Here is a 115,343-nt window from a genome sequence, read left to right on the forward strand (position 1 = left end):
GCAACAGCATCGCCATCGCCATCCTTATCGGCGCCGTCAACATCCGCATCATCCGCGACGGCTACGCCATCCATGACCCCTTCGCTCCACTGGACGGCGCCCTCCCCGACTACATCCCAAGCCGCACGGTAGCCCCCAAGCTCGACGACGTCGAAGTAGACGAACCACCACCAGAAGAGCAGCCGCTACCCCGCGCCGCGTAGGCCACGACACCCGACCACCCGCACACCAGCACAAACAGCCCTGCCCGGAAACACTCCGCGCAGGGCTTCTTCACGTCCTGCGACGTGATCAGCGCCCATCGCAGCCCGAGAAAGCGCCTCGCCCGCCATCGCCACACCGAGCCGGGTGTCCAGAAACCGCAAAACTCCCGCTAGGCGAGTGCCTAGCGGGAGTTTTGACGTCCTGACTGTCGAGTTTTGACAATCACTCCTGGTGACCCCAGCGGGATTCGAACCCGCGTTACCGCCGTGAGAGGGCAGCGTACTAGGCCGCTATACGATGGGGCCGCGGCTGTTGTCGGACTCGGAGCATGTCACCTGTGGTGACCCCAGCGGGATTCGAACCCGCGTTACCGCCGTGAGAGGGCAGCGTACTAGGCCGCTATACGATGGGGCCGTTCCGACAACTCGACAAGTATTGCACAAGCCCTGCATCCGCACCAAAACGGGGCGTGTCGCCCGGGTGCGCCGTCGTGCTGCGCCCGGCATACGGCGCTCGCTGCACGTGCAGATTCCGACGGAACACCGGTCGAACGACGCGCGTTCTGTCGCAACATGCACACGCATCCGTTGCGTGCGCATCGATCGACGAAACACCCGTCGAACGACGCGCAGTCTGTCGCAACATGCGCACGCATCGGTCGCGCGGCCGTGGACGCGACCGCCCCTCGGACGGGAGGCGCGGGGCGGGCCCGCCACGGGCCTCCCGTCCGCCCGCGCGGTCAGATCGTGAGCGACTCCCCCGGCCGCAGCACGACGAGCGACCCCGCGGGTTCGACGGCCTCGCGCAGCCGCCCCGTGTGCATGTCGTAGCCGATGTCGGAGAGCGTGGCCTCGTGGATCGGGTACGCGCGGGACGGCGCGATCGCGGCGACGGCGTCCATCATCTCGCCGACCTTGAGCCACGGTGCCCCGACGGGCGCTGCGAGGACCTCGACGGGGACGCCCGGGTCCGTGTACGAGTCTCCCGGGTGGAACAGCCGGCCGTTCACGAGCACGCCGGTGTTGTCGACGATCGGCACCGAGGAGTGGATGAGCTGGTGTCGGGTGCCGTGGAAGGAGAGCTCGAACGGGCCGACGGTGCGGTGGTCGCCGTCGGTCACGACCTCGACCGCGATGCCGGAGTCGGCGAGCGCCGCGCGGACGCCTTCGGGGCCGAACACCACGGCATCGGGGTCGGCGGCGAGGATCCGGTGCAGCTGTTCGGGCGTGACGTGGTCCGGGTGCTCGTGGGTCACGACGACGGCGACGACACCCGTGACGTCGACCGGGCGGGTGAAGTTGCCCGGGTCGAGCACCAGGCGGGTGTTGCCCTCGGTGATGATCTGGCAGGCGTGTTCGAGTTTCGTGACCTCCATGCGGGCGAGGCTACGCCGAGCCGAGCCGAGCCGAGCCGAGCGAGGGAGGGCCGCGGGGGCTGCGTCGGCTCGGAACGACATCGCCGTTGTCGTGAGACATCGGGAACGTCGTTCCGAGTCGATCACGCCCACGCCCACGCCTACGCCGCCCACGCCCACGCCACCCACGCGCCGCCGACCTCACCCCGGCGGCGGCCCCGTCGACGCGCGGGCGACCAGGTGCGCCGGTGCCGCCGCGATCGGGCCGGCCACACCGCCGTCGACCTCGGCGAGCACCGCCCGCGCCGCGGTCCGCCCCTGGGCGACCGGGTCCTGCGCGACGGTGGTGAGTCCGACGGTGGCACCGAACTCGTGGCCGTCGATCCCCATCACGGACACGGCTTCGGGTACTGCGAGGCCGGCTCGGTGGGCGGCCAGCAGGACGCCGAGGGCCATCTCGTCCGAGGCGCAGAGCACCGCCGTCGGTCGCGCGGTCGCCGGCTCGGCGAACAGCACGGCCCCGGCGGCGGTCCCACCGGCGAACGAGAACCGGCCGTCCAGGGACCACCGTTCCGGCACCGCGGACCCCGCCGACCGCATCGCGTCGAGGAACCCGTCCCGTCGCAGGTGCGGCACGGCGACGTTCAGGCCGGCCTCGTCCTGGCCGCCCACGTAGGCGATCCGCCGGTGGCCGAGGCCGTGCAGGTGCTCGACGGCGATCCGGGTGACCTCGCGGTCGTCGACGCCCACGTTCCGCAGGCCCGGTGCGGGGCCGCCGATGACGACCATGGGGTGCCGGCTGAGTTCGAGCTCGGCCCGTTCGGTGGCGTCGAGCACCAGGGAGAGCAGCACGAGGCCGTCGACGCGGTGGCGCAGCATCGAGCGCCGGAACGCCCGGTCGCGGTCGCCGCCCGGGCCGCCGAGGTTGTAGAGGACCAGGTCGTACCCGGCCTGGCGGAGCTCCGCGTCGACACCGCCGAGTGCCTTGACGTAGAACCAGCGGTCGAGGACGGGCACGACCACCCCGACGGCGCGCTGACGCCCGGTGGCGAGGCCGGCCGCCGCCGAACTCGGGACGTACCCGAGTTCGTCGGCGACCCGGCGCACCTCGTCGATCGTGGTGTCGGCCACGTTCGACATGCCGCGGAGCGCCCGCGACACCGTGGACTTCGACAGCCCCGTGACGGTCGCGATCTCCTGGATCCCCATCGGTGCGACCCGGGAGGCCCGTCAGCCGTCCGTCCCGTGCGTCACGTCCGCCGGTCGGTCGGCCGCAGTGCCGGGGGTTGCGTGCGCGACGGCCGCTGCGGCTCGACGGGCGCCGTGCGGCGCTCGACGACCGGCTGGTGCGAGCTCGTCCCACCCGCTGTGCCGGTGCACCCGCCCGTCCGCGGAGGGTCGTGGCCGACGCCGGTGGTCGTCGCCGCGCGCGGTGCGGAACCCAGCGATGGCGGGAGTGGCACCGACACCGTCGACCTCGGCGTGCCGGCGGAGCACCCGCACCCGCCAGCGGTCGAGGGCGACGACACCGAGCACGCACACCAGCAGGGTGAGCGCCCAGCCGAGTGCCGGTCGCCCGGTGAGCTCGCAGAACACCGTGACGCCGAGGAACAGCACGCCGAACATGCCGACGAAGCCGATGGATTCCTCGATGTGGGCGGTGGGACGGGTGGGTCCGCGCTGGGCCATGGCCGTCAGCCCTTCACGCCGCCGGCGGTGAGCCCCGCCACGATGCGCCGCTGGAAGATCAACACGAGGACCACGAGCGGTATCGTGACGATCGTGCCGGCGGCCATCACCGCCGTGTAGGGCTCCTGGTGCGGCTGCGACCCGGCGAACGAGGCGATCGCCACGGTCACCGGCTGTGTCGCGTCGCTCGAGAGCTGCGACGAGATGAGGTACTCGTTCCAGCTCGAGATGAACGCCAGGATCGCCGTGGTGAACACCGCGGGCGCCGCGAGCGGCAGGATGATCCGCCGGAACGCCTGCACCCGGGTGCACCCGTCGATGCGGGCAGCCTCTTCGAGGTCCCACGGCATCTCGCGGAAGAACGACGCGAGCGTGTACACGGTCAAGGGCAGCACGAACGAGATGCTCGGCAGGATGAGTGCCTGGTACGACCCCATCCAGCCGATGTCGGTGAACAGCTGGAACAGCGGCGAGATGAGGGCGACACCGGGGAACATCGACGCGGCCAGGATCGCACCGGCGATGAACGACTTGCCGCGGAACTCGAGCCGGGCCAGCGCGTACGCCGCCGTGGTGCCGACGAGCAGGGCGATGACGGTCACCGCGACGCCGATGAACACGCTGTTCAGGAGGGCTCTGCCGAGGTGGTTGCCCAGTGCCGTCGAGAACGCGGTCGCGTAGTTGTCGAGGGTCACGTGGGTGAACCACGGGGTGGCGTCGAACGTGTACCCGACCTCGCGGAAGCTCGTGACCACCATCCAGTAGAACGGCAGGAGGCACCAGACGGCGATGACGACGGCCTGCACGGCGGTCCGGAGCTTCGGGCCCGTCTCGCGTCGGACCCGCACGTCGGGACGGTCCGTCGCCCGGTCGCGGGTCGCGGTGGTGCGGCGGGGACGATCTGCTGCGAGGGTCACTTGAGTTCACCCTTCTGCTGGGCTGCCTGCGTCTGCACGACGTTCGCGCCGAGGAACCGGACGAAGACGAACGCGACGATGAAGACGATGAGGAACGTGATGGTGGACAGGGCGGATGCGGCGTTGAACCCCTGCCGGATCTGGTCGACGACCAGCACGGACAGCGACACGGTCGCGTTCCCGGAACCACCACCACCGCCGGTCATGATCGCGATGAGGTCGTAGATGCGCAGGGCATCGAGGACGCGGAACAGGATGGCGACCATCAGGGCCGGCCGGACGAGCGGCAGCGTGATGAGGAAGAAGCGTTGGAGCGTCGAAGCGCCGTCCATCTTCCCCGCCTCGTAGACGTCCTCGGGGATGAGCTGCAGGCCCGCGAGGATCAGCAGCGCCATGAACGGCGTCGTCTTCCAGGTGTCGGCGATGACGATGGCGAACCGTGACGCCCACTCGTCGGAGAACCAGAGGACCTGGTGCCCGATCACGTGGTTGAGCACGCCGTTCGCGTCGAAGATGAAGTACCAGAGCTTCGCGGTGACGGCGGTCGGGATCGCCCACGGCACCAGGATGGCGGCGCGGACGAGGGCGCGGCCCCTGAAGTTGCGGTTCATGATGATCGCCATCCACAGACCGATGACGGTCTCGAGGACCACGGTCACGATCGTGAAGAAGAACGTGTTCCCGAAGGCGACCCAGAACTGGGAGCCGAGGTTGCCGGGTGGGCACGCGACGTCCCCGCACCGCTGGCCGAGCCAGTGCACGTAGTTCGTGACGCCGGCGAAGCCGCCCTCGACGAACAGACCGGTCGCCTTGTCGAGGCCCTGGTCGAGCTGGAACGACTGGATGACCGCGCTGACCACGGGGTACCCGATGACGACCGCCAGGAGCACGATCGTCGGGCCGATGAGGTACACGGCCCACCGGCCGTGCTCGGCGTTGAGCCCGCCCTTGCGCCGCTGGGGCTTCGGTTCCGTGCCCGTCGGGTTCGGGACGGCTGCGGGGATCTCGGTTGCTGCTGACACGTGTCGGCCTCCTTGCCGGGGGTGTCGGAACGCAAGTGGGGACGGAGGGGAGGCCCGTGGCGGACCCGCCACGGGCCTCCTGTCCGGAAGGTGCGGCGGAAGCCGCGGTGCGGCCGCTAGCTCCCGCTGTCGGTCGCGGCCTTGAGGGCGTCCTGCATGTCCTTCATGGCTTCGTCGACCGACTTCGACCCCTTGAGCGCCGCGTAGGTGTTGTCCTGGATCGCCTTCGTGACGGCCGGGTAGAACGGCGTGACCGGGCGCGGCTCCGCCGACTCGATCGACTTGAGCAGCGTCGGCAGGTAGGGCAGCTGCTTCGTCAGCTCGGGGTCCGTGTAGAGGTCACCGACGACCGGTGCGAGCGAGCCCTGGGTCGCGAAGAACTTCTGCGTCTCGTCCGAGGTCAGGAACTCGAGGAAGTCGTGCGCCGTCGCCTTGTGCTTCGAGTACACGCTGATGGCCGCGTTGTGCCCACCGAGCGTCGAGGCTCCGACGCCGTCGGCACCGGGGATCGGCGCGATGCCGAAGGTGTCCTTGACCTTCGACGAGCCGTCGGTCTTGGCGAGGCTGTAGACGTAGGGCCAGTTGCGCAGGAACAGCAGCTTGCCGTCCTCGAACGCGGTGCGGCCCTGCTCCTCCTGGTAGGTGATCGCCTCGGCCGGGATGTTCCCGTCCTGGAACGCGTCGACCAGGTTCTGCAGACCGGCCTTCGCCTTGTCGGTGTCGACGTCGGGAGCACCGTCGCTGCCGAGCACCGAACCGCCGGAGCCGTTGATCGCCTCGGACGCGTTGACGGTGAGGCCCTCGTACTTCGCGAACTGCCCCGCGTAGCAACCGATGCCGGCGGCCTTCGCGATCGTGCAGTCGTCCATCATCTCCTTCCACGTGGTGGGAGGCGTCTTGACGAGGTCCTTGCGGTAGTAGAGCAGCGCGCCGTCCGAGGTCTGCGGCGCGGCGTAGAGGGTGTCGTTGTAGGTCGCGGTCTTCACCGTCGACGGCAGGAGCTTCGAGGTGTCGAGCTTCATCTCGCCGGTGAGCGGCGTGAGCCACTTCTTCGCGGCGAACTCGGCGGTCCAGACGACGTCCACGTCGACGACGTCGTAGTTCTCGTCCTTGGCCTGGAAGTGCTGCACCAGGTCGTCGTGCTGCTGGTCGGCCTGGTCGGACTGTTCCTTGAAGGTGACCTTCTCGTCCGGGTGGGCCTTGTTCCACTTCGCGATCAGCGGGCGGACGACGTTCGAGTTGTCCTTGCCCTGCACGTAGGTGATGGGTCCGCGGCTGTCCTGGCCGCTCTTGGCGTCGTCGTCCGCCGAACTGCCGCTCGAGCATCCGGTGAGCACGAGCCCGATGACCGCGACCCCCGCAACGGACGCGAACCGCACCCTGGCGCGTGTTGTCTTCACAGCGTTGTCTCCTCGTTGAGATCACCAGGACGGCTCGGTCGGAGCACGACACCGCTGCCCTGGAGCAGGCGACACTGCCTGCTGGAGGAGGAAGCTACGCCCGGTCCGACCGGAGCGCAACCGGTTGCATCGGATCCGTGACCTGAGCGTGACCCATGAGCTTCCCGTGTCTTCCTGGGTGAGCGCTCACCCTCGTCCGGGGCACACGCGCCGTGCGGAACCCCGCACGAACCCCGCCACTGCGCCGATCTCCCGTTGTCGGCCGCTCCGGGCCGTCGTAGCGTCCCGCACATGGCCATCCCCTCCACCGCCGCCACCGTGCCCGCACCGCGCCGGGTGATCGGCGTCGACCTCGACGCCCCGCTCCCCCGGCTCGTCGCCGACGAGACCAGCGAGTCCGCCATGGTGATCGGCTACCGCGGCGGCCACCCCACCGGCACGCTCGACGTGCTGCTCACCGACGACCCCGCCGACGCGGCCCGCGCGCTCGAGGCCCTGCAGGAGACCGTGCTGGCCGACGTCCCCGTCGTGGCCGACGAGGACCTGCCGACCATCTCGGTCGTGGTGTCCACCGTCGTCGACCGCGTCGAGGACCTCGGCAAGCTGCTCGACGTCCTCGAGCACCTGGACTACCCGCGGCACGAGGTCATCCTCGTCGACAACCGGGTGCGCGTCCCCGCCGGTGACGCGCTGCCCGCGATGCTGGCCGGGCGGGACGTCCGCCTGGTCGAGGAACGTCGCCCGGGCCTGTCCGCCGGTCGCAACGCCGGTGTCGCCGCCGCGACCGGCGACGTGATCGCCTTCACCGACGACGACGTCCGCGTCGACCCGCAGTGGCTCCGCGCGATCGGTTCGCGGTTCGTCAGCGAGCCGGACCTGCAGGCCGTCACCGGCGTGATCCTGCCGAGCGAGCTGACCACCCCCGCGCAGATCTGGTACGAGGCGTACTACGGCGGGTTCAGCGCCGAGCGCACCTTCTCGCCCGTCACGATCGTCCCCGAGGACGTCCCCGGCACCATGCGGCACGCCCGCGTCCGTGCCCTCACCCCGTCGGGCCAGGTGCTCAAGCGCTTCGCCGTCTACGGCATCGGGGCGTACGGCGCCGGCGCGAACATGGCCTACCGACGCACCCTGATCGACACCGTCGGTGGCTTCGACCCCACGCTCGGCGCCGGCTCCCCCGCCCGCGGCGGTGAGGACCTGGCGATGTTCGTCGAGACGCTCTGGCGCGGCGGGAGGATCGGCTTCGAACCCCGCGCGGTCGTGCACCACCGGCACCGGCAGACCATCGAGGACCTGCACAAGCAGCTGCACGGCAACGGCGTCGGGTTCACCGCGCTGATGTTCGCGCTCGCCGCGAAGGACAAGCGGCACGTCGCCGTCCTCGCCCGCCTGATGCCGCTCGCCGCGAAGGTCAAGTCGAAGCAGATGGTGTCCCGTCTGGCCGGGCGCCGCGACGCCGCCACCGAGGTCACGAACGAGGCCTCGACCACACGCATCCCGAAGACCCTGGCGTACCACGAGCTGCGCGGCTTCCCCGCGGGTCCGGCCGCCTGGTTCCGGAGCCGTCGTCGCTGGCGCGACGTCGAGGCGGGACGGTTCCGGCCCTAGCCGGTCCCCCGCGCGGAACGGGAGGCCCGTGGCAGCGTCGCCACGGGCCTCCCGTCCGTTCTGCCGCGCACGCGGAACGCGACAGAGCACGCGTCGATCGACGCGTGCTCTGTCGCAAAGCCGGTGCCGGCGTGCCCGCGCCTCAGCGCGCGGTCAGCCGCCCGGCCAGGTACCGCCACGGCCCGCCCAGCGCGGCCACGAGTTCAGCGCGCTTCAGCCCGCGCGTCGCCTCGGTGAACTCGGCGTCCACGGGCCAGCCGCCGATCGCGTCGACCGGGCGATCGTCCGCTCCCTGCCCCAGGGCACCGAGCCGCCGCACCGCCCCGGCCGCCCGCCGCAGCACCGCGAACGCGGTCGACGGCCGCAGGACGAGCTTCGTCACCCACGCGCCGAGGCCCGTGCCGTAACCGATGGCCTGCGACCGCAGAGCGGCACGGTCCTTCCGGTGTTCGTGCCACACGACGGCCGAGGGCTCCACGGCGAGCGCCCCACCGGCGAGCAGGACCCGGGTGAACAGGTCGGGGTCCTCGCCGGCCCGGGCCCGGGTGCCGGGGCCGAGGGCGACGTCGAAGCCGCCGAGCTGGCGGACCGCGTCGCGGCGCACGGACATGTTGGCCCCCGTGCCGAAGGCCCCGACGGTGAACGGGAACAGGGGTTCGTCGACCGGAGGGCTCGCCGTGCGGAGGACCCGGCGCTCGAGGTTCCGGGCCCAGGTGACCCGCTCGTCGAAGTAGCGCTGCGTGGGGGTGCGGAGCTCGCCGCTCGGTACCAGTCCGGTGACGCACCAGACGTCGCTGTCCCGCTCGTAGGCGGCGGCGATGGCGGCCATCCAGCGCGGGTCGGCGACGACGTCGTCGTCGATGAAGGCGACGACCGTGCCGGACGCGAGCGCGAGGCCGGCGTTGCGGGCACGCGAGACTCCGGCGCGGGGCTCGAGGACGTAGTGCACCCGCGGGTCACCGAGCGCGGCGACGACGTCGCGCGTCCCGGTCGTGACCGGCGCGTTGTCGACGACGAACACCTCGAAGTCGTCGTACGCCGACGCCAGGACGGACCGGACGGCGCGGTCGAGTGACGCGGCGCGTTCGCGCGTGCCGATGACGACCGAGACGCGTGCGCCGGATGCGGGCGCGTCGACCGCGGGGCCCGGTGCCGGCAGTCGGCGCAGGACGGGTCCGAGCTCGGCCGGGTCCACCGCCCCGCCCTCGTCGACGCGCACGTCCACGAACCCGGCGACGTCGTCGCCGTCGCGGACCATCAGGCGTGCCCGGCGGAAGCCGGTGGCGCCGGCCAGCTGGACGGTGTCCGCGGCGAGCGCGGCGGACCGGTCGACGGCACCGACCCAGGCGGCTCCGGCCCAGGTGGGGGCGTGGGTCGAGGGCATCGCGGGCTCGAGTGTCAGGGCTCGGGCCGCGGTGGTGGTGTGGTCGGTCATGCTCGTCCCGTCGGGCCGCTCTCATCGGGTGGACCTGGCCATGGTCACCGGCCGACGACAGGGGGTCAACGGCGTTGCTCGGAGGATGCGGGGAGCCTGCGGTTTGCCGCCAGTAGAGTGGCGAACACGCCGGGCGATCGCCCCGGTGCGCACCGGCTGCCCGCCGAGCACGAGGAGGACGAATGCCCCAGGCTCGCACGACGGCCCGGCCCGGCCCGACCAGGCGTCCGCGGCCGCAGTTGCACCTGGTGCCCGAGACCTCGGGGGGTCTCCTCACGCTCGTGGCCGACGACGACGCGACCGAGTCCGGCTGCTCGAGCTGCGGGCACGCCGAAGGGGCGCACGAGCACTACCGTCCCGGCACCGACTGCGCCCTCTGCGACTGCCCGAAGTTCCGCCGCAGCCGCTGACCGGCCCCGCGTCCGATCGGTCCGAGCGGCCGGTCTGCGGGAAACCGCCGTTCCCCCGCACCCGCCCCTGACCGGCCTTGTCGGGGTTCCCGGGCCCGCTTAGCGTCGCGGACATGGCCATCTCCCCCACGCCGCTCGCGTGCATCGTCCTCGCCCACGAGGACCCGACGCACGTCCGTCGGCTCGTGGCGGCGCTCGACCCGTTCCCGGTGTTCCTGCACTGCGACGCGAGCACCGACGACGACGCGTTCGCAGCGATGACGGCCGACCTGCCCGAGCGGGTCCGCGTGCTGCCCCGGATGCGCACCGGCTGGGCGAAGTGGGAGAACGTCGCGGCCGAGGTCGCAGGCTACCGTGCTGCCCTCGCGGAGACCGACGCGACGCACGTGGCCGTGCTGACCGGCAGCGACTACCCGTTGGCCGGTGCCGCGGAGATCGCCGCGGTCATGGCGGCGAACCCCGGTCGGTCGTTCGTCGACGTGCAGCCGCTCCCGCACCCCGCGTGGGGTCGTGACGGTGGCCGTTCCCGCGTGCGTTTCCGGCACTGGGCGTGGCGGAAGCACATGCTGCGCCTGCCGATCCCCCGCAGGGCGCCGCGCGGCGTCGTGTTCGGCGGTGGCTCGCAGCTCAAGGTCCTGGCGCGGCACCATGCGCAGGGCGTCGTCGACGTGGTCGACGGCCGGCCGGACCTGGTGACCTTCTGGGAGCGTGTGTGGATCGGTGACGAGACCTTCGTGCCGTCGGTGTTGCTGACCCCCGCGTTCACCCCCGACTTCGCCGACGCCCACGTCGCGCACCCGCTGTGGTGGATCGGGTGGGACGGCACGAAGCAGAAGAGCCCGCCGTGGCTCGGGATCGAGGACGCCGGACGGGTGCTGGAACGCCGTGCCTCGGCCGACCAGTCCGCCCCGTTCCTGTTCGCCCGCAAGTTCTCGACGGAACGCAGCGGCGACCTGCTCGACGTCGTCGACGCCGCGTTCGGGCTGCGCACCGGTGCCCGACGCGACGACGAACCGGCGGTGGTGTCGCGGTGACCGTCCCCCAGACCCGACGCGAGGCCCGTGCAGCCGAGGCCGCCGTCGAGCAGCCCGCCTCGCCCGGAGCGCTCTCCACGGACACCGGTTCGACGGCGGTGGCCCGCGGCTCGTCGGTGCTGTTCGGACGCGGCCTGCTCTACGTCGTGGTGTGGTCGATGCAGCTCGTCGTGAGTTCGCTCATCTCGCCCGTGCTGGCGCACCTGATGCCACCGGCCGAGTTCGGTGTGCTGGCCTCGGCGATCGCGCTCTACCAGGCGCTCGTGGTCGTCGCGGTGTGCGGCATCGACCAGGCGGCGGTGCTGCAGCGGGCCGAGGACGGCGACGACCGACGGGCGCGCGGCCTGCTGTTCGTCGGCATGGTCACCGCCGTCACCGTCACGGTGTTCGCACTCGTCTCGATCCCGCTGTGGGGGGACGCCGCGGGCTTCGTCGACCAGCACCCGCTGCTCCTGGTGGCCGTCCTGTGGACCGGGCCCGCCGCGATCGTGCAGCTCTCCCTCGCCCTGCTGGTGGCACAGGACCGCATCCGGGTCTTCGCGGTGACGAGCCTGCTGTCGTCGGTCGGCGGGTCGGTCATCGGCCTCGGGCTGCTGGCCGCCGTGCACGCCGACGCCACCACCTACGCCTGGGGCGGCGTCGTCGCCCAGGGCGTCGCGATGGTCATCGGCATCGTCGCGACCAGGCCCCGGTTCCGTGGCCTGTTCGACCACCGCACCACCGCTCGCGCCTTCCGGCTGGGCGTCCCGATCGCGCTCGGCAGCCTGTCGTACTTCGTCCTGAACGCCGGCGACCGGCTCGTCGTGCAGCGCCTGCTCGGTGCCGACGAGGTCGCCCGCTACCAGATCGCCTACGTCGTCGGGTCCGCGGTCATCCTGCTGCTGACCTTCACGAACCAGGCGTGGGCGCCGCACTTCGCCGCCCTCCGCGACGCCGTCGCCCGTCGTCGGCTCGCGATGCACGCCCGCGACGAGCTCTACGTGCTCCTCGCCCCCGTGCTCCTCGCCGTGACGCTCGTGTCGCCCGTGGCCCTGCCGATCCTCGCGCCGGCCTCGTACCGCGTCGAGTCGCTCACCGTCGTCGTGTTCGTGGTCGCCCTGACCGCGTTCCCCGTGGTCGCGAGCGGCGCCACCGGCCGACTGCTGCTGGTGGAGCGCCGCGGCGTGACCGTGGGAGTGATCGGTGCGGTCGCCGGTGTCGTCAACATCGCCGCAAACCTGGTGCTCGTGCCGCTGACCGGCATCGTCGGCGCCGGCATCGCGACCGTGATCGCCTACGGGATCCTCGCCGTCCTGCAGCAGGCGGCGCTCCCGGACCGCCGCGAGTGGCGGGGGCCCGGACGCCGGGTGCTGCTGGCCGTCGGCATCGCCCTGGTGCTCGCCGCGGCGTCGCTGCTGGCACCGCAGGACCTCACCTGGAACATCGTCAGGGTCGTCGGTGTCGTCGCCTGCATGCCCTGGTTCTTCCGTCGACTGCAACTCGCCCGCGGAGGCTCGGCATGACCAGTCCCACCGCCCACCGCACACTCCGTGTCGTCGTCGCCACGAACGGGCTCACCATCACCGGCGGCGTCGAGCGCTGCGTCCTCGAGGACGTCGGCGAGCTCGTGTCCGCTGGGCACGACGTCGAGGTCTGGCACCGCCCTGCGCCGACCGGTCGCCCGGACGACGGCCGTGCGCCCTTCGACCGTCTCGGTGTCCGGCTCCGCCCAGCACGGGACTACTCCTTCTCGGTGCGGACCGCACCGCGGGACCTGCTGCGCTTCGTCGGCGAGGGCCTCCGCCTCCGCCGGTCCCGCCCCGACGTCCTCTGGCTGAACCGGCCGGAGTTCCTGCCGTGGGGCCGCGTCGTGTCGTTCGTGTCCGGCGTCCCCCTCGCGGTGCACCTGCACCACGCCCCGAACTACCGCCGCCTCGGGCCGTTCGCGGGGGGCCGGACGCGGTTCTTCGCGGTCTCCACCGCGATGGCGCGGGCCTGGACGGCAGCCGGGGCACCGGCCGACCGCATCGACGCGGTGCCGAACGGCGTCGACACCTCGGCCTTCCCGCTGGCCACGCCCGCCAGCACCCGCCGCGCCCGTGCGGCGCTCGGCATCGACGACGACCGCCCCGTGGTGCTCCACTACGGTCGCCTCACGCGTTCGAAGGGCGTGCTCGCCCTCCTGGAGGCCTGGGGGCGCGTCCACGCGTCGACCCGCGTCCTCGTCGGGCACGGCACACCGCCCGCCCCGGCCCCGGTGCTCGTCCTCGCCGGAGCGCTCTCCGCCGCCGACGCCCCCGCGGTGCGCCGCGCGATCGCGGCGCTGCCACCGGGGTCCGTCATCGTGGTGCCGGAGCGCGACGACGTCGTCCCCGTGCTGCACGCCGCCGACGTCGTGGTGGCGCCCTCCATCGAACCGGAGGGCTACGGCCGCGTCGTCGTCGAGGCGATGTCGACCGGCCGCCCCGTCGTCGCGGCCGCATCGGGCGGCACCGCCGAGATCCTGCGCGGCGAGTGGGCCCGGTTCACCGTCGAACCGACCGACACCGACGCGCTCGCCGACACGCTGATCGAGGCACTGCACGCGAGCGGCACCGAGCCAGGCCTGGCGGACCGCTGCCGAGCCTGGGTACGGGACCACCACGGCCGTGACCGTCACGTCGCGGCGCTGCTGCAGGCACTCCGCGACCACGCGGAGCACTGAGCGTCGACCACGCCCCGGTCTCGGTGCGGGGTCCGGAGCAGCTCAGTCGGTCGGGGCGTCGGACGGCAGCGTCGCCGCGGGCGCAGCCCCGGCAGACGGCACGTCGATGGTCAGCCAGTCGATGAGCAGCGAGCCCTCGGCGTCGGCGGGCGGGTCCCCACCGTTCGAGCCCGCCTGGACGACCAGGTGCATCGGTGCCGTCGGGATGTTCTCCGTCGTGGTGCCGACGACCTCGTCGTCGACCAGGAACGACATCCGCTCGGGCGTCCACTCGATCGTGTAGGTGTGCCAGTCGGCCAGCGAGGCCGAGGTCTGCTCGTGGACGCACTTCTCGGCCGGATCGGACAGGCAGTGCACGTTGAGCCAGGCCGGCGCACCGAGTGCCCCCTCCGGGAAGTCGATCTCACCGTCCGACCACAGGTTCTGATCGCTCCACAGCAGGACGGCGACGCCGTACCCGTCGACCTCGTCGCTCTTCATCCGGATGCTGTAGCGGCCGGAGGTCTGTCCGCCCCAGTGCCCGTCGACGAGCGGCACCACACCGCCGGCGAGCGGGACACCGGCGCTGGTGGTCCGGAGTCGCACGTCGAGCAGGCCGTCGTGCGTGGACAGCGTCGACGCCTGGTACCGCCCGGTCCCCGCGGTGTCCGCGAAGCCGTGGTACGCGACGAAGCGCTCGGCGTACCGCGACTCGAAGGTCCGGTTCGTGGCGGTGTCGGCGAAGTCCTCGCCGAACACCCGGGTCCACCCGGCCGGCTGGTCGGAGGGCATCGAGACGCCACTGGGATCGTCGAGGGTCACGTCGTCCCCGCTCGCGGTGGTGGTGGCGGTCGCGGTGCCGGCGACGATGCCGGCGGCGGCCAGGAGCGCACCGGCGGCGAAGGCGGCGCGTCGTGCGCGGCGGCGCGGCGGGCGGTGCCGGGACAGGCCGCGTCCGTGTGCCGGTGCCGCGCCGTTGGCCGACGCCGCGTCGTCGGCGACGTGTTCCGACCACGTGGGGCGGGCCTCCTGGCGGTCCCCCTGGTCGTCGGTCATCCGGTCGTCCAGGCGCGGAGCTCGGAGAGCCCGACGTTGCCGGTGCTGTCCGAGACGCCCGTCACCGTGAAGCGCACCCACGAGACGCTGCGCGGGGTGAAGTCGACGGTCAGGGCGTCGCCGCCGTCCGGCAGGGAACCGACCGCGACCTGACTGCCGTCCGAGAACGTCAGGATCCCGCTGGTGACCTGGTCGGCGCTGTTCGGACGGTCGTGCAGCACGATCCGGCCGAGGCGCTGCGAGGCGGCCCAGTCGAGCTGGATCCAGACGCCGGTCCGCCCCCACGGGGCGACCCACTCGGCGGTGGTGTCGGCGGGGTAGCCCGAGACGACCCCGTCGACCGCCTTGTCGACCGTCTGCCCGGTGGACGCGTCGTCCCACGCGGCCGTCGGCACGGCCGAGGCGGTGACGTCGGATGCCGTCGGCGTCGGATCCGGGGTCGGCGTCGGGGTCGGCGTCGGCGTCGGCGTCGGCGTCGGCGTCGGCGGCGGCTCCGGGGCGAACGCCCGGATCTCGGCCAGACCGACGTTCCGTGTCGTCCGGCTCACCGAGCCGACGGTGAACCGGACCCACGTGACGTGGCGCGCAGCGAACGCCACGCGCTGCACGGCACCGCCGTCGTCGAGCGCCGGGACGGCCACGCTCGAGCCGTCCGAGAAGGTCAGCGTGCCGCCGGTGACCCGGTCGTCCCCGTTCGGCCGGTCGGCGAGGTCGACCTCGTGCAACGTGGTACCCGCGGCCCAGTCGAGCTGGATCCACGTCCCGACGCCGCCCCACGGGGCAGCCCACTCGGCCGTCGGGGCGTCCGGGTAGCCGCTGACGACGCCGTCGACGGCCTTGGCGGCGGTCTGGCCGTCGGCCGGGTTCTCGGCGCTCGCCGTGACCGATGCGCCGGAGGTGACGTCGGTGCCGTGCTCGGGCAGCGGGTCCGTCGGCGGTTCGGTGGACGACCCGACGGTGTACTGCCGGCTCAGCCAGGAGCCCTCGGGGCGGGACGCGCACGCCGAGGTCGACGCGCAGGTCTCCCCGTCGTGCGCCGCGTAGGCGAAGAACGCCGCCGACTTGGCCGCGGTCTGTGCCGCCGTCAGGTTCGAGGGTCGGTCCGCGATCGGGTAGCCGAGGTACCCCGTGAAGGTGTGGGACGTCGCCGACGCGGCCTGGGCCTCGGCGGCCAGGTAGGCGACGGTGTGGTGGTCACTGTGGTCGCCGTCACCGTAGGACCCGCCGTGGTCGAGGGTGTGGACCTCGGTGGGCGCGTAGTCGGTGAACAGTCCGCCGACGGTCGCGCGCAGGTCGGCGAGGGAGTACGACGCCGGCTGCGACGCGTCAGCGACGGTGTGGATCGTCGGGATGTGGCCCTGGTACAGCTTCTCGAGGCTCTCGTCGTCGTCGGCCGCGAAGCCCGAACCGTCGACGTCGCCGTCCGGCAGCTGGAGGAACACCAGGCTGAGCGCCGGGTCGGTGGCCAGGGTCTCGGTGTGCAGTGTGCGTCCCGCGACGGTGGCCTGTCCGGTCGTCCAGACCGGGTCGACGCCGGCGATCTCGGCGTAGGACGCCATCAGCCCGTCCTGACGCGCCTGCCAGTACCAGGCGGGCTTGCCGGCGTCGCCAGCGGTGACGACCACGGAGCGGACGCACTTGCCCGCGTCGACGTCCGCACGGAGTTCGGTGCCGGAGAACAGCAGGTCGTCGTCGGCGTGCGCCACCAGGGTGAGGACACGACCGGCGCTGCAGTCGACACCGGCCGGGCCGGGCACCGCCGGACCACCGCCCTCGGAACGGCTGGTCGGCGTCGATGCCGAGGCCGCAGCACGCGTCGCGTCGAGGGCCGGGGCGGCGAGCGCCACCAGCGCGAGGACCGCCGCGGCGGACGCGGCACCGATGCGCCACGCCCGCCCGGTCCGCCGACGGTCAGTCCGCGGCATGCGCGAGGCCCGCCTGGGTGATCCGGTAGACCGTCGTGGTGCCGGAGCCCCACACACGCTTCCAGTACGGCGAGTCGGCCATGGCTGCCCGGACCCGCTGGTAGTCGACCTCGGTCTGGTACCCGTAGCGCTCGTCGTACGCGCCGAACGGCTCCGCGACCATGGCGTAGTACTGCGTGGCCGGCCACTCGAGCACCAGCGAACGGGTCATCTCGGAGACGTCGTCGACGGCGTCGTAGCCCCGGGGTCCCGGGTAGTCGCCGAGCACCTCGCGGGACAACCAGCCCACGTCGAAGTAGCGCGACCCGGTGTTGCTGGGGACGGCGTTCGCCGAACCGGTCAGCAGCATGACGGAACCCTTCGGGGCGGTGGCGTCGTAGAACTGCGTCGCGGCGGACTGGCTGCGCGGGGGCACGCGGTTCCAGTCGAGGGCGGTCTGGCCGAAGGCGCCGACGGCGACCATCGCGGCCACGGCGGCGGCGGCGAAGACGGCCGTGACCGCCGTCGGTCGGAAGGTGCGCTCGAGCAGCTCACCGGCCCACGCGAAGCGGCCGCTCGGCCTGGGCAGGCCGGCCGCCAGGATCGCGATCCATGGTGTCGCGAACAGCACGACCCGGAAGATGCCCTCCTGGCCGTAGTTCGTCGCGACGAGCAACGAGATCGGGCTCGCGGCGGCGGTGAGCAGGCCCCAGTGCACGCGGTCACGACGCATGAGCACGGTGAGCACCGCCACGAGGCCGAGCACGATGAGTGCCACGGCCGGCACGTCGAACGCGAGCCGGGTGACGAGCGGTTTCGGCAGCACCGTCATGTCGTGCGACGGCGGCTGCACGTTGTCGAGCACCTTGCCGACCGCCGCCAGGGACAGGAACTTGCCGAGCACGTCGCCGTTCAGCATCGCGAACCCGATCGCCGGCACGAGCACGACGACAGGCAGCCACCAGGGGCGGAGCAACCGGAACACGACGAGGGTCACGAGCGCCGCGACCGTCAGGTAGGGCGAGATCTGGTGGGTCACGACGAGCACGATGCCGATCGCCGTGATCGCGATGATCCGGGACAGGCCGACACGGCGTGGACGGAGCACGGTGGTCCGCAGGCCGTCGTCGGTGGTCACGGCGGTCCGGCGCAGCGGGCCGACGGCGAGCACCAGGATCACCAGGGACATCAGGATGCCGACGGACTGGGGCGAGAAGTACGTCGTGTTGAGCGAACCGGTCATCGCCGTCAGGAACGCGGCGATCCACGGACGACGGTTGCCCGGCAGCCAGTTGGCGGCCAGGACACCGACCGCGATCGTCGTGCTGAAGGCGAGCAGGACGGGGACCCACGCGGCGATGGTCATGGCGTTGTCGATGCCGCCGACGTCCGCGACCCAGGCGCCACCAGCGAACAGGCCGGACCACGTCTGGAAGATGTCGGCCGTGGGGTTCGTCCCGCCCCAGCGTCGGATGTACTCCAGGACTCCGATGTGCCGGGCGGCCGCCATCACGGTCGGCATGCCGTAGGTGATCGCCTGGGCGAGCTGGATGCTCCCACCGAGCACCACGACGGGGACCGCGAGTCCGCGGCCGCGCACCACGGCGACGACGGCGGCCGCGACGACGATCGCGAGGCCGATCACCAGGCCGGGGCCCAGCGATCCGAACAGGCCGTCGGGCACCGGATCGCCGACGTGGGTCAGCGCGGCGACGACGATGACGAGCAGACCGGCCACCGAAGCGGCGGTCACGGTGTGCGTCGGTGACCACCGGCGCGCCGGTGCGGCACCGTCGGTGGGCAGCAGGCGGGCGCGCCGGAGTTCGGCGAGGTCCCGCGGCACCGCGATCGCCAGGGCGAGGGCGGTGAGCACGACGACCCCGACGAACGGCACCGTCGGTTCCCAGATGCGGAACGTCGCCATCGTGTAGCCGATCGCGATCGTGCCGACCAGCGACGCCGTGACGGCGAAGACGCTGAACCGGGCGAGCGGCATCGGACGGACGAGCAGGAGCGGTGCGACACCGAGCAGCGCGAACAGGAAGACGCCGATCGCGCTCCCCCGCAGCACCGGCAGGTCACCGACGGCGCCGACGACCGCGACGAGCAGCGTCGCGGTGACGAGCCCCGCGGCGCTCAGCCGGGTGAGCGGCCCCATGGCGTCCGCCACCACCGGGCGGCCCGAGCGGGTACCGGCCAGGCCGTGCCGGAGCTCGTGACGACCGCGTGCGGTGCGGTCGATGGTGCCGCCACCCCGCAGGCGTTCGACGAGCGCCAGGACGGGTGCGGTGAGCACCGACCGTCGTTCGACGCCCCGCAGCCGCCGTTCGGTCGCGGCGAACTCCGCGTCGACCGGGTCCGTCGCGCGGGCCCGGTCCGTGCCGGTGTCCCCGGCGACGTCCGACGCACGGTCGCCCTGTTCGAGACCGAGCCGGGCGAAGGCGTTGATCGCCTCGGGGGCCGCGTCCACCGAAGCGGTGAAGGTGTCGCGGTCGAAGGCGTTCTTGGTCATCCAGGCTCCGAGTCCGTGGCCGTGGGCAGCGGCGGCCGCGCGGAGCGACGCGACGTCGTCCGCCGATCGCTGCCACGCGATGGCGGCCGGTTCGACGGCGATCGCGGATCCGGCGAACAGCAGTCGTGTGAAGAGGTCGAGGTCGTCGCCGCCACCGACGCTGGTGCCGGGACCGAAGGCGGTGTCGAACCCACCGATCCGGAGCGCGGCCGCACGGCGGACGGCGAGGTTCGCGCCGGTGCCGTACGCGGCGGCGGCGAAGGGGTGCAGCGGCAGGTCGTCCACCGCGTCGTCGAGCCGGAACACCCGACGACGGACGGTGCGCGCCCCCGGGGTGTGGGCGTCGTGCCAGCGCTGTGCCGGGGTGCGGAGTTCCGCACTCGGCACGAGACCGGTGACGCAGTCCACGTCGTCAGCGGCCGCGAAGGCACGGGCGACGGCGTCGACCCAGTCACCGTCGACGACGGCGCCTTCGTCGACGAACGCGACGACCTCGCCCGAGGCGGCGAGCAGACCGGCGTTCCGCGCGGCGGCGAGCCCCTCACCCGGCGCGGCGATGGTGGTGACCCGGCGTCCGCCGATGTCGACCGTCGCCACGCCCTCGTCGTCGGCACCGCGGGAGACGACCACGACGTCGAAGTCGGGGTACCGGTTCGCCAGCACCGAGCGCATGGTCGTGCCGGCGGCGCTGTCCGTGCAGAGCACCACGGTGACGGACGGCAGCACCAGACCTGCTGCCGGCCGACGCTCGGGGGCCGGCATGGGCCGGATCGCGCGCTGCAGCGCACGGACGTCGATCGTGCCGCCGATGCGGCGGCGTTCGGTGATCTCGGTCTCGACGAAGCCGAGCGGCTCACCGCGGTCGCGGACGAGCAGCCGGGCACGCCCGTACCCGGCCGATCCCTGCAGGGCGATGACGTCCCGGTGGCTCGACGCGTGCACGTCGGCCCGGTCCACCTCGCCGATCCAGAGCGCGCCGTCCCACGTGGGGACGAGCGGTCCGCTCACGATCGGCGAGAGGACCATCGCCAGGGTCGCGCGGGTCACGGCGTCCCCACCGTCTGCGGGAGCGGGGCGGGTGCCGGCGGGGTCCGCACGACGAGGGTGCCGAGGACCCGGCCGACGGCGTAGCCCGCGACCGTCGAGACGACGGAGAGCGCGATGGCGTACGCCCGCAGGCCTCCGCCACGACCGACGTGGCGGAGTTCCCGCAGCACGGCGCCCGGGATCACACGGGTCAGGTAGGTCGACTCGCTGGCGAGCGAGTCCCCCGTGCCGACCCGGCGGCTCAGGACGGCCTTCGAGATGCCCTCGTAGTAGCTGCGACGACGCAGGTACCGCATGGTGACACGGTCCGGTGAGACCCGGTGCGACACGTTCGACCGCGGTTCGTGGCGGATCCGCGCACCCGGACGGGCCTGGGCGATGCGGATGCAGAGCTCGGTCTCCTCGCACCCGAGCGGCTGGTTGCCGACCCGACCGATGCCGGAGCGGAACCCGCCCGCGAGCAGGATCGCGTCGCGGCGGAAGGCCATGCTCGAGCCGATCACGTTGCGGACGTCGCCGGGGGTCTCCGGCAGGCCGCGGTACGAGCAGCCGACGATCCAGAGCAGCTCGTCGGCGTACGGGCCGGCGCCGGTGGCGGTCGGCCAGGACGGGGTGGCGCGGCCCCCGACGCCGACGACCTCGGGGTCCTCGAGCGCGGTGAGCATGTGCCCGAGCCAGTCCGGGTCCGCCGTGGCGTCGTCGTCCAGGAACGCGACGACGTCGGCGTCCGTCAGGGCGACGCCCGTGTTCCGGGCACCGGACAGCCCGCGGTCCTCGGTGTTCGGGACGACGCGGAGTCCGGGCCAGCGGGCCGCGGCGCGCAGCAGGAGCTCGGGCTCGTGGTCGATCACGACGACGACCTCGGGCGCCTCGGGCTGACGCCTGGCCGACTCGACGCTGTCCTGCAGGTCGCCCCAGCGCTGCTGGGTGTAGGCGCAGATGACGACCGCGACGCTCGTCACGCGACGTCCTCTTCGAGGATGCCGGCGGTCGCGGCGACGGGGGTGCCGACCGGAGCGTGCCCGGCGGCGTGCACCGGAGCGTGCCCGGCGGCGTGCACCGGAGCGTGCCCGGCGGCGTGCACCGGAGCGTGCCCGGCGGCGTGCACCGGAGCGTGCCCGGCAACGAGCTGCTGGGCCGGCGGCACGACGCTCATCGCCGCCCGGCGGACCTCGGCACGGCCGATGGCGGCGCGACGGCGCTCGTGCATGATCGACTTCAGCACGCGGATCCCGTCGGTCACGGCGTTCAGGTTGCTGGAGCCGTGCACGCGGAGCTTCTCGTGGCTCGGCACCTCGGTGATCGCGAGTTCGGCGGCCGACCAGCGGCAGGTGAGGACGGTCTCGATCTCGAACCCGTCGCCCCACAGCATCGAGCCGTCGGCCGGCTTCGGCAGCTCGGACGACAGCAGACCGATCTCCGGCAGCACGTCGGCCCAGAAGGCGTTGTAGCCGTAGCAGAGGTCGCTGTAGCGGGTGCCGAGGATGACGTTGCAGAGCAGGTTCAGGCCGCGGTTGCCCATGTTGCGGACGATCGTGATGTCGTCGCTGCCGCCGCCGAGCGAGTACCGGGTGCCCTTCGCGACGTCGGCGCCCTCGACGAGTGCCTGGACGAACCGAGGGATCTCGTCGGGGTCCGCGGAGCAGTCGGCGTCGAACATCACGACGACGTCGCCGGTGACGGCCTCGAACCCGCACGCCAGGGCGTTGCCCTTGCCCTTGCGCGTCTGGTGCACGACGCGGATGCCGGGCATGACCCGCTGGGCCGTGGCGATCGTGTCGTCGACGGAGTTGCCGTCGACCAGGATCACCTCGTACACGGGCGGGAGCTTCGGGAGGATGATCTCGAGGTTGCGGGCCTCGTTCCGCGCCGGGATGACGACGGAGACCCTCGGGTCTGCAGGGCGGACGGTACGTACGGGCATGGCGCGGTCCTGTCGGGTCAGGGTTGCTGTCGGGTGGTGGCTCGTCGAGACGAGCGGTGCGTCCTCGGATGACGCCTCGACGACGGTGATCGTCGTCGGTCGAGCAGCGGGACGCGGGTACGACGCCGCCGGCTTGCCGCGGGTGAGTGGGTACTCTCCCCCGCGGTTCCAACCATCGCCGTGGCCGGCGGGAGGGTCAATGCACGCTGCGGTCCCTTGCGGACACCCGGGTGCGGATACGGAAACCCGCAACGCTCGCGCAGGTGGGCCGCCGGGCGCGGCGGCCGACGGGTGGTGGACGAGCCACGAGCGGACGGGAGGCGCGGTGCCGGCCGGCCCCGCGCCTCCCGTCCGCTTCCTGGTCGCGACCACCGCACCCGGTGCGCAGCCGCTCAGCTCCGGGGTGCGTGCTCCGTCGCGAACGCGGCCCGCAGCGCCGTCGCGAGGTCGGCGACGTGCGGTTCCCGCAGCAGCGAGCTGTGCTCGGCGGCGATCCGTACCGTCTCGGTCTCCCCGCGCAGCAGCGCGGACCAGCCGGCGGCGTCGGGGTTCGCGTCGGCGAGCACGTAGGTGGCGCGCCCGTGGAACGGCGTCGGGTGGTGCCGTCTGGTCACGAGCTCGGCCTGGTCGAAGAACGCGTCGAAGTGTCGCTGGCCGCCGTGACGCAGGACGCCGGCCGTGTAGGCCCGGAGGCGCTTGGCGACGTGGTCGCCCCACGACGTCCCGGACGGCAGCACGCGCCGGAGTGCCCCGTCCACGCGCTGCCGCACGGCCCGCACGGTGGGGTTGCGGTGCTCGCGCGGCTCGAGCCGACCGAAGTGCAGCCGAGCGGTGTCGGACCCGGTCCGCGGCAGGTACGTGTCGAGGAGCGCGAGGTGCTCGACCTGCTCGCCGCTCTCGGTGAGCAGCCGGGCGATCTCCAGCGCGACCAGTCCGCCGAGCGAGTGCCCGACGAGCACGTACGGTCCCCGGGGCTGGACGATGCGCATCAGGGCGACCCAGCGGCGGGCGCTCCGCTCGATGGTCCAGTCCGGCACCCCGCGGCGTTCGAGCCCGTGCTGCTGGAACGCGTACACGTCGTGCTCGGGCAGGTGGCGCGACAGCGGCAGGAACGTCAGCGCCAGGGCACCGCCACCCGCGAAGCAGAACACCGGCGGACGGCCGCCCTCGCGCGCCTCGGACACCTTCACGACGTCGGGGTGGCTCGGCAGCGCGCTCGTCCCGCTCCGCACACGGCGGGCGAAGGCGCGGAGCGTCGGGTGCTCGAGCACGTCGGACGAGCGCAGGTCGACCCCGAGCCGGTCCTGCACGACGGCGAGCATCTCCTCGGCGGACAGCGAGTCGCCGCCGAGCGCGGAGAAGTCCTCGTCCAGGTGCACGCCCCGCAGACCGAGCACCTCGGCCCAGATCTGCCCGACGACGAGCTCCCACTGGTCGTACTCACCCTCGACCATCTCGGTCTCGACGCTCGGCGCCCCGGGGAGTCCGGCCCGGTCGACCTTGCCGCGCTCGTTCCGGGGCAGCTCGGTCATCGGCACGATCGACGCCGGCACCATGTACTCGGGCAGGCGCTCACGGAGCGCCCGGCGGAGCGCGCCCGGTGCCAGGGTGCGGTGCCCCGGGCGACCGACCACGTAGGCGACGAGCCGGGTGACGGAACCGGGGTCGACCTGTGCCGTCACGACCGCGTCGTGCACCTCGGGGACCGCGCGGAGCGCCGCCTCGACCTCGCTCGGCTCGACCAGGTAGCCGCGGACCTTCACGGCGTCGTCGGACCGGCCGAGCAGCACGAGCCGGCCGTCGGGGTCGACGCGTGCCAGGTCGCCCTGCCGCCAGCTCGGGGTCCCGACGGGGATGCCGACGGCGGACTCGGCCTCGCCGGTGCGACCGTCCCGTTCGGCGGTCTTCTCCGGCGCGCCCCAGTAGCCCGCGGTCAGGGCGTCGGAGACGACGACGAGCTCGCCGGTCTCCCCCGGGTCGGCCCGGCTGCCGTCCTCACGGAGCACGAGCACGGTCTTGCCGGGCAGTGGCCACCCGGCGGGCACCACGCCCTCGGGCACCGGCTCGCCCGGGGCCACCGGGCAGTACGCGACGCATGCCGTCTCGCTCGAACCGAAGGCGTTCAGGAGCAGCGTGTCCGGGTCCAGGTGCGGTCGGGCTGCGGCGAGGTCGGCGCCGGTGACGGGTTCGCCCGTGGTCATCAGGAAGCGCAGGCCGCCGAGCACCGGTGCGGTCCCGGCTGCGGTCCCGTGCGCTCCGGGGGCGCTCTGCGACCCGACGATCGAGCGCAGCAGGTGCGGGGTGCAGACGAGCACGTTCACGCCGTCGTCGCGGAACCGTCCGAGCAGCCGTTCGACACCGAGGTCACGCGGCTCGAGCAGCACGATCGTGCCGCCGCACAGCAGTGTGTCGAACGAGAACAGCAGCCCGGCCGCGAACGACAGCGGCAGGACCACACCGAGGCGGTCGCCGGGGCCGAGGCCCAGGGCGAGGGCGTCCTGCTCGGCGTTGGCGATCTGCTGCCGGTGCGTCAGGACGACGCCCTTCGGCATGCCGGTCGAGCCCGAGGTGAAGACGATCGCGAAGGGGTCCCGCCCGCCGGGGGCGCCTGCGGTGTCCGTCGTGGGGGCACCACCGGGTGCGGTTGCGGTGTCCGTCGCAGGGGCATCGCCGGGTGCGCCCACGTCCAGCAGCTCGCCGAGTGCGTGCACGCGGCCGTCCCGCTCCGCGACGACACCGGCGGCCGGTGCCGCTCGTTCGGTGTCGGCCACGATCTCGTCGACTCCGGCGAGCCGGGCCACGTGCGCCAGCCGTGCGGCGGGCAGGTGGTCGTCGAGCACCACCACGGTCCGACCGGCACGCACCAGCGCCAGGATCCCGATCACGGCCTCGGTCGACTGTCCCGCCATCAGCCCGACCGGCTTCGACGCCCCGCCGGGGGTCTCGTCCACGCCGGCGCCGCTGTGGTCGTCGGGCCGGAGCGTCACGGTCAGGGCTGCGGCCAGCGCGCGGGACGCCCGGTCCGCCTGGGCGTAGGTGTACGGACGGCCGTTCCCCGCGAGCGCGGCGGCGTCGCCCCGGAGCGCCACCACGCGGTCCCAGCGGTCCAGCACGGAGTGGTCGGCCGCCGCGGGGACGGCGGTCGGGTGGTGCCAGGGATCGACGGTCGTCAGCGGGTCGGCGGAGGTCACGATGACACCTCGGGTGCTCGGCAGCGGACCGCCACGACTCCCGCGACGGTCTTCCGACCGTAGGACCGCGCTCCCCGCGCACGCGAGCAGGTGCCGGGTGGGTGCGGGGAACCGCAACCCGGCCTGGAGGCGCGGCCCGCGCCCGCCACGGAGGCTGCGGATCCGGATCGATCGGTCCACCGCCCTGGGCAGTTCTCGCGCAGCGGTGGCTCACCGCTCGGGGATCGTGCGGTTCCGCGCAACCGCCCCGCGGAACGAGAACAGCCCCCGGGAGATCCCGGGGGCTGTTCATCGAGTGCTGGGGTACCTGGACTCGAACCAAGAACGACGGTACCAGAAACCGCTGTGTTGCCAATTACACCATACCCCAAAAGGCCTGTCGGCCTTCTGGCCCGGTCACCCGGGGCACGATCAACTACTGTACAGCATCCCGGAGGTCCGTGAGACCACCAACCAGGTCTCGGTGCACGGCAGCAGCGGTCGCGGCTCCGTGCCCGGCGGCGACGATGAGCTGTTCCGGGCCGGGCGGCGTGACGTCTCCCACTGCGTAGAGCCCCGGGACCGATGTCCGGCCGACCCGGTCGACCACCAGGAGTCCCTGCGGGTCGCGCTGCAGGCCTCCGAGCGACCCGGGCGTGTCCGCGTCCGCGGTCGTCGTCGTGCTCCCACCGACGTTGGCGCTGGCGTTGGCCTTGGTGCTCTCGCTGGCGCTGGCGCTGGTGCTCTCGCCGGCGCTGGTGCCCGTGCTGGTGTGCAGCCAGTCGAGGTCCGCGTGCCACACCGGGCGGACGAACCCTCCGGCGCGTGGCTCGACGTGGCCGTCGGCGAGCCGGACGCCGGTCATCCCGGTGCGGTCCCCCTCCAGGTCCTCGACGGCCCGCTCGTCCACGACGACACCGGCCGCCGCCAAGCGTGCGCGACCCGCATCGTCGATCGGCGCGATGCCGTTCGTGTAGACGATCAGGTCGTCCGTCCACGACGCGATGAGCAGCGCGCGGTCGACCACGTCGTCGGTCTCGCAGATGAACGCGAGCGGCTGCCCTGCCTTGTCGTACGCATCGCACTCGACGCAGCTGTGCACCGCCGTGCCGTAGAACGCGCGGAGCATCGGCAGTGCCGGGAACTCCTCACGCAGCCCGGTGGCGACGACGACCGTCCGGGCGCGGGCGTCGAGTTCGGTGCCGCGCCACGAACCGTGCACCCGCCAGGTGTCCGTGTCGGGGTCCGGAGCCACCAGGTCGACGACGGACTGCACGACCGTCGCTTCCGGGTAGCCCTCGACCTCGGTCCGGCCGAGCTTCCGGAGCTCGAGCGGCGAGATGCCGTCCCGCGTCAGGAACCCGTGCGACCGCAGGGTGGCGGCGTTCCGGGGCCGATTCGCGTCGACGAGCAGCACGGTCCGCTTCGCCCGGACCAGGTTGAGCGCCGCGCTCAGGCCGGCCGGCCCGGCGCCGATGACCGCCACGTCGTGCACGATCGGCACGGCCTGCTCGGTGCTGCTCACGGTCGGTCAGCGCGCCGCGAGGGCGCGGAGCCGGGTCAGGGTGGACTCCTTGCCCAGGATCTCCATCGACTCGAACAGCGGCGGGCTGATCCGACGCCCGGACACGGCGACGCGCAACGGGCCGAAGGCCACTCGGGGCTTCAGTCCGAGCTCGTCGATGAGGGTCGCACGGAGCGCACCCTCGATCGACTCGGTGGTCCAGTCCTGCACCCCCTCGAGCGCCGCGATGCCCGCCGTCAGAACGGTCGCCGTGTCGCCCTTGAGCGATGCCAGCGCGTCGTCCTCGACCACCAGATCGGCGTCGGCCGTGAACAGGAACCCGAGCATCGCCGGTGCCTCACCGAGCAGCTGCATGCGCTCCTGGACGAGCGGGGCGGCCTTCGTCAGGACCTCGAGCTGCTCCGGGGTCGCCGGGTCGCTGACGAACTCCGTCAGGTACGGCAGCAGGCGCGACCGGAAGTCGTCCGGTGCGAGCAGCCGGATGTGGTCCCCGTTGATCGCCTCGGCCTTCTTGTGGTCGAAGCGGGCCGGGTTCGGGTTGACGTCGGTGACGTCGAACGCCGCGACCATCTCGTCGATCGAGAACACGTCGCGGTCAGGGCCGATCGACCACCCGAGCAGTGCCAGGTAGTTGACGAGCCCCTCGGGGATCATGCCGGCGGCGCGGTGGTGGAACAGGTTCGACTCGGGGTCACGCTTCGAGAGCTTCTTGTTCCCCTCCCCCATCACGTACGGCAGGTGTCCGAACACCGGGATGGACGGCGCGAGGCCGATCTCGTACAGCGCCTCGTACAGGGCGATCTGTCGCGGGGTCGACGACAGCAGGTCTTCACCACGGAGCACGTGGGTGATCCCCATCAGGGCGTCGTCGACCGGGTTGGTGAACGTGTAGAGCGGCTTGCCGTTCGGGCGGACCACCACGAAGTCCGGGAAGGTGCCCTGCTTGAACGTGATCTCGCCGCGCACCAGGTCGTCGAAGCTCAGGTCGCGGTCCGGCACACGCAGACGGAGCGCCGGCTCGCGACCCTCGTCACGGAAGGCCTGGCGCTCGGCGTCGGTCAGGTCACGCTCGTGATTGTCGTAGCCCTGCTTGGGATCACGACCGGCTGCCTTGTTGCGGGCTTCCATCTCGTCCGGCGTGACGAAGGACTCGTAGATGTGTCCGGACGCCTTGAGCTTCGCGATCACGTCGTCGTAGATCGCGGTGCGCTCGGACTGCCGGTACGGTCCGTGCTCGCCACCGGCGTCGACGCCTTCGTCGCAGTCGAGCCGGAGCCAACGGAGCGCGTCGAGGATCTGCGCGTACGATTCCTCGCTGTCGCGGGCGGCGTCGGTGTCCTCGATGCGGAACACGAGCTTGCCGCCGGTGTGGCGAGCGTAGGCCCAGTTGAAGAGGGCGGTGCGGATGAGCCCCACGTGCGGGGTCCCCGTCGGGCTCGGGCAGAAGCGGACGCGGATGTCGGAGCCGGAGGCGGTGGTGAATGGCGCAGTCATGACCCGCCAACCCTACCGCGGCACCAGCCCGTCCTTCCTGCGCTGTGGATGACGCAGGACAACCCCGTGAACGCAGAAAACCCCTGACCATGAATGGTCAGGGGTTCCCTGGTGTTACTACGTTAAGTCCGGCGGCGTCCTACTCTCCCACAAGGTCCCCCTTGCAGTACCATCGGCGCTGAGAGGCTTAGCTTCCGGGTTCGGAATGTGACCGGGCGTTTCCCTCTCGCTATGACCACCGGAACACTCTCGACCAGATCATACATTGGTCTCAAAGCTGTCCCAGCTACTGCCCTCGGTGAAGAGGGCAGAGCGGTGTATTCAGTTTCGATTCCCGATCGTCTGTCGGGAACCACAAAGTGGACGCGAGCCCGTGCAACAAGTGCACGGAAATCAGTGTGTTATCAAGTCTTCGGCTTATTAGTACCGGTCAGCTCCACGGGTCGTTAGTCCCCGCTTCCACATCCGGCCTATCAACCCAGTAGTCTGCTGGGAGCCTCTCACACTCAAGGTGCATGGAAATCTCATCTCGAAGACGGCTTCCCGCTTAGATGCTTTCAGCGGTTATCCGGTCCGAACGTAGCTAATCAGCGGTGCCCTTGGCAGAACAACTGACACACCAGAGGTTCGTCCATCCCGGTCCTCTCGTACTAGGGATAGATCTTCTCAAATTTCCAACGCGCGCAGCGGATAGGGACCGAACTGTCTCACGACGTTCTAAACCCAGCTCGCGTACCGCTTTAATGGGCGAACAGCCCAACCCTTGGGACCTACTCCAGCCCCAGGATGCGACGAGCCGACATCGAGGTGCCAAACCATGCCGTCGATATGGACTCTTGGGCAAGATCAGCCTGTTATCCCCGAGGTACCTTTTATCCGTTGAGCGACAGCGCTTCCACAAGCCACTGCCGGATCACTAGTCCCGACTTTCGTCCCTGCTCGACCTGTCAGTCTCACAGTCAAGCTCCCTTGTGCACTTACACTCGCCACCTGATTGCCAACCAGGTTGAGGGAACCTTTGGGCGCCTCCGTTACTCTTTGGGAGGCAACCGCCCCAGTTAAACTACCCATCAGGCACTGTCCATGAACCCGATCAGGGTCCTACGTTAGACATCCAAAGTGACCAGAGTGGTATTTCAACAATGACTCCACGAACACTAGCGTGCCCGCTTCACAGTCTCCCACCTATCCTACACAAGCCACTCCGAACACCAATACCAAACTGTAGTAAAGGTCACGGGGTCTTTCCGTCCTGCTGCGCGTAACGAGCATCTTTACTCGTAGTGCAATTTCGCCGAGTTCGCGGTTGAGACAGCTGGGAAGTCGTTACGCCATTCGTGCAGGTCGGAACTTACCCGACAAGGAATTTCGCTACCTTAGGATGGTTATAGTTACCACCGCCGTTTACTGGGGCTTAAATTCAGAGCTTCGCCCAAAGGCTAACCCTTCCTCTTAACCTTCCAGCACCGGGCAGGCGTCAGTCCGTATACATCGTCTTGCGACTTCGCACGGACCTGTGTTTTTAGTAAACAGTCGCTTCCCACTGGTCTCTGCGGCCTTCAACGCTCACGGAGTAAATCCGGTCACGTGTCCGGCCCCCCTTCTCCCGAAGTTACGGGGGCATTTTGCCGAGTTCCTTAACCACGATTCTCTCGATCTCCTTGGTATTCTCTACCTGACCACCTGAGTCGGTTTCGGGTACGGGCGACTGCAACCTCGCGTCGATGCTTTTCTCGGCAGCATAGGATCACTGATTTCCCCTTACGGGTACGCGTCGGATCTCAGGCACACAGACGACGGATTTGCCTATCGTCAGCCCTACATCCTTACACCAGGTTCACCTTACGGATACCATCGCCTGGCTCAGCTACCTTCCTGCGTCACACCTGTTCATACGCTAACCGCACCAGCATGGGGTCGAGCGTTAGACCGGCCACCATCACCCCGAAGGGATCCGGTTGTACCGGGTTAGGACTCTTAGCACCACTGGATTAGCTTGGGCGGTTGTTCGCCGGTACGGGAATATCAACCCGTTGTCCATCGACTACGCCTGTCGGCCTCGCCTTAGGTCCCGACTTACCCAGGGCGGATTAACCTGGCCCTGGAACCCTTGGTCTTTCGGAGGACGGGTTTCTCACCCGTCTTTCGCTACTCATGCCTGCATTCTCACTCGTGTAGCGTCCACGGCTGGATCACTCCGCCGCTTCACTCGCCACACGACGCTCTCCTACCACTCCGCACGACTGAACCACGAAGGCTTGTCTATAGTGCGAAATCTACAACTTCGGTGGTGTGCTTGAGCCCCGTTACATTGTCGGCGCGGAATCACTTGACCAGTGAGCTATTACGCACTCTTTCAAGGGTGGCTGCTTCTAAGCCAACCTCCTGGTTGTCTGTGCAACTCCACATCCTTTCCCACTTAGCACACGCTTAGGGACCTTAGTTGGTAGTCTGGGTTGTTTCCCTCTCGACGATGAAGCTTATCCCCCACCGTCTCACTGCTGCGCTCTCACTCACCGGCATTCGGAGTTTGGCTGACGTCAGTAACCTGCTGAGGCCCATCGGCCATCCAGTAGCTCTACCTCCGGCGAGAAACACGCAACGCTGCACCTAAATGCATTTCGGAGAGAACCAGCTATCACGAAGTTTGATTGGCCTTTCACCCCTATCCACAGCTCATCCCCTCCATTTTCAACTGAAGTGGGTTCGGTCCTCCACGACGTCTTACCGTCGCTTCAACCTGGCCATGGATAGATCACTTCGCTTCGGGTCTAGAACATGCGACTCAAACGCCCTATTCAGACTCGCTTTCGCTACGGCTGCCCCTCACGGGTTAACCTCGCCACATATCACTAACTCGCAGGCTCATTCTTCAAAAGGCACGCCGTCACCCCTACTAAGGAGGCTCCGACGGTTTGTAAGCAAACGGTTTCAGGTACTATTTCACTCCCCTCCCGGGGTACTTTTCACCTTTCCCTCACGGTACTTGTCCGCTATCGGTCATCTGGGAGTATTTAGGCTTATCAGGTGGTCCTGACAGATTCACACGGGATTTCTCGGGCCCCGTGCTACTTGGGATACACATCCGGCCATAACACCATTTCGTCTACGGGGCTGGCACCCACTACGGCCCGGCTTTCAAACCGGTTCGACTATGATGCGCTGTAACCGCCCCAGTCCGGCAGAACTGAGTGACGTGTCCCACAACCCCGACCATGCAACGCCCGCCGGCTATCACACATGATCGGTTTAGCCTCATCCGCTTTCGCTCGCCACTACTCACGGAATCACATGTTGTTTTCTCTTCCTGTGGGTACTGAGATGTTTCACTTCCCCACGTTCCCTCTACCCGCCCTATATATTCAGGCGGGAGTCACCAGGTCGCAAAACGCCTGGCGGGGTTTCCCCATTCGGAAATCCTCGGATCAAAGCTCGATTATCAGCTCCCCGAGGCTTATCGCAGATTTCTACGTCCTTCATCGGCTCCAGATGCCAAGGCATCCACCGTTTGCTCTTAGAAACTTGACCACAAAGATTAAAATTGCGATCCAACGTCACCACTCAACAACCCAAAGGCTGATCATGGATGACGCGAATCAAAGATGCTCGCGTCCACTGTGTAGTTCTCAACATACGATCGGCACCAGCACTCCCCCACCACAACAGCAGGATCACACTGGCCCGACGAAGGACCCGTAGGCCCAACCCCCACCACCACTCACGTAGCAGCAGGAAGCCTGGTCCCTCAGGACCCAACAACGTGCACCAGCTGAGCGCTCCACCCCCGACCCGTCCCAACCCTGCAAGCAGAGCGTACTGAGGTCGGAAGCATCACTCCCAACTGCACTGTCAATGTTCCACCCATGAGCTACCCGTCGGACACGTTCGGTCCGAAACAGGCGCCTGGACCAGCAACCAACCACCCCTAATGGGCGACCAGCACTGACCAGATGCTCCTTAGAAAGGAGGTGATCCAGCCGCACCTTCCGGTACGGCTACCTTGTTACGACTTAGTCCTAATCACCGATCCCACCTTCGACGGCTCCTTCCACAAGGGTTAGGCCACCGGCTTCGGGTGTTACCGACTTTCATGACTTGACGGGCGGTGTGTACAAGGCCCGGGAACGTATTCACCGCAGCGTTGCTGATCTGCGATTACTAGCGACTCCGACTTCATGAGGTCGAGTTGCAGACCTCAATCCGAACTGAGACCGGCTTTTTGGGATTCGCTCCACCTTACGGTATCGCAGCCCTTTGTACCGGCCATTGTAGCATGCGTGAAGCCCAAGACATAAGGGGCATGATGATTTGACGTCATCCCCACCTTCCTCCGAGTTGACCCCGGCAGTCTCCTATGAGTCCCCGGCATAACCCGCTGGCAACATAGAACGAGGGTTGCGCTCGTTGCGGGACTTAACCCAACATCTCACGACACGAGCTGACGACAACCATGCACCACCTGTACACCGACCACAAGGGGGCGACCATCTCTGGCCGTTTCCGGTGTATGTCAAGCCTTGGTAAGGTTCTTCGCGTTGCATCGAATTAATCCGCATGCTCCGCCGCTTGTGCGGGCCCCCGTCAATTCCTTTGAGTTTTAGCCTTGCGGCCGTACTCCCCAGGCGGGGCGCTTAATGCGTTAGCTACGACACAGAAACCGTGGAAAGGTCCCTACATCTAGCGCCCAACGTTTACGGCATGGACTACCAGGGTATCTAATCCTGTTCGCTCCCCATGCTTTCGCTCCTCAGCGTCAGTTACGGCCCAGAGATCTGCCTTCGCCATCGGTGTTCCTCCTGATATCTGCGCATTCCACCGCTACACCAGGAATTCCAATCTCCCCTACCGCACTCTAGTCTGCCCGTACCCACTGCAAGCCCGAGGTTGAGCCTCGGGATTTCACAGCAGACGCGACAAACCGCCTACGAGCTCTTTACGCCCAATAATTCCGGACAACGCTTGCACCCTACGTATTACCGCGGCTGCTGGCACGTAGTTAGCCGGTGCTTTTTCTGCAGGTACCGTCACTTTCGCTTCTTCCCTACTAAAAGAGGTTTACAACCCGAAGGCCGTCATCCCTCACGCGGCGTTGCTGCATCAGGCTTTCGCCCATTGTGCAATATTCCCCACTGCTGCCTCCCGTAGGAGTCTGGGCCGTGTCTCAGTCCCAGTGTGGCCGGTCACCCTCTCAGGCCGGCTACCCGTCGTCGCCTTGGTGAGCCATTACCTCACCAACAAGCTGATAGGCCGCGAGTCCATCCCCAACCAAAAAATCTTTCCACCACCAGACCATGCGGCCAGTGATCATATCCAGTATTAGACGTCGTTTCCAACGCTTATCCCAGAGTCAGGGGCAGGTTACTCACGTGTTACTCACCCGTTCGCCACTAATCCACCCAGCAAGCTGGGCATCATCGTTCGACTTGCATGTGTTAAGCACGCCGCCAGCGTTCGTCCTGAGCCAGGATCAAACTCTCCGTAAAAAAATACAGACCCAACACCCGAAGGCATCAGACCGAGTTGATTCTGACTGTTGACTGTCTACTGACAATCTTCAATCCAAAAGGAATTGCTTCATGACCCAGTCAGCAAGCCGACCAGGCACGAGGTCAATCAATAAATTGGCATTGACAATGTGCACGCTGTTGAGTTCTCAAGGACCAGACGCACTCCCCGCTCGACCCACAAAAGGATTCCGCCAGAGAGGCATTCGTCTTGTACAACACCCGGGCTCACGACCAGAAGATCATGGATCCGAGGGCTGGTTGCCTGAGCGGGACCCCGTCCGGACTGCATCTCCAGGTGTTGAACCCGGTGATCGTCTCGGCCGTTCCGTTCTCCGCCTCAGCGGCAACGAGTGATTACTTTACGCAGAGGTGAACGGCAGCGCCAAGCCGGGCCACATCCCGGGCGTGTCGGTCATCCCGCCCGGGACGACGGCTCCCCCGACAACGACGGACGGCCCGCTCCCCACCTGGGGAACGGGCCGTCCGAGAGCGTTGTCAGTGCCGAGCGATGACCGGGTTCTTGAGCGTGCCGATGCCGGAGATGGTGACCTCGACGATCTCACCGTCGCGGATCTGGCCGACGCCGGCCGGGGTGCCGGTCAGGATCACGTCGCCGGGCAGGAGGGTCCAGATCGAGGACACGAACTCGACGAGCGACGGGATGTCGTGCACCATCTCGTTCGTCGACGCCGCCTGTCGCAGGTCACCGTCGACGCGGGTCTCGAGGCGGATGTCCGACGGGTCGATCTCGGTCTCGATCACCGGGCCGAGCGGGCAGAACGTGTCGAAGCCCTTCGATCGGGTCCACTGCCCGTCCCGTGCCTGCAGGTCACGGGCCGTCACGTCGTTGGCGATCGTGTAGCCGAGGATGACGCTCGCGAAGTCCTCGCGCCGGACGTTCTTGGCGAGCGACCCGATCACGATCGCGAGCTCGCCCTCGTGGTCGACGCGGCCGATGTCCGCCGGCAGTCGGATGGGTTCGTCCGGACCGATCACCGAGGTGTTCGGCTTGAGGAACACCACCGGGTCGTCACCGGCACGTTCGTCCATCTCGGAGGCGTGCTCCGAGTAGTTTAGCCCGACGCCGATCACCTTCGACCGCGGGATGACGGGGGCGAGGAGCTTGGCGTCGGCGAGTGCGACGCGCTCCCCAGTGGTCTCGAACCCCTGGTACATCGGGTCCCCGGCGAGCACCACCAGGTGCCGCTCGTCGAGGATTCCGTACCGGGGGTCTTCACCCTTGCTGCTGAACCGTGCGATCTTCACCGTTCGACCCTACCCACGCCTGCCGGTCGATCAGGACGCGTCGGTCAGCTTGGTCATCCACCCGTGTGGGTCGGGACGACGGCCGTACTGGATGTCGGTGAGCTCGTCGCGCAGCGACATCGTGAGTTCCCCGGCCCCCACGGTCGGCGAACCGATCGTGAAGCCCTCGCCCCGGAGTTCGGCGATCGGGGTCACCACGGCGGCGGTACCGCACGCGAAGGCCTCGGTGATGGAGCCGTCCGCGACGCCGTCACGCCACTCGTCGAGCGTCACCCGGCGCTTCTCGACCGTCAGGCCGCGGTCCTCGGCCAGCTGCAGGATCGAGTCACGCGTGATCCCCTCGAGGATGGACTCGGAGTCGGGCGTCACGAGGGTGCCGTCGGACTTGACCAGGACGACGTTCATGCCGCCGAGTTCTTCGAGGTACTTGCCCTCCACCGAGTCGAGGAACATGACCTGCTGGCAGCCGTGCTCGTAGGCCTCTTGCTGGGGCAGCAGCGACGAGGCGTAGTTGCCGCCGGTCTTCGCGGCGCCGGTCCCGCCCTTGCCGGCGCGCGCGTACTGCGTCGACAGCCAGATCGACACCGGCTTCGGGCCGGAGGTGAAGTACGCCCCGGCGGGGCTCGCGATGCAGTGGTACGCGACGGCCTGGGCGGCGCGGACCCCGAGGAACGACTCCGTCGCGATCATGAACGGCCGCAGGTACAGGCTCGTTTCGGGCGCCGAGGGCACCCAGTCGACGTCGGTCTGCACGAGCTGCCGGATCGACTCGACGAACGCCTCGACCGGGAGCTCCGGGAGCGCCAGGCGTCGGGCGGACCGCTGGAAGCGCTTCGCGTTGGCGTCCGGTCGGAACGACCAGACCGAGCCGTCTGCGTGCCGGTAGGCCTTGAGCCCCTCGAAGATCTCCTGGGCGTAGTGCAGGACACTCGCGCTCGGGTCGAGGGACAGCGGGCCGTACGGGTGGATCGACGCGCTGTGCCAGCCGTCGTCCAGCGTCCACTCGACAGTGGCCATGTGGTCGGTGAAGTGCTTGCCGAAGCCCGGGTCGGCGAGGATCTGCTCCCGCTCCGCGGCTGCGCGGCGGTCGGCGGACGGGGTGCTGGCGAACTCGAGTCCGAAGGCGGTGTCGGTGCTCATGGGGAGGACTCCTTCTCAGGCGGTGGTGGTGCGTGCCGTGACCGCGGCGGCGATCGCGTCGCCGATCTCGGCCGTGCGACGGGGCGTGGTGCCCCGGTCTGCGAGGTCGGACTCCACCGCAGCCGTCACCGCCGCCGCCAGGTCACCGCGACCGAGGTGGTCGAGCAACAGGGCGACGGAGCGGATCGCGGCAGTGGGGTCGGCCTGCTGCTGGCCTGCGATGTCCGGTGCGGAACCGTGGACCGGCTCGAACATGCTGGGGAAGGTGCCGTCCGGGTTGATGTTGCCCGAGGCCGCCAGACCGATGCCGCCGCTGATCGCGCCGGCCAGGTCGGTGATGATGTCGCCGAACAGGTTGTCGGTGACGATGACGTCGAACCGTGCGGGGTCACGGACCATGTGGATGGTGACCGCGTCCACGTGCTGGTAGTCGACGGTGACGTCCGGGTACTCGGCGCCGACAGCCGCGACGGTGCGCTGCCAGAGGGCTCCGGCGTGCACCAGGACGTTGCTCTTGTGGACGAGGGTCAGGTGCCGACGCGGGCGTCGGTCCGCCAACGCGAAGGCGTACCGCACGACCCGCTCGACACCGAAGGCGGTGTTCAACGAGACCTCGGTCGCGATCTCGTGCGGGGTACCGGTCCGGATCGCACCGCCGTTGCCGACGTACGGCCCTTCGGTGCCTTCGCGCACGACCACGAAGTCGACCTCGCCGGGGTCGGCGAGCGGCGTCGGGACGGCCGGGTGCACCGTCGTCGGGCGCAGGTTCACGTAGTGGTCGAACGCGAAGCGGAGCTTGAGGAGGAGCCCCCGCTCGATGATGCCGCCGGCGAGCCGCGGGTCACGCGGGTCGCCGCCGACCGCACCGAGCAGGATCGCGTCGTGCTGCGCGATGGCCGCCATGTCGTCGTCGGTCAGGATGTCCCCGGTCTCCAGGTACCGTGCGGCACCGAGGGAGAACGGGGTCTCCTGCACCACGAGGTCGTCCGGCAGGACCGCGTGCAGGACCTTCAGGGCCTCGGCGACGACCTCGGGGCCGATGCCGTCGCCACGGATGACCGCGAGTCGGATCGTCTGCGCAGTGCTCATGTCCGCCACTCCCCTAGAGCGTGATGTCGATCTCGCGGAGCGAGGACGCGTCGATCGCCGAGCGGACGTGCTCGAGGATCTCGGCAGGGACGGGTGAGTCGACCGTCAGCACGCTCAGCGCCTGGCCGCCCGCGGCTTCGCGCGAGATCTGCATCGCGGCGATGTTGATGCCGGCCTGGCCGAACTCCTTGCCGTAGACCGCGACGATGCCCGGTCGGTCGGTGTACTCCATCACGACGTGGTGCCGGTCGAGCGGCACCTCGACGTCGTGCCCGTTGATCTCGACGAGCTTCTCGACCTGCTTCGGGCCGGTGAGCGTGCCGGACACGCTGATCGCCGGGCCGTCCGACTGCGCGCCGCGGATGGTGAGCACGTTGCGGTACTCGGGGCTGTCGGTCTCGGTGATCAGACGGACGGTGACCCCGCGCTGCTCCGCGATGAGCGGGGCGTTGACGTAGGAGACCTGGTCGCTCACGACGTCGGTGAAAACACCCTTGAGTGCCGCGAGCTTCAGCACGCTGACGTCGTACTCGGCCAGCTCGCCGTGCACCTCGACGTCGATGCTGGTGACCGGCGAGGTCGCGAGCGCGGTGAAGACCTGGCCGAGCTTCTCGACGAGCGGGATGCCGGGGCGCACGTACGGGTCGATGACCCCGCCGGCGACGTTCACGGCGTCGGGGACGAGCTCGCCGCCGAGGGCGAGACGGACCGACTTGGCGACCGAGACGCCCGCCTTCTCCTGCGCTTCGTCGGTGGAGGCGCCGAGGTGCGGCGTCACGACGACGTTCGGCAGCGCCAGGAGCGGCGAGTCCTTCGGGGGCTCGGCGACGAAGACGTCGAGACCGGCACCGGCGATGGTGTTCGACGTGAGGGCCCGGTGCAGGGCGTCCTCGTCGATCAGGCCGCCGCGGGCCACGTTCACGACGAACGCGGTCGGCTTCATGAGCGCGAACTGGGCGTCCGAGATCATGCCCAGCGTCTCCGGCGTCCGCGGCATGTGGATCGTGGTGAAGTCCGCCCGACGCAGCAGGTCGTCGAGGGAGACGAGCTCGACCCCGAGCTGCTGCGCACGTGCCGTGGTGACGTAGGGGTCGTACGCGATGACCGTCACGCCGAAGGCCTGCAGCCGCTGGGTGATGAGCGCGCCGATGCGGCCGAGGCCGATGATGCCGACGGTCTTCTCGTAGAGCTCGACACCGGTGTACGACGAGCGCTTCCACGCACCGGCGGCCAGCGAGGCGTGAGCGGCCGGGATGTGCCGCGCGAGCGACAGGATGTGTCCGACCGTGAGCTCCGCCGCCGAGATGATGTTCGAGGTCGGCGCGTTCACGACCATCACGCCGGCGGTCGTCGCCGCCTTGATGTCGACGTTGTCGAGGCCGACACCGGCACGGGCGACGACCTTGAGGCTCGGTGCCGCGGCGATCGCCTCGGCGTCGATCTTGGTGGCGGACCGCACGAGGACGGCGTGCGCGTCGGACAGCGCCGCCAGGAGCGCCGGACGGTCGGTGCCGTCCACGTTCCGGATCTCGAAGTCGGGCCCGAGGGCGTCGACCGTTGCGGGCGAGAGTTCTTCGGCGATCAGGACGACCGGCTTCGACACAGCAGCTGTTTCCTCACTCGAGACGGTTGGTATCCCACCATGCTATCGACGCGGGCCGGTGGTGACGACCGCGGGAGCGGTCCTGTGGAGAACCACACGACGGCCAGGGCCCACGCCGCCGGTTCCGGAGCGCCGCGCCAGCGGCGGTCCGGCCGTGCCGGTGGGGAGAGGCGCGGGGCGGTGCCGCACCGCGCCTCCTGGCCGTCGGCGGGTCGCGTCAGAAGTCCAGCAGCGTCGGGACGAACAGCTGGAGGTCGAGCCAGAGGGCGCCGGCGCCCGCGAAGGCGACCACGAACACCGCGATCGTGACGGGCAGGCTCGAACGCCGGGTGATGACGATCGCCGCGACGAACGCGACCGGCGCGATGAGGATGTCGAGCACGAGCCACAGCCACGGGGTGCTGGTCTGCAGCGAGTCGCCACCGGAGGTCGTCTGGAGGAACGCGTTGAAGGCGTCCACTCGCTGGTTGATCTGCGTCAGGTTGCCGACGGCCTGCACCGTCATGTACGCGAACAGCGCCGCGAACACGACCCAGACCACGAGCTTCGCGACCACGGGGGCGCTGCTCCGGCGGGTCGTCGCCGGCACTGCCCCGGTCACCCGAAGCTCCGCGTCAGGAGGAACGGCCAGGGGAAGAGCACGACGGCACCGAGGAGCATCCAGAGCAGGCGGGTCCGCGTGCGGCTGCTGCGCGCCGCCCAGAGCACCACCGTGAACCAGAGTGCCGGCGCGAGGATCGCGAGGAAGCGGAGCACCTCGACGAAGAGCGTCAGGACCGTGTCGACGCCGGAGACGTACGCGGTCGACGCGGTGAGGAGCCAGGCCACCGTGTAGAGCAGGTAGAGGCCACCGAAGATGCCGAACCCGACGAGTGCACCGGAGGTCTCGGGGGCCTCGGGGTCGCGCGCTCCGCGGTCGCGGACCGCCACCGGGTTGTGCGCCGCGTCGACGTGCGTGGCGTCGTCGGCGTCACCCCAGCTGAGGGCGGCGTCGTCGGTGTCGACGGCGTTCGGCACGTCCGGGTCGATCGACCCGTCTGGTGGGGATGCTGCCGTGGTCATGCCCCGATTCTACGAGGGACGCGACGTCGGGCGGACCAGCGGGTGTCGGCGAGTGGCGCGGCGGCGGCGTCGGTCAGACGTCGGCAGGCTGCGTCGCGAGCACCCCGGCGACCACGTCACGGACTGCCGGGAAGAGCGGGTGGCTCTCCATCAGGCCCGTGAGGATCTCGGTCAGCGCGTGCGCGGTCGCCCCGGAACGAAGGAGCGCGTGCAGCTCGATCGAGTCCGGGTCGTTCTCGTCGTCGAAGGCGAGTGCCGCACGGACGGCCCCGAGCAGGTGCTCGACGGGCAGGCCGCGCTCGGCGAGCTGCGATGCCGGGCCGACGAAGCGTTCACGACGGCCGAGCTTGCGGAGCGGATTGCGTCCGACTCGCGCCGTGGAGTCCGGCAGGTGCGGGTTCGCGATGCGGGACAGGTTCGCGGCGACGTAGCGCGCGTGGTCCTCGGGGTCGAAGCCGTGCTTCGCGATGAGCAGCGCGGTGGTCTCGGCGAGCACGCCGTCGACCTCGGCGCGGACAGCGTCGTCCTCCAGGGCTTCACGGATGAGCCGGATGCCCCGCACGTACCCGTGGTAGGCGGCCGTGGCGTGGGCGGTGTTCACCGTGTAGAGCTTGCGCTCGACGAACGGCTGCAGGTCGTCGACCCAGGTGACGCCCTCGATCGTCGGCGGTTCGGCGTCGGAACCCAGGAACGGGGTGCGCTCGATGACCCACTCGTAGAACGGTTCGAGCACGACGTCGAGGCCACCCGACTGGCCGAGGACGCCGGACTGGTCGGGCACGATGCGGTCGATGGCGCAGTTCGCGAAGACGGCGGCGATGTCGCGGTCTTCGAGGATCGGAGCGCGGCGGATGCTGGCGTGCAGGGAGTCGGTCGCGTTGAACGCGTTCTCGCACGCGACGATCGTGACGTCGCCGTGCTCGAGCGGTCGTGCCGCGAGCCCTTCGGCGATGAGCGGCGCGACGAGCGGGAGCGTGCGGGCCCCCACTGCGGTGGTCACGACGTCGGCCTCGGCGATGGCCCGGACCACGCGCTCGCGGTCGGTCTTGCTGTTCAGGGCACGGAACCCGTAGACGAGGTGCTCGACCGGCATCTCGCCGACCTCGTGCACCACGAAGCGTCCGGCTTCGTTGAGGGCCGAGACCACGCGTTCGTCGACGTCGACGAAGGTGAGCTCGTAGCCGCTCGCCACGAGGAACTGGCCCACGAACCCGCGCCCGATCTTGCCGGCGCCGATGTGGACCGCTCGCTTCGTCACCGCCATCCGACGATCATCCCATGCTGGTCGGGGCGGTCCTGACCGCCGGAGCGCAGCACGGCCGACGAGTGTCGGGAATCGGCCGCGGGGAGCGCGGAGGCATGCCGGTCCGCGGCGTGGGGGCTGGAGAAGAGCTGCTGCATAACGTTCGGGTCACATCGCGAGGCGGCGGTGCAGGGTGCACCGCCGCCTCGTCGTCGAGTGTTCTCGGAAGACTACCGCGCGGCCGAGCCGTCGACGTAGTCACCGTCGTTCTGCTTCCACGCGAAGAGCGCGCGGAGCTCACGGCCGGTGGCCTCGATGGGGTGCCCCTCGCCCTTGGCGCGGAGTGCCTTGAACTCGGGGGCGCCGGCGTCCTGATCGTCGATGAAGCGCTTCGCGAAGGCCCCGTTCTGGATGTCCGCGAGCACCGCCTTCATGTTCTCCTTGACGTCCGGCGAGATCACGCGGGGGCCGGAGACGTAGTCACCGAACTCGGCGGTGTCGGAGATCGACCAGCGCTGCTTGGTGAGGCCGCCCTCCCAGATGAGGTCGACGATGAGCTTGAGCTCGTGCAGGACCTCGAAGTAGGCGATCTGCGGCTGGTAGCCCGCCTCGACCAGGGTCTCGAAGCCGTACTGGATGAGCTGCGAGGTACCACCGCAGAGGACGGCCTGCTCACCGAACAGGTCGGTCTCGGTCTCCTCGGTGAAGGTCGTCTTGATGCCGCCGGAGCGGAGCCCGCCGATGGCCTTGGAGTACGACCACGCGAGGTCCCAGGCGGAACCGGACGCGTCGACCTCGACGGCGACGATGACGGGGACGCCACGGCCGGCCTCGTACTCGCGGCGGACGGTGTGGCCGGGGCCCTTCGGCGCGACGAGCGACACGTCGACGCCTTCGGGGGCCTCGATGTAGCCGAAGCGGATGTTGAAGCCGTGGCCGAAGACGAGCGTCGCGCCCGGCTTGAGGTTCGGGCGGATGTCCTCGGCGTAGACGATGCGCTGGACCTGGTCCGGCGCGAGGATGACGACGACGTCGGCCCAGGCCGTGGCGTCGGCCGGCGTGTGGACCTCGAAGCCCGCCTCTTCGGCCTTCTGCCGGCTCTTCGAGCCCTCCTTGAGGCCGATCTTCACCTCGACGCCCGAGTCACGGAGGTTGAGTGCGTGGGCGTGGCCCTGCGAGCCGTAGCCGATGACCGCGACCTTCTTGCCCTGGATGAGCGTCAGGTCGGCGTCAGCGTCGTACACGATGTCAGTCACGAGGGTGTGTCTCCTTGGTTCTGTGGGAGTGCCGGGCACCGTCGGCGCCCGGGAAGGGTGTGACGGGCGCTCAGCGCACCCGATCGGTGATGCTCTTCGGTCCGCGGCCCATGCCGAGGAGACCCGCACGGGCGAGCTCCTTGACGCCGTAGGGCTCGAGCACGCGGAGGATCGCCTGGATCTTGCCGGGGTCGCCGGTCACCTCGACGATCAGGGAGTCGGTCGCCACGTCGACGACCTGGGCACGGAACAGGTTCACTGCTTCGAGCACCGCCGAACGCGTCTGGTTGTCGACGCGCACCTTCACGAGCATGTGCTCGCGCTGGACCGACTGCGAGAAGTCCAGTTCGACGATCTTGATGACGTTCACCAGCTTGTTGAGCTGCTTCGTCACCTGTTCCAGCGGCAGGTCCTCGACGTCGACGACGACCGTGATCCGGCTGAGGCCGTCCACCTCGGTGTTGCCGACGGCGAGCGACTCGATGTTGAACCCGCGTCGGGCGAACAGTCCGGCGACACGGGTCAGCAGACCGGGCTTGTCCTCGACGAGGAGGGAGAGGACGTGGCTCATGCGGTTTCTCCCGTCATGTCGGCGTCTTCGTCGTCCCAGGTGGGCGCGAGTGCCTGGGCGTACTCGATGGACGAGTTGCTGACGCCCTGCGGGACCATCGGCCAGACCATGGAGTCACGGCTCACGACGAAGTCGATGACCACCGGACGGTCGTTGGTGGCGAGGGCGAGCTCGATCGCGGCGTCGACCTCGTCGGCCTTCTCGACGCGGATGCCGAGGGCACCGTACGCGTCGGCCAGCTTCACGAAGTCCGGCACACGGCGCGAGGCGTGCCCCGTCTCGAGGTCGGTGAACGAGTGCCGGCCGTCGTAGAACAGCGTCTGCCACTGCCGGACCATGCCGAGCGACGAGTTGTTGATGATCGCGACCTTGATCGGGATGTCGTTGATGACGCAGGTCGCGAGTTCCTGGTTCGTCATCTGGAAGCAGCCGTCGCCGTCGATCGCCCAGACCACGCGGTCGGGCTGGGCGACCTTCGCTCCCATCGCCGCGGGGACCGAGTAGCCCATGGTGCCGGCACCGCCGGAGTTGAGCCAGGCGTTGGGCCGCTCGTACTTGATGAACTGCGCGGACCACATCTGGTGCTGCCCGACACCGGAGGCGTACACGGCCTCGGGGCCGGAGAGCTCCCCGATGCGCTTGATGATGCCCTGCGGGGCGAGCAGCCCGTCGGTCGGCTCGGCGTACCCGAGCGGGAAGTCGGTCTTGAGCTGGTGGAGCTCCGCCCACCACTCCTCCGTCGAGGCGCGGTCCTCGACCGCGATGCCACCCCAGGCGTCGAGCAGGTCGACCAGGACCTCGCGGGCATCGCCGACGATCGGGACGTCGGCGAAGCGGATCTTCGAGATCTCGGCGGGGTCGATGTCGACGTGCACGACCTTGGCGTCCGGCGCGAACTCGTCGGCCTTGCCGGTGACACGGTCGTCGAAGCGGGCACCGAGGGCGACGATCAGGTCGCTGTCCTGCAGGCCGAGCACCGCCGGCACCGTGCCGTGCATGCCGGGCATGCCGAGGTGCTGCGGGTGCGAGTCCGGGAACGCGCCGCGCGCCATCAGCGTCGTGACGACCGGCGCACCGGTCGCCTCGGCGAAGCGGAGGAGTTCGGCGGTCGCACCGGAGCGGATGACGCCGCCGCCGACGTAGAGCACCGGACGCTGCGCCTCGGACAGCAGCTGGGCGGCCGCGGTGATCTGCTTGCCGTGCGCCTTGGTGACCGGGCGGTAGCCGGGCAGGTCGAGCTTGGGCGGCCACACGTAGGGCGCGGACTTCTGCTGCGCGTCCTTGGTGATGTCCACCAGCACCGGGCCGGGGCGACCGGTCGTCGCGATGAGGTGCGCCGCGGCGAGGGTCGCCGGCACGTCGGCCGGGTCGGTCACCAGGAACGAGTGCTTCGTGATCGGCATCGTGATGCCGACGATGTCCGCTTCCTGGAAGGCGTCGGTGCCCATCAGCGTCGAGAACACCTGGCCGGTGATCGCGATGAACGGCACCGAGTCCATGTAGGCGTCGGCGATGGCGGTGACGAGGTTCGTCGCGCCGGGACCCGACGTGGCGATGGCGACGCCGACCTTGCCGGACGACGAGGCGTAGCCCTCGGCGGCGTGGCCGGCGCCCTGCTCGTGACGGACGAGGATGTGCCGGATCGTGGTGGACGCCATCAGCTCGTCGTAGAACGGGATGATGGCTCCGCCGGGCAGGCCGAAGACGTCGGTGATCCCGAGGTGCTCGAGCGTCCGGAGGACGGCTCCCGAGCCGGTCAGGATCTCCGGCGACCGGCGTGCACCGGCGGCCGCGGACAACGGAGTTGCTTCCGTGGGCATGAGTGGTCCTTGCCTGAGTGGTGGCGGTGGTGCGGGTGTCGGACGCTAGCCCGTGACCGCGCCCTGGGCAGCGGACTTGACGAGCTTGGCGTACTTCGCGAGGACTCCGCGGGTGTAGCGCGGGGGCAGCGGGGCCCAGCCATCACGGCGGGCCTCCAGCTCGGCCGGGTCGACCAGTAGGTCGAGCGAACGAGCCGCGATGTCGACACGGATGCGGTCGCCATCACGAACGAAAGCGACTGGACCTGCGTCCACTGCTTCCGGTGCGATGTGGCCGATGCAGAGGCCGGTTGTGCCGCCTGAGAATCGACCGTCGGTCAAGAGTAGTACATCCTTGCCGAGGCCGGCGCCCTTGATGGCCGCCGTGATGGCGAGCATCTCGCGCATGCCTGGGCCGCCCTTGGGGCCCTCGTAGCGGATGACGACGACGTCGCCCTTCTGGATGCCTCCCTCGGTCAGGGCGTCCATCGCCGCGCGCTCACGGTCGAACACACGAGCCGGGCCCTCGAAGACCGAGGCGTCGAAGCCCGCGGTCTTCACCACGGCGCCCTCGGGTGCGAACGAACCCTGCAGGACGGTCAGGCCACCGGTTTCGTGGATCGGGTTGTCGAGGGTGCGGAAGACCTCGCCGTCGAGTGCCGGCGGGTCGATCTCGGCGAGGTTCTCGGCGACGGTCTTGCCCGTCACGGTCATGCAGTCGCCGTGCAGCAGGCCCGCGTCGAGCAGCGCCTTCATGATCACGGGGATGCCGCCGTTGCGGTCGACGTCGACCATGACGTACTTGCCGAAGGGCTTCATGTCGGCCAGGTGCGGGACCTTCGAGCCGATGCGGTTGAAGTCGTCCAGCGACAGCTCGACCTCGGCCTCGTAGGCGATCGCGAGCAGGTGCAGGATGACGTTGGTGGAACCGCCGAGGGCCATCGCGACGGCGATCGCGTTCTCGAAGGCTTCCTTCGTGAGGATCTGGCGTGCGGTGATGCCGTGCTCGAGCATGTTCACCACGGCCTCGCCGGAGCGGTGCGCGTAGTAGTCACGGCGACGGTCCGCGCTCGGCGGAGCAGCCGAACCCGGCAGCGACATGCCGAGGGCCTCGGCGACCGAGGCCATCGTGTTCGCGGTGTACATGCCACCGCAGGCGCCCTCGCCGGGGACGATGGCGCACTCGATCTTCTTCAGCTCTTCCTCGCTCATGGTGCCGGCCTTGCACGCGCCGACGCCCTCGAAGGAGTCGATGATCGTGACTTCCTTCATCGTGCCGTCGGCCTGCTTCACGTAGCCCGGCATGACCGAACCCGCGTACAGGAAGACGCTCGCCAGGTCGAGGCGTGCGGCGGCCATCAGCATGCCGGGCAGCGACTTGTCGCAGCCGGCGAGCAGGACCGTGCCGTCGAGGCGCTCGGCGTTGACGACGGTCTCGACGCTGTCCGCGATGACCTCACGCGAGACGAGGGAGAAGTGCATGCCCTCGTGGCCCATCGAGATGCCGTCGGAGACGGAGATGGTGCCGAACTGCAGCGGGTATCCGCCACCGGAGTGCACGCCCTCCTTCGCACCCTGTGCGAGACGGTCGAGCGACAGGTTGCAGGGCGTGATCTCGTTCCACGAGGACGCGATGCCGATCTGCGGCTTGCTCCAGTCCTCGTCTCCCATACCGACGGCCCGCAGCATGCCACGCGAGGTGGTTGCTTCGATCCCGTCGGTGACGACCCGGCTGCGCGGCTTGACGTCGATATCAGGCATGGGATGAGTCTAGGACGGTTTGGGATACCAGCCGTCCACCCCCGTGCTTTCTCATGCTCGGGGGCCGTTATCAGCGGGTGGCGCGCAGCCTCGCCAGCTGCTTCAGGACCCCGGTCAGTGCCGCCGGGTCGGCGATGCGGTACCCGGCCCGGGTCTCGCCCGGTCCGACCTTCACCCCGACGTCGCCGTCGCCGAGCACGCGGAAGGCGTCCTCGTCGGTGACGTCGTCGCCGGCGAAGAACACCGCGTCGGCGCCGTGCAGGTCGCGGAGCCGGGCGATGGCGTCACCCTTCGTGACGTGCCGCACCGCGAACTCGACGATGTCCTTGCCACCGCGCTCGAGCACCTCGGGGTCGGCCTCGTGCGCAGCACGGCTCGCCGCCGCGTCCGCCTCGGCTGCGACCTCGGCGGAGACACGTCGGGTGTGCACCCCGTGCCCGGCGGGCTTGTGCTCGATGACGACGCCCGGGAACCGTGCCCCGACCTCGTCGAGCGCCGCACCGATCCGTGCGACACGATCGACCTCGTCGTCCGTCAGCGCGGCCTCGTCGTGGCCGTCCACGCGCCACTCGACGCCGTGCGAGCCGACGAGCGCCATGTCCTCGGGCGCGTGGGTCACCTCGGCGAGGCTGCCGAGGGGACGCCCGGACACCAGCACCACCTCGGTGTCCTTCGCGCGGTGCAGGGTCAGCACCGCCGCCCACGAGCCGGGCAGCGCCCCGACCTGCGACGGGTCGTCGGCGAAGGGGGCCAGCGTGCCGTCGAAGTCGAGGGCGACGATGAGTCGCGGCGCAGCCGCGAGCGTCTCGAGGGCCGCGTCGATGGCGGACTGGTCGGTGGTGGTCTCAGTCATCACGTGCCTCCCGGGTGTCCTCGGCAGCCCTGGCGGACTGGGCGTCCTGGTCGAAGATCGACATGTTGTCGGTCTGCGCCTCACGGTGCTGCTCGCGCGGGTCGGCGGCGGACGGGTCGATCTGGGCGTTCCGCGGCGCGTGGCGGTCGAGCGCCTCGAGGAACGAGCGCGACCAGCGCGCAACGTCGTTGTCGCGGACCCGCTTGCGGAGCGCACGCATGCGCGTCGACCGCTCGCGACGCGGCATCTGGATCGCACGTTCGATCGAGTCCTTGAGCGCACCGATGTCGTGCGGGTTGACGATCACGGCCTGCTTGAGTTCGTCGGCTGCCCCGGCGAACTCGGACAGGATCAGCACGCCGTCGTTGTCGAACCGGGCGGCGACGTACTCCTTCGCGACGAGGTTCATGCCGTCCCGCAGCGCCGTGACGAGCATGATGTCGGCGGCCAGGTACAGCGCCACCATCTCCTCGCGCGGGTAGCCGTGGTGCAGGTACGAGATCGGCTGGTGGCCGATGACACCGAGGTCGCCGTTGATGCGGCCGACGCTCAGCTCGATCTCGTCGCGGAGCGCCGCGTACGAGTCGACACGCTCGCGGCTCGGGCTCGCGACCTGGATGAGGGTGGCGTCCTCGACCGCGATGCGGCCGTCCTCCACCAGCTCACCGAAGGCCTTGATGCGGTGCCGGATGCCCTTGGTGTAGTCGAGCCGGTCGACGCCGAGCAGCACCGTCTTGGGGTTGCCGAGGCTCGCGCGGATCTCCCGCGCACGCTCCTGCACCTCGGGCTTGCGGGCGATCGCCTCGAAGCTCTCGGCGTCGATCGAGATCGGGAAGTGCCGTGCCTCGACGTGACGGACCGTGATGCCCTTGCGGCTGCGCGGGGCGGCCGGGTCGTCGACGGGGACGTCGATCGTGGTGCCCTTGGTCGTGTAGCCCTTGATGTGCCGCACCGCGCGCAGGAAGTCGCTGGCGTCGTCGTGACGCTGGAAGCCGATGACGTCGGCGCCGAGCAGCCCGTCGAGGATCTGCGCACGCCACGGCAGCTGCGCGTAGATGCCGACCGGCGGGAACGGGATGTGGTTGAAGAAGCCGATGGTCAGGTCGGGACGCTTCGCCCGGAGCAGGGCCGGCACGAGCTGCAGCTGGTAGTCCTGCACCCAGACGATGCCGTCCTGCTCGACGATCTCGGCGATCTGCTCGGCGAAGCGCTCGTTGACCCGCTTGTACGCGTTCCACCAGTCACGGTGGTAGCTCGGGTGCTCGATGACGTCGTGGTACAGCGGCCAGAGCGTGTCGTTGCTGAAGCCCTCGTAGTACTCCTCGACGTCGTCGTCGGAGAGCGGCACGGGCACGATGTGGATGCCCTCGTTGTCGAACGGTGCCACCTCGACCTCGGCCTGCCCCACCCAGCCGACCCAGGCTCCGTCGTTCGCGCGCATCACGGGTTCGAGGGCGGTGACGAGGCCGCCGGGCGAGTGCCGCCAGCCCTCGTTGCCGTCCTGGTCGACGACGCGGTCCACCGGGAGACGGTTGGAGGCGACGACGAACGAGTAGCGGGTCTGTTCGGTGCGGTCTGCAGGCATGGGGTGGTGTGATCTCCGTTCCGCCCGGCCGGAGCCGGGTGCGTCGGGTGCGTCGGTGCGTCGGCCGGCGTGGTGTGCCGGGTCCGGCGTGCTGCGCCGGGTGCGCTGCCGAAGTTACCAGCGTGGGGACAGCACATTCACGGGCGATCGGCGGTTCCGCTACGCTGCAGGCACGTGTCGGGGGGACACGGGTGCTGGAGTGCGGCGCCGGCCTCCCGGTCGGAGAGGACCCCCAGCCGTGAGCGAGAACCCGCCCAATCAGCCCGTCCCGCCGTCGCAGCCCGGCGGCCAGCCCGGCGGCCAGCCCGGCCCCGGCCAGCCGGCTTGGAACGGCCAGCCCGCCTGGCAGCAGCAACAGCAGCCTGGAGGCCCGCAGCAGTGGCCGGGTCAGCCCGCCCCCGCCGCGCAGCCGTCCGATGCGTTCGGTCGCTTCCTGCGGTCCGTGTCCGGTCGCGACTGGCTGGCGGCCGTCCTCGCCGCCGTCGGCGGCTGGGTCGCGGCCTCCGTCGTCGCGGGGCTCTCCCTGCTCATCACCGTCGGGCTGCTCGCGTCCGGCGGCAGCGGTTCGGCCGCTCCGTCCTCCGGGTCCGGCACCGACCTCGGCGCGGGTCAGGCCCCCGACGTGGAGTCCCTGCTCTCCGGCGTGAGCGTCCTGCTCGGTGCGCCGGCGCAGCTCGTCGCCCTCGCCGACCTCGGCCGGCTGCACCTGTCCGGGTCGATCGGGTTCCTCGGTTCCGGATCGGGCTCGCTCGCCGTGGTGCCGGCGCTGGTGTTCGCCGCGCAGGTCGTGCTGGCCGTCGTGCTCACCCGGCGGATCCGCAGCCGTGCACTCGGTCGCTCCCAGGTGCTCGTCACCGCGGTGGTCTCCGGTCTGGTGACCACGGTGCTCACGAACGTCGCGGCCGCACTGTTCGCGATCCGGTTCCCGTCGGTTTCCGGTGCGGTCATCGAGCCGGTGCACGCCGTCGGTGTCGGCAGCATCCTCGGGGCGTTCGTCATCGGTGCCCTGGCGGCGCTCCTCGCTCGGCCCTCCGTGCTCGCCGGTCGCAGCGTCTTCGCCGCCCGTCTGCTCGGCACGCTCCGCGTCGCCGCGTCGCAGCTGACGGTCCTCGTCGTGCTGGTCGCCGTCGTCGTCATCGTCGTCGCGCTCATCGCCCAGCCCTCCTACGGCTCCGCACTGCCGCTGTTGCTCGGCAACGTCGCGATCGGGCTCACGGCGCTCGGGTTCTTCGGTGGTGTGGGCACGTCCGGCTTCGGGTCAGCCAGCGACACCGCCTCGGTGTTCGGCGGAGCGGGTGGCTGGACCTGGCTCGTCGTGCTGTTCGTCGTCGTCACCTCGATCGTGGCCGGGCTCGCACTCGCCGTCCGCCGCAACGACCGGATGCGCTCGACGCTGGACTGGGTCGTCACGCCGCTCGTGTGGTTCGCCCTCGGCCTGCTGTTCTTCGTCCTCGGCACCGGGGTCGTCTCGTACCAGGTGAGCAGCACGAGTTCGGTGGACGGGTCCGGGTCGATCGGCATCGCGCCCTGGACGCCGATCGTCTTCGCCCTGTGGGGTGGCGCGATCGAGGTCGTCGCCCGGTACCTGGCTCCGGTGCTCCTGCCCCGTCTCGGCGGTGCCGTGGTGCTCCGCACGTCGCGTGTGGTCGGGGCGGACCCCCGCCCCGTGGTGCCGCAGGCGTTCCCGGCCGCAGCCCCCGCCGACACGGGCATGCCCGCTGCCCCGGCGGCTCCCGCCGACCAGACCGTTCCCGGTGCGCCTGCCGCGCCCGGTGTGCCGGATGCTCCCGGTGCATCGGGTGCTCCGGCGGCTGCCGGCGATCCGGCTGCCGCCGCGTGGACCACTCCCCCGGCCGCCGACCAGCAGGCGCCGTACCCGCCGTCCGGGTCCGCCCCGCAGTCCGCGTACGGGTCGCAGCCGCCCTACGGCGCGGGCAACCTGCCGCCCTACGGGGCGCAGCCGGCGTCCGGTGGTCAGCCGGCGTACGGGTCGCAGCCGTTCATCGGCGGGGGCGCCCCGGCCCCCGCCCCGATGTCCCCGCGGGCCAAGAAGATCCTGGTCCGTTCGCTCATCGCCGGCGGTGCCGTGATCGTGGTCGTCGTCGCGGGTGCGGTCACGACGAGCGTCCTCCGCGCCAACGTGTGGGGCCCGGCCCCGACGGTGAAGTCGTACGTGCAGGCCATCGCCAGCGGTGACGCCGACACCGCCGCCGACCTGAGCGACGTGCCGGACGACGCCGCGATGCTCGACACGAAGGTGCTGCGGAGTGCGAAGGACCGTCCGTCCGACATCCACGTCGGGCGGGTCGCCCAGACCGGGGACTCGGCGATCGCCACCCTGAGCTACACGCAGGACGGCAAGAACCGCTCCGGTCAGGTGACGTTGCGCCGGACCGGCACCTCGTTCCTGGTGAAGGACGAGTGGCGTGTCACGCAGCCGCTCGCCCAGCAGGTGACCCTGACGGCGTCCGAAGTGCTCGAGGGTGCACCGGTGACCGTCGGCGGCAAGGAGATCGGGAAGATCAGCGACGGCAAGTTCACGTCCCTCGCCTACCCCGGCAGCTACGAGGTCTCGGTCGGCGGGTCGAAGTACTTCACCGGCGGCACCGAGAAGGTGAGCGTCGGGGCGGTCTCGTCCGGCTACGTCGACTTCGCGCCGAAGGCCACCAAGGCCCTCGAGCAGGACGCCGAGCAGTACGTGTCCGACCTGATCGACGACTGCGCCGAGAAGACCGAGCTCCGCGCCCTGAGCGGCTGCCCCTGGTACGGACCGTACGACGCCGACGGCGGCGTGCGGTACGACGTCACGTCGATGCCCGAGCTGGAGGTCGAGGCATCACGCTCCGGCACCGTGATGGTGACGAGCACGAAGGACGGGAGCGTCTCGTACGACTACAAGTCCTACCTCGGTGACAAGAAGCGCGGCGAGGACTCGTTCAGCGTGAGCGAGTACCTGAAGGTCGAGGACGGCAAGCTCGTCTCGGCGTACTGAGCAGGAGCCGACTGATCGGCTCAGGCTGAACGGGAGTCGCTGCACCGACTCCCCGGCACCACGACGGCCGACCCGCGATCCTCGCGGGTCGGCCGTCTCAGTAGGCTGACGGACATGGTCAGGACACGGGCGTGGTGCAAGGGCGACACGGTCGAGCGGGACTTCCCCGTCGACCGGATCTCCGACCTCGTCGCCGACCCGGACACCTTCGTGTGGATCGACCACACCGACCCGACGTCGGCCGACCTCGAGCAGATCGAGGAAGAACTCGGGATCCACGCCCTCGCCGTCGAGGACGCCGTCGAGCACGGCCAACGCCCGAAACTCGACCGGTACCGGGACAGCCTGTTCCTGGTCGTCTACGACGTGGGCGGTACGGACGACGCCGGCAACCTGATCACGCACGAGGTCAAGGCGTTCGTGACGGAACGCGCCCTCGTCACGATCCACGGGTCCGACGTCGACACCGCCCGGATGGAGCACCGTCTGAGCGCGAACGCCGACATGGCCGGACACGGCGTGCCGTGGCTGGTGTGGGCGCTGCTGGACGCCGTCGTCGACCGGGCCACCGACACCGTCGAGGACCTGGAGCGGCAGATCGATGCGCTCGAGGACGACCTGTTCGAGCCGGGCGATCCCCGTGAGCAGCAGGTCCAGCGACGGTCGTTCCGGCTCCGCAAGACCCTCGGGGTGCTCCGGCGGCTGGTCGTGCCGACGCGGGACAGCGTCGCGTCGTTGCTGCACGGCGACGCGGAGACGATCTCGAACGGCATCCGGCCCTACTTCCGCGACGTCGAGGACCACCTCGTCTCGATCGCCGACTCGGTCGAACAGCTCCGCGACGCCGTGTCGAGCGTGCTGGAGACGACCCTGAACCTGGCATCGAACCGGCAGAACACCGTGATGAAGAAGGTCACGAGCTGGGCGGCGATCATCGCGATCCCGACCGGGGTGACGAGCTTCTTCGGGCAGAACGTCGCGTTCCCGGGCGAGGGCGCCTGGAGCGGACTCTGGGCGTCGCTCGCGATCATCACCGCGTCGTCGCTCGTGCTCTACCGCGTCTTCAAGACCCGCGACTGGCTCTGAGCGACGGCCCCGCCCGCGTCAGAGGGCGAGCGCCAGGACCCCGGCGACGACGGTGAGCGGCGCCACGATGCACCCGAGCGCCATGTACCGGCCCCACGACAGGTGCACACCCTCGGCCGACAGCCGTGCGTGCCACAGCAGCGTCGCGAGCGAGGCCCACGGCGTGATGAGGCAACCGGCGTTCACACCGATCAGCAGTGCCGCGTACCGCAGGGCCTCGTGCCCGGCAGCTGGTTCGAGCACCAGGTACGCCGGCAGGTTGTCGATGCCGTTGGCCGCCACCGCGCCGGCACCACCGAGCAGCAGCAGCGGCCCCGTTCCGGTTCCACCCTGCAGCGCGTGCACGATCGGGTCGGTGATGCCGGTCGTGTGCAGCGCCTCGACCACCACGAAGAGCCCGGCGGCGAACACCAGGGTGGACCACGGCACGCGGGACACCCGGAGCTCGGACGGCGACCGGAACGCCGCGACCACGACGAGCACCACGGCGGCCAGGACCGCGGCGATCCACACGGTCACCCCGGCGGTCAGGGCGACGACGAGCGCGACGAGCACGGCGGAGGCAGCCCAGAAGGACACCGGGTCGCTCGGCTTGCGGACGGACACCGGTGTGTAGCGGCCGAAGAGCTTGCCCCGGAACACCACCAGCAGGACGACGCACGGCACGACCACGCCGGCGACCGCGGGCCAGGCCATCAGCCCGGCGAACGCCAGCGGGCCGTCGAGCCCCATCCGGTCGACGGCGAGCAGGTTGGTCAGGTTGGACACCGGCAGCAGCAGCGACGCGGTGTTCGCGAGCCAGACCGTGGTCAGCGCGAACGGCATCGGGGGCAGACCCACGCGCCGTGCGAGCGAGATCACGATGGGGGTGAGGAGCACCGCGGTGGTGTCGATCGACAGGAAGACGGTGCAGAGGACGGCGAGCACGACGACCGCGCCCCAGAGGCCGATGGTGCGCCCGCCACCGACCCGGGCGGCGACGTCGGCGAGGCGGTCGAAGACCCCGGCGTCCGCAGCGAGCTCGGCGACGATCGTCAGCCCGAGCACGAACCCGAGGACCGGCAGGACCCGGTCCGCGAGCACGGCGAGGTCGTCGAGGGGCAGCAACCCGAACACGACGCAGACCGCGCCGACCACGAGCAGGGCCGCTCCGATGACCGCTTGACGCACGAACGCTCCTTCACCCGGTGCCGCGGCCGGGTGACCGGCGGCGCTCCAATGTACGGGCCGGTAGCGTTGTCAGCACGACGACAGGAGGCCTCTGTGCGCAAGTTCATGTTCAACGGTGCGGTGTGGAGTTCGCTCATCAGCGGCTACAGCGTGCTGCAGACCACCCGACAAGGACCGCGTGACTGGCGGCTCGCGCTGACCTGGGTCGCGTGGATCGCCACGACGATCGTGGCGATCGGCACGGTCGTCGAGGACGACCGCGCCGTCAAGGCACGCCAGCCGTAGGTCGCGAACGCGACCACCGAGATGACGGGAGGCCCGTGGCGGATCCGCCACGGGCCTCCCGTCCGTCGTCCGTCCCGTGCACGGCACGCGGTCACGTCACCGGGTCAGCGCTCGGACTCCGGGATGCCGGACGTCTGGATCGGTCCGGTGAAGAGCGCGCCGCGCTCGTCGTCGCCGAACAGCTGTGAGTCGCCCTCGGTCGCGCGACCGCGTCCGCGTCGGCGGGGCGCCGTCGGCTCGGTGAGCTGGACGCGCTGCACCGGCAGGGCGTCCGGGTGGGTGCGCTGGATCCACTCGACCATCTCCTCGCGGACGTAGCAGCGCAGGTCGAACAGGCCGCCGGCGTCCGGCGCCGTCACGAGGATGCGGACGCGGACCAGTCCCCCGACGGCGTCGGTGACCTGGAGCACCTTGACCCGGCGGTCCCAGATCGTCGACGTCTCGAGGATCCGGTCGAGCTCGGCGCGCATGTCGGCCGGGCTCACCCGCCAGTCGAGGTCGAACTCGACGGCGCCGAGGAGCTCGCTGCCGGTCCGCGTCCAGTTCTCGAACGGGGTGCTCGTGAAGTACGTCGACGGCAGCACGAACCGCCGGTCGTCCCACAGGTGCACGACGACGTAGGTCAGCGTGATCTCCTCGATCCGCCCCCACTGCTGCTCGACCACGACGACGTCGTCCACCCGGATCGACCCGGAGAAGGCGAGCTGCATGCCGGCGAACACGTTGCCGAGTGTGGACTGCGCGGCGAGGCCCGCGACGACGGAGATGAGGCCGGCGCTGGCGAGCACGCTCGCGCCCGCCGCCTCGACCCCGTCGAAGGTCAGCAGGATCGCTCCGACGGCGATGATGACGAGCAGGGCGACCGTGAGCCGACGGATGATGAGCACCTGGGTGCGGATGCGGCGCGCCTGCCGGTTGTCGGGCACGTCGATGCGGAAGCGGTGCAGCCCGAGGTCCTCGAGGAAGATCGCGACGTGGCACGCGAGCCAGCAGCCGACCGCGATCGTGACGATGAGGAAGCCGTGCACGACCTCGTCCCGCCACGGGTAGGCGTCGGCGTTCCGCGGGATGCTCGAGGTGAACGCGATCCAGAGCAGCACCACCAGCAGCACGGTCCGGAACGGGTGCTTCGTCCGGCGAGAGAGCACGCCGGCCCAGCGTTCCCGGCGCGCGACCGCCCGCAGGACCAGGTGCAGGACGAGGGCGACGACGGCGGTGACGAGCAGGGCGAACCCGGTCGCGACGAGCAGTCGGAGGAGGATGTCCATCCCTCCATGCAAGCAACGGACGACGGCCGTCGTTCAGGTTCGGGCCGCCGTCGGCTGTGCGGACGTTCAGCAGCTTCCGTTCGTCGGAACGGGGGTTTGCGTGACGGCCCGGTCCGGAGCGCATGTAGGTTGTCGCGCATGACAGCGCAGAACGACACGGGTGTGAACCGAGCGCCGGCGAACGACTTCTCGCACGAGCAGGAGGGCTACCAGCACGGTCTGAAGCCCCGGCAACTGCAGATGATCGCGATCGGCGGCGCGATCGGCACCGGGCTCTTCCTGGGTGCCGGCGCACGACTGCACACCGCGGGCCCCGCGCTCGCGCTGACGTACCTGGTCGCCGGCGTCTTCGCCTTCTTCATCCTGCGTGCACTCGGCGAGCTCGTGCTGCACCGGCCGTCCTCGGGGTCCTTCATCTCGTACGCCCGAGAGTTCTACGGCGAGAAGTTCGCGTACGCGGCCGGCTGGATGTACTTCCTGAACTGGGCGATGACCTCCATCGTCGACACCACCGCCGTCGCGATCTACCTGCAGTACTGGTCCGCCTTCACCGCGGCGCCGCAGTGGCTGCTCGCACTGATCGCCCTGATCGTCGTCCTCGCGGCGAACATGGTCGCCGTGAAGGTGTTCGGCGAGCTCGAGTTCTGGTTCGCCCTGATCAAGGTGGCCGCGCTGGTGGCGTTCCTGGTCGTCGCGATCGTCTGGCTCGTCTTCGCGTTCCCCGTCGAGGCCGGTGGCGAGGCCGTCCGGACCGGGTTCACGATCTGGGGTGACAACGGCGGGCTGTTCCCGAAGGGGCTGCTCCCCGCGGTGATCGTGATCCAGGGCGTCGTCTTCGCCTACGCCGCGATCGAACTCGTCGGCACGGCATCGGGTGAGACGCAGAACGCCGAGAAGGTCATCCCGCGTGCGATCAACTCCGTCGTCTTCCGCATCGCGGTGTTCTACGTCGGGTCGATCGTCCTGCTCTCCCTGCTGCTGCCGTACACCTCGTACAAGGACGGCGAGAGCCCGTTCGTGACGTTCTTCTCGTCGCTCGGCAACCCGCACGTCGGCGCGATCGTCGGCGGCATCATGAACTTCGTCGTGCTCACCGCCGCGTTGTCGTCGCTGAACGCGGGCCTGTACTCGACCGGCCGGGCGCTGCACTCGATGGGCATGAACGGGTCCGCGCCGAAGTGGACCACGAAGATGTCGAAGGGCGGTGTGCCGTACGCCGGCATCCTGCTCACGGCGGCCTTCACCGTCGCGGGTGTCGTGCTCAACTACTTCGTCCCGAAGCAGGCGTTCGAGATCGCGCTGAACATCGCCAGTCTCGGCATCATCACCGCGTGGGGCACGATCATCCTGTGCCAGATGCGGCTGCGCCAGTGGGCCAAGCAGGGTCTGGCGAAGGAACCCTCGTTCAAGCTGCCCGGCGCTCCGGTCACCGCCTGGCTGACCCTGGCGTTCCTCGCCTCGGTCATCGTCCTGATGGCGATCGACTACCCGGTCGGCACGTACACGATCGCGTCCCTCGTGGTCATCATCCCGCTGCTCATCGTCGGCTGGTTCCTGCAGCGCGACCGCATCCTGCGCATCGCCGCCCTGCGCGAGGGCGTCACGGGTCCGTACCCGATCGGCGTCCGCAACCCGGCTGCCCAGGTCCGCCGTGACGACGACCGGAACGGAGACGGGGTCTAGCACGCCCCGGTTGTCCCCGGAACGCAAGGCCGCACCGCGCGATCACGAACGGTCCGGCACCCGTCGCTACCATCAGCGGGTGCCGGACCGTTCTGTTTCCCCCACCCTCGACCTGCAGCTCAGCTGGCGGGGTGCGTTCGGACGCCTCCGGGTGTTCGCGGACCGGCTCGAGGCCGAGACCGACTACCAGCGCGAGGCACGCACGGTGGTGCCGATGGACGCCGTGCAGGGGTGGCGCCTCGGGCCGTGCGACGAGGACGCGGTCTGCGTCGAGTTCGTCGCGGAGCAGGAGACCTACCGGGTGCTGCTCGACACCCCGGACGAGCAGCTCGCTGCGCTGGCGATCCGGAAGGTGCTCGGGCCCCCGCTGGAGTCCTGAGGACGCAGGGTCAGTCGTCGGTGTCGACGCGGTCGGTGACGACGTCACCGGAGCCGGCGTCGATGCGCACGCTGTGCTTCGTGCCGGACGAGTCGAGCACGTCGCCCTCCCAGACCACCGTGCCGACGTGGTCGTCGAGCCCGAGCTCGGTGACGGTCCCGGCGTGCAGGTCCTGGAAGGCGTCGACGGCCTGCTTGACGCTCAGGTCGGCGGCTGTGACGAAGCGCTCGTGCTCGGCCGTGTCGTCCGCGTCGCCGGCTTCGGTCTGCGGGGTGCCGGCGACCGAGGTGCCGTCGGCGTTCGTGTGCACCTCGTGCTCGGTGCCGTCCTTCGTCACGACGAGGACCTCGTAGGCGGAGGCGCCCTGCTCCTGCTCGACCGAGATGACGGTGCCCGAGCCGACCTCGCCGCGTGCGGTGGCGACCGCTGCGAGCAGGGCCTTGTTCGAGCCGACCGCCGCCGCGCCGGGCGAGGACGAGCCGGTGCCGCTGCCGCTGCCGGCGGAGTCCGTGGCCGACGAGCCGACCGAGCCGGAGCCGGCCGAGCCCGTGTCGTCGTCGGAGTCGTCGCTGGCGCAACCGGTGAGGGCGAGAGCCGCCACGATCGGCAGGGCGGCGAACGCGGCGACGCGGCGGGCGGACGGCTTCTGGTGCTGGGTGCGGAAGTTCATGTGACGAGCATCTCGTCGGGGTGCTGAAGCAGGCCTGAAGCGACCTGTTCAGCCGCCGAGTGCGATGCGGACGACGAACCGGGCGCCGCCGAGTGGTGACGCGACGACGGTCGCGTCACCACCGTGCGCACGGACGGCGTCCCGCACGATGGCGAGTCCGAGGCCCGCGCCGCCCGCATCGCGGCTGCGGGCCTCGTCGAGACGGACGAACCGCTCGAAGACGCGTTCCCGCTCGCCCTCGGGCACGCCGGCGCCGTCGTCGTCCACCGTGAGCACCGCCGACCCGTCGTGCTCGGTGAGCGAGACTGCGACGCGGGTGCTCGCGTGCCGGACGGCGTTGTCGACGAGGTTCCGGACCACTCCGGCCAGCACGCGCTCGTCGCCGAGGACCCGCGCCGCCGAGATCGCCGAGCCGTCCACCCAGACCGCGCGCACGGCGCCGTCCGGTCCGGACCAGGCCCCGGCCTCTGCCCCGGTCGTGGCCCGTGCTCGTGCGCGGGCCACGGCGTCGAGGGCGAGGTCGTCGAGGTCGACGGGGCGCCGTGCCCGGATCCCGCCCTCGTCGAGGCGGGAGAGCTCGAGGAGCCCGGCGACGAGGTCCTGCAGGCGCACCGCCTCGGACCTGACGACGTCGGCGAGGTCGGCCACGTCGGAGCGTTCCGGGTGGGCGACGGCGACCTCGGCGTGCTGCCGGATCGACGCGATCGGTGACCGGAGCTCGTGGGAGGCGTCGGAGACGAACCGCCGCTGGCTCTCCGCGGACCGGTCGAGGCGGTCGAGCATCGCGTTCATCGTCGTCGCGAGCCGCGCGACCTCGTCACCGGTGTCCGGCACCTCGACCCGAGCGTCCGGGTGGGCGGCACGGATCGTCTCGACCTCGGTGCGCATCCGCTCCACGGGCCGCAGCGACCGCCCGGTGACGGCCCAGGTGACCGCCACCAGCAGCAGCACGAGCACGGGCACCCCGACCGCGAGGAGCGCGACGGCGGTGCGGACCGCGGTGTCGGCCTGGTCGAGCGAGGCGCCGTAGACGAGCGTCGCCTCGCCGCCGCCCGGCAGGTCCACGTCGTCCGCGACGAGCAGCCACCGTTCACCGTCGTGGGACCACCGGGACTCGTCGGCGGTGGGCAGGGCGTCGCCGTCCGCGTCCTCGCCGTGCGCCAGGACCGCTCCGCCGTCGCCGATCACCTGCACCAGGACGTCCTCGTAGTCGGTGACCGCGGACGCGCCGTCCGCCTCGACCCGGGAGGACACCTGCTCGAGCCCGGCCTCGGCCGAGGTGCGCACGCCGTCGAGCAGCACGAGCCGCAGCACGACGACGAACGCCACCGCGCCGATGACCAGGGCCGCGAGCACGACGAGCCCCGCGCCGAGGGTGGTCCGGGCGCGGACCGATCGGAAGCGCCGTGGTCGGGTCGGCGCGGCCCCGCTCACGCCGGGACGCGTGCCCGGGCTCGACCCGTCAGCCACCGTCGGCCGCCAACCGGTACCCGGCGCCGCGGACCGTCTCGATCGCGGCACGCCCGAAGGGCCGGTCGAGCTTTCGACGGAGGTGCCCGACGTACACCTCGACGATGTTCGGGTCCCCCTCGAAGTCGACGTCCCAGACGTTCTCGATGACGTCCCGCTTCGACCGCACCTGCCCCGGGTGCCGTGCGAGGTACTCGAGCACGGCGAACTCGCGGCTGGTCAGCTCGACCTGGGTCCCGCCCCGGGCCACGGTGCGCGCCGCGGGGTCGACCACCAGGTCGCCGAGCGTCAGCACCGTGGGGCGCTCCCGTGCGCCGCGGCGGACGAGCGCCCGGAGCCGGGCGACGAGCACCGGGTGCGAGAACGGCTTCGTGACGTAGTCGTCGGCCCCCGCGTCGAGTGCCTCGACCTGGTCCCACTCGCCGTCCTTCGCGGTCAGCATCAGCACGGGGGTCCAGTCACCGTCGGCACGGAGCTGGGCGCACACGGCCCAGCCGCTCAGGCCGGGCATCATCAGGTCGAGCACGATCGCGTCGTAGCGGAACTCCCGCGCGTGCCACAGGCCGTCCACGCCGTCGTTCGCGACGTCGACCGCCCACCCCTCGGCCTCGAGCCCGCGGCGCACCCCATCGGCGAGCCGGACCTCGTCGTCGACCACCAGCACACGCATGGCACCGATCCTGCCGTGCCCCGCTGAAGCAGGGCTGAAGCGGCCCGCGATCGTGGCCAGGGGCGGACGGGAGGCCCGTGGCGGCACCGCCACGCGCCTCCTGTCCGGCGGTGGTCCGGACCAGGGCCGCGCAGCCCGCCTGCGCGGGCTCAGACCAGCAGCAGGATCCCCGCGATGACGGAGGCGACGGCGATGGCGAGCGCGACGAGCAGGAGCACGAGGTGCACCGTGTAGAACGTCGTCGGCTTGCCGGCGGCGTCACGGGCACGCGTGTCCGTCGCGACGCGCTGGAAGAAGCGCGGCCAGGTGATGACGTTGAACACGGCACCGAGGAACAGGACGACTGCGGCGAAGACGAGCACGGTCCGATCCTAGACAACCCACGACCGGGACGAGACCGGGCGGGTGGTGCTCGGCCGCCCCCAACGCGGCCGAGTCCCGACCCGGCGAGGCCACAGGATCTGTAGCACTTGCTACAGACTGTACACGGCATGCCCCACAGCGTCGAGCACCGAACGGCTACGCGGTCTCGAGGGCGGCCTCGGCATCGGCGAGGACGGCACGCTCCGACTCGGTCAGGGACGCCCGTGCACCGCGGACCCCGTCGTTGATCTCGACGATGCGGCGGCTGAGGAGCGTCGCGGGGTCGTCGGTCGGCGGGTAGGCGTTGTCCACCCCGAGCCGCTCGTGCAGGGGCGCCAGACGCTGCAGCGCTGCGTCCACCCTGCGGGCACGGCGTCGGCGCGAGATCCGGTGCCCGAACACGAGCAGGAGCATCCCGGACGCCACGCACAGCACCGCTCCCGGCGTGGTGACGTCGTAGGGCAGCGAGAGCGCGTGCGTGACCTGCAGGTCACCGACGACGTGGGCGACGTCCATCACGACGACCACGACCATGCGGACGACCCCGAGCACGCCGCCGAGGACCAGGACCCACAATCCCACCAGGTCCGTGGTCGTCCGGGCCTCGCGCAGGCGCAGCACGCAGATGAAGCCCGTCGCGCCGAGTGCCACACCGAGGTAGACGGTCTGCGCGATCGAGTAGACCGTGGCCGCCGGGTGCGAACCGGCGTCGAGCATGAAGGTCGTCGTGGTCGCGGGCTTGTCGAGCACGGTGAACGCGACGAGGACCACCACGACCACCACCACGAAGGACACCAGGACCGCGTTCCGGAGCCAGGGTCGTGCCGCCCCGACCGCCTTCGCCACGCCCCACAGCAGCGTGCTCGTGCCGGCCACCATGAGGCAGTCGCTGATCACGGTCACGACGTTGAACCCACCCAGCCGCGGATCGAGCCAGCGGTACAGCGGGTCGACGTTCGTGACGATGGTGGCGGCGAAGAGCAGGAACGTGAACGCGAGGGTGCGGTCCTGCCCGCGCTGCAGGACCAGCAGCACGATCGTCCCGACGAGGAGCAGCACCGCCTGGACGACGGCGATGATCACCCGAAGACCCCGCGGAAGGCACTCGGGCGGCCGCGGTGCTGGCGGATCACGGTGGCCAGGCGGTCGGCGAAGACCTCGGCCTCGTGCTCGTACGTGTTCGAGAACAGCCCACGGGCCAGCGCCCGTTCGACCTTGTACTCGGGCAGGTCGGGGATGACGTCGCGGATGTAGGCGCTCTGCGGGGCGTGCTCCTGGTGCCGGTGCAGGACGTGGCCGAGCTCGTGGCCGATGACGAACGACCGGAAGGTCGGCGACGCGGTCGGCGAGATCATCACGAGGTGCGCGTGGTCGAGCGTGGCCACGAAGCCGCAGACGGGCTCGGCAGCCAGGAACGACTCCTCGCGCACCACGATCGGCTTGCCGACGACGTCGGCCGCGGCAGCGACGGCCTGGTCGACGTCCGACCAGCCCTCTGCCGCACCACGAGCCCAGAAGGCGTCGACGAGCGCGTCGGTCATGCGACGCTCCCCCGCTGCGATTCCTCCTCGAGCACCTCGGCGATGCGTCGGAGCGCGTCGGGCGACAGTTCGCCGGGGAAGGTCCGCGCCGCGAAGCCGCTCACGCGGGCGGACCGCAGGGACCGGACGAGGGCGAGCTGGGCGCCGATGCGTTCCGGTACCTCGCTGTCCTCGAGCAGGAAGCGTTCGTCGACCTCGAAGAACCCGGCCAGCAGGCGCAGGAGCTCGGTGTCGCGGTTGCGGCGGCCGTCGCCGGAGAGCATGTAGGTCCACTTGGCCCGGGACAGGGACCCGCCGTGGGCCGCGACGTATTCTTCGATCGAGGCGAACGGCACGGGGGCACCGCGCTGGGACTCCTCGAAGTCGAGGAGCAGGTTGAGGCGGCGCGCGAGCTCGGCGGCGTCGAGCGCCCCGCCCTTCAGATCACCCGTGTCCATCTCGGACTCCTCCCCAGCCGTGTCCGCGCGGGGTGTCGGTCCGGCGCGTGGACGCCATGCTAGCGCGGACACCCGACACCGCGCCGTTACCCTCGTGGGCATGCCCCGCCGCTTCCCCGCCACCGTCGCGGCACGCATCGAGCACGAGATCGTCATCACGAAGTCGCGCTTCATCACCACCGTGGCGCCCGTGTCCGGCGTCGAGGACGCCGACCGCGTGATCGCCGAGGTCCGCCGACGGTACTGGGACGCCCGGCACAACTGCACGGCTATGGTCACGGGCGTGCTCGGCGACCAGGCCCGCTCCTCGGACGACGGGGAACCCTCGGGCACGGCCGGCGTCCCGATGCTCGAGGTCCTGCGCCGCCGCGACCTGACCGACGTCGTCGTGGTCGTCACGCGCTACTTCGGCGGGGTGAAGCTCGGCGCGGGCGGGCTCGTCCGGGCCTACTCGACCTCGGTCTCCGAAGCGCTCGACACCGCCGTGCCCGTTCGTCGCGAGGCCCTGACGCAGGTGCGCTTCGACGTCGACCACGCCGATGCCGGGCGGCTCGACAACGTGCTGCGCGACTGGGTCCGGCACCACCACGCGACGCTCGGCCCGACCGAGTACGGGCAGGCGGCGACCTTCGAGGTGTGGGTCCCCCAGGACGCGCTCGGGGCGCTGACCGCCGACCTCGCCGCGGCGTCGGCCGGCGCGCTCGAACCCGTCGTCGGCGAGGAACGGATCGTCGACGTACCCACCGGCTGACGTCCGGTCCGACCGAAGCCCGGTCCGGACTGACTTCTGCGCTCCGGCACACCTCGGGCGTGTCCAGGTGCCGGAGCGCGAAGACCCCTGGAACGCACGAACGCCCCGACTCGATGAGCCGGGGCGTTCGTCCTGCGGTGCACCCCCTCGGACTTGAACCGAGAACCCACTGATTAAGAGTCAGTTGCTCTGCCAATTGAGCTAGAGGTGCATGTTCCGGCTTCCGTGCCGCAACGGGAATCAACAATAGCATGGGTTTCGCGCGCCCACGACCACTCGCGGGCGCACGACGCGAACAGGAGCACCATGACCGACCGTCTCGTCCCCGGCGACACCGCCCCCGACTTCACGCTGCCCGACCAGGACGGCGTCCAGCACTCCCTGGCCGCCCTGCGCGGCAAGAAGGTCATCGTGTACTTCTACCCGGCGGCCTCCACCCCGGGCTGCACCACCGAGGCCTGTGACTTCCGCGACAACATGTCCTCGCTGCAGGCCGCCGGCTACGAGGTGCTCGGCGTCTCGAAGGACGACCAGGCGAAGCTCAAGACGTTCCAGCACGAGCAGGCGCTGACCTTCCCGCTGCTGAGCGACCCCGACCTCGCCGTGCACAAGGCGTACGCGGCCTGGGGCGAGAAGAACAACTACGGCAAGATCGTCACCGGCACGATCCGCTCCACGATCGTGGTCGACGAGGACGGCGCCGTGCAGCTGCCGCTCTACAACGTCAAGGCCACCGGGCACGTGGCGAGCCTGCGGAAGAAGCTCGGCCTGGTCTGAGAGCCGGCCACGCACCGGAGGCCCGGTGCCGGTTCCGAGAACCGGCACCGGGCCTCCTGTGTGTGGCGGACCAGACCGTCTACTCGACCGGGCGCGCGAGCGCGGCCGTCACCGACCGCGACAGCACCAGCGTGATGCCGAGCAGGGCCGGGATGAGCAGCACCCAGCCGACCGCGGCGACCCGGAAGACGCCCTGGAACGCCCCGATCGCGATGGCGCCCTGCAGGACCTGCCAGACGATGATGCCCGAGCGCACCCACGACCGGCCGTGCCACAGGCCGTTCAGCAGCGCACCGAGCCAGAGCGCAGCGATGGCGACGAGGACGGTGAGGGCGATGCCCGACGCGATGCTCGTGGCCGGCGCGACGAGCAGTTCGACGACCAACACGACGGTCACGACCGCCAGTGCGAGGAACTCGAGGCCGACCACGACGAGCAACCCCAGCATCGCCGGCGACCGGCGCGCGACGGGGGCGGAGGGTTCGGTGTCGTTCGGGGTGTCGTCGTGCACAGTGATCCTCCAGCATCGGAACCCTTGATTTGGCCCTACCAGTATGGAACGATATTGGAGGTCGTTTGGACGGCACGATGTGGTGTGCGTCTCCCGTGGTTCATCGCTCCTCCCCCGAGCGTCTCGCGGGCGTCAGATTCGCTTCATGCGGACTCCTCCCCACAGTTGTCCCCTCCATGCCGCATGCATGGTCAGCGTTCCGATCCCCCGAACCACGGCCCCGGCCTGCCGTTCGAGCATCGACATCAAGGAGCACCACACATGGACTGGCGTGACAAGGCTGCCTGCCTCACCGCAGACCCCGAGCTCTTCTTCCCCGTCGGGAACACCGGGCCCGCCGTCGACCAGATCGAGAAGGCCAAGTCGGTCTGTGCGCGTTGCACGGTCACCGAGATGTGCCTGCAGTACGCACTCGAGAACAACCAGGACTCGGGTGTCTGGGGTGGTCTCAGCGAGGACGAGCGTCGTGCGCTGAAGCGTCGCGCCGCCCGCGCCCGCCGCGCGTCCTGACCCCGGTCGTCTGACACCACGACGCCCGTCGTCCCTTCGGGGACGGCGGGCGTCGTCGTGCGCGCGGGGATCGTCATGCGCGGGGGTCGTCATGCAAAACACCGGTGTTCACGCATCGAACACCCGGACACGGGTGTTCGACCGGTGAACACCGGTGTTGTGCGGCGCTCGGACTAGGCGGCGGGTGCGGTCAGCCAGCGGAACGGGATGCTGATCGTCACCTCGGTGCCGCTGCCCGTCAGCGTGTGCCAGTCGATGGTGCCGCCGAGCTCGCCCTGGATGAGCGTGCGGACGATCTGCGTCCCGAGGCCCGACCCGACCTTGCCCTCGGGGAGCCCGACGCCGTTGTCGCGGACCTCGATCTCCAGGTGGTCGTCGAAACGGCGGGCGACGATCTCGACCTCGCCGTCGCGGCCGTCCAGCCCGTGCTCGACGGCGTTCGTCACGAGTTCGGTGAGGCCGAGGGCGAGCGGCGTCGCGGCCTCGGAGGGCAGCACCCCGAACTCACCGGTCTTCTTCGGGTGCACGGTCGTGTTGTGCGACGCGGCGACCTCGGTGACCAACTTGAGGACCGAGTCGAACACCTCGTCGAAGTCCACCGTCTGGCTGAGCCCGCTCGACAGCGTGTCGTGCACGACGGCGATGGCGGCGACACGGCGCATGGCGTTCTGCAGCGAGGTCCGCGCTTCGTCCGAGTGTGTGCGTCGTGCCTGGATCCGCAGCAGGGAGGCGACGGTCTGCAGGTTGTTCTTCACGCGGTGGTGGATCTCGCGGATCGTGGCGTCCTTGGTGATGAGCTCGCGCTCCTGGTGCCGCAGCTCGGACACGTCGCGGCACAGCACGATGGCGCCGATGCGCTCACCGTGGTCGCGGAGCGGGATCGAGCGGAGCGACACCGTGACGCCCTTCGACTCGATGTCGGCCCGCCACGGCGCCCGGCCGGTGACCACGAGCGGCAGGGACTCGTCGACGTCGAGCTGGGCGCCGATGAGCTCGGTGGTGACCTCGGCGAGGGACTTCCGCTCGAGTTCCCCCTCGAAGCCCATCCGGTTGAAGGCGCTCAGGCCGTTCGGGCTCGCGAACGTCACGGTGCCGGCGGTGTCCAGGCGCAGCAGGCCGTCGCTGGCGCGGGGCGCCCCACGGCGGGGGCCCGCCGGTGCGCCGAGGTCGGGGAAGTCACCGGTCGCGATCATGCCGAACAGGTCGTTCGCGCTCGCGGTGAAGTTGAGCTCCTGGCGGCTCGGGGTCCGCATCTCGTCCTGGTTGGAGTGCCGGGTCACGACGGCGATCGGCCGTTCGGTGGTCTCGGCGCTCTTCGGGCTCAGGCGGCGGAGCACCGGGATCGCGCGGACGCGGGTCGGGGTGTCCTCGTACCAGTCCGGCTCGGCGGAGTCGACGACGCGGGAACCAGCGAAGCTCTCGGTCACCTGGCCGCGCCACTCCTCGCGGATCTCCTGCCCGACGATGTCCCGGTAGAACAGCGTCGCCGCGGAGCTCGGGCGGGCGTGTGCGACGGCCACGAACGAGCCGTCCTCGGCGGTCGGGACCCAGAGCACCATGTCGGCGAAGGACAGGTCGGCGAGGAGCTGCCAGTCCCCCACGAGCAGGTGGAGCCACTCCACGTCTGCTTCCGAGGAACGGCCTTGCGCGAGGACGAGGTCACTGAGGGTCGACACCCAACCAGTCTAGGTCCGCCGCCTTGTGGAGAACGTCGCCCTCTCCACAGGGGAGACAGCGTTGTATTTCGTATGTCGTACGCCCCATACGCTCGCTCCAACGACGGAAGGGGCAGGGGTGGCAGAGCAGGCACGCCGCATCGATCACGAGACGACGGCGGTGCACCCACCGCCCCTGCGGATCGTGGAACCGGCACCGGAACCAGCCGCGGCGTCCGGTCCCCCGGAGCCCGAGTCGACCGCTCGGGCGCTCGGGCTCTGCGTCGCCGAGGTGCTCACCGGGGCACGCGAGGTCGACAGCATCGCCCGGTGGATCAGCGACGACGTGCAGCGCCACCTGCAGCAGCGGGCCGCGGTGGCGGCGCACGCCCGGGGACCCGGCCAGCGGGCCCGAGGGCGCCCGGTGCTCCGGGTCGGCAGCGTCCTGGTCTGCCGCCCCGCGGACGGCGTCGCAGAGGCGACGGTCATCGTGCACACGCGCAGCCACGCGCGAGCGGTCGCGATGCGCCTCGAGACGCGGCACGGTCGGTGGCAGGCGACCGCCATCGGCGTCCTGTAGGTGTGCCCGCTGCCGACCTGGAGGCCCGTGGCGGCGCCGCCACGGGCCTCCGATCCGGCAGGCGGCACGCATCGCTCGCGCGCGGGACGCTAGTTCTTCTTGGTGGCCTGTCGACGCTCGGCGCGGTTGCTCGCCGCAGCCTGACCGGAGGCCGTGGCCGCGTTGCCGAACGCGGAGCCCTGCTCCGGCTCGGCAGCCGCTTCGGCCTCGGCCTGGGCGCGCTGCGCACGAGCGGTGGCGGCCTGCTCGAGGCGCCCCTTCTCGTCGCGGACCTCGACCTCGCCGTCGATGGACGGTGCCGAGTACTCGAGGCCGGAGACCTCGTCCTCGCCGAGCCCCTTGGCCTCGATGACCGCGTTCTCGCCGTCGGACTGCACCTGGACCTCGAGGTTGAACAGGTAGCCGACGGACTCTTCGCGGATCTGCCCCATCATCGTCTGGAACAGTGCGTAGCCCTCGCGCTGGTACTCGACCAGCGGGTCACGCTGCGCCATCGCGCGGAGGCCGATGCCGTCCTTCAGGTAGTCCATCTCGTACAGGTGGTCGCGCCAGCGGCGGTCGATCACCGAGAGCACCACACGACGCTCGAGCTCGCGCATCGCCTCGTCGCCGAGGAGTTCCTCACGCTGCTGGTAGGCCAGCTTGGCGTCGGAGAGGATCTCGCGGGCCAGGAAGTCTCGCGACGCCTTGCCCTTCGAGCCGGCCTCGGTGATGACCTCGTCGATGGAGATCGAGATCGGGTAGAGGGTGCCGAGCTCGGTCCACATGGCGTCGAGGTCCCAGTCGTCCGGGGAGCCTTCGCCCGTGTGGGTGTCGATGACGTCGTCGATGACCGCCTTGAGGAAGGCCTGCGCGCGGTCGTGCAGGTCGTCGCCCTCGAGGATGTGGCGGCGGTCGCTGTAGATCGCCTCACGCTGACGGTTCAGGACGTCGTCGTACTTCAGGACGTTCTTGCGGATCTCGGCGTTGCGGCCCTCGACCTGAGACTGGGCGGACCGGATCGCGCGGCCGACGAGCTTGTTCTCGATCGCCAGGTCGTCCGGGACGTTCGAGCGGCCCATCAGGCTCTCGGCGGCACCGGAGTTGAACAGGCGCATCAGGTCGTCGGTCAGCGACAGGTAGAAGCGGCTCTCGCCCGGGTCACCCTGGCGGCCGGAACGACCACGCAGCTGGTTGTCGATGCGTCGCGACTCGTGGCGCTCGGTGCCGAGCACGTACAGGCCGCCGACTGCGCGGACCTTGTCGCCCTCTTCCTCGACCTCGGCCTTGACGCGGGCGAACACGTCGTCCCACGCGGCTTCGTACTCGTCGGGGGTCTCGGTCGGCGACAGGCCCTTCGCGTGCATCTCCTGCACGGCGAGGAACTCCGCGTTGCCACCGAGCATGATGTCGGTACCACGACCGGCCATGTTCGTCGCGACGGTCACAGCGCCGAAGCGACCGGCCTGGGCGACGATCGCGGCTTCACGGGCGTGGTTCTTCGCGTTGAGGACCTCGTGCTTCACACCCTGCTTGGCGAGGAGCTTCGACAGGTACTCGGACTTCTCGACGCTCGTGGTACCGACGAGGACGGGCTGGCCCTTCTCGTGACGCTCCGCGATGTCCTCGGCGACCTGCTCGAACTTCGACTTCTCGTTCTTGTAGACGAGGTCCGTCTGGTCGATGCGCTGCATCGGCTTGTTCGTCGGGATGGCGACGACGCCGAGCTTGTAGGTCGACATGAACTCGGCCGCCTCGGTCTCGGCGGTACCGGTCATGCCGGAGAGCTTCTGGTACAGGCGGAAGTAGTTCTGCAGCGTGACGGTGGCGAGGGTCTGGTTCTCGGCCTTGACCTCGACGCCTTCCTTGGCCTCGATCGCCTGGTGGATGCCCTCGTTGTAGCGGCGGCCCATCAGGATGCGGCCGGTGTGCTCGTCGACGATGAGCACCTCGCCGTTCATCACGACGTAGTCCTTGTCCTTCTTGAACAGGGCGACGGCCTTGATGGAGTTGTTCAGGAACGAGATGAGCGGGGTGTTCGCCGACTCGTACAGGTTGTCGATGCCGAGGTAGTCCTCGACCTTCTCGATGCCGGGCTCGAGGACGCCGACGGTGCGCTTCTTCTCGTCGACCTCGTAGTCCTCGCCCGGGGTCAGGCGCGTGGCGATCGAGGCGAACTCGGTGAACCACCGGTTGGCCTCGCCCGACGACGGACCGGAGATGATGAGCGGCGTCCGGGCCTCGTCGATGAGGATCGAGTCGACCTCGTCCACGACGGCGAAGAAGTGGCCGCGCTGCACCATGTCGGAGGCCTGCCACGCCATGTTGTCGCGCAGGTAGTCGAAGCCGAACTCGTTGTTCGTGCCGTAGGTGATGTCGGCGGCGTACTGCTCGCGACGCTCCGGCGGGCTCTGGTTCGCGATGATGCAGCCGGTGGTCATGCCGAGCGCGCGGAAGACGCGGCCCATGATCTCGGACTGGTACGAGGCCAGGTAGTCGTTGACCGTGATGACGTGCACGCCGCGCGACGGGATCGCGTTGAGGTACGCGGCGGTCGTCGCGACGAGGGTCTTGCCCTCACCGGTCTTCATCTCGGCGATGTTGCCGAGGTGCAGGGCCGCGCCACCCATGAGCTGCACGTCGAAGTGCCGCATGCCCAGGGTGCGCTTCGCGGCTTCACGCACGGCGGCGAACGCCTCGGGCAGGAGGTCGTCGAGGGTCTCGCCGTTGGCGTACCGCTCGCGCAGCTCCTTGGTCTCGCCGTGGAGTTCCTCGTCGGTGAGGCTCGAGAAGTCGTCCTCGAGGTCGTTGATGGCCGAGGCGTACGCCTTCAGCCGACGGAGGGTTCGTCCTTCGCCGATGCGGAGGACCTTCTCCAGCACGTTTGCCACGTGAACTCCTTACGGGGTCGTCGCGCGCGACCTGCACGCCCGATCGACCAGTCATGCTAGCAACCCGCGAACGCTCGGCGCTGTGAGCGCCGCGGCTGCCGCGGACACGGGTGTGCGCGGCCCGCGAACGGACCGCGCACACGGAGCGGAACCGGAGGCTCCGCGAGGACGTCAGGCGATCGCCGCTGCGCGCTCCGCGTCGGAGTCCGCCGTGGCCGAGGCCTGCGCCCGGCCGGCGGGCACCTCGTCGATCCCGATCACGCCGTAGTCCCAGCCCTTGCGTCGGTAGACGACGCTCGGACGACGGGTCTCCGCGTCGAGGAACAGGTAGAAGTCGTGCCCGACGAGTTCCATGTGGTAGAGGGCGTCGTCGACCGTCATCGGGGCGGCCTCGAACACCTTGTGCCGGATGACGACCGGGCTGTACACCTCGTTCTCGTCCTCGGCGGTGTCCTGGTCGACGACCGGGACCGCACCGGTCGCGACCTCCTCGATGAGCTTGCCGTCGGCGGGGACGACACCCATGCCGTCGAACGCACTGCCGGCGGCCTCGGCGACCGAGGTGGGACGGTGGCGGCCGTGGTGCACCTTGCGGCGGTCACGCGCCCGACGGAGGCGCTCCATGATCCGCGCGAAGGCGAGGTCGAAGGCGGCGTACTTGTCCGACGCCGCGGACTCGGCCCGCACGAGCGGCCCCGGCCCGATCAGCGTGAGCTCCACGCGGTCCTCGCCCTGGCTGCCGCTCGACTTCTCGTGGTGGCGGCTGATGCGCACCTCGAAGGCGAGGGCGCGGTCGGCGAGCACGTCGATCTTCTCGGACTTCTGCTCGACGTAGGTGCGGAAACGGTCGGTGACCCCGACGTTCCGGCCCGTGATCGTCACGTCCATGTGGCGGCTCCCATCCAGTGTCGGCGCGTCGCCTCCGTCCGGCGACCCGAACGCCTTGCCGCGAGGCTAGACCCGGCGCACCCTCGGCGTCACGGGGCGTCGGCGAGTCTGTCGGACACTCACCGGACGCTCAGTGGACACCGGGTGTTCACGGAGCCGTCATTCGTCGACGCTTGCCAGGGCGACGCAGCGCGCCACCCGACCACCCGCCGACCGCACGGCGCGGACACCCTCGGCCATCGTCACGCCGGTCGTGACGACGTCGTCGACGAGCACCACGTGGCGGCCGGCGACCCCGACCGCGCGCAGGGTGCCGACGGTGGCGGCGACCCGCTCCACCGCCGATCGTTCCTTCTGCCCGGGCCCCGCACCCCGGCGTCCGGCCCGGGTCCGGACGAGCCGCCCCGTCCGCCGGACACCGCCGCGGGCGAGCAGGAGCACCACCGGGTCGAACCCGCGGCGCCGGGCACCCGCACGGGACGGCGGGACGCGGAGCACCACGGTGCCGTCCGGTGCCGCGGCGAGCGCCGTCCGGACGAGTGCACCGAACCGGCCACCGAGCGGACGGGCGACGTCGACCCGGCCGCGCAGCTTCAGCTCGAGGACCAGGGTGCGGACCAGCCCCTCGTACTCGAAGGCGGCGTCGAGCCGGACGCCGGCGACGAGCCGGACGCGCCCGGGGCGTGCGTCGAGCGCCGCGCGGCACGGCGGGCAGAGTGCGCGGTCCGGGCGGCCGCAGCCCAGGCAGGCGACGGGGAGGAACAGTCCGAGCACGGCGAGCAGGGCGTCACGCCACGGGGTGGGGGCGTCGTCAGGGGGCACGATCACGATCGTGGCGGTGACCGGACGACGGCGGTGGGCCGGTGTGCCGGGCTGTGGACGGGCCTCCAGGCCGGGTGCGGTGTGGAGGAGGGTGCCGTCAGCGCTGGACGCCGAGCACGTCGGCGGTGACGCCCGTCGTGTCCCAGCCACCACCGGTGGACTGCAGGACGTCACCGCTCGACATCCGGAGCAGCAGCGCCCCGCCGCTGCCCCCGCTGATCGCGGTCGCGCGGCCGTCGGGCTTCGGCAGGGTGCTCGACTTGCCGCCGATGGTCGTGCGCACGATGTTCGGGCCGCTGGTGGTCTGTCCGACCGAGGCGACGTCGGTGTCGTTCACCCACGTGGCGTCGACGGCGGTGCCGCTGGCGGCCTGCACCCGGACGGGGGCACCGAACGAGCTGGGTGACCGGTCGGACCCGCGGATGATCGCCATCACGTACAGGCCGGGTCCGTCGGCGGTCTCGATGAGCGCGAGCGCCCTGGTGGAGTCGCGGGACACCTGGAACGACACGAGGTCGCCGCGCGGCAGGGTGGTGCGGACCTCGTGCGGGTCGCCGCCGAGGCCGTACGCGGTGATGCGGCGGGGGTCGGACTGTTCTCCGACCCACACGAAGCCGAGGTCGTCGACGGCGGGGGCGACGAGGTCCTCGCGTGCGTCGACGCGCAGGCGGTCCTTGCCGCGCACGACGACGGCGCCGTCCCGGTTGCCGACGGCCGCGGTGGTGCCGGATGCCGACAGGGCGATCGAGGTCGGGTCGAGGCCGGCGATCGCCGCACCGACGCCGCTGCCGAGTTCGGCGACCTTGCCGGTGCCCGAGGCTGCGTAGCCGACGACGCCGTCGTGTTCGACCAGGGGTCTGGGGTCGACGTCGGGGTTCTGCTGGGCGTCCGCTCCCCCGGAGTCCGGCACCGACAGCGTCGCGCCCTCGATCGTCATCGACACCGACGAGATGGTGGCGACCGAGGCGAGGGACTTGCTGAGCTGTTCGCGCATCCGGACCTTGTCGATGGTGCTCGCGCCCAGGGCGTCCCTCGACAGGTCGACGAGGGCCGTGCCGCTGTCGATCGTCACCGCGTTGAGGGACAGTTGGGTGCCCTCCGGGAACGACGAGACGACGGCCCCCTTCAGCCAGTCGGCGGGGCCGGCGAGCAGGGCGCTGGCGATGCGGGTGCTGGTGGAGGACCGGGCGAGGAACCAGCGCTGGTCGGGCACGAGGAAGCGGTAGGTGGGGTCGTAGAAGTACAGCGCGTGCGGCTGGAACACCGACTCGAAGCTGACCGGCGACAGGATGATGCCGTCCGGGGCGTAGGCGATGCGCCACTCGCCGTCCTCGCGGACGAACTGGAACGTCAGCGTCGACGAGGTGGGGCGGACGGCCTGGGTGTACTCCCCCTCGGCGTCCACGGTGGCGCTGGCCGTCATCGTGTACGTGAGCTCACGGTCGTCGGCGCGCTCGACGGTGCCGCTACCGTCGCGGATCGTGACGCCCTGCCGCGGGTTCCACCGCTGGGCGAAGTCGTCCGCCAGGAACTGCCGGGCGATCGCGTAGTTGTCCTGGGCGCCGGTGGCCGCGGCGATGAACCCGCGGAGGATGGCCGTCTGGTCGGATCCGGTGATCGGCTTGTCCGGCCGGAAGTCGACGCCCGAGAGCGACTCGTCCTTGATGGTCTGCCCGGTGCGCACGGCGCCGTCGGTGGGGATCGCTGCGCAGGCGGTGACCGCGAACAGGCTGACCGCGGCGAGCGCGACGGCGAGGACGTGGCGGATCCGGTGGCGCATCAGGACTCCTCTCGCACGGCGCGGGGGCCGTCGTACGACTCGTCGAGTTCGGGCAGCGGGATGGCCGAGGTGGCGGTCGTCCCCTGTTCGTTGCGGGGCAGGGTCAGCACGAACGTCGACCCTTCGCCCGGCCGGGACCACACGTCGATGCGGCCACCGTGGAGCTTGGCGTCGCCGAGGCTGATCGCGAGACCGAGCCCGGTGCCGCCGATGGTGCGCTTGCGGCTCGGGTCGGCGCGCCAGAAACGGTCGAACACCCGTCCGGCGTCCTCCGGCGGCATGCCGACCCCCTGGTCACGGACGGCGATGGCGACGGTGCGCGCATCGCTGTCGACGACGACCTGCACGGGCTTGGCGTCGCCGTGCTCGATCGCGTTGCCGACCAGGTTGCGGAGGATCCGGCGGACGCGCTTGGCGTCGAGCCGCATGGTCGTGTGGCCGCCGGGCGTGGCGAGCTGCAGGTCGATGCCGGCGCGTTCGGCCAGCGGACGGAACTCGTCGACGATGTCCGCGGCGATGGACGCCGGCACGACGGGCGCGGTGTCGAGCTGGACCGCCTGGGCGTCGTAGCGGGAGATCTCGAGCAGGTCGGCGAGGAGCAGTTCGAAGCGCTCCACCTGGGCGTGCAGGAGCTCGGCGGACCGACCGACCGACGGTTCGAACGCGTGCCGGGAGTCGTAGAGCATGTCGCCGGCGAGCCGGATCGTGGTGAGCGGGGTGCGGAGTTCGTGCGAGACGTCGGAGACGAACCGCTGCTGCACGCGCGAGAGCTCGGCGAGCTGGGTGATCTGGCGGCTGACCGCCTCGGCCATGCCGTTGAAGCTCCGCGCCAGGGTCGCCAGGTCGTCCTGGCCGCGCACCGGGATGCGTTCGTCGAGGCGACCAGCGGCGATCTTCCGGCTCGTCTCGGCGGCACCGCGGATCGGCACGACGACGAGCCGGACGACGAGCGAGGTGACCAGGGCGATGAGCACCATGAGCGCCACACCGCCGATGGACAGCGTCTGGGACACGAAGTCCAGGGTCTGCTGCGCGTCCGAGAGGTCGTAGACCAGGTAGAGCTCGTACTGCCCGGCGCTCGGGATCTGCAGGGTTGACCCGACGGCGAGCCCCGGCACCCGGCGTCCGTCGTCGTCGAGCTGGACGGGCTGCAGGCTGAGTCGACCGGTGTTCTGCCCCACTTCCTTCCGCAGGTCGTCGGTGATCACCGCGTCCGGGAAGTCCTGGCTGGCGATGGTCTGCAGCGTCTGCGGGGTGGACTGGCCCGGGCTCCGCTCGATCGCGATGCTCGTCCCGCCGGGGCTCGTCGTGTTCGACAGGATCGCCTGCTGCGCCTCGTTCTGCAGGGTCTCGAGCTCGGACTGGTTGTTGTCCTCGGCCGCGGTCGCCGCGTCGAAGATCCCCTGGGCGACGATGGTGGCCCGGGCCGACTCCGACTCGATCTGGTCACGGCGCTGCGAGTAGACGTTCGTCGAGATGCTCACCATGACCGCGGTGCCGATGATCCCCACCGCGAGCCCCGTCGTCATCACGGTGATGGCGACCGAGCGGAACATGAGCGAGCGCCGCCACAGGTACGCGATCGGGCGCCAGCCCCGTCGGAGCCAGCGCCGCATCCGGCGACGGCCACGGTCGACGACACCGATCGAGACCGTGGCGCCGCTGACACCGCGGGCCGGGCCCGACGGGCGCGTCGAGGGCGGCACGGTGCTCAGGCTCCTCCGGCGCGGTACCCGACGCCGCGCACCGTGGTGACGGTCTTCGGGTTGTCCGGGTCGTGCTCGATCTTCGCGCGGAGCCGCTGCACGTGGACGTTCACCAGCCGGGTGTCCGCCTTGTAGTGGTAGCCCCAGACCTGTTCGAGCAGCATCTCGCGGGTGAAGACCTGGTTGGGCTTCTCGGCGAGCGCCCGGAGCAGGTCGAACTCGAGCGGCGTGAGCGCGATCACGGTGTCGCCGCGGCGCACCTCGTGCCCGGCGACGTCGACCGTGACGTCGCCGACGTGCAGCACGGTGGCGTCGGATGCGCTGGGCCGCAGTCGGGTGCGGATGCGCGCGACGAGCTCCTTCGGGTTGAAGGGCTTCACGACGTAGTCGTCGGCACCGTTCTCGAGCCCGAGGACGACGTCGGCGGTGTCGCTCTTCGCGGTGAGCATGATGATCGGTGTGCCGCTCTCGGCACGGATGCGCTTGCACACCTCGATGCCGTCGATGCCGGGCAGCATGACGTCGAGCAGGACGAGGTCCGGCTTGGTGGCGTGGAACGCGTCGACGGCGTCGTTGCCGTCGGCGCTGAACTCGGGTTCGTACCCCTCGGAGCGGAGCACGATGCCGATCATCTCGGAGAGGGCCTGGTCGTCGTCGACGACGAGGATGCGCGGTGTCATGTGATCTGGACTCCGGGTGGCGTGCGGGAGTGCCGTGGTCGGCACGTGTCCCCACACGATAGCCGAGGCCCCGCCGCGCGGGGTTTTCCGACAGGATGGGGGTGGGACGTGCATCGCTGGCACGGTCCGACACGACGAGGGGGCTGGAGTCATGTCCGATTGGCACACACCGGGCGGTGGGCAGCAGGGTGCGCCGACACCGCCGGCGTCCGGACCGACACAGGGACCCGGACCCCAGCCAGGAGGCCCGCCCCGCTTCTCGGTGCCGCCGCAGCCCGCCCCGGGGTCGGGTCAGGGGCGACCGGGCGGTCCGTCCGGCGGCTCGCGTCCGGTGATCCCGCTGCGCCCGCTCGGTCTCGGCGACGTCCTGGCCGGCGCGTTCACGGTCTTCCGTCGGAACGCCCGCGTGCTGCTGCTCTGGAGCGTGCTGCTGAGCGGTGTGCTCGGCCTGCTGTCGACGCTGGCCAGCACGTTCGGGCAGCAGGCACTGCAGTCGCGGATGTTCTCCGCCCTCGACGGCGGCAGCGGCGCCGGCTCGGTGGCCGCGGGCACGCTGACGCTCACGGCGCTCATGTCGATCGGGCTGCCCTTCCTCGCCTACCTCGGTCGCGGGTTCCTCGTCGCGCCGGTCGCCGCGGACACCGGGCAGCGGGTGCTCGGCCGCCGCGCCACGTTCCGCGGACTGTGGGCGCTGCTGGCCGGACGCCGCTGGACGGTCGTCGCGTGGATGCTCGTGCAGACCGCTGCGGGCGTCGTCATCGCGATCGTCGCCGGGCTCGTCTTCTTCGGGGTCTTCGCGACGATCGGTGCCGCCGGCTCCGGGACCGGCTGGTTCGTGCTGGCGCTCGTGCTCTTCGTGCTCGGGCTCGGTGTCGTGGTCGTGTGGCTCGGCATCCGCTTCGTGTTCACCGTCCCGACGATCGCGCTCGAGGGCCGACCGGTCTTCGCCGCTGCCGCCCAGTCGTGGCGCCTGACCCGCGGGGCCTTCTGGCGGACCTTCGGCATCCTGCTGCTCGTGCAGCTGATGTTCGGCTTCGCGGCGTCCATCGCGTCGATCCCGCTCACCGTCGGCACCGTGCTCGTCGGGGGCACGTTCGACCCGCTCGGGCAGACCGGCGGTCCGTCGGGCGCCGGCGCCGGTGCGGTCATCGCGATCGTCATCGGCAGCCTGCTCGCGATGGCGGTGCAGTGCATCACCGACGTCCTGAGCGCGTCGGTCACCACGTTCCTGGCCATCGACCGGCGGATCCGCACCGAGGCCCTGGACCAGCGGATCGCGTCGCACCTGGACTCCGGGCAGCCGACCGACCCGTTCGCGCCGTCCGAGCCCGTCGCGCGGCCGCCGTGGCCCCCGCAGCAGCAGTGGGGCGGCCAGCAGTGGCAGGCGCAGCAGCAGCAGCAGCAGTGGCCGGGGCAGCAGCAGTGGTCCGGGCAGCAGCAACCGCAGTGGCAGCCCGCACAGCAGCAGCAACCGCAGTGGCACCCCACCCAGCAGCCGTGGCAGCCGGGGCAGCAACAGCCGCAGTCCCAGTCGCAGCAGCCGCCCTGGCAGCAGGGTCCGGGCCAGTCGCCGCCGAACGGCAACGCGTGACGGCGGTCGACCCGGACGAGGCGCGTCGTCTGCTCGAACGCGAACTCGACCGGTCCGCCTACGACGGTGCCCAGCCGACGTGGTGGGACCGGGCCTCGCGGTCCTTCCTCGACTGGCTCGGCTCGCTCCGCGCCGACGGTCTCGACTCCCCCGCCGCGGCCCGCACCGCGCTGGTGATCGCGATCGTGGTGCTCGTCGCGGTCGTCGTGCTCGTCGTCGTCGCGCGGGGGCTCCCCCGACGGCGCGCCCGGGCCGGCGACGGCGACACCGGCGGGGTCTTCGACGCCGACGACCTGCGCTCCGCCCGCGAACTCCTCGAGGCGGCCCAGGCCGCAGTGCGCCGCGCCGACTGGTCGGCAGCGGTGCTGGACGGCTTCCGCGCGATCGCCCGCGGACTCGGTGAGCGCGACCTGGTGCCCGACGTGCCCGGTGCGACCGCCCGCACGATCGCCGCACGCGGCGCCGTGCCGTTCCCCGCGTCAGCCGGTGCGCTCGACGCCGCGGCGACGTCCTTCGACGCGGTCCGGTACCTCGGTGCCGAGGCCGACCAGGACACCGCCCTCCGCGTGCTCGACACCGAGCAGACCGTCCGACAGGCCCGCCCGGCGCGGGTCGAGGCACCGGTGGTGCCGGCATGACGGCCGACACCGCCACCCGGACGAGCGCCGCCCCGGCCTCGGCCCCGGCCTCGGCTCCGGCCTCGGATCCGGCTTCCGGTCCGGCCGAGGGACGCCGGTTCCGCTTCGGTTTCTGGGTCGTGATCGTCCTGGTCGGGGTCCTGCTCGCCGCCCTGACGGCGGTCGTGCAGGGCACCGAGAAGGGCGCACCGCGCGCACTCGACCCGACCTCGACGACGGCGAGCGGATCCGCCGCCCTGGTGCGCGTCATCGAGCAGCGCGGCACCGCGGTCACCGTGACCGACACCCTCGACGGCACCGGCGCGCTCGACGGCGGCACGGTGTTCATCGACGACGCCGACGGCGCGCTCGACCCCGCCGTCGCGGAACGGATCGCGCGCACCGCCCGGCACGTCGTGGTCGTGGGGACGAGCGGCGCCGGCCTCGACGCGCTGCTCGGCTTCCCGATCGACCCGCCCGGCCAGATCGACGGCAACGCCACCGTCTCGACGACCTCGTGCGGGATCCCCGCGGCGGCCTCGGCAGCGCGGGTCACGACCGCAGGCTCCGGGTACACCGTGCAGGACGAGAGCGCCGAGCGGTGCGCGCCGACCGGTGCGGGCGACTCCCGCGTCTGGGGCCTCGTCCGCACCACCACGCCGGGCGGTGACGTGACGCTGGTCGGCACCACCTCGGCGTTCCGGAACGACACCATCGCCACCGCCGGGAACGCCGCGCTGGCCCTCGGGCTGCTCGGCGGCGACGAGCGGCTCGTCTGGTACACCCCGACGGTCGGGACACCCGACGCCGCTCCGACCCTCGGCGAGCTCGCCCCGCCGTGGGTGCCGAGTGCCCTCGCCCTGCTCGCCCTCGTCGCCGTGGCTGCGGGCGTCTGGCGTGGTCGGCGCCTCGGCCCGCTCGTCGTCGAGCGGTTGCCCGTCGTCGTCCGGGCCGCCGAGACGACCGAGGGACGCGCCCGGATGTACGCCCGCACGCGGGACCGCACCCACGCGCTGGACACCCTGCGCGTCGCCGCCGTCCGACGGATCGCCCGGCTGCTCGGGCTCCCCCGCTCCGCCCACGTCGACGAGGTCGTCCGCGCCGCTGCGCAGGCGACCGGCATCCCGCACACCCGTGTCGGCGCCGTGCTCGTCGGCGGGACCACCGACGACGACCGCGCGCTCGTCGACGGCACCGCGGCGCTCGACGACCTCGAACGCGCCGTCCGCCGGGTGACCTCCGGCGACCACCCGACCTCTGACCCCGACCGACCAGGAGCACGACCGTGACCGACCTGCCCCCTGCCACCACCGAGCACGCCGCGCCGGAGCCCGACCACTCGAGCGCCGCCGGCACCGACCTGCGCGACGCGTTCGGCCGGGTCCGCACCGAGGTCGCCAAGGCCGTCGTCGGCCAGGAGGGCGCGGTCTCCGGCATGATCGTGGGCCTCCTCGCCCAGGGGCACGTGCTGCTCGAGGGCGTCCCCGGTGTCGCCAAGACCCTGCTCGTGCGCAGCCTCGCCGCCGCGATGACGCTCGACACGAAGCGCATCCAGTTCACGCCCGACCTGATGCCCGGCGACGTCACCGGATCGCTCGTCTACGACGCGTCGACCGGCACGTTCCCGTTCCGCGAGGGCCCCGTGTTCACCAACGTCCTGCTCGCCGACGAGGTCAACCGGACGCCCCCGAAGACCCAGTCGGCCCTGCTCGAGGCGATGGAGGAACGCCAGGTCAGCGTCGACGGCGACGCCCGTGCGCTGCCCGACCCGTTCTTCGTCGCCGCGACGATGAACCCGATCGAGTTCGAGGGCACGTACACGCTGCCCGAGGCGCAGCTCGACCGGTTCCTCATGAAGCTGACCCTCGACATCCCCCCGCGTGACGTCGAGTGGCAGGTGCTCCGACGCCACGCCGACGGGTTCGTCCCGCGCGACGTGCGGTCGGCCGGCATCACCCCGGTGGTCGGCGTCGACGAGGTCGTGCGGGCGCAGCGCGCAGTCCGCGGCGTCGGTGCCCGCGACGACGTGCTCGCCTACATCGTCGACCTGGCCCGGGCCACGCGTCAGGCGCCCTCGGTCCGGGTCGGCGTCAGTCCCCGTGGCGCGACGGCCCTGCTCGCGGCCGCGAAGGCCTGGGCGTGGCTCACCGGCTACGACGCGATCACCCCGGACCACGTGCAGGCGATGGCCCTGCCGGTCTGGCGGCACCGCCTGCGGGTCGCCGCGGACGCCGAGCTCGAGGGCGTCGGCGCCGACGGCGTGCTCCAGCAGGTGCTCGAGCAGGTGCGGGTGCCGATCTAGTGGCGGTCTCCGGTCGGTTCGTCGCGCTCCTCGCCGTCGCCCTCGTCCCCACCGTGCTGCTCGGCAGCGGGTGGGCGGGCCTGGCGTGGGTCGGGGTGGTGCTGCTCGCCGCCGTGCTCGACGTCCTGCTCGCCGCCGACCTGCGCCGGGTCCGGGTGGAACGCCGGATGCCGCGGCTCGCCCGACGTGACAGCACCGCCGACGGCACGCTCGTGCTCGCGAACGACGGGACCCGGACGGTCCGTGGCGTGGTCCGCGACATGTGGGAGCCGTCGGCCGGCCACCGCCCCCGGCGGATCCGGATGACGGTGCCCGGCGGGGAGCGACGGACGGCGCGGATGCGCTTCACACCGTTCCGCCGCGGCCGACGTCGCACCACCGGGGTCGCCGTGCGGTCCTTCGGCCCCCTGGGCCTCGCGGCGCGCCAGCGGGTCGTGGCAGCACCGGGCGAACTCGTCGTCACGCCGCCCTTCCGGTCGCGGCGGCACCTGCCGTCACGCCTGGCACGGCTCCGCGAGCTCGACGGCGAGACCACCCTGCAGCTCCGCGGGCACGGCACCGAGTTCGACTCGCTGCGCGACTACGTCCGCGGTGACGACGTGCGCTCCATCGACTGGCGGGCGACCGCTCGGCGACAGGACCTCGTCGTCCGCACGTGGCGGCCGGAGCGTGACCGGCGCGTCGTCGTCGTGGTGGACGCGGGGCGAGCGGGTGCCGGCCGTGTCGCCGACGAGCCACGGCTCGACACGTTCATCGAGTCGGCGCTGCTCCTCGGCGCGCTCGCTGCCGCCGCCGGTGACCGGGTCGACCTGGTCGTCCTCGACGACACCGCGCACGACCGCGTGCACGGCGCCACCCGCACCGACGTCGTGCAGCGCTTCGGCGAAGCACTCGCGATGGCCGAACCCGGGCTCGCCGCGACCGACTGGGCGTCCGTGCCCGCACTCGTCGACTCGATCACGACCTCGCGCGCACTGGTCGTCCTCGCCTCGAGCCTGGACTCCGTCGGTGGCTCGGGTGACCTGCTCGCCGTGCTCCCCCGGCTGTCCCGGCGGCACGCGGTGGTCGTGACGAGCATCGAGGACCCGGCCGTCGAGCGGATGGCACACGGCGGGGTGGACCCGACCACGTCGATCCGCACCGCGCGGGGCGGACGGGTGCCGGGCCTCCCCACCGGCGCGGAGCGCGACGTCTACCGACGCGCCGCCGCGGAACGCACGCTGCTCGACGCGGACGGAGCGGCCGACGTCGCACGCCGATCCGGCGCCGAGGTCGTCCGTGGCGCGCCGGCGGACGTCCCGCCGCTCGTCGCCGACGCCTACATCCGGGCGAAGGCCTCCGGCCGACTCTGAACCGGGGCAGGCCCTAGCCCGCCACCAGGGCGGTGGAGCCGCGCTCGAACTCCTCGAGGTCGCCGCGCTCCCCCGCCCGGTAGGCGCGACCGCCGAGCACCCACTGGTACGCGAGCACCGCGACCAGGGCGATCGTGCCGATGCCGATCTTGATCGGCCACGGCCAGTCCTGCCGCGTCACCACGCCCTCGACGATGCCGGACAGCAGCAGGGTCAGGGTCAGGCCGATCGCGATGGTGATGAGTGCCCGGCCGTCCTCGGCGAGGGCCTGGGCGCGGGTGCGACCGGGGCCCGGTGCCACCCACGACCAGAAGATCATCAGCCCCGCGCCACCGGCCAGGAAGACCGAGTAGAGCTCCAGCTGCCCGTGCGGGGAGATGTAGAGGAAGAAGTCGGCCAGGCGTCCCTGGGAGTGCATGATCGCCGCGGACACCCCCAGGCTGACGGCGTTCTGCATGATCGAGAACGGCACGAAGACCCCGGTGATCCCGAAGGCGACCATCGTCGCGGCGATGTACGCGTTGTTCGTCCAGACCTGCGCCGTGAACGCCCCGAGACCGCGGTTCGAGTAGTAGTCGACGAAGTCCTGCGTGGCGTACCGGCGCAGGGCCTCGTCGCTGCCGAAGGTCGCCGTCGCACCGGGGGTCGTGGTGATCCAGATCGCGACGATCGCCCCGATCGCCACCGTCGCGAGCGCGACCCAGATGGTCACCCAGCGGATCCGGTAGAGCGCCGCGGGGAGCTGCCGCGTGAAGAACAGTGCGACCGCGGTCAGCGGGTCGACGGGGGTGCCGGTGAAGCGCAGTCGGGCGCGGAACAGCGTGAGCGAGAGCCGGTCGCCGGTCACGGTGCGCGGTGCGGCACCGCGGATGCGGGCGAGGTCGGTGGCGGCCTCCTGGTAGCCGGCGACGAGCCGGTCGACGTCCGCACCGGACCGGTGCCGGGCACGCGCCAGCCGGTCGAGCTCCTGCCACCGGTCACGATGCACCTCGGCGTAGGCATCCAGGTCCACGAGTTCCCCCTCAGGTCGCGCGATCTCCGACAGAATGATCCCATGCCGAAGCCCCGCACGCCGCGTGACCTCGCCGACGCCCGGTTCTCGCGCGATCTCGACGAGACCGCCGACGAGCTCGTGGTGGGCGAGGGTGTCGCGCTCGACGTCCAACCCGCCGGACTCGTGCTGCGGCTCGCAGCGGCCCTGCTGGACGGCCTGTGCGTCCTCGTCCTGTTCGTGCTCGCGATGTTCGGGGTCGCACGACTCTGGCCGAGGGGCCTCGAACCCGCCTGGGGTGCTGCGCTGAACATCGTGCTGCTCGTCGTCGTGCTGGTGCTGGTCCCCGCCGCGGTCGAGACGGTGACGAAGGGGCGGAGCGTCGGACGGTTCGCCACCGGCACCCGGGTGGTCCGGCTCGACGGCGGTTCGATCGGGTTCCGGCACGCCTTCACCCGGTCGCTCGTCGGCCTGTTCGAGCTCTGGATGACGTTCGGGTCGGTCGCCCTGCTCGTCGCGCTGTTCGGCACCCGGCCGAGGCGCCTCGGGGACCTGCTCGCAGGCACGATCGTGCAGCACGAGCGCCTGCCGAAACAGCGCGACCCCGAGGTGCTCCTGCCACCGGAACTGGCGGCGTGGGCCGGCGTCGCGGACGTCTCGGCGCTGCCGCAGCGGTTGGAGAACCGGCTCGGCGCGTTCTTCCGCGGGGCGGCGCTGATGCGACCGGAACTGCGCGAGGCAGCGGCGCAGTCGCTCGCGGCCGAGGTGTCGGCGTTCGCCCACCCCGTGCCGCCCGTGCCGCCCGAGGTGTTCCTGGCCGGGGTCGTCGTGCTGCGTCGTCGTCGGGACGTCCGGGCGCTGGGCGCCCGCGCCGAGCTGCTCACCGCAGCGGGGTCCACGGCGTCGGCGCGCCCGCCGGGCTTCCCCGCTGACGCAGCGCGCGGCGCGGGCTGCTCGCAAGACACCGGTGTTCGCGCGCTGAACACCCGCGTGCCGGGGTGCAACGTGCGAACACCGGTGTCGTGCGGGAGCGCAGGAACGCCGAGCTCAGTAGCGGTAGTGGTCCGGCTTGAAGGGGCCCTCGACGAGGACACCGATGTACGCGGCCTGCTCCGGACGCAGCGACGTCAGCTGCACCCCGAGGGCGTCGAGGTGCAGGCGCGCGACCTTCTCGTCCAGGTGCTTCGGCAGCACGTACACGCCGGTCGGGTACTCGTCGCGCCGGGTGTGCAGCTCGATCTGCGCGAGCACCTGGTTCGTGAACGAGTTGCTCATCACGAACGACGGGTGGCCCGTCGCGTTGCCGAGGTTCATGAGCCGCCCCTCGGACAGCACCAGGATCGACCGCCCGGTCGGCAGCCGCCACTCGTGCACCTGCGGCTTGATCTCGACCTTCGAGACGCCGGGCAGCGCCTCGAGCCCGGCCATGTCGATCTCGTTGTCGAAGTGCCCCACGTTCGCGACGATCGCCAGGTGCTTCAGCCCGAGCATCTCGTCGACCCCGACCACGCCCAGGTTGCCGGTGCACGTGATGACCATGTCGACGGTGTCGACGACGTCCGCCAGGCGCGCGACCTGGTAGCCGTCCATCGCCGCCTGCAGCGCACAGATGGGGTCGACCTCGCTGACGATGACGCGGGCGCCCTGCCCGCGGAGCGCCTCGGCCGCCCCCTTGCCGACGTCGCCGTAGCCGACGACGAAGGCGACCTTGCCGCCGATGAGCACGTCGGTGGCGCGGTTCAGACCGTCGGGCAGCGAGTGCCGGATGCCGTACTTGTTGTCGAACTTCGACTTCGTCACGGAGTCGTTGACGTTGATCGCCGGGAACTTCAGCTCGCCGTTCCGGAACAGCTCGTACAGACGGTGCACGCCCGTCGTGGTCTCCTCGGTGACGCCCTGGATGTCGGCCGCGATGCGGGTCCAGCGGTCGGACGAGGTCTCGAGCGACCGCGCGACGGTGTCGAGCACGATCTTCCACTCGGCGCTGGCGTCCGGCTCGGCGACCGGTGCGGCACCGGCGGCCTCGGCGTCGGCGCCGGTGTGCACGAGCATGGTGGCGTCGCCGCCGTCGTCCAGGATCAGGTTCGGGCCGGTCCAGTCCGCACCGGCCGCGGCGGCCTCGTCGCTCCAGTCGAAGATGCGGCTGGTGCACCACCAGCACTCCTCGAGCGTCTCGCCCTTCCACGCGAACACCGGGACGCCGGCGGGGGCGTCCGGGGTGCCGGTGGGTCCGACGGCGACCGCCGCGGCGGCTTCGTCCTGGGTGGAGAAGATGTTGCAGCTGGCCCAGCGCACCTGGGCGCCGAGGGCGACGAGCGTCTCGATGAGCACGGCGGTCTGCACCGTCATGTGCAGGGACCCGGCGATGCGCGCGCCGGCGAGCGGCTGCGCCGCGGCGAACTCGTCACGCAGTGACATCAGGCCCGGCATCTCGTTCTCGGCGAGGCGGATCTGGTGCCGGCCCGCCTCGGCGAGGGACAGGTCGGCGACGCGGAACACAGCAGCGGTGCGGGTTTCGGTGGGCATGCCCGCCAGTCTTCCATGCCGGGAGGCGCGGGTCACCAGCCGATCCCGGTCACGTTCCCCGGGCCTCCAGATCGCCCTCACCCACGCCGCGGACGCGCGCCGTCAGTCCGCGTCGCGCGGGAGCGGCTCGCGCCGCACCACCTGCCAGCCGCGCGGGACGCGCAGCGTTGCCGCGTGGCGGGCGCAGAGGTCGTAGCCGTGCGGTTCGACCCGGGTCGACAGCGGACCGATGACGACCATGGAGTCGCCGTAGTCGTAGGTCAGGGTCGACGAAGCGCTGTTGGCACACGCCACCTTGCTGCAGATCCGCACGTCCATGTCGTCAGGGAGCCTAGCGGAGCGTCCGGCGTGCACCCGTCCCCGCGTACGATGTGGGGATGCGTCGGAAGCCTCGCCTCGTCACCCCGGTCGACCGCGGTCGGGGGCGCTCCCGGCACGGCCGTGGCGGGCGTTCGAGCGTCACCGGACCCGAACTCGCGCCGATCATCACCCGCGCCGAGGCGTTCGACCGCATCGTCGGTGACAGTGCGCACTACCTGCTCGGCCTGTGGCCCGAGGAACTCGCGGGCGTGGTCTTCCAGGTGGCGGACATGCCGAGCGACCAGACCCTGCCGGACGAGATGCCACGTTGGCGCATCGACCGTGACACCCGCCGCGTGACCGTGTTCCGCATCCCCGTGGAGCGGGTGAACCGGAGCCCCGAGAAGGACGACTCCGACCGCCGCATCATCATCGAGACCGCGGTGTTCCGCGCGGTGGGCGAGCTGATCGGCAAGGACCCGTGGGACCTGGCACCGGACCGCTACCGACACTGGTGAGCCGGACCGACCGGCCGCACCGCGCCGACAGGCCGGTGAGCCGGACCGACTGCACCGTGCCGATCAGCCACTGAACGGGGCCGCCGGTCCGCCCGTCAGGGGTAGACGCGCACCGGCGTGGACACGTCGGTGGCCGGGCGCACCGGGAACCCGGCGATCCCGTCGGCACCGCGGTACGTGACCCCCGCGACGACGCCGTCGGTGCCGGTCAGCGTGAGCTGCTTCGCCGTCGGCACCGACAGGGTCCCGGTGGCGCCGGACAGGAGCGTCAGGGTGCGTCGTTCGTCGCCCGACCGCACCGTGACCGTGCGGTCCTCGCTCGTGGGGTTCACGAAGTTCAGCCGCACACCCTCGCCCGGCGCGATGGCGGTGATGGTCTCGTCGCCGAGCGGCTCGGCGGAGGCGAACCACCCGAGGTCGGTGCCGGTGCTGGTGCCGTCGGTGGGCGTCGTGGTGCGCGCCCCGGTGACGATCGGCTGGGTCGACGTGACGGTGAACGAGTACCGGCCGTCCGGGAAGTCGTCGAGCGGGACGTCGGTCACGACGCCGGGCTCGGCGGTGGCGTTGACGGTCGTGCCGCCGCCGTCGGCCGTGCTGATGCCGAGGGTGACGCGGGCCGACTTCGTGCCCGGCACGAACAGTCGGACGACCGGTGCCGCGTCGGCCGTGTCGTCACCACGCTGGGCGGCCTGCGCGTCGGCGAGGACGACGGCGGGGATGACCTGGGACCGGGACGGCGCAGCGCCGCCGGAGACGATGTCGAAGCCGCCCGGGGTCAGGGTGCGGACGACGGTCTCCTGCATGTGCGCGACGATCTGCCCACCGGACGACGTGACGTGCACGACCGTCGACGCGGCGTCGGACACGAAGCCCGACAGCGGGACGACCTTCTGCGTGTTCGGTGCCACGACGATGCCGGTGGTCCCGGGGGCGCTGACCGTCCCGTCGCCGTCGTAGATCGCCAGGTCGACCGTGGCGTTGACGTCCGTCGGGTTCGAGAGCGTCACGAGGCTCGTGCGACCGGTCTCGGTCGATCCGCCGACGAGCCACGTGGACTGGGTGGGGTCGTCGCACGAGGCCGCTCCGGCCCCCACCAGGTCGCCGCTCGAGACGCTCTGGAAGCTGCTGCCCGCGACCTGCGGGGTCGACTCCCCCGCTGGCGCCGTCAGGAGCCGGGGGTCGCTGCCGCCGGTGGTCGAGGCGTCGAGCGCGGACCGCTCGACCGTGGAACCGGTCGTCGCGGTCGCGACGGTGGCGGTGCCGACGGTGCTCGCCTGCGTCGCGTCGTTGCCCGCGTCGTCGGACAGACGCAGTGCGCTGCCGGCGCAGACACGTTCGGCGGCGGCGGGGACCGGCGTGACGGTGCGCCCGGCGGGTCGGCCGGGTTCCGACTCGGTGCCGATGGCGTGCGCCGCGGTGACGGCGCCCGCCGCGACGACGACGGCGACGGCCGTGGCGGTGCCGCGGACGATCCAGCGCCGGACGGAGGAGGGGGTGGTGCTCATTCGTCGCGCTCCTCGTCGAAGGTGGTGGCGGGTTCCTCGGCCTCGATGACGTTCGAGGTGGCACGGCGGCGGCGCGGGGCCGTCGGGACCGCGAGCAGGGCTGCGGCGCCGAAGACCACGCCGAGCACGACGAGGTACAGCACGTGGGTGGCCTGGGTCGCCGCGGAGCCGGAGCGCGTGCGGTCGACCTCGCCGTCGTAGTGGAACAGCTGCCCGTTGGTGGTCTCGCCGATGCTGGTGAAGAGCGCGTTCTGGCCGATGGCACCGGCGGCCCGGTCGTGCACCGTCTGCGCCTCGGGGTCGTCGCCCGCGTCGTCGATGAGCACGAAGCTCACGCCGAGTTCGCGGAGCGCCGGCCGGGGGTCGTACCCGCTGCGACTGGCCAGGTTGCCCGCGAGCGTGGTCAGCCGCGAGCCGGACTCGCTCAGCCGGAGCGCGGTCGCGTCGAGCGTCGACTGGTCGTCGAGGGTGGACCCCTGCCCGCGTTCGAGCGTGACGGCGAGCGACCCGTCGTCCTGCGGCACGACCACGAGCGTGCCGACGTCGGGGTTCGCCTGGGCCTCGGCGTTCACGTAGGCGCTGAGCACGCGGCCCGTGGTCGGCTCGATCGTGGCGGTGCCGAGGTAGAACGCCGCGAACGCCGGCGCGACGGCGATCCCGGCGAGCACCGTCGCGACGAGCCCTGTGACCGGTGCGGCCTTCGGCAGCACGTCGATGCCGATGCACGCCGCCACCACGAGGGCGAGCCAGTACACGGACAACCCGCTGCCGGGCCAGACGATGGTGGTGGTGGAACCGACACCGGTGACGGTGACGTGGGTGGCGGCGAAGGCCGTGGCGAAGCCGAGGAGCGCGATGACGAGCGCGGAGCCGGCGACCGCCCAGCGGTGGCCGAGCACCGCCCCGATCGCGGCGACGGCGACCGGCAGGGCCAGGACGGCCATCACGATCGGCAGGGCCCCGACGACGAGCGTCAGCCCGGAGGTCGCGGGCAGCCAGCCGCTCCAGTCGGGCAGGGGCTGCCCGATGGCCAGCTGCAGGGCGGACGGTGCCCGGGTCGCGGACGGCGCCCCGGGGTCGGCGAACACGGCGAGCAGGTTGCCGCGTGCTGCCTGCGCCAGGATCAGCGGCAGGAACAGCACCGCGGTCGGCACCGGGATGAACACGCGACGGTGGGCCCGGCGCCAGCCGACCAGCAGCGCCACGAGCCAGCCGATCAGCAGGACCGGCAGCAGCGACGGAGCCGAGGCGGCGACCACGGCGAATAGCAGCGACGCACCCGAGGCCCAGGCCCACGAGCGGTGCGCCTCGAGCACGGCGACGAACAGCCACGGCAGGACCAGGTGCGCGATCACGGCGCCGAGGTGCCCGGTCGTCACCGCGCCGACGAGCGACGGGGCGATGGCGTAGAGCGACGCGCCGATGACCGGCACCCAGGTGCGGGTCGTGACCTTGCGGACCGCGAACCAGGCACCGAGGGCGGACAGCGGGAACGCGACGAGCATGACGAGCACGACCGCGGTGGACGGCGACCAGAAGACGATCGAGCCGAGCACGGCGAGCACCGCGGTGAAGGGGTCGGACGGGCCCGTGAAGCCGGTGCCGAGCGAGTGGAAGCCGTACCCGACGTTCTGCCAGAGCTGACCGGGGGTCGCGGAGAGCGGCAGGAGTCCCCCGCCGGTCAGGGCCGGCGAGCCGAGCAGCGGGTAGAGCGTCACGACGCTGAGCGCCGCGGCGGCCAGGACCACCCAGATCCCGCCGTCGCCGAGGAACGACGCCCGGGCGATCGGGGCGTCCTCGACGCGGGCGAGTTCGACGTCGCGCGAGGTGGTGCGGTGCTCGTACACCCGACGCCAGCTCACCCGGAGCGGTTCGACGGCCGCCCAGCCGAGCTGCTTCGTGCGGGCGAGGTTCTTGCGTGCACGGCCCGTGCCGCCGCCGAACGCGACCGCGAACGCGGCGGAGAGCTCGGGGACCACGGCGGCTGGGTGCTTCGCGACCAGGTGCCCGAGGGCGCGGCCGACCGCGAAGGGCACGAGCGTGAGCCAGTGCAGCCAGACGAGCGCGATGGGGGCGTACGTCATCCGACGGTGCAGCTGCGCCTGCCGGTGCATCCGGACGCGCCGCGCCTCGGACACACGCTTGCGCCCGAACTCCTCGATCGGTCCGGCGCTGGTGACCCTGGCCTCGGGCACGAGGGCCACGCGGTGTCCGGCGAGGCGGACCCGGACCGAGAAGTCGAGCGCCGCGTCGACGTCCGGCAGTGCCGGGTCGAACCCGCCGAGTTCGTTCCAGACCGAGCGACGCACGAGCATGCCGCCGGCGGTGACGCCGAGCACGTCGGTGTTGCGGTCGTGCTGGCCCTGGTCGAGCTCGTCCTGCACCAGGACGATCGAGCGGCCGAAGCGGGTCATGCTCTCGCCGAACGCGCGGATCAGCGACGGATCGTCGTCGGCGACGAGCTTCGGACCGGCGACGACGACCGACGGCGCGATCTCGACGGCGCCCAGCAGGTCGGCGAGCGCGGTCGGTGCCGGCGCGTTGTCGTGGCCGAGGATCCACAGCCACTCGTCGACCGGCTCGTCGGTCGCGGCGGGCGGCGCGCTGCGCTCGCCCTGCCGGACGGCGTCACCGAACGACCGGCCCGCCGGGAGGCGGACGAGCTGCGCGGACCCACCGAAGGACAGTTCGGCGGTCGAACCGTCGGTCGTGCCGACGTCGACGACCACGAGGTTCTCGGGGTGGCGGGTCTGGGCGGCGAGCGCGTCCAGGGTCCGGTCGAGGTGGGCCGCCCCGTTGGCGGCGACGAGGATCGCGGTGACTCTGGGCTGCATGACGGGCGTCACTCTACGGTCTGGAGGCGCGGTGCCGGCTGCGGACGGCGGCGCGCCGTGAAGCTGTGGACGCGCTCACCGCGCGGTGCGGGGCGGGCAGAGGCGGTGGCCTTCCGGCGCCTTCGTCGCAGGCTCCTCAGGGCCGCAGTCGCACGGCGCTGGCGCGCCGTGGACGCTCCTACGCCCGTTTCCGCAGCTTGCGGCGTTCCCGCTCGGAGAGGCCACCCCAGATGCCGAAGCGTTCGTCGTTCTCGAGCGCGTACTCGAGGCACTGCGCCCGGACCTCGCACGAGGTGCAGATCTTCTTCGCCTCGCGCGTGGAGCCGCCCTTCTCGGGGAAGAACGCCTCGGGGTCGGTCTGTGCGCATAGCGAGTCGACCTGCCAGGCGAGCGGGTTCTCCTCGTCGTCCGCCTCGGGACGTCGGACCCCGGGGACGCCGAGCGCCACGGGATCGACGTGCCAGTCCTCCGGAACTCCGGCGTGGAACTCGGAACCGTTCACCCTGATCACCCCTGCCGCCTCGACAACGAACCCCAACTCTTGCGGCCGTTGCCTGTAATTACAGCGGTGTCATTCGCCTGAGTCAAGTCGCGGATCATAGAAGGCACTGACCGCTCCAGCGTGTCATGTCCCCCGTTTGGGCGTGTCGCGCCGCTCGGGTGGGCCTTCCGGGGGACAACTGACTCGTCCTCAGGCGCTCAGGAGGCGCTGCGGCGGGCCTCCCACGCGCTCGAGACCATCTCGTCCAGGGAGTGCCGCATCGCCCACTCGAGGTCTCGGGCGGCGGCTTCGCCGGTCGCGACGATGCGGGCCGGGTCGCCGGGGCGCCGCGGTGCGATCTCGGGGTCGAAGGCGATCCCGGTGCCGGCAGCCATCGCGTCCATGATCTGCCGGACGCTCACGCCGTCGCCGCTGCCGAGGTTGTAGGCGCGCTCGAGCGGCTCCCCGGCCTCGAGCTTCCGTGCGGCCACGGCGTGCGAGTGCGCCAGGTCGGCCACGTGCACGTAGTCGCGGACACAGGTGCCGTCCGGGGTGGCGTAGTCGTCGCCGTTGATCCGCGGGGTCCGGCCGGCGAGCAGCGCGTCGAAGACCAGCGGGAACAGGTTGTGCGGGCTGGCGTCGTACAGGTCGGGCTCCCCCGAGCCGACGACGTTGAAGTACCGGAGCGACGTGGTGGCGAATCCGGCGGCGACCTCCATGTCGCGCAGCAGCCACTCGCCGATGAGCTTCGACTCGCCGTACGGCGACTCCGGGTTCTTCGGGGTGGACTCGACCACGGTCTCGACGTCCGGCGTGCCGTAGACCGCCGCGCTCGACGAGAAGACCGCCTTGGTGACGCCGGTCTCGGCCATCGCGCGGAGCAGGGTCGCCATGCCGGTGACGTTCTGCTCGTAGGTGTGCAGCGGGCGCTCGACGGAGACGCCGGCGTACTTGAACCCCGCGACGTGGACCACGCCGGTGACCTCGTGCTCGCGCAGGGTGCGCGCCACGAGCTCCCCGTCGAGGATCGTGCCCTCGACGAACGGCACGTCGTCCGGCACGAACGCGCGGAAGCCGCTCGAGAGGTCGTCGAACGCGACCGTGTCGATGCCGGCCGAGCGCAGTGCTCGGACGACGTGGGACCCGATGTACCCGGCACCGCCGGTGACCAGCCAACTCATGCTCGCCACGCTAGCGGACGTCGGCGACGCCACGGTGGCGGTGTGCGGGTCCGCGCCGCCGCGTGCGGTTCCGCGCCGGTTCCGCGACGGCGTCCCCGGCCAGGACGCCTGTCTTGGGCGCGCGCGGGTCCTGGGCGCCGGTCCTAGGCGCCGGTGGCGATGAACACCGTCGACGTGATGCCGTCGGACGAGTCCGCCTCGACGGTCACGTCGCCCTCGTCCGGCGTGATGAAGCACGACTCGCCCTTGCGGAGCAGGGTGGCCGACTGCGCGCCGACGAGCGTGACGACGCCCTCGGTGCAGATCGCGATCGACGGTCCGACGAGCGGCGCGACCCCGCCCGTGCTCAGGCCGGCCGGGCGGCCGTCGCCGTCCACCCGCAGCAGCGCGAAGCCGACGCCGTCCGGTGCGAACCGGTCGACGCCGCCGGCGATGCGCTCCGGCTCGAGGACCGGGGCCGGGTAGGCGGTGAAGTCGAGCACCCGCAGGAGCTCCGGCACGTCGACGTGCTTCGGCGTCAGCCCGCCGCGGAGCACGTTGTCCGACGGTGCCATCAGCTCGATGCCGAGCCCGTCGAGGTAGGCGTGGATGTTGCCGGCGGGCAGGTACATCGCCTGCCCCGCACCGAGCGTCACACGGTGCATGAGCAGGGAGACCACGATGCCGGGGTCGCCCGGCCAGCTGGTCGCCAGGTCGCGCACGGTCGCGGTGTTCGGGGTGAGCAGGTCGTCGTCGAGGGCGACGGCCAGGTCGCTCGCGGCCTGCACCACGGCGAGTGCGGACTCGTCGGCGGTCTCGAGCCAGCGGACGGTGTCCTCGAGCCCGTGCAGCAGGTGCACCTCGAGCGGACCGAGCCGTCCGGTGCCGGCGTCGAGCACGCGCACCTCGGCGAGGGTCTCCTCGACGGGGCGGAAGCCGCTCAGCGCCTCGAACCGCTCGCTCAGCGCGACGACGAGCTCGGGCTTCGGGAACGGGTCCTTGTAGTTGCGAGCCGGGTCGCCGAGCGGGATGCCCTCGCGCTCTTCACGGGCGAAGCCCTCCGCCGCCTGCTCCGGGGTGGGGTGCGCCTGCAGCGAGAGCGGTGCGGCCGCCGCGAGCACCTTGAGCAGGAACGGCAGGTCGGTGCGGTCCGGACCGAGGGCGGTCTCCGGCTCGTCGGCGATCCAGTCGCGGAGCGTGTCGGCTCCGCCCACCATGGCGGGGTTGACGACGACGCTGGGGCTGCCGGCGTGGGCGCCGAGCCAGAGCTCCGCCTGCGGGGCACCCGTGACGGTGCGGCCGAGGAGCTCCGGGATCGCGGTGACCGAGCCCCAGGCGTAGTCGCGGGGGGTGTTCGTGATGCCGAGGAACATGGGCCAGAGCCTACCGGCGCCGCCGAGGAGTCCTGCGGACGGCGACCGGCCGGTACCCTGGCGTCGTGACGAACACCTGGCCGCTGGCGCGCGGGGCCGTACCGGAGCGCGAGGCGTTCGCCTTCGGGGCGACGACCCTGTTCGTGCTGTTCGCGGGCGACGCCGTGCCGAACACCCTCACCTGGGTCGGGGCCGGTGTCCTCTGGGCCCTCGTCGCCGCCTGGGGCACCACGATCCTGGTCCGGGCGAAGCCGCCGCTCGTCCGCACCCCCTGGGCGCTCTGGGCGTTCCTCGGCTGGTGCCTGGTGACGCTGGTCTGGTCGCACTGGCGGTTCGCGACGATCTCGAGCCTGACCGTGCAGGTGATCTGCGCCGCCGTGGCGTTCACGATCGCCTCGACCCTGACGTGGCGGCGGATCACCGACGCCATGAGCCTCGCGCTCCGCTGGGTCCTGATGCTCTCGCTGCTGTTCGAAGCCGTCGTCGCGGTGTTCGTCCGCCACCCGATCGCGCCGATCTGGACCGACTACGGCGACCGCGACGTCCCCGACGCGTTCTACTTCTCTCGCGCCGAGCTCTTCACCGGTGGCCGGATCCAGGGCCTGCCGGGCAACGCGAACCTGCTCGCCATGGTCGCCCTGCTGGTCGCGATCGTGGTCGCCGTGCAGTTCGCCGAGGGCCGGATCCGCCGCAACCAAGCTATCGGCTGGCTCCTCGTCGCCGCACTCGGCTTCGTCCTCACCCGCTCGTCGACGGTCATCGCCGCTGCCCTCGTGGTCGCCGTGGTCGCCCTGGTCGCGGTGTGGATGCGCCGTGTGCCGACCGAGCGCCGCACCCCGCGCTACCTGCTGCTCGCGGTGGGCGCGATCGTCGTCGCCGTCGCCGCGGCCGTGCTGCGTGGTCCGGTCTCCGAGCTGCTCGGCAAGGGCTCGGACGCCACCGGTCGGGGCGAGATCTGGGGCAAGGTGCTCGGGCTGATCGACCAGCACCCCGTGGGTGGCTGGGGCTGGATCGGGTACTGGTGGCCCGGCATCCCGACGCTCGCCGACCTGGCGCACCGCAAGGGTGTCACCTACCTGCAGGCCCACGACGCCTACCTGGACGTCTGGATGCAGACCGGCATCATCGGCCTGGTGCTCTTCGCGATCTACGTGGTGACGACGCTGTCGCGCTCGTGGGCCTGCGCGACCCGCATCGGGTACGACGCCACGCTGCGTCCGCGGTCGTTCGACCCGGTGTCGCTCCTGCCGCTCCTGGTCGTCGTCGCGCTGCTCGTGCAGTCCGTCGCCGAGTCCCGCCTGCTCTACCAGGGGAACTGGGTGCTCTTCGCCCTGCTCGCGATCAAGACCCGCATCGTGCTGACCGGCGAGGAACCCGTGTCCACCGGCGACGGCCCCCGCACGCCGCTGGCCAAGCGCGAGTTCCGCTGGGCCGGCACGCGCTGACCCGGGCGCTCCCTCAGCGCGACAGCCAGGAGCACGCCACCGGGGACGACCACGGGTTCGACCGCACCCGGGCGACCTCGAGCGACGGGTCCGCGTCGCACGCCTCGACCGCCGCCGGCAACTGCCCGGCCCACACCGGGCCGTCGCTGCGCCGCGTGTCCGCCGGCGCGACGTGCAGCACGGCCGACGCGACGACGGCGGTGACCACGCACCAACCGGCCAGCGCACCGACGAAGCGACCCGCGCCTCCTGTCCGTGCCGCCACACGCGACCAGCGGGGCGCGTCCACCAGCGCGGCGGCGGCGACCACCGCGGCGCTCACGAGCAGCAGGCCGGCAGCGGCGGCGTAGCGCTGCGGCGGCAGGGCGGCCATCGCGCTCACCGGCGCGGACCAGCGGACGCCGGCACCGTGGTTGGCGAGGACGGCCACCCACCACACCGCGACCGAACCGGCGGCGAGTGCCGTGACCATCCACCGGGTGCCTGTCGGCCCGACGACCACGGCCGCCACCAGGACGACCAGCAGCAGGGCGGCGGGGACCAGGACCACGGCCCAGCCGTGCTCCACCACCGCCGTCAGCGCGGCGCCGAGGTCCGGACCCCAGGCACCCGCCACGGGACGCAGCAGGTACCCGGCGAGCACGTCCACGACCGCCGGCGACCCCGTGGCGAGGGCACGCGGGTTCGTCAGGGCCGTGACGCCCTGCGCGGCCAGGGCGACGACCACGACGACCGTGACGGGCAGCGCGGACCACCGACCGGATGCGCCGGGCGTTCGGCCTCGGGGCGTCCACGCGAGGAGCAACAGGGGCGCGAACAGTGCGGTGAGGGGTTCGGTGAGCACGGCGACACCAGCGACCACGGCGAGCGCGCCCGCGCCCCACCAGGAGCGGCTGCGGAAGGTGAAGACCCACGGCACCAGGACGAGCAGGAACCAGTGCAGGTTCGCCGCGTTGCCGCTGATCTCGTACGGGGCGAGCGGCAGGACGACGGGGACGGCGGCGAGCACCAGCCGGAACGGCCACGGGCGGACGACGTCGCGGGACAGCACGAACACCAGGGCGCAGACCCCGCCGACCACCGCGCAGGACGCCAGTGCCACCACCTGCGCGTACCGTTCGGGCGGCAGCGCGTAGCCGAGGTCGACGATGAGCCGGGGCAGCAGGTGCAGGTAGCCGGCGTAGGGGTGCAGCAGCGTGTCGACGGGCCCCATCGCGATCCGTTCGCGCAGGAACACGCCGCCGTCCTCGGCCCAGACGGTGTTCCGCGCCACCGGACCGAGGCGGTACCAGGCCAGTGCGGTCGTGAGCAGGCCGACGAGGACCGCGACGAGCGGGACGCCGACGACCCTGCGCGCGACGTCCATTCGGTGAGGATAGATCGCTCATCGCGCATCGTCGATACAGCCACACCGCGATGTGGTGTGCTCGTCACAAGGTCGTGCGCCAAGATGGACGCGTGACGGACGGCCGGGTGAGCAGACAGGTGCTCGGGCGCCGGTACCTCTCCGCCTGGATCGGCTTCTCGGCCGGTGGACGGTTCAGCCAGGCGCTCGCGACGGTCATCGTGCTGTTCGGGTTCGGCCAGCCCACGGTGGAGACACTCGTCGGTCAGGCGGGGACCTGGGCGGTGCTCGTGACGCTGTTCGTGCTCGCGGGGCTGAGTCTGCTGGGACAGCGCTACCGGATCGAGTGGCACGGGGTCCTCCCCCTCTCGCTGTTGGCCTTCGTCGGCTACTGCGCGTTGAGCGTGCTGTGGAGCGAGTACTCCTGGTTCGCGCTCCGCGGGCTCGTGCAGACCGTGTGCTTCATCGGCCTCGGGCTGTACCTGGCGCTCGGCCGCGACCTGGTGCAGGTGATCCGGGCCTCGGGCGACGCCTTCCGGATCCTGCTCGTGACCGCCCTCGGGCTCGAGGTCCTGTCCGGCCTGGTGCTCGACGTCCCGTTCCCGGCGTTCGGCATCCGCGGTGACATCGCGTACGGCGGCCCGATCCAGGGCATCGGCGGCACACGCAACTTCATGGGCTTCATCGCCGCCATGGCACTGGTCACCTTCGTGGTCGAGTTCCTCACCCGGTCCGTCACGCTCTGGCGCGCGATCGCCTCGACCTCGCTCGCCGTCATCGCCCTGATGCTCGTGCAGTCCCCCATCACCGGCCTGGCGATGATCGCACTCGCCGTCACCGCACTGGCGCTCTGGTCACTCCGGCACGCGCGACCGGCGACCAGACCGGTGGTCAACGGCGTCCTCGGCGCGGTCGTCCTGCTGACCCTGGCCGTCGGGGTGCTCGCGCGGCACCGGCTGCTCGCCGAGATCGGGGCGGCCGGCGGCACCGCGACGCGCACGGACCTGTGGTCCCAGATCCGGGTCCTGGTGGAGCGCTACCCGATCCAGGGCTGGGGCTGGGTGGGGACCTGGCCGACCGAGCCGGTGGTGCCGTACGTGACGCTCATCGACCCCGCCGGCGTCCGCTTCACCTCGGGCCTGAACGCCTTCGTGGACGCCTGGCTGCAGATCGGCTTCGCGGGCACGCTCATCCTCGGGATCACGGCGCTGCTCGCGTTCGCGCGGGCCTGGGTGACGGCGACGACGTTCCCCGGGGTGGCGTACGTGTGGCCGGCCGCGGTGCTCGTGCTGCTCGCCGTCACCAGCACGGCGGAGAGCTACCTGCTGCACGGTGCGGGGCTGATGTTCTTCGTGACGGTGCTCGTGATCGCCGCGCGGCGGCGCTCGTGGCGCCGGCACCTGCCGCGCGTGTAGCGACGGACCGGAGGCCCGTGGCGGCCCCGCACCGCGCCTCCAGGCCGTCACGTCGAACGTTCCGGGCGCGCGCATCGTGAGCAGGAGTGGTCGCCCCGGCGGACGGGACCCGACCGTTCCTGTGCACGAAGCGATCGCGCGCTCCGGGCCTCGCGCTACGGGCGCGTGCGGCGACCGAGACGGCGCTGCACACCCCACCGGGTGACACGGAGCATCGCCTCGACCACGATGGACCGGCTCATCTTGGAGACCCCGTGCACGCGGTCGCGGAACCGGATCGGCACCTCGACGATGCGGCCGCCGAGGGCGTCCACGCGCAGCGTCATGTCCACCTGGAAGCAGTACCCCTTCGAGTCCACCGACCCGAGGTCCATCCGCGCGATCGCCGACGAGCGGTACACGCGGTACCCGGCGGTGATGTCGCGCACGTCGAGGCCGAGCACCAGGCGGGCGTAGGTGTTCGCCCCGCGGCTGAGCGCCTGGCGTCGGAGCGGCCAGTCGACGACCGAGCCACCCGGCACCCAGCGGGACCCGATCGCGAGCAGGACGTCCTCGGACGCGGTCACGGCGTCGATCATGGCCGGCAACCGGTCGGCCGGGTGCGAGCCGTCGGCGTCCATCTCGACCAGCAGCGGGTAGCCGCGCTCCAGACCCCACCGGAAGCCGGCGACGTACGCCGTGCCGAGCCCGGCCTTGCCGGGGCGCTGCAGCAGGTGCACGCGGTCGTCAGCGGCGGCCAGCGACCGCACGATGTCCCCGGTGCCGTCCGGGCTGCCGTCGTCGACGACGAGCACGTGGGCACCGGGCACCGCCGCCAGCACGGCGGCCGTGATCGCGCGGATGTTCTCGGCCTCGTCGTAGGTCGGGACGATGACGAGGGCGGCGGTGTCCCCCGGGGTCACCGGTTCAGGCGCCGCTTCACCTTGCCTGCGACGCTGCGGGGGCCCTCGGTGCGCAGGTAGTGCACGGCGCGACCGAGGTCGTAGCGGACACCGGAGAGCTTCTTGCGCTCCGGCACGCGGACGCGCATCTTGTGCGGCTCGATCGAGGACGTCGTGTCGCGCACCGACTTGTCCGCAGCGCGGATCGGGTTCCGGCAGAACTCGACGAGCGGGGCGAGGACGTTCTCCCACGTGAACTGCTCGCGCACACGGTCGACGTTGCCGATGAACTCGGTGCGGGCCTTCTTGTCGAAGAGCGCCGTCTCGAGCGCGGTCGCCAGGCCGTCGACGTCCTGCTCGTGCACCGCGATGCCGAGCTTCTGCTCCGCGACGAGGTCACCGAACGAGTCGCCGGCCGTCGTGACGATCGGCAGACGTGCCCACAGGTAGTCGAGGATGCGGGTGCGGAACGAGAACGTCGTCTCGAGGTGCTCGTAGTGCGTCGAGACGCCGGCGTCGGCCTCGAGCAGGTAGGCGCCGCGCTCCTCGTACGGGATCCACTGGTCGTTGAAGAACACGTGCTTGCCGGTGAGCCCGAGGGCGTCCGCCTCGGCGCGGACCTTCGCCACGATGTCCATCTCGGGGACGTCGGGGTTCGGGTGCTGCACACCCATGAAGAAGAGCTTGACCGACGGACGGCGCTCGGCGAGCCGGGCGATCGAGCGGACCAGGGTGATCGGGTCGAACCAGTCGTAGATCCCCCCGCCCCAGACGACGAGCTTGTCGTTCTTGCCGATGCCCGGCACGACGCCCTTGACCCGCTGCTGGTCGTGCACCGGCGGGGTCGAGGACAGGCCGAACGGCACGACGCCGATGAGCGAGCGCAGGTCGGCGTCACGCGAGTACGTGCGGGCGTTCACGCGGCCGGAGCCGGCGAGCTGCCCGAGCCAGAACATCCGCTGACGCTCCGAGGCACAGATGAAGTAGTCGCCGAGCTCGAGCTGGTGGTTCAGCGTGTCCGAGGCGTCGAGGATCTGGCGGTTCCACTTGTCGACGTCGTCGCTGCGGCCCTGTTCGAGCTGCTCGAGGTGCAGCGGGTCGTAGACGTCGACGACCAGGATCTTGCTGGTCGACTCGAGCACGGGGAACAGCCGGAGCGCGTGGCCCTGCACGATGATGACGTCGGCCCAGCCCTCGTGCTCGACCATCTGGCGCGGGTGGCGGTGCGGGACCGTGACGACCTCGTACGAGGGGTCGATCGGCGACGAGCGGGTGAGGCTGACCACGCGGACGTCGTGCTCCGATGCCAGCTGCTTCGCCATCTGGGTGGCACGGATCGCCGGACCGGCCATCTTCGCGCCGATCGAGTCGCCCGTGATGATGAGGACGCGGCGACGGGTGCCGACCTCGAGCACGCCGAGGGAGTGCACGATCTTGTCGTAGCCGGCCAGGTAGTTCTCGATCGGGTACGCGGGCTCGTCGCGGTTGCCGAACAGGCGGAGGAGCTCGCGGTCGGACCGGACACGGGTCGCCTGGATCTGGCGGCGGGACTCGGTCATCGACGGCAGCTGCTCGACGAACTGGTCGACGCCGTAGATGCCCGCCATGCTCGTCTTCGGCACCGGGATGGTGGGGACGCTGTCGTCGCCGGGGTTGCGCAGGTCGAGCTCGGTGGAGTCGAGCTCCCCGCGGCCCACGGCACGGCGGACGGCGAGCGCCAGCGAACCGGGCAGCGCCGCGGCGAGCTGTTCGTCACCGAGGTTCTTGTAGAGCGTGAACAGTGCGTTGCGCTCGAGCAGGTAGGTCTCGCGGAAGTCGCCGAACTTGTTCATCGACGCGTGGTGCTTGTGGAACGCGACGGACTTCGGCTGGTACCGGAAGCGCCAGCCGAGCAGGTTGAGCCGCCAGCCGAGGTCGACGTCCTCGTAGAACATGAAGTAGCGGTCGTCGAAGCCGTCGAGCTGCTCGAAGAGCTCGGCGCGGATGAACATCGCGGCGCCGGTGCCGAACAGGACGTCGGTCTCGCTCTCCCACCGGCCGGTGTCCGGCGACCCGGCGAAGGGCTTGTAGCCCATGCCGTACCAGGTCATCGCGGCCTCGGTGAAGTCGACGTTGACGCCTTCCCAGTCGAGGACCTTCGAGGCGACGGCACCGATGTCGGCACCGGAGGCGAACGTGGCCATGGCCTCGCGCACCCAGCCGGTGTCCGGACGGGCGTCGTTGTTGAGGAACGCCACGACCTCGCCGGAGGACTTCTCGACGCCGAGGTTGCACCCGCCCGTGAACCCGAGGTTCGCACCAGCGTCGATCAGGGTGAAGTCGAGGGACGAGGCCTTCAGCCGACCGAGGTGCTCGGGGCCCGAACCGTTCTCGACGACGATCACCTCGAGCTTGTCCTGCGGCCAGTCCTGCTTGCGGAGCTCCGCGATGCTCGTCAGGGTGTCGTCCGTGCCCTTGTAGTTCACGAGGATGACGGAAACGACTCCCGGCTTGCGCTCTGTCACGCGAGTTCCTCCAGCAGCTGCCGCGCACCGGGCGCGGGTAGGTGGCTCGGCCAGCGGGGTGCCGCGGGCCGATGACACCCTACAAGGCGCGCCCACCGACTCCCTGCCGCCGCTGCGGATTCGTGCAGAATGGCGTGCGTGACCGCTGTGATCCCGAGCACCCCCATGCCCTCCCCCTCCGCGAGGACTACGCGGCCCTCGCGGCCGACGAGCACGCCGAGGGCCCCCGCGGCACGATCCGCTTCGCGGTCTCGACCGCCGATCCGGCCGAGGGCAAGGGCGACCTGTTCGTCGCGCTCGGCCTCGCGCGGGCACTCCGGGCCGAGGGCTGGGGCGTGGCGATGTGGCCGTTGGCGCGCTGGGGCGAGGAGCTCCCCGCCGACACCGCCGTCGTGGTCAGCATGATCGAGTCCTTCGTGCCCGGCTACGTCCCCGCCGGCACCGCCCTGGTGGCGTGGGTGCGGAACTGGACCGCCAAGTGGGCAGCCCTGCCGTACCTGGACGAGTTCGACGCCGTCTGGACCTCGTCCGAGGCCGCCCGCGACGCGGTCGCCGCGGGCTACAGCGGCCCCGTCGAGGTCGTCCCGATCGGCGTGGACACCGAGCTGTTCACGACCGACGCCACCGCACCGCGCGAACGTACCGACCGCGCCGTCACCACCGTCAACTTCTGGGGTGTCCGCCGCCGTGTGCAGGACGTCCTGGCCGAGGTCGCCCCGACCGAACCGATCGTCTGGTTCGCCGCGAACGTCGACCACGTCGAGGCCTCGGCCGGCGTCGAGCTCCGCCCAGCGGTGTCCTACTTCGCGCTGCCCGAGGTCTACCGCGCAGCCGGTTTCGTCGTCGACGACGTGATCGAGCCGGCCGCCGAGTACGGCACCCTGAACTCCCGCCTGTACGAGTCGCTCGCGTCCGGCGCGCTGCCCGTCACCGACTGCGCGCTCGGGCTCGACGAGCTCGGCCTGTCCGACGTGCCGGTGTTCGACGACGCCGACTCGCTCGAGCGCGTGCTCGCGATGCCCCGCGACGAGCGCACGGCCCTGGTCGCCCGGCTCCGCGCCGTGGTGCTCGAGCGGCACTCGTTCCGCACCCGTGCCGAGCAGGTCGGCCCGTCGCTCGACGCCGCCGTCGCCGCCGCCTCGGGTCGGAGCGGCGAGCGTGGCGCGTTCCTGCGCTGGGCCACCGCCCAGCGCGAGACGCTCCGGCAGGCCGAGCACGACCGCGACGTCCACCTGTCCGGCGTGCACGACATCAACGCACGCCTGGTCGCGTCGGAGCAGCAGGTCGGCGCGTACGACACCGCACGCCGCCGGGCCGAGGCGGAGCGCGACCAGATCGCGGCCCGCTTCGAGGGCCTCACGCGCTCGCCCGAGTACCGGCTGCTGCACGGCGTCGGTCTGATGGCGCGGCGCGCACGCCGCTGACGGCGGTCGACGCGACCAACAGACGGACGGGAGGCCCGGTACCAGCTGGTACCAGGCCTCCCGTCCGTCGTGGTGACCGTCTACTGCACGGTGACGGTCTTGGTGCCGAAGCTCTTGTAGGTGCCGCTCGGCAGGTCCTGGAAGTAGACGCGCACGGTGTGCGTGCCCTTCTTCAGCCCGGTGAACTCCCGCGACAGTCCCACGTCCGACCCCCAGTCCGGGTGCGCGGCCTGCACGTCGGTCCGGGTCGCGTTCGCGGTGCCCGGCGAGACGGCCACGCCGTCCAGGTGGATCTTGTAGCCGACCGGGTCCCAGACGTCCGGGTCGATGGCCCAGCCGGCGACCGTGATGGTGCCGACGCCGCCGGTGACCGACTCGTACAGGCCCTTGACCGAACCGGTCTTGCCCGTCTTGCCGGTGGTGGGCGGGTCGGTGACCCGCACGCTCTTCGTGCCGAAGCTCTTGTAGGTGCCGCTCGGCAGCTCCTGGAAGTACACCCGCACCGAGTGGGTGCCGGCGGTCAGCCCGGGGATCTTCAGGGACAGGCCGACGTCGGAACCCCAGGCGGGGTGCACGGCCTCGACGTCGGTCCGCTTCGCGTTCGCGGCTCCGGGGGCGATGGCGACACCGTCGACGTGGATCTTGTACTGCACCGGGTCCCAGACGTCGGGGTCGATCGCCCAGCCGCGCACCGTGGCGCTGTTCACGCCGCCGGTCACGGACTCGTACGCGCCCTTGACCGAACCCGTCTTGCCCGTCTTGCCCGTCGTCCCCGACGCGTCGGGTTCGGCGGACGATGCGGCGGTCACGGTCACGGACTTGGTGCCGAAGCTGACGTACTTGCCGCCCTGCAGGTCCTGGAAGTAGACGCGCACGGTGTGCTTGCCGGCCTTCAGTCCGGTGAGCCGGAGCGTCAGGCCGACGTCCGAGCCCCAGGTGGGGTGGTCCGCCGCGACGTCGGTGCGCGTGGCGTCCGCGACACCGCTGTTCGTGCTCACGCCGTCGACGTGGATCTTGTACTTGACCGGGTCCCAGACGTCCGGGTCGATCGCCCAGCCCCGCACGGTGGCCGTGCCGACGCCGCCGGTGACGGAGTCGTACGAGCCGCGGACCTTGCCGGTCTTGCCGGTCTTGCCGGTGGTGGGGGCGTCGACGACGACGGACTTCGACGCGACCTTGACGTACTTCGTGCCGGGCTTGTCCACCACGTAGAGCGTCACCGCGCGCTTGCCGGCGGACATCCCACCGATCGTCTTCGAGAAGCCGAGTGTGCTGCCGACGCCCGGGTAGACCTTCGCCACGTCGGTGCGGGTCGTGTCGGCCGTGCCGGTCGCCTTGCTCACGCCGTCGACCAGGATCTTCCACGAGCCGGGCTTCGACGAGTCGGGGTCGAGGACCCAGCCGCTCGCCGAGATCGTGCCGACGCCGCCGGTCACCGAGTCGAGGACGCCCTTCGGCGCTTCGCTCGTGACGGTGCGGGTGTAGCAGCCGAGCAGGGTGTTGCCGCCGCGGCCCTGGTTGATGGCGTACGTGCAGACGTTGTGCTTGCCGAGGCTCAGCCCGGTCAGGGTCGTCGAGAACCCGTGCCGGGTGTTGTTCGCCCCGAGGGTGCCCGCCAGGTCGCTGCGGTTCGCGTCGGCGGTGATGGTCTTCGCGCCGTCACCGTCGACGTAGAACGCGACGCGCAGGGGGTTCGTCGTGTCGGGGTCGGCGGCCCATCCCCGGACCGTCAGGGTCGAGGTGGCGGTGGCGGTCACCGCGTCGACGTTGCCGACCGGGTTGCCGCTGCCGCTGGAGGCGCCGAACCAGTCGGTGTACATGCGCCAGAAGTTGCGGTTGCCGTAGGCCGAGCAGCCGTCGCCGCTGCCGTAGAGGTTCGACATCGCCGCGGCGTTCGGCGTGTACGGCGTGTAGATGTAGAGCGCCGCGGTGGCCTGGTTCTGGATGTAGACGGACTTGCGGCCGCACGCGGCGTTCGGGTTGAGCAGGATCGAGTTCGTCCGGCCCGCCTGGTACGCCCACGAGGTCGGCGTCGCCTGGTACCGCTTGAACTGCAGCGCGGCGGCGTAGACCTGCTGGCCGAAGCCGAAGTACGCCGGGTCGCACGGGGCGGTGTCCGGGCACGCGAAGCCGGTGGCGTGCAGGTACATGTAGGACGTCGGCGAGGACGTCGTCACGATGCCCTGCTCCTTCTGCAGGAGCACGAGCAGCACCTTCTGGCTGATGCCGCACGCGGCACCGACCTGGGCGATCATCGTCGCGGCGCTCTTGGTGCCGCCGGCGATGGCCTTGCACCGGCCGGAGACCGCGCCGATCGAGCTCATCTTCTGCGAGAAGTCCTTCAGGCAGGCGGGCCCACCCGAGGCCTTGCGGCAGTTCGGTGCGACGCTCGTCAGGAACGACTGCACGGCGGCGGCGCTCATGGCCGAGCCGTTGTAGAAGTTCGCGTCGCTGATGATGTTGCCCGGGTCGAAGTCCGAGGCGACGGCGGCCGACGCCGACCGGGTCGTGGTCTGCTCCGAGAGCACCGTGCCGAAGGTCAGACCGCTCACCGCGACGGCGAGGGACGCCACGAGCGCGAGGGAGCTGCGGAGGGACCGCCGGACGGGGCGGTCATCGCTGTCGGGACGGGGGGAACGGGTGGGGCGCATCACGGGACCTCGGCGGTCAGGGGGTCGGACGTCGTCGACGCGGAGCCGATGGCGTAGGTCAGGGTGACGGACCAGGTGCCGCTCGGCACCTTCGCCGCGGGGAACGACACCTGCGCGCAGTTCACCGACGAGGCACTCGCCTGCGCGGTGCTCGTGGCCTTCCGCGTGACGCCGTTCTTCGTCGCGGTGAAGGTGCACTTCCCGCTCGTGTCGGTGGTGCCGGAGACCAGGCCGCCGGCCTGGAGCGTCTTCGAGCCGGTGTCCCAGCCGGCGTAGGTCACGACGGCCGTGGCCGGGAACTCCGACGGGTCGGTGTCCGGCTGGTTCGTCGCGCCGCTGCCCGGGAACGGACCGGGGGTGTCGTCGTCTCCGGCGCCGGAGTCGGTGCCGCCGTCGCCGGACGCACCGTCGGTCGGCGACGGGGCCGCTCCGGTGGGTGCCGCGGTCGCCGAGGCGTCGCCGGTCGGGGTCGCACTCGGGGTGCGCGTGGCGGAGGCCGACGGCGACGGGGTGGCGTCGTCGCCACCACCGGAACAACCGGCCACGAGGAGACTGAGTGCACCGACCACCGCGAACGCAGCGATCGGCCTGGATGCGAGGAGCATGCTGACGGGCCGTCCTGAGGATGTTGACAAGGGTCCGGGTTGCAACAACGGTAACTCGAAAGTGAAGGTTGAGGGTTGGATCGGCCGGAATCACCCCCACTCGGGGTGCACGACGGCCGTCGCCCAACCCCGCCACGCGGGCCCGGTGAGTATGCTGTTCCGGTCCTGCCCCCACGAACGAAGAGACGTATGGTCGACCAAGCCCGCATGACCGCGCTCGCGAAGGAACCCCTCGTCGTGATCGGCGCTCCGACGAGCGCCTTCCGCGGAACCTTCCGCGAGCTGCGCGACGTCTTCCGGCAGCGCGAGATGCTCGGCATGCTCGTCCGACGTGACCTGAAGGCCCGGTACAAGGACTCGGCACTCGGGTTCGTCTGGACGCTCGTGCGCCCGCTGACCCAGCTGCTCATCTACTACTTCGTCATCGGCAAGGTCCTCGGCGCCGCCAACGGCATCGACAACTTCGCCATCTACGTCTTCACCGGCCTGACCGCCTACACGCTCTTCAGCGAGATCGTCGCCGGGTCGACGGGCTCGATCGTCGGCAACTCCGGGCTGATCAAGAAGGTCTACGTCCCGCGCGAGGTCTTCCCGCTCGCCAGTGTGGGCGCGGCCCTGGTGAACTTCACCATCCAGTTCGCGATCCTGCTCGCCGCGACGGTCGTGATCGGGGTCTTCCCCTGGCACGAGGGGCTGGTCTACCTGATCCCCTCGCTCGCCGTCATCCTGGTCTACGGCGCGGCCATCGGTCTCGTGCTGTCCGCGCTCAACGTGTACCTGCGCGACGTGCAGTTCGTCATCGACGTCGGCCTGATGGTCCTGCTCTGGGCCTCGCCGATCGTCTACTCCTACGCGCGCGTGGTCGCCACGGTGAACGCCGACTGGCTCATCACCGCGTACACGAACAACCCGCTGACGCTGGCGGTGCTCGGCCTGCAGAACGCGATCTGGCTGCACGACCCGGCCGACGTCACGTACCCGGAACACCTGATGCTGCGGCTGGGGATCGCCTTCGTGATCGGGCTCTTCTGCCTCATCGGTGCGCAGCGGATCTTCTCCCGCCTGCAGGGCAACTTCGCGCAGGAGCTCTAGACCATGGCCATCAGCACCCCCGTCGCCCCGACGACCACCGGCGACACCGCCGACCGTCCCGACGTCATCGTCATCGACCACGTGCGCAAGCGCTTCACGGTGCGCAAGGACAACACCCTGCGCGAGCGCATCGTCACCCTCGGTCGCGCCGGCCGCAAGCACCGCCAGGACTTCTGGGCCCTCGACGACGTCACCGTGTCGATCCAGGCCGGCTCGACCGTCGGACTGATCGGTCAGAACGGCTCCGGCAAGTCGACCCTGCTCAAGGCGATCGGCGGCATCATCCAGCCGACGTCCGGCACGGTGTCCCGCCGCGGTCGCCTCGCCGCGCTGCTCGAGCTCGGCGCCGGGTTCCACCCCGACCTGTCCGGCCGCGAGAACGTGTACCTCAACGCGAGCCTGCTCGGCCTCAGCCGCAAGCAGACCGACGAGAAGTTCGACGACATCCTGGCCTTCTCGGGCATCGGGGACTTCATCGACACCCAGGTCAAGTTCTACTCATCGGGCATGTACGTGCGGCTCGCCTTCGCGGTCGCCGTCCACACCGACCCCGACGTGCTGCTCGTCGACGAGGTCCTGGCGGTCGGTGACGAGGCCTTCCAGCGCAAGTGCCTCGACCGCATCCGCACCTTCCAGGAAGCCGGCAAGACGATCATCATCGTCACGCACTCGCTCAGCCAGGTGCAGGAGATGTGCGACCGCGTCGTCCTGCTCAACAAGGGCAAGGTGCTGCACGACGGCGACCCCGTGCAGGCGGTGAGCATGTTCCGCGAGGTGCTCGAGGAACGCCGCCAGGGCGAGCTCAGCACCGACGTCGCCGTCGGCCGCGGCAAGGTCCTCGGTGCGAGCGTGCACGTCGACGGCAAGGAGCCCCGCGCGGACGTCATGCCCGGCGACGACCTCGTCGTGGACATGGAGTTCGAGCACCTGGACGGCATCGCCGACTGGGAGGCCGCAGTCCAGATCAACAACGCCGGCGGCCAGGTCGTCTACGGCACCACCACCGGCATCATGGGCCTCGAACTGCACCCGCTGCACGGCCGCCGGAAGCTCCGTCTCCGCATCGCGGACACCGCCTTCGGCACCGGCAAGTAGCTTCATCAACGTGTCGATGATGGACTCCGCGGGTCGCCACCTGCACGACATGCCGGAGTGCGACTCGTTCGAGGTCCCCTCGTTCGGCAACGCCGTCGGCACCGTCTACGCGCAGCCCACGGTCGAGGAGCTCGACTGACCCCGGTCGACGGCGACACCGGGGCCCGTGCAGTCGGCGCTCCCCGAGCCGACGACACGTTGCGCACCGCCGTCGTCGTCGTCAACTGGAACCGCGCCGACCTGACCACCGCGGCCGTCCGCGCCGTGCTCGACGAGGGCACCGCCGACGACGTCATCGTCGTCGACAACGGGTCGTCGGACGACTCGGTCGCCGTGCTCCGCCAGGCACTGCCGGACGCGACCGTCGTCGCGCGGGACGACAACGGCGGGTTCGCGGCCGGCGCCAACACCGGCATCCGGCACACCGACGCCGACGTCGTCGTGCTCCTGAACAACGACGCCGTGCCCGCGCCGGGCTTCGTCGCGGCGCTCCGCGACCACCTGGCGCACGCCGGGCCCGAGGTCGCGGCGGTGACGGGCCGCATCGTGCTCGCCGGACGCTGGACGGTCCTCCCGGCCGGTGCGGAACCAGCACCCGATGCGCGCGTGCTGCGCGACCACGACGGGCGGCACTGGACGCCGTCGGCGGACGGCGAGGTCCGGCTCAACTCGACCGGCGTCCGTGTCGACCGCGACGGCAACGGCATGGACCGCGACTGGTTCGCCCCCGTGGACCGGGTCGCCGACGTCGACGTCTTCGGGTTCTCCGGCGGCGCCTCCGCGCTGCGGCGCACGGCCCTGGACGACGTCGGCCTGCTCGACGAGTCGCTCTTCATGTACTACGAGGACACCGAGCTCGCCTGGCGGCTCCGCCGCCGCGGCTGGCGCGTCGAGCACGCCGCCGACGCGGTCGTCGAGCACGACCACTCGGCGTCGTCCGGCGTGCAGAGCGACCTGTTCGTCTTCCGGAACGCCCGCAACCGCATCGTCGTCGCCCTCTGGCACGCCCCCTGGCCGACCGTCGCGCGGGCGAGCGTCCGCACGCTGGGCCGCGGTCTGCGCGGGCTGGCCACCGGTCGCACCCGCCGGGAGGCGCGGCTCGTCCTGGCAGCGTTCGCGGACGTCGCGGGGACCCTGCCGGTCCACCTCGCGCGCCGGCTGCGCGAGACCCGGCGCGCGTCCGTCCCGCGCCGCCGCGTGGACCCGGGCGCATGAGCGCAGCGGGCTATCCTGGACACTCCCCCGTCGACGGCCACGGCCACGACGCCCCCGCCCGGAAGGAACCACGCGTGCCGCAGCTCACCGTCCTCGTCGACGGGACCGCGGTACCGCAGGCGCTCGGCGGCGTCGGACGCTACGTCGAAGGGGTCGTGTCGCACCTGAGCGACCCGTCGCTCGACGTCCACCTGGTCGTCCGTCCCGTGCACGCCGCGCACTTCCGCTCGCTCGCGCCGAACGCCACCGTGCACACGGCGCCGGCGTGGACCGACTCGGTACCGCTGCGGTTCCTGTGGGAGCAGACCGGACTGCCGGCGCTCGGCTGTCGGCTCGGTGCGCGGGTGCTGCACTCCCCGCACTACACGTTCCCGTTGGGCTGGCGCGGCGGGTCCGTCGTCACGCTGCACGACGCCACGTTCTTCTCGAACCCCGAGTGGCACTCGCGCCTGAAGCGCACCTTCTTCACGTGGTGGAGCCGTCGTTCGCTGCGCACCCGGCCCGTCGTCATCGTGCCGAGCGCGGCCACCGCGACCGAGGCCGCCCGGGTCGTCCACGGCATCCGTGCCGACGTCCGGGTCGCACCGCTCGGCGTCGACCGCACGGTGTTCCACGAGCCCGACGTCGCCGCGGTCGAGGACGCCCGGATCGCCGCCGCCCTGCCCGAGGGCGCACCGTGGATCGCGTTCCTCGGCACCATCGAACCGCGGAAGAACGTCACCGCGCTGCTCGACGCGTACGCCGCGGTGCGGTCCGCGCGGGCGGCCGGCGGCGCGGACACGCCGTGGCTGGTCCTGTCGGGGGCGCGCGGCTGGGACGAGGCCGCGATCGCACGCCTCGACGCCCTGCAGCCCACCGACCACGTCATCGAGGCGGGGTACCTGCCGCTCGAGGACCTCGCCGGCTTCCTCGGCGGTGCGGAGTTCGTCGTCTACCCGTCCCTGGGCGAGGGCTTCGGCCTGCCCGTGGTCGAGGCGATGGCCTCCGGCGCCTGCGTCCTGACCACCCGGCGGTTGTCGCTGCCCGAGGTCGGTGGCGACGCGGCCGTCTACACCGAGCCCGACGCGACGGCACTGGCCGCCGCGATGACAGCGCTGCTCGACGACCCGGCGCTCGTGGCCTCGCACCGTGCGGCGGCGCTGGCGCGGGCGGACGAGTTCACCTGGGACGCCACCGCCGCCGTGCACGTCGAGGCGTACGAGTCCGTCGGTGGGAGGACGCGGTGATCCGGGTCGCGGTGCTCACGGTCACCTACAACACCGGTGAGACCATCCGGCCGTTCCTGGCGAGCGTCGCCGGCGCCTCGAAGGACCCGGTCGCCGTCGTCATCGCGGACAACGGCTCGGCCGACATCGACGCGCTCCGGGCGATCGGTGAGTCCTACGGCGCCGTCGTGGTGTCCTCCGGCGGCAACCGCGGGTACGGCGGCGGGGTCGACGCAGCCCTGAGCGCCCTCGACGACGTACTGCCCGACGTGCGACCGGAGTTCCTGCTCGTGACGAACCCCGACGTGGTGCTCGGCGAGGGCTCGATCGACGAGCTCGTGGCCGCGGCCGACCGGATGCCGTCCGGTGGGTCGTTCGGCCCCCGGATCCTCGACGACCAGGGCGAGACCTACCCGTCCGCCCGGCAGCTCCCCTCGCTCCGGACCGGCCTCGGCCACGCGGCGTTCTCGCGGTTCTGGCCCGCGAACCCGTGGAGCCAGCGGTACTGGTCCACCACGAAGGTCGTCGAACGCGAGGCCGGCTGGCTCTCGGGTGCGTGCTTCCTCATCCGCACCGACCTGTTCCGCCAGCTCGGGGGCTTCGACGAGTCGTACTTCATGTACTTCGAGGACGTCGACCTCGGGCAGCGCGTCGGTCGTGCCGGCCGGGCGAACGTGTACGTGCCGTCGTCGGTCGTCACCCACACCGGTGCCCACTCGACGTCGTCCAACCGCCGCCGCATGGAGATCGAGCACCACCGGAGCGCCTACCGGTTCCTGTCGCGGAAGTACCGGGCGTGGTGGCTCTGGCCCCTGCGGGTCGCCCTGCACGCAGGCCTGTCGCTCCGCGCCCGCTGGGTGACGCGCAAGTAGCCCCCGCCCACCGGTACCCCGGTCGCCCAGGTCGCCCAGGTCGCAAAACACCGGTGTCCACGTGTTACACCGCGATCTGGGAGTGTTCGACGTGCGAACACCGGTGTCTTGCGGGTACCCGGCGCCACTAGGCTCGGCGCCGTGCAACGTGATCCCGGACCCTGGCTCGGCTGCGGCCCGATCCACTCCGCCCGCCGCTACTGGACCGGAGCCTTCACGTTCCGCAGCGGCCGTGCGAGCCGCGCCGAGTTCTGGTGGGCACGCGGGGCCGACCTGCTCGTGGTCTGGCTCGTGCTCACCCTCGTGCCGATGATCACCGGTGTCCGGGGCGCCGACGACTCGATGACCGACTTCCAGAACACCCCCGGGTTCCTCGGGATCGGACAGTCCGTCCTGACCCTCGAGGGCAGCGACCACGGATGGCGCATCCTCGCCGAGGGCTCCCCGTCGCAGTGGGTGCTCTTCGCGTGGTGCATCGTCACCGCGATCCCGAACCTGGCACTCGGCGCACGGCGGCTCCGTGACATCGGGACCCCGGCATGGATGGCGTTCTTCGGCGCCTTCCCGGTCATCGACTGGTTCCTCCTACTCGGCGCGCTCCGACGTAGTTGGCGCCCGACGCTCCCACCGGAACCGGACCCGTCAGGCGCCGAACTCCCTGTCGCCCACCGCGCCGCCTGACCCGCCTGAGCCGAACCCCGCCCGCGCCGGAACCTGGTTCGCGAGGAGTCGGGTCAGGAGCGGAGGCGGGTGCGTTCGGTTCGAGCTGCCTCGAGCAGGACGGCGGCACGGGCGTCGAAGGAGTGCTCGGCGGCGATGTACTCGGCCACGACGGCCCGCTCGGCAGCAGTCGGCCAGGCGTACGACGGGTCCAGCAGCGCGGCGAGTTCGTCGCGGGAGCGCGCGACCGCGAGCGTCGGCACGTCGAGCACGTCGGACAGCCCGGCGACCTCGTCGGTGACGACGACTCCCCCGGACGCCAGCACGTCGAACACCCGGTTCGACACGAAGCCGCCCGCCGCCATGTCCGGCCAGTGGTCGTTGAGCACCACACGCGCCGAGGCGTAGGCCGCCGCGACCTCGGGCCGGGTCAGCGACGATTCGCCGAGCGACTCCGCGGGGACGACCTCGTCCCACCCCGGACCGTGCACGCGCAGGTCGGCACCGAGCCCGACCGCGTCGGACACGATGGGGCGCGCGGCGCCGCGGGTCGAGCCGACGAACACCACGCGGTCGGCATCGGGGCTCGTCGCCGCCCGCGAGCCCGGGTGGAACACCGCGGGGTCGGTCGCCTGCAGCAGCGTCCGGACCGGCACGCCCGAACGATCGGCCGCGGCAGCCGCCCACACCGGACCGGCCGCGAAGGCGACGTCGAACGACCGCAGCTCGGTGTCGGCGACGTCATCAGGGTGGCTGATCACCCAGAGCAGGTTCACCGAGGCGGGGTTCGGCGGCACCCGATCCAGCCCGCGGATCACCAGCGTCACGTCGTCCGCAGCATCGTCGTCGCGCACGTGGGCGTCTCGCCGGTCGATCCGGACGCGCTGCCCGAACCGTTTGAGGGCACCGGCCAGCTCGGCGGCGAAGTGCACGTCGCCCCACCCGTCGCCCTCCGGCCCGGCAGGCGCGGCGATCTTCAGCGACCAGCTCAGGTGCTCGGCGTCGCCGTCGGTCGTTCCCGGGCCCGGGGAAACCGGCCGTGCTCCCCACGGCGGCAGCGGCGGGCCGGCGACGACCGGGCCGCCGTCGGGCTCGCGGTCGCGCCACGCGGCGACCGCGTCGACGGTCGCCGCGTCGATGGTGCGGCCGGCCTCGACCGTGCGGGTCGCGTGACCGACGACGCGCACCGGTCCGCCGCGGGCATCGGCGACCGCGCGGGTCCAGGCTGTCAGGGTCACGCGTTCGTCCGGGAGGCACGGTGCCGGCACCAGCGCCGCCCCCGGCACCGAGAGCACCGGCTGGTCCGCCGCGAAGACGGTGTCGACGTCGGTCACCGTGTCGGCACGGTCGTCCGACCACGGCAGCGCGCCGGGGCGCAGCAGCCGGGCACCGGAGCGGAACGTGCCGTCCGGCATCCGGACGCGGGCCTGCGCGACCGAGCCCGCCGCCGCGAGTTCGCGCAGTGCCGACACCTCGAGCGACACCGACGTGTCGACCACCACGAGCGTCCGGCCCACGCCGGCGGCCACCCCGGCGTTGATCGCCGAGCCGAGCCCGTCGACGGGTTCCGTTCGGACCCAGGGCGACCGACGACCGAACGGGTCGACCGGCGACGCATCGGCGACGTAGCTCACGGCCCGGACGTCAGCGCCACGACCGAAGGCATCGTGGGCGACCGACACCAGCCGGGCGACCTCGGCGTGCCGGTCCGAGCGGGTCGTCACGAGCACCGTGACGTCGTGGTCCAGCCGCGGCAGCGGGTCCGGGAACCCCGCCACGCGGACGACCTCAGCCGTCGTCGCGGGCGCGGGACGGGCCTCCCGGTCGGGGTGGTCGGCAGCCGTCGCGTCGCGACGACGGCGACCGAACCACCCGGAACCGGAGGCCACGGGCGGTGCTAGACGCCGAGGAGTCGCTGGAGGTAGACGCCGTAGCCGCCCTTGACCAGCGGCGCAGCGAGCTCGGCGAGCTGCGCGTCGTCGATCCAGCCGTTGCGCCAGGCGATCTCCTCGATGCACCCGATCTTGAAGCCCTGACGGTCCTCGATGACCTTCACGTACTCCGACGCCTGCATCATCGACTCGAACGTGCCGGTGTCGAGCCACGCCGTGCCGCGGTCGAGGACCTGGACGCCGAGCTCACCGGCCTCGAGGTAGCGCTCGTTGACCGTCGAGATCTCGAGTTCCCCGCGGGCGCTCGGCTCGATGGTCTTGGCGATCTCGATGACCTTGTTGTCGTAGAAGTACAGGCCGGGGACGGCGTAGTTCGACTTCGGCTCGGCCGGCTTCTCCTCGATGGAGACGGCGGTGAAGTCGTCGTCGAACTCCACGACGCCGTACGCCTTCGGGTCGGCCACGTGGTACGCGAAGATCGTCGCGCCGTCGACCTCGGTGTTCTTCCGCAGGTTCGTGCCGAGGCCGGTGCCGTGGAAGATGTTGTCGCCGAGGACGAGCGCGACGCTGTCGTCGCCGATGAACTCCTCACCGATGACGAAGGCCTGGGCGAGACCGTCCGGGGACGGCTGGACGGCGTACTCGATCTCCATGCCGAACGCCGAGCCGTCGCCGAGCAGGGCCCGGAACTGGTCGTTGTACTCCGGGGTCGTGATGACCAGCACCTGTCGGATGCCCGCCATCATCAGGGTCGACAGCGGGTAGTAGACCATCGGCTTGTCGTAGATCGGCATGAGCTGCTTGCTGATGCCCTTGGTGATCGGCCAGAGGCGCGTGCCGGAA

The 115,343-nt window shown here is 71.1% G+C and carries 91 protein-coding genes, 4 tRNA genes, 3 rRNA genes and 1 pseudogene (2 of these 99 running past the window's edge); 32 read left to right on the forward strand and 67 right to left on the reverse strand.

Going from position 1 to position 115,343, the window contains the following annotated elements:
- Positions 1 to 203, forward strand: the 3' end of a protein-coding gene (locus MXD64_RS11075; RefSeq protein ID WP_263136430.1) for a hypothetical protein. It extends 1,489 nt beyond the left edge of the window; the window shows 203 of its 1,692 coding nt (coding positions 1,490–1,692); the start codon falls outside the window, past its left edge; it ends in the stop codon at positions 201 to 203.
- A gap of 230 nt (positions 204 to 433) precedes the next feature.
- Here MXD64_RS11075 and MXD64_RS11080 read toward each other — a convergent pair.
- The 8 genes from MXD64_RS11080 to MXD64_RS11115 all read right to left on the reverse strand — a co-directional run bounded on the left by MXD64_RS11080 (position 434) and on the right by MXD64_RS11115 (position 6,586).
- Positions 434 to 509: transfer RNA gene (locus MXD64_RS11080), tRNA-Glu, on the reverse strand.
- A 33-nt stretch (positions 510 to 542) separates the two neighbouring features.
- Positions 543 to 618 (reverse strand) — tRNA-Glu (locus MXD64_RS11085).
- A gap of 325 nt (positions 619 to 943) precedes the next feature.
- Positions 944 to 1,579 carry an MBL fold metallo-hydrolase gene (locus tag MXD64_RS11090; RefSeq protein ID WP_194590453.1) on the reverse strand — a complete coding sequence of 212 codons (636 nt, stop codon included), beginning with the start codon at positions 1,577 to 1,579 and terminating at the stop codon, positions 944 to 946.
- Positions 1,580 to 1,759: 180 nt separating this feature from the next.
- Positions 1,760 to 2,767 carry a LacI family DNA-binding transcriptional regulator gene (locus tag MXD64_RS11095; RefSeq protein ID WP_263136431.1) on the reverse strand — a complete coding sequence of 336 codons (1,008 nt, stop codon included), beginning with the start codon at positions 2,765 to 2,767 and terminating at the stop codon, positions 1,760 to 1,762.
- A gap of 21 nt (positions 2,768 to 2,788) precedes the next feature.
- Positions 2,789 to 3,247 (reverse strand): hypothetical protein, encoded by a 459-nt coding sequence (locus tag MXD64_RS11100; protein ID WP_017887133.1) that lies wholly within the window; start codon positions 3,245 to 3,247, stop codon positions 2,789 to 2,791.
- A gap of 5 nt (positions 3,248 to 3,252) precedes the next feature.
- Complete coding sequence (locus MXD64_RS11105; RefSeq protein ID WP_051067388.1) at positions 3,253 to 4,095, reverse strand: carbohydrate ABC transporter permease; 843 nt, start codon at positions 4,093 to 4,095, stop codon at positions 3,253 to 3,255.
- 65 nt (positions 4,096 to 4,160) lie between these two features.
- Positions 4,161 to 5,186 (reverse strand): carbohydrate ABC transporter permease, encoded by a 1,026-nt coding sequence (locus MXD64_RS11110; RefSeq protein ID WP_017887131.1) that lies wholly within the window; start codon positions 5,184 to 5,186, stop codon positions 4,161 to 4,163.
- Positions 5,187 to 5,302: 116 nt separating this feature from the next.
- Positions 5,303 to 6,586 carry an ABC transporter substrate-binding protein gene (locus MXD64_RS11115; protein WP_040419670.1) on the reverse strand — a complete coding sequence of 428 codons (1,284 nt, stop codon included), beginning with the start codon at positions 6,584 to 6,586 and terminating at the stop codon, positions 5,303 to 5,305.
- A gap of 291 nt (positions 6,587 to 6,877) precedes the next feature.
- Here MXD64_RS11115 and MXD64_RS11120 point away from each other — a divergent pair, with 291 nt between their 5' ends.
- Complete coding sequence (locus MXD64_RS11120) at positions 6,878 to 8,197, forward strand: glycosyltransferase (protein WP_263136432.1); 1,320 nt, start codon at positions 6,878 to 6,880, stop codon at positions 8,195 to 8,197.
- 142 nt (positions 8,198 to 8,339) lie between these two features.
- Here the strand turns inward: MXD64_RS11120 and MXD64_RS11125 are convergent, their stop codons facing one another.
- A complete protein-coding gene (locus tag MXD64_RS11125; RefSeq protein ID WP_056069007.1) occupies positions 8,340 to 9,632 on the reverse strand; it encodes a glycosyltransferase in 1,293 nt (430 codons plus the stop codon).
- A 182-nt stretch (positions 9,633 to 9,814) separates the two neighbouring features.
- Here MXD64_RS11125 and MXD64_RS11130 point away from each other — a divergent pair, with 182 nt between their 5' ends.
- The 4 genes from MXD64_RS11130 (at position 9,815) to MXD64_RS11145 (ending at position 13,759) form a co-directional block, all read left to right on the forward strand.
- On the forward strand, positions 9,815 to 10,042 hold the full coding sequence (locus MXD64_RS11130) for a hypothetical protein (protein WP_263136433.1): 228 nt from the start codon (positions 9,815 to 9,817) through the stop codon (positions 10,040 to 10,042).
- A gap of 113 nt (positions 10,043 to 10,155) precedes the next feature.
- Complete coding sequence (locus tag MXD64_RS11135) at positions 10,156 to 11,076, forward strand: beta-1,6-N-acetylglucosaminyltransferase (RefSeq protein ID WP_259493901.1); 921 nt, start codon at positions 10,156 to 10,158, stop codon at positions 11,074 to 11,076.
- Positions 11,073 to 12,578: a lipopolysaccharide biosynthesis protein gene (locus MXD64_RS11140; protein WP_017887125.1), complete on the forward strand. Its 1,506-nt coding sequence runs from the start codon at positions 11,073 to 11,075 to the stop codon at positions 12,576 to 12,578. Before MXD64_RS11135 ends, MXD64_RS11140 begins: the two co-directional genes overlap by 4 nt.
- Positions 12,575 to 13,759, forward strand: coding sequence for a glycosyltransferase family 4 protein (locus MXD64_RS11145; protein ID WP_071251625.1), 1,185 nt, complete (start codon positions 12,575 to 12,577; stop codon positions 13,757 to 13,759). Before MXD64_RS11140 ends, MXD64_RS11145 begins: the two co-directional genes overlap by 4 nt.
- Before the next feature lie 42 nt (positions 13,760 to 13,801).
- Here MXD64_RS11145 and MXD64_RS11150 read toward each other — a convergent pair whose 3' ends face one another.
- The 25 genes from MXD64_RS11150 to otsA all read right to left on the reverse strand — a co-directional run bounded on the left by MXD64_RS11150 (position 13,802) and on the right by otsA (position 49,105).
- A complete protein-coding gene (locus MXD64_RS11150; RefSeq protein WP_263136434.1) occupies positions 13,802 to 14,794 on the reverse strand; it encodes a glycoside hydrolase family 16 protein in 993 nt (330 codons plus the stop codon).
- The gene (locus MXD64_RS11155) at positions 14,791 to 16,719 is read right to left on the reverse strand and encodes a DUF7402 domain-containing protein (protein WP_228500784.1); all 1,929 of its coding nucleotides are present in this window, start codon (positions 16,717 to 16,719) and stop codon (positions 14,791 to 14,793) included. The genes MXD64_RS11150 and MXD64_RS11155 overlap by 4 nt, the downstream gene beginning before the upstream one ends.
- On the reverse strand, positions 16,706 to 20,257 hold the full coding sequence (locus MXD64_RS11160) for a glycosyltransferase (protein ID WP_263136435.1): 3,552 nt from the start codon (positions 20,255 to 20,257) through the stop codon (positions 16,706 to 16,708). Before MXD64_RS11160 ends, MXD64_RS11155 begins: the two co-directional genes overlap by 14 nt.
- Positions 20,254 to 21,219, reverse strand: coding sequence for a glycosyltransferase family 2 protein (locus tag MXD64_RS11165; RefSeq protein ID WP_017887120.1), 966 nt, complete (start codon positions 21,217 to 21,219; stop codon positions 20,254 to 20,256). Before MXD64_RS11165 ends, MXD64_RS11160 begins: the two co-directional genes overlap by 4 nt.
- Positions 21,216 to 22,181 carry a glycosyltransferase family 2 protein gene (locus tag MXD64_RS11170; RefSeq protein ID WP_056069023.1) on the reverse strand — a complete coding sequence of 322 codons (966 nt, stop codon included), beginning with the start codon at positions 22,179 to 22,181 and terminating at the stop codon, positions 21,216 to 21,218. Before MXD64_RS11170 ends, MXD64_RS11165 begins: the two co-directional genes overlap by 4 nt.
- A gap of 392 nt (positions 22,182 to 22,573) precedes the next feature.
- Positions 22,574 to 25,372 carry an alpha/beta fold hydrolase gene (locus tag MXD64_RS11175; RefSeq protein WP_263136436.1) on the reverse strand — a complete coding sequence of 933 codons (2,799 nt, stop codon included), beginning with the start codon at positions 25,370 to 25,372 and terminating at the stop codon, positions 22,574 to 22,576.
- 298 nt (positions 25,373 to 25,670) lie between these two features.
- Positions 25,671 to 25,742: transfer RNA gene (locus MXD64_RS11180), tRNA-Gln, on the reverse strand.
- A gap of 45 nt (positions 25,743 to 25,787) precedes the next feature.
- A complete protein-coding gene (locus MXD64_RS11185; RefSeq protein WP_263136437.1) occupies positions 25,788 to 26,876 on the reverse strand; it encodes an NAD(P)/FAD-dependent oxidoreductase in 1,089 nt (362 codons plus the stop codon).
- Positions 26,877 to 26,882: 6 nt separating this feature from the next.
- Positions 26,883 to 28,370 carry a glutamate--tRNA ligase gene (gltX, locus tag MXD64_RS11190; protein WP_263136438.1) on the reverse strand — a complete coding sequence of 496 codons (1,488 nt, stop codon included), beginning with the start codon at positions 28,368 to 28,370 and terminating at the stop codon, positions 26,883 to 26,885.
- Between the two features lie 126 nt (positions 28,371 to 28,496).
- Positions 28,497 to 28,613 (reverse strand): 5S ribosomal RNA (gene rrf, locus MXD64_RS11195).
- 157 nt (positions 28,614 to 28,770) lie between these two features.
- A 23S ribosomal RNA gene (locus tag MXD64_RS11200) occupies positions 28,771 to 31,898 on the reverse strand.
- Between the two features lie 433 nt (positions 31,899 to 32,331).
- Positions 32,332 to 33,853, reverse strand: a 16S ribosomal RNA gene (locus MXD64_RS11205).
- The 16S, 23S and 5S rRNA genes sit together here, the layout of an rRNA operon.
- 519 nt (positions 33,854 to 34,372) lie before the next feature.
- Entirely contained in the window at positions 34,373 to 35,143 is a 771-nt protein-coding gene (locus MXD64_RS11210; RefSeq protein WP_017888851.1) for a fumarylacetoacetate hydrolase family protein, read from the reverse strand.
- 30 nt (positions 35,144 to 35,173) lie between these two features.
- The gene (locus MXD64_RS11215) at positions 35,174 to 36,283 is read right to left on the reverse strand and encodes a branched-chain amino acid aminotransferase (protein WP_071252121.1); all 1,110 of its coding nucleotides are present in this window, start codon (positions 36,281 to 36,283) and stop codon (positions 35,174 to 35,176) included.
- Positions 36,284 to 36,298: 15 nt separating this feature from the next.
- Positions 36,299 to 37,372, reverse strand: coding sequence for a 3-isopropylmalate dehydrogenase (locus MXD64_RS11220; RefSeq protein WP_031260625.1), 1,074 nt, complete (start codon positions 37,370 to 37,372; stop codon positions 36,299 to 36,301).
- A 13-nt stretch (positions 37,373 to 37,385) separates the two neighbouring features.
- Positions 37,386 to 38,975: a phosphoglycerate dehydrogenase gene (serA, locus tag MXD64_RS11225; RefSeq protein WP_071252124.1), complete on the reverse strand. Its 1,590-nt coding sequence runs from the start codon at positions 38,973 to 38,975 to the stop codon at positions 37,386 to 37,388.
- 217 nt (positions 38,976 to 39,192) lie between these two features.
- Positions 39,193 to 39,576: a hypothetical protein gene (locus MXD64_RS11230; protein WP_263136439.1), complete on the reverse strand. Its 384-nt coding sequence runs from the start codon at positions 39,574 to 39,576 to the stop codon at positions 39,193 to 39,195.
- Positions 39,573 to 40,037 carry a hypothetical protein gene (locus MXD64_RS11235; protein WP_042538764.1) on the reverse strand — a complete coding sequence of 155 codons (465 nt, stop codon included), beginning with the start codon at positions 40,035 to 40,037 and terminating at the stop codon, positions 39,573 to 39,575. Before MXD64_RS11235 ends, MXD64_RS11230 begins: the two co-directional genes overlap by 4 nt.
- Before the next feature lie 73 nt (positions 40,038 to 40,110).
- Positions 40,111 to 41,301 carry a mannitol-1-phosphate 5-dehydrogenase gene (locus MXD64_RS11240; protein WP_263136440.1) on the reverse strand — a complete coding sequence of 397 codons (1,191 nt, stop codon included), beginning with the start codon at positions 41,299 to 41,301 and terminating at the stop codon, positions 40,111 to 40,113.
- Between the two features lie 209 nt (positions 41,302 to 41,510).
- Positions 41,511 to 42,536: a ketol-acid reductoisomerase gene (gene ilvC / locus MXD64_RS11245; protein ID WP_017888843.1), complete on the reverse strand. Its 1,026-nt coding sequence runs from the start codon at positions 42,534 to 42,536 to the stop codon at positions 41,511 to 41,513.
- A gap of 70 nt (positions 42,537 to 42,606) precedes the next feature.
- Positions 42,607 to 43,107 carry an acetolactate synthase small subunit gene (gene ilvN / locus MXD64_RS11250; RefSeq protein WP_017888842.1) on the reverse strand — a complete coding sequence of 167 codons (501 nt, stop codon included), beginning with the start codon at positions 43,105 to 43,107 and terminating at the stop codon, positions 42,607 to 42,609.
- Positions 43,104 to 44,927: an acetolactate synthase large subunit gene (locus tag MXD64_RS11255; RefSeq protein WP_263136441.1), complete on the reverse strand. Its 1,824-nt coding sequence runs from the start codon at positions 44,925 to 44,927 to the stop codon at positions 43,104 to 43,106. The genes ilvN and MXD64_RS11255 overlap by 4 nt, the downstream gene beginning before the upstream one ends.
- A gap of 45 nt (positions 44,928 to 44,972) precedes the next feature.
- Positions 44,973 to 46,667 (reverse strand): dihydroxy-acid dehydratase, encoded by a 1,695-nt coding sequence (gene ilvD / locus MXD64_RS11260; RefSeq protein WP_017888840.1) that lies wholly within the window; start codon positions 46,665 to 46,667, stop codon positions 44,973 to 44,975.
- A gap of 70 nt (positions 46,668 to 46,737) precedes the next feature.
- On the reverse strand, positions 46,738 to 47,520 hold the full coding sequence (gene otsB / locus MXD64_RS11265) for a trehalose-phosphatase (protein WP_017888839.1): 783 nt from the start codon (positions 47,518 to 47,520) through the stop codon (positions 46,738 to 46,740).
- A complete protein-coding gene (otsA, locus tag MXD64_RS11270; RefSeq protein ID WP_017888838.1) occupies positions 47,513 to 49,105 on the reverse strand; it encodes an alpha,alpha-trehalose-phosphate synthase (UDP-forming) in 1,593 nt (530 codons plus the stop codon). Before otsA ends, otsB begins: the two co-directional genes overlap by 8 nt.
- A gap of 238 nt (positions 49,106 to 49,343) precedes the next feature.
- Here otsA and MXD64_RS11275 point away from each other — a divergent pair, with 238 nt between their 5' ends.
- Both MXD64_RS11275 and MXD64_RS11280 read left to right on the forward strand, forming a co-directional pair.
- Complete coding sequence (locus tag MXD64_RS11275; RefSeq protein WP_263136442.1) at positions 49,344 to 52,097, forward strand: hypothetical protein; 2,754 nt, start codon at positions 49,344 to 49,346, stop codon at positions 52,095 to 52,097.
- A gap of 114 nt (positions 52,098 to 52,211) precedes the next feature.
- On the forward strand, positions 52,212 to 53,183 hold the full coding sequence (locus tag MXD64_RS11280; protein ID WP_042538769.1) for a magnesium transporter CorA family protein: 972 nt from the start codon (positions 52,212 to 52,214) through the stop codon (positions 53,181 to 53,183).
- Positions 53,184 to 53,201: 18 nt separating this feature from the next.
- Here MXD64_RS11280 and MXD64_RS11285 read toward each other — a convergent pair whose 3' ends face one another.
- Positions 53,202 to 54,353 carry an SLC13 family permease gene (locus MXD64_RS11285; RefSeq protein WP_056070958.1) on the reverse strand — a complete coding sequence of 384 codons (1,152 nt, stop codon included), beginning with the start codon at positions 54,351 to 54,353 and terminating at the stop codon, positions 53,202 to 53,204.
- 93 nt (positions 54,354 to 54,446) lie between these two features.
- On the opposite strand from MXD64_RS11285, the gene MXD64_RS11290 reads away from it, so the two are divergent.
- A complete protein-coding gene (locus MXD64_RS11290) occupies positions 54,447 to 54,638 on the forward strand; it encodes a hypothetical protein (protein WP_111085947.1) in 192 nt (63 codons plus the stop codon).
- A 104-nt stretch (positions 54,639 to 54,742) separates the two neighbouring features.
- On the opposite strand, the gene MXD64_RS11295 is transcribed toward MXD64_RS11290, so the two are convergent.
- The gene (locus MXD64_RS11295) at positions 54,743 to 55,906 is read right to left on the reverse strand and encodes a mechanosensitive ion channel family protein (RefSeq protein WP_263136443.1); all 1,164 of its coding nucleotides are present in this window, start codon (positions 55,904 to 55,906) and stop codon (positions 54,743 to 54,745) included.
- A 138-nt stretch (positions 55,907 to 56,044) separates the two neighbouring features.
- On the opposite strand from MXD64_RS11295, the gene MXD64_RS11300 reads away from it, so the two are divergent.
- Together MXD64_RS11300 and MXD64_RS11305 are read left to right on the forward strand one after the other, a co-directional pair.
- Positions 56,045 to 57,589 (forward strand): amino acid permease, encoded by a 1,545-nt coding sequence (locus MXD64_RS11300; RefSeq protein WP_017888832.1) that lies wholly within the window; start codon positions 56,045 to 56,047, stop codon positions 57,587 to 57,589.
- A 79-nt stretch (positions 57,590 to 57,668) separates the two neighbouring features.
- The gene (locus MXD64_RS11305; RefSeq protein WP_042538775.1) at positions 57,669 to 57,968 is read left to right on the forward strand and encodes a hypothetical protein; all 300 of its coding nucleotides are present in this window, start codon (positions 57,669 to 57,671) and stop codon (positions 57,966 to 57,968) included.
- A gap of 10 nt (positions 57,969 to 57,978) precedes the next feature.
- On the opposite strand, the gene MXD64_RS11310 is transcribed toward MXD64_RS11305, so the two are convergent.
- From MXD64_RS11310 to MXD64_RS11340, 7 genes are all read right to left on the reverse strand, one after another.
- On the reverse strand, positions 57,979 to 58,638 hold the full coding sequence (locus MXD64_RS11310; RefSeq protein ID WP_017888830.1) for a PepSY domain-containing protein: 660 nt from the start codon (positions 58,636 to 58,638) through the stop codon (positions 57,979 to 57,981).
- Between the two features lie 48 nt (positions 58,639 to 58,686).
- A complete protein-coding gene (locus MXD64_RS11315; RefSeq protein WP_017888829.1) occupies positions 58,687 to 60,072 on the reverse strand; it encodes a sensor histidine kinase in 1,386 nt (461 codons plus the stop codon).
- A gap of 28 nt (positions 60,073 to 60,100) precedes the next feature.
- Complete coding sequence (locus tag MXD64_RS11320) at positions 60,101 to 60,778, reverse strand: response regulator transcription factor (RefSeq protein WP_017888828.1); 678 nt, start codon at positions 60,776 to 60,778, stop codon at positions 60,101 to 60,103.
- 149 nt (positions 60,779 to 60,927) lie between these two features.
- On the reverse strand, positions 60,928 to 61,140 hold the full coding sequence (locus MXD64_RS11325; RefSeq protein ID WP_056070944.1) for an SCO4848 family membrane protein: 213 nt from the start codon (positions 61,138 to 61,140) through the stop codon (positions 60,928 to 60,930).
- A 157-nt stretch (positions 61,141 to 61,297) separates the two neighbouring features.
- Positions 61,298 to 62,224: a hypothetical protein gene (locus tag MXD64_RS11330; RefSeq protein ID WP_263136444.1), complete on the reverse strand. Its 927-nt coding sequence runs from the start codon at positions 62,222 to 62,224 to the stop codon at positions 61,298 to 61,300.
- Positions 62,221 to 62,682, reverse strand: a complete 462-nt coding sequence (locus MXD64_RS11335; protein WP_159556636.1) for an ImmA/IrrE family metallo-endopeptidase — start codon at positions 62,680 to 62,682, stop codon at positions 62,221 to 62,223. The genes MXD64_RS11330 and MXD64_RS11335 overlap by 4 nt, the downstream gene beginning before the upstream one ends.
- Positions 62,679 to 63,119, reverse strand: a complete 441-nt coding sequence (locus tag MXD64_RS11340) for a hypothetical protein (RefSeq protein ID WP_017888824.1) — start codon at positions 63,117 to 63,119, stop codon at positions 62,679 to 62,681. The genes MXD64_RS11335 and MXD64_RS11340 overlap by 4 nt, the downstream gene beginning before the upstream one ends.
- Positions 63,120 to 63,219: 100 nt before the next feature.
- Between MXD64_RS11340 and MXD64_RS11345 the strand changes: the two genes are divergently transcribed.
- Entirely contained in the window at positions 63,220 to 63,870 is a 651-nt protein-coding gene (locus MXD64_RS11345) for a YigZ family protein (protein ID WP_411512247.1), read from the forward strand.
- Positions 63,871 to 64,008: 138 nt separating this feature from the next.
- Here the strand turns inward: MXD64_RS11345 and MXD64_RS11350 are convergent.
- A tRNA-Lys gene (locus MXD64_RS11350) sits at positions 64,009 to 64,081 on the reverse strand.
- A 95-nt stretch (positions 64,082 to 64,176) separates the two neighbouring features.
- Here MXD64_RS11350 and bcp point away from each other — a divergent pair.
- A complete protein-coding gene (gene bcp / locus MXD64_RS11355; protein WP_042538782.1) occupies positions 64,177 to 64,647 on the forward strand; it encodes a thioredoxin-dependent thiol peroxidase in 471 nt (156 codons plus the stop codon).
- A 79-nt stretch (positions 64,648 to 64,726) separates the two neighbouring features.
- On the opposite strand, the gene MXD64_RS11360 is transcribed toward bcp, so the two are convergent.
- Entirely contained in the window at positions 64,727 to 65,158 is a 432-nt protein-coding gene (locus MXD64_RS11360) for a hypothetical protein (RefSeq protein ID WP_071252148.1), read from the reverse strand.
- Between the two features lie 261 nt (positions 65,159 to 65,419).
- Between MXD64_RS11360 and MXD64_RS11365 the strand changes: the two genes are divergently transcribed.
- Positions 65,420 to 65,668: a WhiB family transcriptional regulator gene (locus MXD64_RS11365; protein WP_017888820.1), complete on the forward strand. Its 249-nt coding sequence runs from the start codon at positions 65,420 to 65,422 to the stop codon at positions 65,666 to 65,668.
- 173 nt (positions 65,669 to 65,841) lie between these two features.
- Here MXD64_RS11365 and MXD64_RS11370 read toward each other — a convergent pair whose 3' ends face one another.
- Positions 65,842 to 67,344 carry a sensor histidine kinase gene (locus MXD64_RS11370; protein ID WP_042538784.1) on the reverse strand — a complete coding sequence of 501 codons (1,503 nt, stop codon included), beginning with the start codon at positions 67,342 to 67,344 and terminating at the stop codon, positions 65,842 to 65,844.
- Between the two features lie 118 nt (positions 67,345 to 67,462).
- Between MXD64_RS11370 and MXD64_RS11375 the strand changes: the two genes are divergently transcribed.
- Complete coding sequence (locus tag MXD64_RS11375; protein WP_259493916.1) at positions 67,463 to 67,903, forward strand: Rv3235 family protein; 441 nt, start codon at positions 67,463 to 67,465, stop codon at positions 67,901 to 67,903.
- Positions 67,904 to 67,992: 89 nt separating this feature from the next.
- On the opposite strand, the gene secA is transcribed toward MXD64_RS11375, so the two are convergent.
- From secA to mtrA, 6 genes are all read right to left on the reverse strand, one after another.
- Positions 67,993 to 70,773 carry a preprotein translocase subunit SecA gene (secA, locus tag MXD64_RS11380; protein ID WP_017888818.1) on the reverse strand — a complete coding sequence of 927 codons (2,781 nt, stop codon included), beginning with the start codon at positions 70,771 to 70,773 and terminating at the stop codon, positions 67,993 to 67,995.
- 171 nt (positions 70,774 to 70,944) lie between these two features.
- Complete coding sequence (gene hpf / locus MXD64_RS11385; protein ID WP_263136447.1) at positions 70,945 to 71,661, reverse strand: ribosome hibernation-promoting factor, HPF/YfiA family; 717 nt, start codon at positions 71,659 to 71,661, stop codon at positions 70,945 to 70,947.
- A gap of 159 nt (positions 71,662 to 71,820) precedes the next feature.
- Entirely contained in the window at positions 71,821 to 72,483 is a 663-nt protein-coding gene (locus MXD64_RS11390) for a ComF family protein (RefSeq protein ID WP_263136449.1), read from the reverse strand.
- 97 nt (positions 72,484 to 72,580) lie between these two features.
- Positions 72,581 to 74,263, reverse strand: coding sequence for a GerMN domain-containing protein (locus MXD64_RS11395; RefSeq protein WP_263136451.1), 1,683 nt, complete (start codon positions 74,261 to 74,263; stop codon positions 72,581 to 72,583).
- A complete protein-coding gene (gene mtrB / locus MXD64_RS11400; protein ID WP_017888814.1) occupies positions 74,263 to 75,969 on the reverse strand; it encodes an MtrAB system histidine kinase MtrB in 1,707 nt (568 codons plus the stop codon). Before mtrB ends, MXD64_RS11395 begins: the two co-directional genes overlap by 1 nt.
- 5 nt (positions 75,970 to 75,974) lie before the next feature.
- Entirely contained in the window at positions 75,975 to 76,649 is a 675-nt protein-coding gene (gene mtrA / locus MXD64_RS11405; RefSeq protein WP_017888813.1) for an MtrAB system response regulator MtrA, read from the reverse strand.
- A 331-nt stretch (positions 76,650 to 76,980) separates the two neighbouring features.
- Between mtrA and MXD64_RS11410 the strand changes: the two genes are divergently transcribed.
- Genes MXD64_RS11410 through MXD64_RS11430 form a run of 5 tightly spaced genes read left to right on the forward strand, consistent with a single transcriptional unit; the run spans position 76,981 to position 82,511 of the window.
- Positions 76,981 to 78,240: a glycerophosphoryl diester phosphodiesterase membrane domain-containing protein gene (locus MXD64_RS11410; RefSeq protein ID WP_263136454.1), complete on the forward strand. Its 1,260-nt coding sequence runs from the start codon at positions 76,981 to 76,983 to the stop codon at positions 78,238 to 78,240.
- Positions 78,237 to 78,878: a DUF4129 domain-containing protein gene (locus tag MXD64_RS11415; RefSeq protein ID WP_056070922.1), complete on the forward strand. Its 642-nt coding sequence runs from the start codon at positions 78,237 to 78,239 to the stop codon at positions 78,876 to 78,878. The genes MXD64_RS11410 and MXD64_RS11415 overlap by 4 nt, the downstream gene beginning before the upstream one ends.
- A complete protein-coding gene (locus tag MXD64_RS11420) occupies positions 78,875 to 80,146 on the forward strand; it encodes a DUF4350 domain-containing protein (protein ID WP_263136456.1) in 1,272 nt (423 codons plus the stop codon). The genes MXD64_RS11415 and MXD64_RS11420 overlap by 4 nt, the downstream gene beginning before the upstream one ends.
- Entirely contained in the window at positions 80,143 to 81,159 is a 1,017-nt protein-coding gene (locus MXD64_RS11425) for an AAA family ATPase (RefSeq protein WP_371830320.1), read from the forward strand. Before MXD64_RS11420 ends, MXD64_RS11425 begins: the two co-directional genes overlap by 4 nt.
- A complete protein-coding gene (locus MXD64_RS11430; RefSeq protein ID WP_017888808.1) occupies positions 81,159 to 82,511 on the forward strand; it encodes a DUF58 domain-containing protein in 1,353 nt (450 codons plus the stop codon). Before MXD64_RS11425 ends, MXD64_RS11430 begins: the two co-directional genes overlap by 1 nt.
- Before the next feature lie 13 nt (positions 82,512 to 82,524).
- Here the strand turns inward: MXD64_RS11430 and MXD64_RS11435 are convergent, their stop codons facing one another.
- The gene (locus tag MXD64_RS11435; RefSeq protein WP_194589667.1) at positions 82,525 to 83,523 is read right to left on the reverse strand and encodes a stage II sporulation protein M; all 999 of its coding nucleotides are present in this window, start codon (positions 83,521 to 83,523) and stop codon (positions 82,525 to 82,527) included.
- 42 nt (positions 83,524 to 83,565) lie between these two features.
- On the opposite strand from MXD64_RS11435, the pseudogene MXD64_RS11440 reads away from it, so the two are divergent.
- A pseudogene (locus MXD64_RS11440) lies at positions 83,566 to 84,006 on the forward strand (RDD family protein); the annotation flags it as partial.
- A 543-nt stretch (positions 84,007 to 84,549) separates the two neighbouring features.
- Here MXD64_RS11440 and ahcY read toward each other — a convergent pair.
- Positions 84,550 to 86,028 carry an adenosylhomocysteinase gene (ahcY, locus tag MXD64_RS11445; RefSeq protein ID WP_263136458.1) on the reverse strand — a complete coding sequence of 493 codons (1,479 nt, stop codon included), beginning with the start codon at positions 86,026 to 86,028 and terminating at the stop codon, positions 84,550 to 84,552.
- A 102-nt stretch (positions 86,029 to 86,130) separates the two neighbouring features.
- Positions 86,131 to 86,346, reverse strand: coding sequence for a DUF3499 family protein (locus MXD64_RS11450; protein WP_017888804.1), 216 nt, complete (start codon positions 86,344 to 86,346; stop codon positions 86,131 to 86,133).
- Between the two features lie 59 nt (positions 86,347 to 86,405).
- Between MXD64_RS11450 and MXD64_RS11455 the strand changes: the two genes are divergently transcribed.
- Positions 86,406 to 86,846 (forward strand): metallopeptidase family protein, encoded by a 441-nt coding sequence (locus MXD64_RS11455; RefSeq protein ID WP_017888803.1) that lies wholly within the window; start codon positions 86,406 to 86,408, stop codon positions 86,844 to 86,846.
- 95 nt (positions 86,847 to 86,941) lie between these two features.
- On the opposite strand, the gene MXD64_RS11460 is transcribed toward MXD64_RS11455, so the two are convergent.
- From MXD64_RS11460 to manA, 5 genes are all read right to left on the reverse strand, one after another.
- On the reverse strand, positions 86,942 to 88,351 hold the full coding sequence (locus tag MXD64_RS11460) for a DUF5719 family protein (protein ID WP_017888802.1): 1,410 nt from the start codon (positions 88,349 to 88,351) through the stop codon (positions 86,942 to 86,944).
- A complete protein-coding gene (locus MXD64_RS11465) occupies positions 88,348 to 91,185 on the reverse strand; it encodes a glycosyltransferase (RefSeq protein ID WP_017888801.1) in 2,838 nt (945 codons plus the stop codon). The genes MXD64_RS11460 and MXD64_RS11465 overlap by 4 nt, the downstream gene beginning before the upstream one ends.
- A 178-nt stretch (positions 91,186 to 91,363) precedes the next feature.
- Positions 91,364 to 91,696 carry a WhiB family transcriptional regulator gene (locus MXD64_RS11470; RefSeq protein WP_017888800.1) on the reverse strand — a complete coding sequence of 111 codons (333 nt, stop codon included), beginning with the start codon at positions 91,694 to 91,696 and terminating at the stop codon, positions 91,364 to 91,366.
- 188 nt (positions 91,697 to 91,884) lie between these two features.
- Positions 91,885 to 92,847: a UDP-glucose 4-epimerase GalE gene (gene galE, locus MXD64_RS11475; protein WP_031260600.1), complete on the reverse strand. Its 963-nt coding sequence runs from the start codon at positions 92,845 to 92,847 to the stop codon at positions 91,885 to 91,887.
- 143 nt (positions 92,848 to 92,990) lie between these two features.
- Positions 92,991 to 94,199 carry a mannose-6-phosphate isomerase, class I gene (manA, locus tag MXD64_RS11480; RefSeq protein WP_263136463.1) on the reverse strand — a complete coding sequence of 403 codons (1,209 nt, stop codon included), beginning with the start codon at positions 94,197 to 94,199 and terminating at the stop codon, positions 92,991 to 92,993.
- Positions 94,200 to 94,264: 65 nt separating this feature from the next.
- Between manA and MXD64_RS11485 the strand changes: the two genes are divergently transcribed.
- A complete protein-coding gene (locus MXD64_RS11485) occupies positions 94,265 to 95,644 on the forward strand; it encodes an O-antigen ligase family protein (protein WP_017888797.1) in 1,380 nt (459 codons plus the stop codon).
- A gap of 13 nt (positions 95,645 to 95,657) precedes the next feature.
- Here the strand turns inward: MXD64_RS11485 and MXD64_RS11490 are convergent, their stop codons facing one another.
- Positions 95,658 to 97,010: a hypothetical protein gene (locus tag MXD64_RS11490; RefSeq protein WP_263136465.1), complete on the reverse strand. Its 1,353-nt coding sequence runs from the start codon at positions 97,008 to 97,010 to the stop codon at positions 95,658 to 95,660.
- A 107-nt stretch (positions 97,011 to 97,117) separates the two neighbouring features.
- Here MXD64_RS11490 and MXD64_RS11495 point away from each other — a divergent pair, with 107 nt between their 5' ends.
- Positions 97,118 to 98,404: an O-antigen ligase family protein gene (locus MXD64_RS11495; protein WP_139179871.1), complete on the forward strand. Its 1,287-nt coding sequence runs from the start codon at positions 97,118 to 97,120 to the stop codon at positions 98,402 to 98,404.
- A 155-nt stretch (positions 98,405 to 98,559) separates the two neighbouring features.
- On the opposite strand, the gene MXD64_RS11500 is transcribed toward MXD64_RS11495, so the two are convergent.
- Both MXD64_RS11500 and MXD64_RS11505 read right to left on the reverse strand, forming a co-directional pair.
- The gene (locus MXD64_RS11500) at positions 98,560 to 99,306 is read right to left on the reverse strand and encodes a polyprenol monophosphomannose synthase (RefSeq protein ID WP_017888795.1); all 747 of its coding nucleotides are present in this window, start codon (positions 99,304 to 99,306) and stop codon (positions 98,560 to 98,562) included.
- A complete protein-coding gene (locus MXD64_RS11505; protein WP_042538799.1) occupies positions 99,303 to 101,789 on the reverse strand; it encodes a glycosyltransferase in 2,487 nt (828 codons plus the stop codon). Before MXD64_RS11505 ends, MXD64_RS11500 begins: the two co-directional genes overlap by 4 nt.
- A gap of 134 nt (positions 101,790 to 101,923) precedes the next feature.
- Between MXD64_RS11505 and MXD64_RS11510 the strand changes: the two genes are divergently transcribed.
- Entirely contained in the window at positions 101,924 to 103,213 is a 1,290-nt protein-coding gene (locus MXD64_RS11510; RefSeq protein WP_263136467.1) for a glycosyltransferase, read from the forward strand.
- Positions 103,214 to 103,293: 80 nt separating this feature from the next.
- Here MXD64_RS11510 and MXD64_RS11515 read toward each other — a convergent pair whose 3' ends face one another.
- Both MXD64_RS11515 and MXD64_RS11520 read right to left on the reverse strand, forming a co-directional pair.
- The gene (locus MXD64_RS11515; protein WP_263136468.1) at positions 103,294 to 105,786 is read right to left on the reverse strand and encodes a hypothetical protein; all 2,493 of its coding nucleotides are present in this window, start codon (positions 105,784 to 105,786) and stop codon (positions 103,294 to 103,296) included.
- 77 nt (positions 105,787 to 105,863) lie between these two features.
- Entirely contained in the window at positions 105,864 to 106,469 is a 606-nt protein-coding gene (locus MXD64_RS11520) for a hypothetical protein (protein WP_159556660.1), read from the reverse strand.
- Between the two features lie 189 nt (positions 106,470 to 106,658).
- Between MXD64_RS11520 and MXD64_RS11525 the strand changes: the two genes are divergently transcribed.
- The 7 genes from MXD64_RS11525 to MXD64_RS11555 all read left to right on the forward strand — a co-directional run bounded on the left by MXD64_RS11525 (position 106,659) and on the right by MXD64_RS11555 (position 112,629).
- Complete coding sequence (locus MXD64_RS11525) at positions 106,659 to 107,561, forward strand: ABC transporter permease (protein ID WP_017888790.1); 903 nt, start codon at positions 106,659 to 106,661, stop codon at positions 107,559 to 107,561.
- Positions 107,562 to 107,564: 3 nt separating this feature from the next.
- Positions 107,565 to 108,656, forward strand: a complete 1,092-nt coding sequence (locus tag MXD64_RS11530) for an ABC transporter ATP-binding protein (RefSeq protein ID WP_263136469.1) — start codon at positions 107,565 to 107,567, stop codon at positions 108,654 to 108,656.
- A 10-nt stretch (positions 108,657 to 108,666) separates the two neighbouring features.
- Positions 108,667 to 108,795 (forward strand): hypothetical protein, encoded by a 129-nt coding sequence (locus tag MXD64_RS11535; protein ID WP_263136470.1) that lies wholly within the window; start codon positions 108,667 to 108,669, stop codon positions 108,793 to 108,795.
- Between the two features lie 59 nt (positions 108,796 to 108,854).
- Positions 108,855 to 109,871: a glycosyltransferase family 2 protein gene (locus MXD64_RS11540; RefSeq protein WP_263136471.1), complete on the forward strand. Its 1,017-nt coding sequence runs from the start codon at positions 108,855 to 108,857 to the stop codon at positions 109,869 to 109,871.
- A gap of 74 nt (positions 109,872 to 109,945) precedes the next feature.
- Complete coding sequence (locus MXD64_RS11545) at positions 109,946 to 111,097, forward strand: glycosyltransferase family 4 protein (RefSeq protein WP_263136472.1); 1,152 nt, start codon at positions 109,946 to 109,948, stop codon at positions 111,095 to 111,097.
- Complete coding sequence (locus tag MXD64_RS11550; protein ID WP_263136473.1) at positions 111,094 to 111,948, forward strand: glycosyltransferase family 2 protein; 855 nt, start codon at positions 111,094 to 111,096, stop codon at positions 111,946 to 111,948. Before MXD64_RS11545 ends, MXD64_RS11550 begins: the two co-directional genes overlap by 4 nt.
- A gap of 141 nt (positions 111,949 to 112,089) precedes the next feature.
- Positions 112,090 to 112,629, forward strand: coding sequence for a DUF805 domain-containing protein (locus MXD64_RS11555; protein WP_071252185.1), 540 nt, complete (start codon positions 112,090 to 112,092; stop codon positions 112,627 to 112,629).
- 53 nt (positions 112,630 to 112,682) lie between these two features.
- Here the strand turns inward: MXD64_RS11555 and MXD64_RS11560 are convergent, their stop codons facing one another.
- Together MXD64_RS11560 and rfbA are read right to left on the reverse strand one after the other, a co-directional pair.
- A complete protein-coding gene (locus MXD64_RS11560; RefSeq protein ID WP_263136474.1) occupies positions 112,683 to 114,497 on the reverse strand; it encodes a glycosyltransferase family protein in 1,815 nt (604 codons plus the stop codon).
- A gap of 8 nt (positions 114,498 to 114,505) precedes the next feature.
- Positions 114,506 to 115,343: the 3' portion of a glucose-1-phosphate thymidylyltransferase RfbA gene (gene rfbA / locus MXD64_RS11565; protein ID WP_017888783.1), read on the reverse strand. 26 nt of this gene lie beyond the right edge of the window; only the last 838 of its 864 coding nucleotides appear in the window; the start codon falls outside the window, past its right edge — the gene reads right to left on this strand; it ends in the stop codon at positions 114,506 to 114,508.

This window comes from Curtobacterium sp. Arg-1 (genome assembly GCF_025643395.1).
Lineage (GTDB): Bacteria > Actinomycetota > Actinomycetes > Actinomycetales > Microbacteriaceae > Curtobacterium > Curtobacterium poinsettiae.

Excerpts from the sequence above, each read along its gene's own strand:
- MXD64_RS11120 (WP_263136432.1), top strand. The coding sequence starts at position 6,878 with ATGGCCATCCCCTCCACCGCCGCCACCGTGCCCGCACCGCGCCGGGTG.
- MXD64_RS11100 (WP_017887133.1), bottom strand. The coding sequence starts at position 3,247 with ATGGCCCAGCGCGGACCCACCCGTCCCACCGCCCACATCGAGGAATCC.
- MXD64_RS11450 (WP_017888804.1), bottom strand. The coding sequence starts at position 86,346 with ATGGACGTGCGGATCTGCAGCAAGGTGGCGTGTGCCAACAGCGCTTCG.
- MXD64_RS11280 (WP_042538769.1), top strand. The coding sequence starts at position 52,212 with ATGGTCAGGACACGGGCGTGGTGCAAGGGCGACACGGTCGAGCGGGAC.
- MXD64_RS11365 (WP_017888820.1), top strand. The coding sequence starts at position 65,420 with ATGGACTGGCGTGACAAGGCTGCCTGCCTCACCGCAGACCCCGAGCTC.
- MXD64_RS11090 (WP_194590453.1), bottom strand. The coding sequence starts at position 1,579 with ATGGAGGTCACGAAACTCGAACACGCCTGCCAGATCATCACCGAGGGC.
- mtrA (WP_017888813.1), bottom strand. The coding sequence starts at position 76,649 with ATGACACCGCGCATCCTCGTCGTCGACGACGACCAGGCCCTCTCCGAG.
- MXD64_RS11125 (WP_056069007.1), bottom strand. The coding sequence starts at position 9,632 with ATGACCGACCACACCACCACCGCGGCCCGAGCCCTGACACTCGAGCCC.
- MXD64_RS11340 (WP_017888824.1), bottom strand. The coding sequence starts at position 63,119 with ATGGACACGGGTGATCTGAAGGGCGGGGCGCTCGACGCCGCCGAGCTC.
- MXD64_RS11320 (WP_017888828.1), bottom strand. The coding sequence starts at position 60,778 with ATGCGTGTGCTGGTGGTCGACGACGAGGTCCGGCTCGCCGATGGGGTG.
- hpf (WP_263136447.1), bottom strand. The coding sequence starts at position 71,661 with ATGGACGTGACGATCACGGGCCGGAACGTCGGGGTCACCGACCGTTTC.
- manA (WP_263136463.1), bottom strand. The coding sequence starts at position 94,199 with ATGTTCCTCGGCATCACGAACACCCCCCGCGACTACGCCTGGGGCTCG.
- MXD64_RS11420 (WP_263136456.1), top strand. The coding sequence starts at position 78,875 with ATGACGGCCGACACCGCCACCCGGACGAGCGCCGCCCCGGCCTCGGCC.
- MXD64_RS11215 (WP_071252121.1), bottom strand. The coding sequence starts at position 36,283 with ATGAGCACCGACACCGCCTTCGGACTCGAGTTCGCCAGCACCCCGTCC.
- MXD64_RS11345 (WP_411512247.1), top strand. The coding sequence starts at position 63,220 with ATGCCCCGCCGCTTCCCCGCCACCGTCGCGGCACGCATCGAGCACGAG.
- MXD64_RS11525 (WP_017888790.1), top strand. The coding sequence starts at position 106,659 with ATGGTCGACCAAGCCCGCATGACCGCGCTCGCGAAGGAACCCCTCGTC.
- MXD64_RS11220 (WP_031260625.1), bottom strand. The coding sequence starts at position 37,372 with ATGAGCACTGCGCAGACGATCCGACTCGCGGTCATCCGTGGCGACGGC.
- galE (WP_031260600.1), bottom strand. The coding sequence starts at position 92,847 with ATGAGTTGGCTGGTCACCGGCGGTGCCGGGTACATCGGGTCCCACGTC.
- MXD64_RS11465 (WP_017888801.1), bottom strand. The coding sequence starts at position 91,185 with ATGCAGCCCAGAGTCACCGCGATCCTCGTCGCCGCCAACGGGGCGGCC.
- MXD64_RS11170 (WP_056069023.1), bottom strand. The coding sequence starts at position 22,181 with ATGCCCGTACGTACCGTCCGCCCTGCAGACCCGAGGGTCTCCGTCGTC.
- otsA (WP_017888838.1), bottom strand. The coding sequence starts at position 49,105 with ATGCCTGCAGACCGCACCGAACAGACCCGCTACTCGTTCGTCGTCGCC.
- MXD64_RS11335 (WP_159556636.1), bottom strand. The coding sequence starts at position 62,682 with ATGACCGACGCGCTCGTCGACGCCTTCTGGGCTCGTGGTGCGGCAGAG.
- bcp (WP_042538782.1), top strand. The coding sequence starts at position 64,177 with ATGACCGACCGTCTCGTCCCCGGCGACACCGCCCCCGACTTCACGCTG.
- ahcY (WP_263136458.1), bottom strand. The coding sequence starts at position 86,028 with ATGCCCACCGAAACCCGCACCGCTGCTGTGTTCCGCGTCGCCGACCTG.
- MXD64_RS11095 (WP_263136431.1), bottom strand. The coding sequence starts at position 2,767 with ATGGGGATCCAGGAGATCGCGACCGTCACGGGGCTGTCGAAGTCCACG.
- MXD64_RS11520 (WP_159556660.1), bottom strand. The coding sequence starts at position 106,469 with ATGCTCCTCGCATCCAGGCCGATCGCTGCGTTCGCGGTGGTCGGTGCA.
- MXD64_RS11150 (WP_263136434.1), bottom strand. The coding sequence starts at position 14,794 with ATGACCGACGACCAGGGGGACCGCCAGGAGGCCCGCCCCACGTGGTCG.
- MXD64_RS11235 (WP_042538764.1), bottom strand. The coding sequence starts at position 40,037 with ATGACCACGGCAGCATCCCCACCAGACGGGTCGATCGACCCGGACGTG.
- MXD64_RS11145 (WP_071251625.1), top strand. The coding sequence starts at position 12,575 with ATGACCAGTCCCACCGCCCACCGCACACTCCGTGTCGTCGTCGCCACG.
- MXD64_RS11130 (WP_263136433.1), top strand. The coding sequence starts at position 9,815 with ATGCCCCAGGCTCGCACGACGGCCCGGCCCGGCCCGACCAGGCGTCCG.
- MXD64_RS11300 (WP_017888832.1), top strand. The coding sequence starts at position 56,045 with ATGACAGCGCAGAACGACACGGGTGTGAACCGAGCGCCGGCGAACGAC.
- ilvD (WP_017888840.1), bottom strand. The coding sequence starts at position 46,667 with ATGCCTGATATCGACGTCAAGCCGCGCAGCCGGGTCGTCACCGACGGG.
- otsB (WP_017888839.1), bottom strand. The coding sequence starts at position 47,520 with ATGACTGAGACCACCACCGACCAGTCCGCCATCGACGCGGCCCTCGAG.
- MXD64_RS11240 (WP_263136440.1), bottom strand. The coding sequence starts at position 41,301 with ATGGCGGTGACGAAGCGAGCGGTCCACATCGGCGCCGGCAAGATCGGG.
- MXD64_RS11460 (WP_017888802.1), bottom strand. The coding sequence starts at position 88,351 with ATGAGCACCACCCCCTCCTCCGTCCGGCGCTGGATCGTCCGCGGCACC.
- MXD64_RS11490 (WP_263136465.1), bottom strand. The coding sequence starts at position 97,010 with ATGGACGTCGCGCGCAGGGTCGTCGGCGTCCCGCTCGTCGCGGTCCTC.
- MXD64_RS11530 (WP_263136469.1), top strand. The coding sequence starts at position 107,565 with ATGGCCATCAGCACCCCCGTCGCCCCGACGACCACCGGCGACACCGCC.
- MXD64_RS11155 (WP_228500784.1), bottom strand. The coding sequence starts at position 16,719 with ATGCCGCGGACTGACCGTCGGCGGACCGGGCGGGCGTGGCGCATCGGT.
- MXD64_RS11135 (WP_259493901.1), top strand. The coding sequence starts at position 10,156 with ATGGCCATCTCCCCCACGCCGCTCGCGTGCATCGTCCTCGCCCACGAG.
- MXD64_RS11310 (WP_017888830.1), bottom strand. The coding sequence starts at position 58,638 with ATGAACTTCCGCACCCAGCACCAGAAGCCGTCCGCCCGCCGCGTCGCC.
- MXD64_RS11395 (WP_263136451.1), bottom strand. The coding sequence starts at position 74,263 with ATGCGCCACCGGATCCGCCACGTCCTCGCCGTCGCGCTCGCCGCGGTC.
- MXD64_RS11255 (WP_263136441.1), bottom strand. The coding sequence starts at position 44,927 with ATGCCCACGGAAGCAACTCCGTTGTCCGCGGCCGCCGGTGCACGCCGG.
- gltX (WP_263136438.1), bottom strand. The coding sequence starts at position 28,370 with ATGACTGCGCCATTCACCACCGCCTCCGGCTCCGACATCCGCGTCCGC.
- MXD64_RS11295 (WP_263136443.1), bottom strand. The coding sequence starts at position 55,906 with ATGGACATCCTCCTCCGACTGCTCGTCGCGACCGGGTTCGCCCTGCTC.
- ilvN (WP_017888842.1), bottom strand. The coding sequence starts at position 43,107 with ATGAGCCACGTCCTCTCCCTCCTCGTCGAGGACAAGCCCGGTCTGCTG.
- MXD64_RS11455 (WP_017888803.1), top strand. The coding sequence starts at position 86,406 with ATGCGTCGGAAGCCTCGCCTCGTCACCCCGGTCGACCGCGGTCGGGGG.